Source organism: Bacillus sp. 1780r2a1 (assembly GCA_024134725.1).
Lineage (GTDB): Bacteria > Bacillota > Bacilli > Bacillales > Bacillaceae_H > Priestia > Priestia aryabhattai_A.
In genome coordinates this window covers 735,172-850,514 of the sequence record CP099863.1, presented here as the reverse complement: position 1 = coordinate 850,514, position 115,343 = coordinate 735,172, and the positions used below count along the sequence as shown (strand labels likewise).

The following is a 115,343-nucleotide window of genomic DNA, read 5'->3' as shown; positions in this document are numbered from 1 at the left end:
GGGAAAGATCTATATTCATAGATAGCTTAACTTGTAATAGAATAGGCGGATTAAATGATTGGGACGTATCAGTCAATTGGAAGACAAGGTTATCAAATGAAAAGGTTAAAAATATACTAGGTACAACACACTTTCAAATTTATAATGCTAAGATTGTAAGGGAAACTATAACGCTTACTAAGTAAGTTGTTAAGATTATCGCTTGCTTAAACAGTGCATGTTTAATTTGAGTAATATCCATTACGTTTCCCTCCCTAATGTAGGTTTGCTTCAATTTTAAAATATTTATATAGTGCGGACCCCAGCTTTCACATCGCAACTAAAACCACAAGAAAAAACCGAGAAGCATTTACATCTTCTCGGCCTACTTTTACTGTAACAGCTTCCTATATATAATACATGAGAGAATCGTCTTGCTCACTCTGCTTGTTTATATTTTGTGCATGTAACGACTGCGTAGATTGGACCTTATTAACACGCTTCTGACGATTAGAAAACAGTAAACAAACGGAAAGAACGGAAGCTACTAAGCCTACAATTAAGGCACTCACCTGACATTCCTCCTTTATAGAATATATATATTCTATTTTACCACTAATGTACGTAAATGAAGCCTTTTTCTCCAAAATTTCCATCTACTTTTACAGATTTGTTGCTTGCTTCATTTCTGGTTTGGTTTCCCTATTCCCTTTCCTGCTTGATACGTAGCTATTTAACGCCATACCAGCAATAACAAGTATAATTCCAATACACGAAACGTATGTAGGTAGCGGCATGCCAAGCAGAATCATTTCACCAAGTAACGCAAACAATACTTCAAGCGACTGAGTAGCTTCCACTGCTCCGAGCTTTTTCATATCACCTGTAACCATATTAGTTGCTGCAAAGAATAAGACCGTCGCAATAACGCCTGAAAACAAGGCAACCCAGCCCGATTGAATGACCTGTGAAGCGCTAGGTGGGCCAGCAGTAAATAAACCATAAATGGCTAAGATAATCCAAAACGGCAAGCTGGCAATGGTCATTCCGAGCACGCGCTGATAAGCATCTAAACGATTGGATACAACCACCATCATCTTACGATTGCCAAGCGGATAAGCAAACGAAGCAACTAAAATTGGCAATGTGCAAAGCAATACGCTCATAAGCGATAGCGTTGTTGCGTGTTCAATTTGCATAACCGCTACGCCGAGTAAAATAATAAGCGACATCGCTAAGCTCTTAAAAGGTATTTTTCCTTTTACTTGAATAGGTCCCTTACTCGTTTGGATTGTTTCATAAAATAAAGGAGCTAAAAGCGAACCTGAGATAATCGTAATTTGCCACGTTCCCGCAATTAACCAGCTCGGGCCATACGCACTCGCATAACAAAGCGGCGCGTAGAATAATCCAAAGCCAATGGTGCTCCACATCACCCACTGCATCGGTGCTTTCTTCATTTCCGCAAACGTAGCGTTCAGCTTTTTCCTAGCGATGACGATGATTAACAGTAGTGGAACCATAAAGAAAAAGCGTAAGGAAGCACTCCAAATCCAGCTTCCACCTTCAACTTCCATCATACGATTTAAAACAAATGTAAACGCAAAGAAAAACGCCGAGCACACGCCTAATATAATTGGTTTCAATTCCTTAACCCCCGTATGTAACACATAATAATGTAAATAAATTGTAAAACCAATATATCGCATTTTGGTTATTTATTCAATGCTATTTTAGCGTATAAAAAAGAGTCCTCACGTTTGTGAAGACTCTTTACACCAATAGTTCTCCAAGACTTAGCCAGTTTTTCTCAACAAGGCCCGCTGCTTGTATTGTCTCCTCGCTTTGACAGACTTCAATGATTTTTTGATGCTCATTTACAGATTTAAATCCTTGTTCTGAAGAAAATTTCGCCACTTCCAACCGGTAAATTTTTGACTCACTTCGCTCTAACGCTAACACAATTTCAGGGTTAGCAGCAACTTCCAAGAATACGCGGTGAAAAGCTTGATCCGCTTCAATTGCACCAATGATATTGTTTTGTTCGACCGCACTCTCAAGTTCCGCATTATGACGAGCCAATGCTTTGAAATCTTCTTCTGTCAGATGCGGAACGGCAAGCTTAGTTGCCAATGCGTGAAGGACCGCAACAACGGTAAACGCATGCTTTGCTTCTTCAGGATTTAGCGAAGACACTTTGGTAATAGAGCCTGGAATCGATTCAACAAGCCCTTCATCTTCCAAGCGTTTTAACGCTTCTCGTACCGGCGTTCTGCTGACGCTAAATTTTTCAGCTAGCTCCTTATCATTCAAGCGTTGGTCCGGTGGAAACTCTAACGTAATAATTCCTTGTTTTAAAGTTTGATAAATTTCTTCTCGCAGTGATAAACGTTTAATGGGTTTAATCAATTCTCTTTTCATAAAACCAATATATCAAATGCTGGAAGTTTGTTCAATTCTGGACTCACTCGCCTTTTAGGTTAGGTTTATATATATTACGATTTATAAACAAAAAAAGTCCGTATTGTTTTACGGACTTTTTCGAGAACTTATTCTGCATATCCAAGTACTTTTAAAGCGGCCTTGACATGCGTATAGGTTTTTAAGATTGTAAAGTTTACTTGGAGGTCTCTCATTTTTTTCGCTACAGAAGGCGTAATACCCGTTACAATAACCTCCGTTCCAGTAATCTTAATTAAATCATGCAGGTTATAAATATAGGCTACCACATCTTCATCCATTTCTAATAAACCCGAGAAATCGATAATAAAATGATCATCTTTACTTTCATCAATGTATGTTGATACTTTGGATGCAATCATATGATATCGCTGTTCATTCAAAACACCAACAATCGGTAGAACAGAAACCCCGTCTTTTACTGGAACAATCGGCGCTGACATCTCCTGCATCTTTTCGTAGTAATCATAAATTACTTCTTCCTGCTTCTTTTTTTCCGTAATATCTTTTTGAACCCCGATAAAATAAAGCTCATCATCAATCCATGTTGGATCAATAAATAAGTCGTTCCAAAAAGGTTGGTTTTCTTTTGTATAGTTTAGAATTTGTACATTGACTGACTTTTCTTCACGGATAGCATCTCGAATTTGTTGTACCGTATCTCGATTGGTCTTTTCGCCTTGTAAAAAGCGGCAGTTCTGTCCTACGATCTCTTCTTTTGTGTATCCGGTCATATCCAGAAAACCTTGGTTCGCATAAACAATCGGATTATCGGGTAAAGCAGGGTTAGTTAAAATTAATCCAGCTCTTGTAAAGTCCAGGGCTTTTTTAATAAATGCTAGTTCTTCTACCTTATGATCATCATTTGCAAGCAAGCTCTTCTCTCCTTCTCAAGTATAGTATAAAGCGTGACTTCCACTATGTATTAGCGTAATTAACAACTTCTCTCTAATTCTGTCATATATTGTGCCTTTTTTCTATAAATTAAAACCATTTAAATATGAAAAAAGCTTACAGGATTGTAAGCTTTTTTCGTATTAATCGATTAACTTTGTAAAGTTCACGCGTTTATGAATTGCTAGCATTACTGGAATTCCAACAAGCATGACTACAAACTCACCGATTGCAGTTGTTAACCATGTTAATAAAAACGGGAACCCTAGTGCTAAATGAAGCTCAAACGCAATGATAAACATGGTAAACGTAAAGATGAGCGTATTTATAATCATACGAGCAACTGTACCCTTCGCAAACTTCATCGCAAAGATCATTAGTAATAACGAGATAAGTGATTGTCCTACCCCAAATACTAAATCATACGCTACCATTGGTGAGAAGAATAGGTTGGCTAAAAATACGCCTAGGACAATTCCATATAAATACTTCTTATTAAAAATGATCAAATGATTAAACATTTCCGCAATACGGAATTGAATATTTGTAAAGCCAAACGGCTGAATAAACATCGTTACCGCAATATACATGGCTGCAATAATGCCGTTGACTGCAAGTGTTCTTACTTTCATACTGCATACTCTCCTTAGTTTTTTTACGTGGGATGGTTCCGAACCACGTCTTACGCAAATACTAAAGAATCATACAGCAGCATGAAGTTTTAGTCAAGCCTTTCCGTTTATGTACAAAAGAGAGTCTCGGAAAAAACAAAATCATTCTTTCTCATAGAAGAATGATTTCGCTTCTACCATCATTAGGTGTAAAGATGCGTTCGTTTCATTGTGCTAAGGCCCCTCGCTTTACGTGAGGAGAAACCTGAGCCTCCTCGCTACGCTTGTGGGGCTCAGTCTTTTCACTGGATTTATTATCTTTTTTTCTGTACGAGTGAAAAATAAGCATGTTCCTACTATTTTGATAATTCCTCTTCTTTTAATGCAGTTGAAACCTTTTGCACCTCTTGTGTTTGTTCTGCTTTCTTTTTCTGTACAAACCAATACGCGCTTCCAACAAACAAAGCGCCTCCTACAATGTTTCCTAGAGTAACGGGAATTAGGTTATGAACCATGCCAGCTAAAGACACTGACTCAGGGTTAGGATGCAATAAAGCTAAGCCTAAAAACGTCATGTTCGCTACGCTATGCTCATATCCAGAGGCCACAAACGCAAACAACATCCAAAAAATCAGCATCATTTTAGCAGCGTCATTTTTCGTTCGAGAAGCTGTCCAAATCGCTAAGCACACAAGCCAGTTACATAGAATCCCTCGAAAAAACAGCTCGCTCATCGGCAAATTCATTTTTTTCGAAGCAATTGTCATCATCAAATGCCCCTCATCAATTCCTTTAAATAACCCTGTTCCTACTATTAACAAGCAAAGGATGAAAGCACCAAGTAAATTCCCAACAAAACACCACGCCCAGTTTTTCAGCGTATCTCTCCACGTCGTCACTCCGGACAACGTGCTAATTGTGTAAAACATATGATTCCCCGTAAACAACTCTGCTCCAGCGAACGTCACAAGCAATAACGCTACCGCAAATGATAAGCCCATAACTAGCGATACAACCGGCAGCGACATTTGTGCAAGCGGAGCTCCCACTGACAAGGCCAGTACAACGCCAATTCCTACATAAGCCCCCGCTAGAATTGCCAACAGTAAATAGCTCGGCAGCTGTTTGTTAAGGTGATCTGTTTTCTGGCGAGCTGCTTCCGCCATCGACTCAAGTGAATCTTTAAACAACTGTCTTCCTCCTCTAAATATCATCTCTTTAACTTTACATTGTAATGGGGATTGGAGGAGAATTCTATCTTTTGTTTATAGCTGCTATAAATAATTTATTCTGTTGTAAATACATCTCATTTATTTTCTTTTTATGAGTCAAACTAAATGTAGGAGGGATCGCGGTGAGAAAAAGAAAAAGTAACGTGAAAGTAAAAAGTAGTGAAATTATATTACTTATACTCTTTAAGGGTATCTTTTTAGTAGGCTATGTTTTATATTGGATTGCTTTTTTTATCGATTATTTTATAGCTGTATCTAAAGGCTGGAACTATCTTCAATGGGGATATGGAGTCGCTCTCTTTATAGCTTTTCTTTACTCTCTTTATAATTACCGCTCATTAAAACAAAAAATGCGCTCGCATAACCAAATGTTAATTGAGAAACAACGCGAAGAAAAGAAATTACAAGAATTAAAAAAGTTAGCCGACCTGGATAAGTTAAAAGCTATGCATCCTAGAGAATTTGAGTTTTACATAGCTGATTTATTTTCGACTAAAGGATACGAAGCCATTGTAACATCAGCAAGCGGAGATGGTGGCAAAGATATTGTTTTAACAAGAGAAGGAAAAACTTCAGTAGTAGAATGCAAAAGGTATGCTCATAAAAAAATTGGACGTCCGGATATACAGAAATTTCACAGTGCGCTAATTGATTCTCAAGCCATTGAAGGCTTTTTTGTCACTACTAGCTGTTTTGCTAAAACATCTATACAATATGTACAAGACAAACCTATTCAGCTAATTGATGGTGAAGCGTTAATTAATCTAATACATGATATAAAGAATTCACCGACTTTTGAATAAGTTAATAGCTATATTATTGAATTATTTATAAAAGCCCCTGTTTTACTATAAAGAAAACAGGAGCTTTAGCATCAAATACTTATATTTTTTACGTTAAAATTCACATTTTGATTTATTGTTCGTTTCTAATATAAACTAGCTTATTTTTGCAACCCCTTAATAATCGTATCCGTATTCCACTGCATCATTTTTAAATACGTATCTCCGTCTTCTCCCTTCTTTCCAAGTGAGTCCGTGAAGATTGTACCTGCAATCGGTACCTGCGTTTCTTTTGATACAGTTTCCATACTGCGTTTATCTACGCTTGTTTCTACAAACAATGCTGGAATTTTATTTGTTTCAATTAAACTTACCACGTCTCGAATTTGATCAGGCGTACCTTGGCTTTCGGAATTGATTTCCCAGATATAACCCGTCTTTATTCCGTATGCATCTCCAAAGTATTTAAAAGCTCCTTCACTCGAAATTAAGAAGCGCTTTTCTTCAGGAAGCTGTTGGATTTTTTTTACCGTATCATCGTGTAGTTTTTGAAGCTCTGCTATATACTCTTTAGCATTTCTCTCATAATACTCTTTGTTATCAGGATCCTCTTTAACAAGTGCTTTCTTTACATTTTCAGCGTATAGGATGCCATTTTCAATGTTCATCCATGCGTGTGGATCAGGCTCTTTTTCTAATCCTTTTGTTTCTAGATAAATAGGCTCTACCCCTTCACTCACCCGGTAAACAGGCGCATTCTCACCTGATTTATCTGCTGTTGTCAATAACTTGTTAAACCAAGCTCCACCTTCTTCTAGATTCAACCCATTATAAAACACAGCGTCTGCATCCGTCATTTCCATTACGTCTTTTGGTAGCGGATCGTATTCATGAGGGTTCTTTCCAATTGGAACCAAACTATGAATCTCAACCTTTTCCCCCCCGATTTGATTAACAATATCATAGATAATGGAATAGGTCGTAACAACTTTCAACTTTTCACTATTCGCTTCGTTTCCATTGGTGCTGCTGGAACACGCAGCTAGTGCAAAAATCAGTAGACTAATTGCCGACAGTAACCAAATTTTCGACTTCATCTTTATCCTCCAATCGCTTATGAAAGCTTAGCTCTATTTTTACGAATTTTTAGCGTTCTCCAAAATAATCCTTGTGAAGGTGAAAAGAAAAATGCTAGTGCAAATAGGAGTGTCGCAACAATAACGATGGTCGCTCCTGAAGCAAGATTGTATGAGAAGCTAAAATATAACCCTATTATAGAAGAAAGCGCTCCGATACCAGCAGCTAAGTGAATCATGACCCATAACCTGTTTGTTAATAGGTAGGCTGTCGCAGCAGGCGTTATTAGCATGGCAACTACGAGAATAATTCCGACAGTTTGAAGCGAGGCAACTGTCACCATCGTTAAAAGAACCATGAGTCCGTAATGAATCCATTTATTTGGCAAGCCGTAGCTTTGTGCCATGGTTGGATCAAACGTTGATACCAAAAGCTCTTTATAAAATAAATACACAAGCCCGATAATAACGAAACCGATAATGAGTGTAGTCCACATATCAGAAGAACGTACAGAAAGCACGTTTCCAAATAAAATGTGATAAAGGTCAGAACTGCTCTTCATAAAGGTAATTAAAATAATTCCTATAGCAAATACGGATGTAAACATAATTCCAATTGCCATATCGTGTTTAATACGACTATTTTGGCTAACAAACCCTATTCCAAGAGCAGTGATAACGCCTGTTAAAACTGCACCGATAAAATAATTGATGCCAAGCATATAGGAAATCGCAACTCCCGGAAGAACCGCGTGTGAAATCGCGTCTCCCATCAGGGCCATTCCTCTTAAAACAATAAAACAGCCAATCACTCCGCAAATGATTCCCACCATAACGGACGTTAACAAAGCTTTTTGTAGAAAGCTATATTGCATTAAGGCATTCATAAACTCCACAACTTTCATGATGAATGCACCTCCGTTTGGGGATTAAAGAATAGTTCTTGATTGACGTAGGCTTTTACCATCACAGCTGGTTCCAGTACGCTATTTACTTCTCCATAATGAATCAACTCTTTATTTAAAAGAAGCAATTTATCAAAGTAAGACTCTGCTTTACTCAAATCATGATGTACAACGACCGTTGTTTTTCCTTGTTGACGCAACTCTCTTAGAATATTAATAATGGTTTCTTCACTCGTTACGTCTATTCCAACAAATGGTTCGTCTAAGAAAAGTACCTCTGCTTTTTGAGCAAGCGCTCTTGCTAAGAATACGCGTTGCTGTTGACCACCTGACAATTCGCCAATCTGACGGTTTTTAAATTCTTCCATTCCCACTTTGTGCAAACACTGCAACGCCCAGCTCTTCTGCTCTTTCTTAGGTCTTTTCATTACTCCTAAGGATGGATACGTTCCAATTAATACAACATCTAAAACAGTAATTGGAAAATCCCAGTCAATTGTACTTCTCTGGGGCACATAGGCAATTCGCTTCCTAGCGCTTCGGATATCCTCTTCTAGGATTTTAATATGTCCTTTATCATTTGGAATTAAATCCAGAATAGCTTTCATTAACGTTGATTTTCCAGCTCCATTTGGACCAATGATTCCAACAAGAAGCCCTTTTTCAATGGTGAACGAAACGTCCTTAACTACTTGATTACCTTGATACGATACAAACAAGTCCTTTACAACGATTGCATCAGTCATTTTACATAATCTCCTTTCTTTTTCATTAATTAAACTTTTTTGTATATGGGCAAAACTAAGGTAAAAAAATATAATACCATCGTATTACTAGCAAATCAAAAATATTTTTCCTTAGGGAAACTTTTTTTAAGTTAATCAAATTATATAGCTCATGTGCAATTTTGTAAACATTTTCTCATTAAGATAATCAAACAAGCTTTATTTATAGAGGTTTAAGAACAGTTTTAAAATACACATGTTTTTGTTCGAATAAAATAAACCGATTCTATTGATATTTTATGAATGAGGGAATATAATAATACCAAATATTTTACCTAAGGAAACTTTTTAGACAAAGGTAAAATTTTTAATAAAGATCCCCATCGAAAGTAGATAAAAAGAATGAGAGGTAGCCTAGAACTACTTCTCATTCTTTTTATTGTTAATTCATTGGAAGCTCTTGCACAGAAGGTTGACCAACTTTATTTACCTAGACATAAAAAAGAGCCATTATGTTTCCAATAATGACTCTCATACTTTTTTATTTTCTAAAGACTATTATATAGCATCATTATGACTATCTAGCGAAATAGGAGGTCTCTTTAAAGGAACTTTCCAGTGCCACCAGTTGAAGATTCTAGCGATGATGATACACCCAAGGAAGATTCCGGTACAAGTTCAATGCTATCCGCTCATTAGCATTGCGGGTCCTGCCGACCGTGCAAATAATTCTAAAAGAGTACTTACAAATGTTAATCCGTTTACAACTTATTTTGTCGGTTATAGCTCTTCCTCTTATCGTATATAGTTTCATAACAAAGGATTATACTTTGCAACCCTACGCGACGTTACTTTTCGGCTTAGTCATTTTAATAATAGGACTGGTACAATTTCAAAATAAAAGTAAAGGTTTTGGCTGGCTGTTTTTATTTATATCTATTTATACTTTATATACAAGCGTCGAGAGCTTTTTATTGAAGTAGAATTGACAATGGATGTAGATGAAGAAGTGCAACCTATGATTGCCCTACATCCTTAGCAAACCTTCTTGTGTGTCTCTCTTGTTTATCATTCTCTCTTTCTTTTTAGAGAATAAAGACAATGTGATGAAAAGTGGAACTATACGTATGTAATTTTTGTTTAATAGCTAATTCGAGAGTTATTACTTATAAAAACCAGTTTGCTTTGGATTTTACAACTTTCATAGAGTCGGCAGCTTTTTTGAGAAGTTTTTTATCCGTAATCAGCTTGAACTTAAGTTTTGTATTTAATTTAGCTTGCTGATTCATCTTGCTCGCACTCATTAATAAATAAGTAAGTAATGTATGAACGTAGGTCAAATTGATCTTCACTAACAAATGTAGAAAAAATGTTTTTGTTTTCGCTCACTGAATTTCCCTCCCATATAAAAGTTTCTAGTTCTACTATTCCCCGACTAGTAATCTCTTATACATCTAATTTCATATAAATAGTTTTTTATTATATATAGAAGAAATAAAATTTTATTAATCACCTTTTTGAAAGAATGTAGACACAGAATAAGAATGCAATATATATACTTTTTTTATGCAAAAATAATTATATAGGAATAAAATATACCATAATTATTTTTCTTGAATGTTCTTTATCAGAGAATACATTACCTAATTCAGAAACATGTAAATTATACTATTTTTTTACCTTTAATAAGGGGTATACCATATCAATAGTGGCACAAAAAGAATGGATTATATAAAAGATTCTTTTTAATTTTGTTAATTAATTCTCTTTAAGTTAATTAATAACAAAGTTATTTCATTCACAAAAACAAAAATATTCCTCAAATTATATGAAAATTTATGATACAATATGTATTAAAATACAAAAATATGTGTACAAAATTGCTAACCTCTAGCATAAATGTCTACGATACCTATGTAACTATTAAGAGTAAAAAGGAGTGATTTTTGTGGATTTCGAAAACCAAAAAAAGTTGCTGTTAGATTTAATGATCACAACATGGGAACTCAATGGATCTCAGGTAGCTCTATTTGCCAAAGAGCTGTCGGAACAATTCAACATTAAAATAAACCCTTTTAAAGGAACTATAAAAGCCAATGAAGACGGACAAGATGTAACACTGAGATTCCTATTAAACAATCAAAACATCAACGTTACCTCTATAAATTATGATGATAAGCAGTTTTTTATAAGAAACAATATTGAGTATAGATTAAGAAGAATCAGTTTAAGAACGATATGTGAAGTTCAGTATAACGGAGAAGTTTACATTCCGAGCTGGAAAGAATCAGTTATGCTTAGGTGAATGACATATAAAAAATCCATGGATTTTATGAAATCCATGGATTTTTTATATGTAGTAATTGCTGGAGTTCACTTATTGACAACCATGGTCGTTTACGATGTAGCATACGGTGACAGTTAGCACATACTAGAGCGATATCTTCTACTTTTGTTTCATGATTGTCGTCCATTTCTGATACAGGTTTCGTATGATGACCTTCTATATAACCATTTCCTAGCTCACCGTAGTATTGCTGAAAATCAAACTTGCATACCTCGCAAAATAACTTACCGTGCTTTTGTAAGAAACGTTCCTTTGCTAGCTTGATCACTTCAGGATTACGTTCTCTGACTAAGTGTTGTTTTAGCTTTATTTTCCCTTCTGAAAATCCTTCATCATCTTCCGTAAAGCCAATAAGATCTGCTTCGGTCAGCTTACGTATTACATCACCAACCGTACTAAATCCATACTCTAAAACGGCTTCTACTTCTGCTTCTGTTATCCCTTTTCCAGATACAACGCTATTTTTAAACGGTATCCCTATTTCGCTTAATAACACTGGATTATAAAATAGTTTGAAGTCTGTAAGAATGATACATCCTATTTGCCCCGTATGTGCACCAGCTCCAAACATAGTATTCATTCTACCTATAAAAACTTCTTTCTCGTCATCACCATTGGCATTACGGTATCTGTCCCATGCTTCTGATGCTTTTAGTACCTCGAAACGCAGGTACGTAGCCATTCCCAATACCGCTCTTTCGCCTTTAACTCTCTTATCATTTTTCACAAGAAAAAAGAACGGTTCTCCCTTGGTTAGGGATTGAAAGTTTTTAGTATCCTTACGCCAAAAGTTAAATTCGCTTGCTTTATTATGCAAAGATAAATACGTAAACCACTCCCTAGACGTAACTCCAATATAACCCTTCATGTTTTAACCTCCTGCAATCCACTCCATTGTTCTTACGCAAAGGGTTCTTTACCAGAAATTTATGTTTAACTTAAAAGCTTCCAGAACGCCATATCTTCCATAATTTCGTATTTATTATTGGTAACAGATGTAACTAAGCTATAGTGCTTTGGAAGTTGTGCTATCTTATTAACGATATGTACACCCTCAGTTTGGGTTTCTGGACTGAAAATAGCTTGTACTTCTTTCTTTTTAATCGTAGACACTCTATGTATAATCCAAGTCAATATATATTGCGTATAGTTATTATCCGCTGTTGCAAAATGATCTAAAAATTGAGTTGATAAAATCACACCAACTCCATATTCTCTCCCTTCCTTCATAACTTTCTTTAAAGAAGTGAAGTTTTGACTCAAGAAATTATCTGCCTCATCAACAAGGATCATTTTTGTTAACTCACGATAATCTCCTTGGATTGTGCTGTGCCCTTTTGTAGACATCTGAGAATAGAAAGTGTCTAAGGTAATTCCTACTATTAAATTCTGAACACTTTGGTCATAACCAGCTAGATTGATAACCGTTACACCTTGTATCATGTCGTATAGAGACTGTGTCTCCTCGCTAGTTGGAGAGAAAATTTCAAAGTCATAAATTTGTTTTAATGCTGCATACAGACTGTCTTCTTTTACATCCTCTCTATCCATAAATCGTTCAAACACATTATTTAATGTAGGTGGTACCAGATCCCATGTAGACATATCGGCTTTATGAATACCAACTTGTGAATAAGATTCAACAATTAAATCGTTTAATAATTGCTGTTGCTTTATACCTAAATTAAATGCATTCGAAATGGTTTCTTTAATGGTACTAGCTGTATGTAAAGGTAATAACGGCTTTGGTTGTTTCCCCCTATATAACGATAGCGGATTATATGGAAGGTGATATGGCTGATAAATTGTAGCATTTGTCGCTTCCACAAAGTCGTCTTTAATATAGTCACCTTTATAATCAAAAATAAGAATATCAATAGGCGTTCCATTTAAATTGGATAGAGAGCCCTCATGTATTTGTTTAATAAGAGATTTCGTAAACTGAGTTTTCCCTGTCCCCATCGTACCAACGATACCTGTATTTGTATGCATAATCTTGCTAGTCGTAGTTGGGTACCAATACAATGGTTCATTATTGCTCGCTGAATGACCAAAAAGAATTCTTAGAGGTTCTGTGCCGTCAGATAGTTTCGTAACGACAGGTTCTACACTTACAGAGCTATCATATAAGTTATGGTTCGCCGCAACTGCAGCAACTGCAGGGTTTTTTTCATAAATAGATTTTACATTCTTCTTTTCTGCTGTTTGTAGTTCCTTGAACACTTGCTGTTGTTCCCTGCTAAGAGTTTCATCCTTAGATTGTTTATCAATACTCTCCCAGCTCTTTATGAATTTTTCATATACTTTTTGCATTGCTGCTGGGTTTAAGTGCATGTGGACGTAGTAATTATCTTTTATAAAAAGATTTTTTCTTTTAATTCCATTTTTACCTACCATATATTCTGAATCGGCCGTGCGTATACCTGTCAGCTCTATTATTTCAATTGTTTTTTGTAAATCTTTTTCCACAAAAAACTGCCAGAAATTACGAAAAATTTGAGCATGAGATGTTTCTTCCCATCTAATTGTTTCTCCATCTATGTTCATTTCAAATGTCTGAGTGCTCATCAGTAAGTCCTCCTATATTTCTCCTCAATCTATACTAGTTTACTAAATTTGAGCTGGAAAATATTAAAAAACACTAAAGAAATTAGTTTTTCTATTAAAATTCTTGAAAATGATAAACTCTATCATCAATTAAAAAAGAACTTCAAATAAAAAAACATAGGAAGATCTTCATCTTCCTATGTTTTCATTCACCTTATTCATCTATTTATTTTTGCTTCTTTTTCAAATACTCCGCACGAAGTTTTTCAAGGTGCTGCTTTTTATCAACTTTAGTATTTTTTTGTTTTTCATGATACTTTGTCATAGCCATCTGGCCTTTGGTATCCAATAGATATTTGCTCACTTTGTTCACCTACATTTCTTATCCTTTAAAAATTACTTCACCCAATATACTATACCTTATTTTACTGAAGTAAACCTTATTATTTATTAATTAGTTTATTGCTGACTTTATATATAAGTGAAAATATCTAAAATATGGTAATAATAACTCATCGTCAAATTTTATTTATTTGGTTAGGATAATCAAAACAAAATGCCCAAATCCTTTATACAAAAGGATTTGAGCATTATTTAAATATGACCTGTGAGGGATTTGAGCTCCGCCCCCTTCCCGATCATTATTAATTATGTGAATAGACAACACTACGTTGGGCACAGAAGCTAAAAGGACTTGGGGATTACTAAATTTACTATGTGCGTTTCTTACTACATCTAACATCAACAATCACAATATGTTAATATAAGGTAAATTAAACTAAAGGAGTAGTTACAATGTTAAATCGTTTACAGCTTATATTGTCAGCTATAGCTCTTCCCATTTCAATCTATGGAATGATAAGGAAAGATTACAGCTTGCAGCCCTATACAATATTACTTCTTGGTTTAATAATGTTAATAATGGGATTGGTACAATTTCAAAATGGTAGGAAAGGCTCCGGATGGCTGTGTGTATGTGTATCTATGTTTGTTTTATATACAAGCTTTGAGAACTTTTTATGGATGTAGCACCCGCTTTGAAATTGTTTAAGGTGAAGAAGTGAGATACACAAAAGGATATTAAATAGATTTAATCACCTACTGCACATATCACCTTACCTTTTGCTAAGGCATCTATACATAGTTGCCTTAAATCTTTAGCAAACCTTCTTATGTCTTGATCTTGTTTATCACCCTTTCTGTATTCTTCCAAAAGCGCTTCACATATTCCTTTTAAAGTATTTATTTCGCTTATTGAAAAAAGCTTACCTCTATATGGATTTAACGCAAGCAACAACTTTAGATACAAAAAACCCTTTGCTACAAGGGACTGACCCCTGTCTCAAAAACAGGAGTCAGTCCCAACAAGGATGGCTTTTTTTAGTATAGTTTTGCTTTAATTAGTTAGCCGTATATATGAGCATTACCTTCATAATACCTATCATAGAAATCGTTATAACGATCTTTTAACTTGGAAATGTTAGTAGCATTACTTGAAATAATATCAATAACATCACTACTTACATATAGAAGATATTCATTTGAATGAAATGCTATATATGCTCGTGTTAGTCCTTTTTTTACACTTAAGCAATAATTATATACATCTGTCGGATTTAAGCTTCCGATAGTACTATAAACGATTCCATCTCTGGTACCTTCTTCTAGTACTACATGTTCTTTCCAACTCTTTAAATGAATAACTTGACCAATTCTTGTTTTAGCAGATTTGCGCTTATTGTTGACGATATATTCCGAAACAACAATTGCGTTAATTTGCTTATCCTTATTGAAAATATCATTAATAATTAATTTCAAATTAGCCATGTTTAGCGCATCGATATCAAATCTTACCCTATTATCTTGATGGACTTGAAAAAAAGGTGTCATTCCATTGCAATCGAAATCAACACTAAATTCTTTTAATTTCACCAAATTCATCAGTCTCCTATTCTCTTTAATTCAGCATCGTAAGTACCTGAACGCATTTTCTTTGAACCTAAGTTTTTAATAGAGCTAGCTCCCTTCCAAGCTCCACCGTTATGACCATCTTGGTCTATTGATATATATTTAGGACTTCCTTTTTTATTATAAAATATCTTAGCTCCGTGTGAATACTGACCCTTAACCTCTGTATAGCCTAAATCTTTAGCCGCTTCTTTTGCTACAGCAGGAACTGAGCGAATCATAGAAGTAACAATGCTCTTACCCCACTTTTTCACAGCTTGTTTAATACCTTGTTTTGCTATGAAACCAACAATAACAGCAACTACAGGCCAAACTGAAGCTTGTAACTCTGAACTATCATACAGATATTCTTCTCCAGTTTGTTGATCAATAAAACTAGCTTTAAAATTATCTTCATCAGTAATTGACAAAAGCTTAACATCGAACTTTTTATCAATTGAATTACCATACGCGTCATCTTAAGCCAACCAATGATTCTTGGCGAGTCGATGAAACGTATGTGAAAGTCAAAGGTCAATGGATGTACCTCTATCGTGCCGTTGATTCAGAAGGAAATACGGTTGATTTTTATTTAAACAAAACAAGAGATCATAAGGCTGCAAAGCGCTTTTTCAAGAAAGCTTTGCGGTCTTTTCATGTTTCCAAGCCCCGTGTGATCACAGTAGACAAGAACCCAGCCTATCCTATGGCAATTGAAGAGTTGAAGAAAGAGAAAAAGATGCCCGTAGGCATCCAAATACGGCAGGTAAAATATCTGAATAACATTGTGGAACAAGATCATCGTTTTATTAAAAAGAAAGTTCGTTCGATGTTAGGATTGAAATCTTTTCGTACAGCTACATCTATTCTTTCGGGAATAGAGTCGATGCATATCATTAAAAAAGGACAACTTGTTTTACGGGACAATTCTGTCCAAAATCAAGTGAAGTTCATTCATCAACTGTTTGGGTTGATTACTTAAGACAAACAGTCACTAGGAATCTGTGGCTTTTTTAGATTTTCTTCAAATATTTGCACCAGAACCACAAAAAAGGCCAAAACCCTTGTATACCAAGGGTTTCAGCCTTTTTAATAGAATGACCTGTGAGGGATTTGAACCCCCGACCCCTTCCCTGTCAATCTTAATCATTAAAAACAAGCGAGTTTAACTCAGTAAAACAAGATCAAGAAAGCTTAATTTATCAAGGTTTTAGACAAGTTCACAAATCAACTCAGTTAAATGAAATCAACTCAAAAATATAATTATGTGAGCAAATGTGTGAGCATTTTGAGAAGCAAGTGGTCTGTTTTTCAAGAATATAATGCATATGCGCCGCTCTGTCTAGAAGCCACAAATTTAACTTGTATTTAAGACAGTTATAAATGAACCAGGTACATTGATTACTCTTCGATAAATTAGAGTAGCTGCGTTTATGTATGTAATGAATATTTAATAAAAATTCGATATAGGAGAGTATAACGATGGAAAAACAGTACCAACTAATGTTCGTTTTTCGAACAAAGCAGCTTTCGCTTCTACACTGTGTAGGAATGGATTATGTAAATGGATCAATGTTTTGTGTACTTCTTAACAGTCCAAATGATAATGTACAAGTTGATTATATGACTAGTCGCTATCCAAAGCAATTAATTAATCACTTAAATGAAGAAAAAGAACGTATTAATCGCGGCTTTTATGATATTAGAACTTGGAACATGGAACTGCATAATTAATTTATTCATATTTTTTGAGGAATGGCTACTTAAAAGCAGGTTTGATTAAGAATTTATAGTCTTCTTTTAAATAGACATAATATTTGCACCAAAACCAGCTAACATAATAAATTCAGAACGTGTGATATCTCCTACAATAGCAAGCTTAGTTTTTAACGGATTTAACCGCCTTATAACAGATGAGACGAAAGCATAAAATGCTTTCGTCTCAATGCAAACAATGACTCTGTTTGTTAGCTATCAATAATCCATTGAATCAACTCCTTGATAAAGAACGTTCATTCTTTATTCAATGGTAGCTTTTCCTGATTATTGCTATTCTAGAGGAATAGCAATGAAGAATAGTTTAAAAGAATTTTGGAACGAATCGAAGTACTATATTAAGTAATACAAATAAAATTAATGTGTTTTCATTTTATTTTGGACTTTTTTATATTGAATGTAATTGTTTATAACGCACTTTATTGATACAATTTACTTCATTATAGGGGGGATTTGGTATGAGTAAAAAATTTCATAATCTGTTTATTAATGTAAAAAAACTAGATGAAGTGTTTAACGATGCAATAATTGTTGTTGATACAAATGTACTCTTGATGGCTTACCAATGGCGAGACATAACATTTAAAACCGTATATGATATTTTAAATGAGTTGGCTGAACAAGGTAGGCTTAAAATTCCAAATCAAGTAATTAAAGAATTCGCAAATAAAAGACCTGAGACTATAAGAGACCTATCTAATGATGTTCAAAATAATATATTAAGTAAACTTATTACTGGAAACCTTAAGCAAAATGTCAAACATTCTGATCTTAAAGATGTAATTCCAAGTTTAATTTTCTTTGAAAACACAGAGGAACTACTTAGGGCTGAAAAAAGATATAATACAGCTTTAAAAGCATTAACTTCTGCTCAAAAACAATACAAAGAATCGCTTAATAACTTGTTGGATGATATCAAAGAATACATAGATAATGATCCAATCTTAGATAAATTTGAAAAAATTTTTGAGATGACGGTTTTAGATGAAGTAGATTATGATGATCAGCAGTTAAAAGAAGACTTAGATAAACGAAAAAAACAAAATATCCCCCCTGGATACAAAGATAAAGGGCATACGGGTGATTTGAAGATATGGACAGAAATTCTCTCATTAGCAGATAATAATGTTATTTTCATCACTAGGGATAATAAGAATGATTGGGTATATAAGAACACTTTAGGGAAAGTCATTGGTGCAAGAAGAGAGTTAGTTGAAGAGTTTTATAAAGTTAATAAGAAAACCTTTAAAATGTTGACTCCTGTAGATTTTGTAGAAAATTATTCTAAGACAAAGGGACAAAACATTATAGAGGAAGTAAAAGAAGATATGGAAAAAACATCAACAAAGTTTATTAGAAATTTTATTTTACGAAATCCAGAAGAGAATGGGTCATCTGAGGACGAAATATCGAGTGGTAACAATTTAGTGAAAAGATACCAAGTAGAAGGATTAGAAAAAAAAATCCAAGAATATTTAAGTTTAGCGTACCAAGAACATATTCTTTTAGATGATGAATATACACTCATTATGGAGAAGTTGAAATTGGCCGATGAATTAAAAAAGGAAAATTTAAGTTTAGCAAAAGATCAATATGAAGCAGTTTTGAAAAGGTTAGAATATATCTTTATGGATATTTTTGGTTATTAATTTAGAATATTAATATGAAAGACTGTCTATTATTCATAGTGTGTAATGAAATCTTAACTCTTTTCATGCTATTTGATTACTATTTTGATTTTTCTTTATGCTGTCCCTAAGTCAATAATTAGTATCTGATTGACTCATAGTTGCTTAAAAATAAAATGTCTAATTGTAGTTTTAAAATAATTATTACAATTAAAAAAGCAACCTAAAGTGGTTGCTTTTTTAATCCTTATATTAATTATATCTGTGAACTCATTTAATGAGTCACAGCAACTTCACTGCCTTGAACAGTAACCTTTTGTTTTCCTCTTAAATTTTCAAGTTGTAACTTTGCTGCTGGTTCTATCCAATCATATTCGATACCTACAAATGATTTCAAGATAGCTTCAAAAACAATTTGCGCTCCTTGGGGTGGAACAGCCATACCAATTTGCTTACGTACAGCTTCTTTACTACCATAAAACACAAAATTATCTGGAAAAGTCTGAAGTCGTGCTCTTTCACGATTTGTAAGTGCGCGAAGCTCTTCCCAATGATACATATGCGTCCCTCCACCACCACTTCCAGTAACTGTGTAAGCAGGGCGGTTAGGATCTAAGCGTTTATAGATAGAACTGAGTCGTGCTCCTTTAACTTTCAATTGCAAATGCTCAGGAATGCCCGGATACCAAGCATTTTCACCTGGTGGTATATAGCTAAGCATTTCTTTTACTTTAGCTGTATGTCTTGGCATTTCATGATTTGGTGCATCCTCCGGAATTGGTGGATTGTTAATAGCTTCAGCAGATGTTTTATATTCTGTTGAAGCTACAGTTGTAGGTGCTGGAACTTTAAATTGAATTCCTTGCTCATCGAGGTCATTTCTAATACCGACAATAATAATACGATGGCGTGCCTGCGGTATTCCATACTCCTGAAACTTATATAGATGTGGAGTTAACTTATACCCACAACCTTCAAGCTCAGTAAGGATTTGAATAAAAGCTTTTCCTTCATTTGCGCTTTGTAGCCCTCCAACATTTTCAGCTACAAAAAATTTTGGCTGGTATTCTTTCAATACTTTTACACCATACGAATACAAAGGTCCGTATGTACCATTGAGCCCTTGTTTTTCTCCTACTTGACTATAATCATTACAAGGGAAGCCAAACGCGAAGCAATCAATGTCTCCCAGGATATTCTTATCTCCAATAGGTAGGTCTTCTACAGGCCCCCAATGGACAGAGGGATCGTCTATGTCATTACAAATATTAAGCCTGTATGTATTGCAGGCTGTTGCATCATAATCATTAGACCAACGATGTTCAATACGCCATTCCTCACCAGTAGCCGGATCCACTACACGTGCATTTTTAGCACCTAAACTTAAACCTCCAGGACCGTTAAATAATTCACCTTTTTTTAGAATCATAATATCTAATTACTCCTTAGTAAGAAATTTTAAAGAAACGAAAATATGTTCTTGCATATGGGTATGCAACTTATTTTACACCTTTATACAAAAAAAAGCAGCCCTAACGGCTCCTTTTTTTAAAAAATCTCAGATACACTAGAATATCCTCTATTAATAAAACAAGAAATAAACTTTTGTGTACGCGTATCCTTATCAATATTATTATCTATACAGTAATCCAAAAATCCAATTAATGTTTTCGCAGAGAATATCGCTCCCTGTGTTACATGCCCTGCTAATGCAACTTTTGCCTTCTCAGTGATTTTTTCTAGATTACGTTCACCGCCCCACTCACTAGCCGTTACATATCCGAAGTAGGAAACTAATTTCCCTTCATACCCATTATAGTTAGGTATGTATTCTGATCCCATGTGAGACGCAAGGTTTGCTGATAGGCTGAACTTCTTTCTATAGTTCTTAGCATCAATTATACACACGTTCTTATCGTCCAAGTGTAACAAAATTTCGATCTCTGTGCGTACGTCTTTAACAACCGGTTTCGGACGTAAATCTACTTTAAATCCAATAGCTCTTAAAACTTCCGCTGTTTTATCCTCGAATTTTCTGTCATCTTCTTCAAACAAATATGATTCTACAAAACTTTCATTTAATGAAGTAAATTGGTATTGCTTTAACTCCGTAGCATATTTTTGAGCCTCTTTTTGAGAAAATTCTTCTGCTAAGATGGATACAATTTTTTCGCTAGAGAGACTTTGTACCAATGGATAGGGCGATAATAGCTTTTTTATTTTATTTTTAACTTTGCTTTGATTAGTAGCTGGCTTGATAGAGCCAAAGGCACTGGCCTTATAGCTATCTACATCTAATCCATTATTTTCTGCAAACCGCTGAAGAGAAATTAAATACCGTTTATTAAATGGATATCTTTCTTCAAATTCTGAAAGTGTTTTAGCCGTTTGCTCATGCTTTTCAGAAGGAACTCTTAAAGCATCCCCCCGTATATAATCTACTAATTCAGTATAGTCACACAGCATCATATACGTATGAGCAACATCACCATGAGCTGTAGCATAATCTCTTGCTCCTTTATCTGATCGTTCACGATGTTCGTATTCACTAGCTACAGTTCTACGCATTTCTTCCTTTTGTTCCTCATCGCTATTTCGAAAAGCTATAATTTTTTTGGTTACAGCATTTAATTCATCGTCACGTTTAGCTGTTAAAGCAAAAAAGGTAATCTCTTCTTTAGTAACATAATAATCTAAATTATGTTGGTTAACTAAACGAATAAGAAAGCGTGCTGGACGAATTTGAAAATCAGATTCAAATTTTGGTCTAAAACCACTTTCTAAAAAGTATGCGTTTGGGATTTGAAGAGTTAAAATTTGTTTACGTATATTTTCTCTTTTCTTTATGCCTTCTAAAAGCTTTTTTCCTACTTTTGTGAGGGTAAGATAACCAGTTTCGTTAGTATAAACATATCCAAAAGTCTTCAACATTGCAGCCCAGGTTCGTCCACCTGATCCATCGTTGCTTATACTGTCACGCTTTAATTCGTAAGCTACTAGTGTTTTCTCATAAGCTTTATGAGCTTCACGATTTCTTGCCCAAACTACAGTAAAATTGTCTGTAGCCTCTTTTAAAGCTTCTAACGCCTCAACATGAAACTTTGGATCACGTTCAGGTCTTGTAATAAACCATACTTTTCTTTTTGTTAAGCTTGCCATTCTTTATGCTCCTTTGCTAGAACTACTTCATGTAGTGCTTTTAAACATTCTTGTTCTTTTATACTTAATCTATTCTTAGCATCTAAAGCTCTCCACTCCACCATTAAATCTAAGAATAATTCTTTGTCACGATCATCAAATAAAGGTAGTTTATTCTTTTCTTCATCTGAAAATCTAGTCAATACTTCAGTTATATGTAATACTTTTTCATCAAATAAATCAGAAATTTTATAGTCATGAATTTTATAGACTCGATTAATCGCCCCCAGAATTCTAGTTAACGAAGAAATTGTAATATCTTCATTATTATTAAAAGCGTCATTAAACCAATTCCTCGATCTCCCTGTTTCAACACTAAGTTTGGAATGAGATATCTTGGAATCCCTTAAAAACCTATCAATATTTGCCATTAAACGATAAATCAAAGCTTTATGTAATAGTCTCTTTACTTGGTAAATGTCCATTTAAATTTCCCTTCCAGTCTACAAAAATATGGCATAAAATTTATTAAATAACAATTAATTTTATATAGTAAAAAAACCGTTACATTTTCAACTAAACACACTTTATATACAGTGTGTTTTTAGTATGTTAAAATGTGAATAAAATATTAAAGTGCAACCTATATTAGGTTTAAATAAGATAGTGAAAGAAACATAACAAGCACCCCCATGCTCATTATGTTCTTTCCTTTTGGCTATCTCTTTAACGCAACAACATTAACAATTAATGACATGAAGCTACTGATAACTGTGAAGATTGCACAAACAGCAATAACAGTACTTGTATCCATTTAATCACCTACCCTATTGGCTAAACTTGGAATATATTAAGTGTAAACCAAGAACAGGACGTAAATGACCCCTTTAAAAGGGTCATTTACGTCCTGTTCTATTTTTTAGATAATTTACTCTTTAAAATGCAATTTAAATCAAGCAGATGCTAACAGTATAAATAATTATCTCTAATATTTATAAAAGGAAAAAATCTATCCTTCTTTTTTATACACACATTCTCTGACTTTACCTTTGGTATTAAATTTCTAGTAAATTCATATAAATTTCACACTTATTATTTTCCTCTGGACAAAATGTCAAATCAGATTGATATCTTAGGTTAAATATTCCCGCATCTTTTTTTACCACTTTAGGAATGCTTGATATTTCAACTAGTTTAGATGATTTTATTGAAAATTTTTTCTGGTGTTGTAGAGTATTCTTTTGATATCCATAAGCTAATAATTTTTTTGTGAATTGTTCAACACGAGGTAAAGCATCGCTAATTTTATTCACAAGTTCACTTATACTTCTACCTCCTGATAAATCTTCTTCTATATATAGAGAATATATATACCTCTTTGATGAAGAAGAAGATTCTTGTAATTGTTCATCCGAAAAAGTATGGATATGCCTATTTAAAGATGTTTTAACCTCAATATCAACTGCATTATTACTAAAATCAAACTTCTTTTTATTAGGCCCCTCCCAAACTAATATAGCCTTTTCTGGTAAATTGGTGTTTAAGATAAAACATAGTTCTCCCCATAAACCTTGCAACTGCTTTTCAGTTAACGATGGGACGTTGGCTAATAACTTCTGCCAGTCCATTATATACTCCAATATATCCCTTGGGTGATTCATTAAGTTATTATAAGATCTATCCTTAATACCTTCTGCTAGGACGGTGAATAAACTGTTAAGAAGAGGATCCAAACACGTTACTACTGCCCAAGCGTTATTTGTTCTACATCCATTTAAGAAAAAGTTTTCAGGAGGAAAATATTTCAGTGAAATACTCTTTGTATCTCTTCCACACTGAAGAGAAGAGTCTGGTGTATACTGTAAGAGCAAACAGAGATTATTTGAATGTGATTTGCCTACAAAGAAATTGTTGATTACGTGCTTCATGTTATATTCATTTTTGTCGTTAGATGGATTTAATGAATTAAATACAAGCTTAAAGTCAGATGCTTTCATTTTTCGCCCTCATCTTATATTGTGGCATTAAACATAAAAGCATAATTGCCTTCAGGAAAGCGGAATACAGGGATCCAAAAAGCTTGATTATCCCACTTATCCCCATTTTGTCGAAGCATGAGTAATGTTGGTTTTCTATTAGGAATTGTGTTTAAGTCTGCACTTGTATAAACATTTCTAAGATCATCACTTGGTGAGAGCTTACGATTAATTTTCACAGAGAGAAAAGCACTAGTATGAAGTTCTTGCAGTTTATCCAAGGCCAATAATATACGTTCCTCGCTCCATAGACCAGGCGAGTTTTTGTCGGTTTTTGTATATTTTAATAATGAAGAAATAAACTTAAGTGGAACTTCTTTATATGCATCTCCTACGTAGCCTTCAAGTAGTTGATTAAGCTTTTGAGTAGAAGTTGCTACATCTGTTTTTTTGTATAATGGTTTATGTGGAAAGTAAGCACTTCCTGCAGCAAACGCTCCAATTTCATTAGGATCCAGTACATTTGCTCGAGTTGGTTTAATACCTTCTGATAACCAGATACTTCTTAGCCCTTCACTTCTATGCTTATTAATAACATCTCTTAAGTTATTTTCTGACTCATAGATTACACGGAACCTATCTGCTAGGTGCTGCGGTAAAAATACTCGACTCACATATAAATCACGGGAACGATATCCATACATTCTTGCATGTTGTAGGACTGTATCTATTTGAGGGTTTTTGGTTTGCCTACCGTAGTAAGTAACAAGTAATTTTTCTATAGTGACTCCTCTGCCAAGCTTTGTACCTCCTATTAGGATATTATATATATTATCGTATCTTGGTTCTCCTCTAGATCGATCAGTATTAAGTACTTGAATATCTGTACTGGAAATTACAAACTTTAATTTATTAATAACTTCATCAAAAGAAGGTGTTTTACTAGCTCTCATTGATATTTCGTCGTATGCTTTATAAAGTAAGTACATGGTTAATTCTGTTTCACTATTTATTTCATCAACACATAAACTCTTAGCCATTTGATCCGTATAATGTTGAATTACAGCCCGTACATTTTCATGATGAATTTTTTTTAAACTTACATGACATAAAAAAGAGAAGTTTGTTCCTTCCGATTTAAGAAGCTGAATAGTTGCCCCAATATAAAACCAACATATAGAGTACTTTAGCCCCTCTGGTAGAATGGGTGTGACTGAAGTAAGCATATCGATTTCAGTATTAGGGACTATTAAAAGATATTCGCTATTTGCATTAGCAAAAAACTTCTCTCCGCCTACATACCCCTGTCCTGGTTCTATCAAAACCGTGAATGTTGGTCGGTACAAACTGTTTAATCCTTGTAAGAATAGAGCTTGAGGTGTTGCTGTAACTTGGATATATGTTCTTACACGAAAAGTTTTCCTTAATTCACTAACCAAAGCATTAATTTTACTTGGATCGTCATCTTCCTTGCTAATATTGGTATTTAAACTAGCTTGATCAGCTTCATCATCAAAGATAATTGCAGGTTTTACATAAGCCTTTGTGTTAAGAATTGTTTCATTTAACTTTTTGAGGTTTGTTACGTTTTTAGTCGAAACAAAGACAACACCATTTAGTTGTAATTTAGTTTTAATGCTGTGGTGATTATTCTCCCAATCCTCTTTTCCTGCTATCGTAATCCCAGGTAGTGATTGTCTTAGTCTACTTATTGTCTGTTGATATAGCCAAAGATTATCAGAAGTTAATACAATAAAACATTTGTATCCATTATCAGCAGCCATGGCTAGTGACGCAATCAATGAATTAGTTTTCCCACTTTGAATCCGTCCAAATAACAAGCCTATACGCTCACCAGTTAACTCTCTCCAATCAACTACATTTTCTACAACCTCAGCTGCCTTTTGTAGAAGGTCATCTGAGAGTATATTTTTGCTTTGCAAAAGCGTTCTGAAATGATTTGTATGATTTCCATCTGTAACTATTGTTTTAAAGGGGGTAGAGATTTTCCCAACCTCTACCATATCTGTTTCTTCCGTATTCTTAGAACGCTCAATGAACTTTTTCCGTTCTGTTTCAATAGTTTTCAAAATTCTTTTATCAAACATTTTTGTAACAATGTCATCCGCATTTCTTTTCTTATTATGCAAAGTTCTATCATTGTTCATTATTTATCACTTCCTCATGGATTTTTGTTAAACACTGTCTTCAATTTTCGATGGGAGTCAAACAAACCACGTTTAACTGTACCAACAGCTACATCTAGACATTCAGCAATTTGTTGGTATTCCATACTACCTTTATAACGATGGAAAATCATTAAATATTGTTTTTCTGTAAGTGAGATTTTTATGACTTTCCAGAACTCTTCATTTATCAAATGAGTATTACTGTCTTTAAAAGGATCAATTTGAGAAAACTTTGTGTCTTCAATGCTATCCTTCGGAATCTCCCTCTTCTTTTTATTAAACATATTGCAAGCAATTCTTTTGACAATTGTTTTATACCATGGCCAGAACGGCCGTGTTTCATCATAACTATGCAAGTTTTCAAGTACCTTAACTATTGAATCTTGAACAATATCCATTGCTAAAAATTCATCTTTTATTATTTTATTAGCCTCCTTTAATGCTTCCGTACTATAAGAACTACAAAGCGCCGCCAGATCATTCCATAATTTCGACTCTTTATCCAGATTCATACTAACCTCCTTTTACACTTAACTACTCTATATACAAATAACGGAAACAGTTTGTTGTGTGAAATAAATTTTTTCACTTAAAAATTAATTTAGCAAGAGTTTCTCTAATAGAAATAGGATAAAGCAAAAGTATTAGCTGAAAGTAGAATATTGAAGTTAAAGTAAAGTGCTTATCTTTAATATTTTTAATTATATATTACTTTTATTTATCTAAATTTCCTGCTATTTTTATATCTCAGATATTGTTTACTTGTTTTAAATTTTGGAGTTGTGGACAAAAATTCGCATTATTACTTTATTTGAAGAGGTTTCCTTTACGATGTTCAAGTATTCTTATATTTATGGCTTTTCGTGGAATAAGTGGATATGTTCAATTAAAAGTTGGCCATAATGTTATTGAGAAGTTTTTGGAACGAATGACTACAATGATTTTCATTTCCTTTAACTTTACTTAATGCCCTAAAAACAAACGATTATGGTGTAAAACACATAAAGTGTGAGTTTCCTTTAAATCGCTAACTTATGAAAATAATCCAAATGATTTATGGATGAATGCTTATATGCTATTCAGTATGTAAGTAGTTGTACGAAATAATTTCAATCCTATGAACGAGCGCGCTCCCTTCTTTATAAGACTATAATCCTATTCTACAATATTATTGAGATATTTAACTTGTCTCATTAGAGTGCCTTCAGTTATACGTTTCTCTTCTTTTAAGTCTTTAATCGTTACAAGATAGCCTGTTTTTATCTATTGTTATAATACTTATCTTAGAAACATGAAAAGACCGCAAAGCTTTCCTGAAGAAATGCTTTGTAGCCTTATGATCTGTTGTTTTGCTTAGGTAAAAATCAATCGTACTTCCATAGCAATCAACTGCGTTATATAATTGTATTTATTGTCTTTATTAGTGAGTTATTTATACTGTTTTATTGTAGTGTAATTTTGCTTAATACTTCTGGTTGCAATACTTCGATTTGATAAGCCGCTTTTACTCCTTTTAAAGTTTCCTCAACATAATAGATAATTTCATCTACATATAACTCATCAGTTTTTTCAATAATTGCTGTTCCGTTTTCCTGTAATTCAACCAGAACCTTGCCTACTGCTCCTAAAATACCATTCATGTTAATATCCTCCTATATGTATATTAGATTCATTTATCTGAGCTAAATTTCGTTTAATAGTTTTTATACTATTTTTAAGTCGCAAAGTCACCATATTAAATTTTTTCGATTTCAATATCAAATTCACTGGTCCAAGTAACCTTTATTTTATCACCTATTTGAGCGTTTACGTAATTGTACCAATCACCAATTAACTGTAGGTTACCATTGCCTTGAAATTGCTTAGCATAAATGTCACCTGCTGTACTTGAACCTGAAGCCTTAAGCTTTACATTTTTTAAGAATCCATCTACAGAATTACAATTAAAAATATGAATAGCACTAGAATCATTACTATTATAAATTCCAATCTTTTTGGCTTCAGATTTTGGGATTTGAAGATAACCCTCTCCATATATAATACCTCTAGTACTTGTATGTCGGTGTGATCCCCATTCTAAATGGGGTTTTTTCAGAGTTGTAATAAAACAGTCCCCTAACTTCGGCATAAATCATGCTCCTAACATATTAAAATTCAAGTTTAATTAAATAATTAGAGTTACATTTTATGGATCTTATGTGTCCAATTATTAAGTTAAAGGTGTCAGACTAATTCCTAGTTTCACTCCTCCAATTAATTAATAAAATTCCTCAAGTCTATTATTAACTATTTTTGTAAGTATATCTACTATAGTAACAATGTTGACTTTTAAAATGTTTCATAACTGTTAAAAAACATTTTTTATATTTATTAAATATTTCTATTAACATGCTAAGGTGATTAAATTCAATACATCAATCACTTGTAAAGCAATTTACAACTTTGCACTAAAACTAAAGACCGCTATTTCTATTTGAAATGCACTTAACTTTTACAAATAAACCGTTTAATCAAACCAACCACATGTCTTTATAGATCTTGTATACAGTAAACTTACAACATAGTTAATTAAATCTTCAAAACACCTAATGTTAATTATCTCCTCTAAGTCTTTTGTTCTTAGGGCTTTTATCGAAAAAGTAAACTCTACGAAATCATCCGCTAACTTCTCAGGTAATCTCCTAGCAAAAATATCAAAGTCTTCTAATCCTATGCTTACTATCCTACCTTTTTTATAGTAAGAAAAGGCCCTACATTTAGACCATTCTACTAGTGTTACATCATAGATATCTGCAGCGCTATAAATTAGATCCACTGCTTTCTCATGAAAATTAATTTTAGAGTTCCTTTCTAAGTCTTCCTTTAAGTAAAATAACAGCATTTCACCTCGATGAGGAACTTCCGCAATATGATACTCATACAGTGGGCTGTTATTAATTTTGTTTAGAATTTCCCTTCTGTTCAAATTGAATTTCTCCCTTCGGTGCTTTTTAAAACACCTAATAAAAGTCGATATGTTTGAATTTGAAAACCAGTCTTAAAATTTTTGCAATATAAAGTTATTATCCCTTTATAAATAACTACTATTTATCCTATTAACCTCTCAAAATTAGCTAAATAGCTAGCTCCATTATAAATACAAATTAAAAAGAAGATGAAAAAACTTTATTTTTCATAAAATATAGTCACTACTGTTGATTGGATTTATATTTCTTATATTAAGATGCTACAACGTTTAAGATATGATTCCTTTCATTTTCAGCGCTTTTTTAGAGGCAGTCTTTCTTTTAAAGGAATGTTGTCTATAGCAGCTTCGCCTGTTAAATCCCTAATATTAGCACACCAGAAAATATTTTTTAAAAAAGTTCTATTTTTCTATCCTTGTCCCTTGTTTCCTTAAAAATCTAAGGAATATAATGTCGATAAAATTTTCAACCAGCACATAAAGTAACAGCTTTAAGTCTAGCGACACTTTCTTTTATACACAAGCTAGCTTCTGTGTTCATTGCATCAAGGATAACCAGGCGACAATAAATCTTTTTGAAAAAAGTTTACTTTTCTACCCTCATCCCTTGTTTCCTTGAAAACCTAAAGAATATAATGCTGGTGAAATTCCCAACCATTATATAGAAAATAAGTGTTTGGGACTAAGCGTGCTTTTTTATAAAAAAGCTAGTTTCTCTAGCCGCTGTGCCCATTACTTCAAGGATATCCAAGGGCTCACAAATTTTTTCAAAAAAATTTATTTTTCTATTCTCTCCTCTTGTTTCTTTAAAAATCTGAAGAATATAATGTCGATGAAATTTTCAATTAGCATATATAGAAACAGCTTTGAGGCTAGTCGCGCTTTCTTTTCTACAGGATTTTCGGGCAATCACAAATCTTTTTGAAGAATTTTCAACATTTCTGCTCTCTCCCCTTGTTTTCTTAAAAAATTAAGAAATATAATGCTGATGAAATTTTCAATTGCTAGACAAGGAGATGATGTATCTAACTTTTATGTAACATTTTCCCTTAATTGAAGAAGGTATCAAGGTAAAACCGTTAATCAAAACGCTGTGGTGACAGAATAAGCTTCTAGGTTCATAGTTAGATAATTCTGCTCCACAAAAATAAACTATTTCAAGGAGTGTTCCACTTGAATCCTAATACAAATCAACCTAATGAAATATTAACTCCTGAAATAATGAAGCGATTAAAAGAGCTCTGTGCAAAAGGATATCTATCTCCTTTCTTACTAAATAAGTTCATTCAATTACAAACTTGGAGGAAACAAAATGGAGAAAGACAACGATAAATTATTCCCTGGACAGCAACAAGGGAAAGTTACGGTATTTATTAACTGCTTAGAAAAGCCTGAACCTATTCAACTTGAATTTGAATTGGAGTTTAAGACTAAATAAGAATTTATCTTGTATAAAATACACCTATTTCCGTCAAAGCTGATAGGCGGAGGTGTATTTTATGCGAAAAAAAATTCAGCTACAAACAGATTCAGAAGTAAATAGCGTAACAAATTTGTGGATCCAACACCTGGTTCAACGTATTATCTTTGAACAACTAGATGTTCCCCCTCGCTTACAGCCAAAGTTATTGCATCAAATCAATCATAATGAAAGGAAAAAAGAAAGATGAACTTACAAAGCTACTATAAATACAAAGTATTTTTGAGGCGTATTAGTACGATGAGTCAAGACCCTAGTATGCAAGAAACAGCAGATGCTCCATATCGTCAGCAATATTCTTCAAAAGAGATCATTATTATTAATGAATATGGCGTTTCAGCAAATAAACTATATATTGCGCAACGTCCTAAGATACAAAAGCTAATAAAATTGATTGAGAATAATAAAGTTGAAGTAGTGTATGTTTTTGACCGCTCTCGACTTTTTCGAAAACACTACGAAGGTGTTTTCTTTATAGACTTGTGTAAGAAACATAATGTAAAAATCATTTTTACTTCAACTGGTCATCAAGAGGCTTCAAATAACACTTTAATTGAAGGTGTAATGAGCATAGTTAATAATCTTGAAGGAGAAAATATTACTAAAAGAAATGCCGAAGCACGAAGGCGGTTTCCAGGAAAAAAGTTTGGATACATTAAAAACAAAGAAGACCGAACATATAAAAAAAATCCGGAGAAAGAAGATACTATTTTAGAATTCTTTAACGTACTTAGAAAGGTAGAAACTATCACACAACTAGATAAGTTGTTAAGACATTATAAAAAGTTATTCAAAAAAACTCCTGAGAAACTTCTTGAAATGGCAGTGGATCCATTCTATGCGGGCTATGATATTAGTGATAACGAAAATAAACTTCCACATGTTGAACCTTATCTGTCATTAGAAGATTTTAAAAATTTACTAACTAAAAATGTAATCATTTCTACGTATTCGCATAAAAAAGTGGCACTAGAGCGAGAACATTTATTTCAACCGTATTGTAGTAAATGCAACAAGTTAATGAAGTTTGATTTTAGCATCCTAGAGAATAAAGCTTGGTACTCCTGCTCAAAGAAATCAAACCACTCAAAAATTCTTCTACCGTCTAGAGATCTATTCTCTGTAGTGAGTGCAACGTTAAGTAAGGCAATTGAAGGACTGGATACAGATAAACTGCTTAGAGACTCTCGTACTTACATTAATCAAATTCGCATGCTTGTTCAAAAAGACCTAGAAGCAATTTCTAAAAGGAAAGAACAAATTCGTCAAGCAATTATCTTAGAAAATGATGATTTAGTCGGTTGGAAATTAAATCCTTCTTATAATGAATTATTAAAGCTTGAAGATTATGAGCAACAACTTTTAAAGAACATTACTGAAAAAGAAGAATTGCTTTTAGAAAATAAAGAGTTAAGTAACTTAACAAAGAACTATTTAACCAATTCTAAAGAGAAAAACTTTGCTTTGTTAGTTAGTATGCTTATTAAAAGGTTAGACATTTATCCAGAAAAAATTGTCATTACACTGAATAAGTTTGACTACCTGTCTCATTTAGAACCAAATTATACTTTTGAAGGGAGTGATTTACAATGAAGATTGCATTTGCATATATTCGACGGTCTTCTTATAAACAATTGGACAACAATAGCGTAGAAATCCAAAAGCAACACATACAGGAGTTTGCAAAACGAAATCATTTAGTTGTGCCAGAAGAGTTTATCTTTATTGAAGAAGCTACTAGTGCTTATTCTAAATCAGCTAAGCAAAGAAAACAATTAATGCTTTTAAAAGAAAAGATGATTGAGCTAAATATTTCAATTGTTATTTTTCACGATGTTTCTCGTATGGATCGAACAGGTTATTCTTTTACAACTGAATTCTATCAGCCATTGCTAGATTATTTACCTAACCTTCAAGTATATACGACACACTCAAATGAACCAGTTAACCCAGACAGTCTCGATATGAAAATAAAGTTCTTATTGTTTCAACATGAATCAGAAATTAAGTCTGAACGTGCGTTAAGTAATTTGAAAGCGGAACTTCAAAAAGAAAATCCGGTCCGCCCTGGAGCGACTGTACCTTATGGATATAAGCAGGTTAATAAAAAGCTTATACCTAACCAGAACGCTGAGATTGTTTCATTTATTTCATTTTTGTACACTTGGGGACATTCATTTAAAAACATCGCTCTTCTTTTAAATGAAGCAAGAATTCCTTCTCCTACAGGAAAACTATGGCCACCAAGTACGGTAGAGAAAATTTTAGGTAATTCCGTTTATACAGGAAACTTGACTTGGCATGTGCGCAAAGGAAAGAGTGAACAAGAAACGTTTACATTTAAAGAGTCTCATGAACCATTAATGAACCAATTTGAACTTCAACTACACTCGTACAATAAACAACTTCAAAAAGAGTTCGGTAGGTTAAATACACACTTTTTATTTCTTAATAAAATTAGATGCAGACACTGTCAACAACCTATGATTAATCAAAACGGTTCTACAAAGCATAATGGTGTTACATACCATTACCATTACTATGTTTGTGAAAATTGTTCGTACAAAGTAGCAATTAAAGAGGTTCATAAGCACTTAGTTCCTTTAGTTTTCAAACATATTCAGCGGCTTGCTTTATCAAAAGAGAATAAAAAGATGACTTTAGCTACACTTAGCAAAATTAAAGTTAGCCTGAAAGGTGTGATTGAAGAAGCTAAGAACATGGCCCATGTTCTCTCAAAGAAACTAGAACAAGCACAAACCCTAAAAGAACGGGAGTTAGAGTTACATATTGTAGATATGATTGTTCATAATGAAACTTTGGCATCTACTTATCAACAAAAACTAACTGCTTTAGAAAGTTATTATCTAGCAGTTGAATCCGATCATTTTTTCACAAGGTTTGATAACGTTTTAGAACATTATTTACAACCACTTGAACAACGACTTATGATTTTATACTTTGTTGACTTTATTCTTGTTTCAACTAATCAGAAACCTGTTGTTCAGTATAAAGATAATATCTTTGATTTCCTAGAAAATTCTAAAGAAAAGAGTAATCCGTAGGTTAATAATCGACAATTTTAAGAACACAGCTGTTAAAGAGCCGAAAAGGATTTTTAAGGGATTTCAACTTATAATGTAGTATCTAGAAATCCCTTTTTAACAACGGCTTTTCGCGGACAATTCTTCGATTTTGAACCGAACTGGTATACCAGCTTAGGTTAACCATAGACAATTATTATCAGTATAGACGAGATACCGAAGTTTATACCTATTTAGATAAAACCACTGCTTATTAATTTAAATGCTTTAATTTATATTTCATATGATAAATAACTCTTTTGAAATTTTAAGATTCTGTATACCTAATAGTAAACTTCATTATCCTTTTATGGATTTTAACCCTACATACATCAAATTTTAAAACTATTATTTTAAGGACGTGTAAAAGCTATGCATAAAACTATTGAAGATTATCCTTTTATTTTAACAGCTGTACATATTGCAGAAATCTTAACGATTTCTAAGCCAACTGCGTATGAATTAATGGAGCAAACTTCCTTTCCATTAATTCGAATTGGTAGAAACAAAAGAGTACGAAAAGATGAATTCTTTAATTGGCTTAAACAGCAACAACAAGTAAGCGGCTTATAAACTTATAAAAAGAAAAGCAAGTGGCCAAAATGATATTAGACCACTTGCTTTCCTTTGTCTGCACATAATTATAGACATACGGAGGTTAGCAACTAGATGAAAGGTAGTGTCAAAAAGAGAGGAAACACTTGGACATATACAGTAGATATAGGTAGAGATCCACTTACCGGTAGGCGGAAACAAAAAGTCAAAGGCGGCTTTACACGTCAAAAAGATGCACAAGCCGCTCTCCGTAAGATTCTCACTGAGCTGGATGAAAATCGATATGTTGAACCAAGTAAAGAAACCTTCTCTTCTTACTTAGAAAATTGGTTTACACATTACCAAAAACGCATAAAAGATACTACTGTTTCTAGTAGAAAATATTTAATGGATAAACACTTAATCAAAGAAAATCCATTTTCAAACAAAGAACTAGCCAAGATTACAACACAAGATATTGACGCTTTTTATAATTTGAAACTTGAACAAGGATACAGCACCAGTACGATTCGTAAGATTCATCAAATGCTTAATCAATCTTTTAACCAAGCAATTAAATGGGGGAAGCTCCCCAATAATCCCGTAATTAATGCTGATCCCCCTTCAGTTAAAAAAGAAGAAATGAAGATTTGGTCATTTGATGAAATCCATCTCTTTCTTCAACGTTGTAAAAACGAGCGTCATTATCTTACCTTTCTGCTCGCTATTCACACCGGAATGAGACGAGGAGAAATCTTGGGACTAAAATGGAGCGATATTGATTTTGAGAATAAAGTGATTCAAGTTCAACGCTCACTCTCTCACATTCCTAGTAAAGGATATGTACTAACTACACCTAAAACGAAAAAGTCTATTCGTTCTGTTCCCATTACTACTATGATTGTGAATGAGTTACGTTTACATCAGAAAAAACAAGAAGAATGGAAAGAGCGACTAGGTGAATATTTTTCAGATCAAGGTCTAGTCATTTGTACAGAAACGGGAAGTTTTCAAGATCCGCGAAACGTATTACGAGTAATGAAGCGAATCATTAAAGAAGCCAACGTAACACCCATTCGCTTTCACGACTTACGTCATACGCACGCTTCCATCTTACTTTCTGAAGGTGTAGATGTTGTGAGAGTATCTGCTCGCTTAGGACACGCTAATCCTAAAATTACATTAGAAACATATGCTCACCTCATTCCAAATGCAGATAATGAAGTAGCGGATATCTTCCATAAAGCATTTGAACAGTCTCGTGAGCAAAATGTGAGCAAACACTAAATTCAACCTAAATGATTAAGAAACAACAAAACACAAAAAAGGCCAAAACCCTTATATACCAAGGGTTTCAGCCTTTTTAATAGAATGACCTGTGAGGGATTTGAACCCCCGACCCCTTCCCTGTCAAGGAAGTGCTCTCCCGCTGAGCTAACAAGTCGCAATATGATGTATGTATTGATATTATTATAGAGATGAATCTGATGAGTTGTCAATACTTTCTTTATCGGATATAGAACGCTTTCAACTAAAGGAGGATGTTCCTTTGAATAGTCAATATTACCTTACTCGCTTTTTGGCTAAGCGTCCCGCTGAGCCAACGCTTGAGAACCTGGCATTTTTGCAGGAAAAGCATATGCTTCATATTCCATTTGAGAACCTGGACGTAATCAGCAAGACGCCGATTGTTACGGACCTTGAGCGCATTTTTGAAAAAGTGGTGATCAATCTTCGCGGGGGTTTTTGCTATGAACTAAACGGTTTGTTTGGCTGGCTGCTTCGTGAAATCGGCTATGATGCTCACTACGTGGGAGCGACGGTGAAAAAGCCCGACGGTTCGTGGACGATTGAAGGCAGCCACGCAACGAATCTTGTTTATCTAGACGGTGAAACGTACCTGGTGGACGTTGGTTTTGGCGATTCAGTTCGAAAACCTGTCCCGCTTTCTGGAGAGGTTGTTAAGGACGTTAGCGGTGAATACCGAGCGCTTCAAATAGACGAAGCTCACTATGACCTTCAACGCTTTGAAGACAATCAATGGAAAACGCTGCACCGCGTGTCGACAGTGCCAAAAGAATTTCATGAGTTTGCGCCGATGTGTGAGTTTAATCAAACGTCACCAGAGTCGCCTTTTACGCATAAGCGCTTAGTTACAATTGCCACAAAGGAAGGACGCAAAACGCTTTCTGATTCGACGCTCATCGTTACAGAAAATGGACAGAAAACGAAAGAAACGATTGCGGAAGAAGACCTTCCTATGCTTCTTCAACAGCACTTCTATTTATTTTTAATGGACAGCTTTTCATAAGATAAGCAAAAGCAGCGGGACGCAAAAGAGTTATATCTCTTTTAAACATCCCGCTGCTTTTTTATTGCTGAATTTCAACAAATTCAAACGAAGCCTCGTATCCTTCTCCTTGCGGACTGCATGCATAGATACCGATTTGCACAGTCTCTTCTTCTGTGAATAAATGCGCAATTCTTAACTGTTTCCACTTCTCACCGTCAATAGAGTAATAGAGTGAGTAGTCTTGCCCTACTTTCTTCATTCGAAAGTAAAGAGCTGACTGATCTTCTTCAAAATCCTGCGTAGACCAGTCTGAGTAGCCGTTATTGGTAACAACCGCTCCTAGCTTGTTTGCTTCGTTCGGAATGTACTCAACGGATGATTTAATCCACGTATCCTTTGAGACGCGTACCATTAATCCAGCTTGATCGTAGCGGTTCACAGGCTTGGTATGCACTTTCGTAGTAAGCTGAAAATCTCCAGATACTTCTTTATAAAGAAAGTGACCGTTATCTACTTGAAAACCGTAGTGCGTTCGCTGCCAGAAATCTGTATTGGCCTCAGGTTTGATGACAAGATGTTGCTCGTTTAATTCGAAATGGATTGGCTCTGAAAACCATTTGAAATCCTTTAAAAGTTCTGTTCCGTGAAACGTCTGTGGCATGTTTTCCCCCCTTTATGCTTTACTTCTCTAATGTAGCACAAAACGCTCTTCCTATGTAGAAAGAGCGTTTCAAAATTAAACAATTAGGTTTACGATAAGCACCGTACCGAACGCAATAAATGAAAGCAATGTTTCAAGTACCGTCCATGTTTGGAACGTTTCTTTTACCGTTAAGCCTAGGTATTCTTTTACCATCCAGAAACCTGCATCGTTAACGTGTGAGAACATCAGTGAACCTGCGCCTGTTGCAATAACAAGAAGTTCTAGATTTACACCTGACATATGCTCGATAACCGGTGATACAATTCCTGCGGCCGTTGTGAGTGCTACTGTTGCTGAACCGGTTGCGATACGAATTAACCCTGCAATCATAAACGCTAGAACAAGTGGTGATAGTGAAAGATTCTCTGACATTTGAGCGATTGTTGTACCTACACCGCTTTCAATTAGAACTTCTTTAAATCCTCCACCTGCACCGATGATTAGAATAATTGAACCAACTGGCAGCAAGCACTCTTCTGATAGCTTTTTAATTGTTTCTTTTGTCATCCCTTGCTTCATACCTAAGAAATAGAAAGCGACAAAACACGCAATCAATAGTGCGATTAACGGGCTACCGATAAAGACTAAAAGCTTTTCAAGGCTGCTTCCTAACGGTAAGTACGGCGCAACCGCTGATAAAATCATGAGTAAAACTGGTAATAAAATAACAAAAAATGAAATCCCTGTTCCAGGTAATTCTTTTGAAACAGTTGTTACGCGAATAAGCTCTGGCTCACCTTGTGGAACAACGCGCTTATGAATCCATTTTGCGTATACTGGCCCCGCAATAATAGCTGCTGGAATGGCAACGATTAATGAGTATAAGAGAACACGTCCAAGATTTGCATCATAAATGCTGATGGCAGCTAGTGCACCTGGATGGGGTGGTACCAATCCGTGTACAATCGACAACCCTGCGATAACTGGTAAAGCAATTAATAAGATATTTTGTTTTGTTGTTTTATGAATTGAAATAACGAGCGGTAGTAAAATTAAGATACCAACTTCAAAGAAAACGGGAATTCCGATAATGAATCCTGCGATAAGCATCGCCCACGGTAAACGCTTTGCACCAAACGAACGAACAAAAAAGTCTGCCACTTGCATACCTGCTCCGGAGTCCGCCATTAATTTACCAAGGATGGTTCCAAGAGCTAAAATTCCAACTAAGTGTCCAAGTACACTGCCCACTCCTGTTTCGTACGCTTTTACAATTTGATCTAATTCCAAGCCTGACGTAACCGCTAAGAAGATGCTGGCTACTGTTAAGCTAATAAATGCATGCCATTTAAACACTGAAACCCCTATGATAACGATTACAATCGATGCTAAAGTCATCAGTAATAAATAAGTATCCATGTTCATTCCGCCTCTCTTGTTTGATATGTAATCGGTTTCTTTTTTCATTTAAATAAATTGAAGCCTTGTAAGCTTCCAAACTATTAAACTTGTCATCGCTTTCAATTACCTTTTAGCCGAAAACGATTTCATCAATTACTTAGATTATATGAAAAAATTTTTCTTAATTCAACCTTATTTTCGAAAAAATAATATTTTAATGTAAAAAAAGTACCAAAAGGTACTTTTTTTGTGATTTTATTATTCCACATGTTTCTTTTGAAAGCTTGCGATATTCGCATATTCTTCACCTAGTAAACGAGATAAGCGAATATAGATAGGTGTTAGTTCTTCATAAATAGAAACATTCTCTTTAATTGGCTTATGATGATGCGTTGCTCCTACCATATCGGAAACAACTTCAAGAGAATCGACTTCTCCTAAACCGTACATGCCTAAAATAATTGCTCCTAAACAAGAGCTTTCAAAGCTTTCAGGCACCGATACGTCTTGATTAAAGATATCAGCCATCATTTGACGCCATAGCGGTGAACGAGCAAACCCACCTGTTGCTTGAATTTGCTTGGGCTCACCAATAAGCTCTTCAAGTGCTAATAAAACTGTATAAAGGTTAAAGATAACACCTTCTAGTACGGCACGAATCATATGCTCTTTTTTATGATGTAAGCCAAGGCCAATGAATGAACCTCTAGCATTAGCATCCCAAAGCGGCGCTCTTTCTCCAGATAAATAAGGATGGAACAGCAAGCCATCCGCTCCTGGCTTCACCGTGTTTGCAATATCCGTTAGCATTTCGTACGGATCTTTCCCTAAGCGCTTAGCCGTTTCGACTTCGGCTGCACCCAGCTGCTCTTTTGCCCATCTGAAGATCATTCCACCATTGTTGACCGGGCCACCAATTACCCAGTGGTTTTCTGTTAACGCATAGCAGAAAATACGGCCTTTTGGATCTACAACCGGACGATCCGTTACGGTACGAATGGCACCGCTTGTTCCAATTGTTACCGCTACAACTCCAGGTTTGATTGCATTTACACCAAGGTTTGAAAGCACTCCGTCACTTGCTCCAACAATAAATGAAGTCGTAGGTAAAAGGTTCATTTCGTTTGCAAGCTCTGGATTTAAGCCTTTCATACAATGCGTCGTTGATACCGGCTTTGATAGCTTTTCAGCTGATACGCCGCTTACTTTTAACGCTTCTTCATCCCAGTTTAAGCTCTTTAAGTTAAACATACCTGTAGCTGATGCAATTGAATAATCCACTACGTATTCGCCAAACAGCTTATGAAACACATATTCTTTAATGGAAATGAATTTATGAGCTCTTTTCACAATATCTGTATGCTCATGAGATAGCCAAGTCAGCTTTGCTAATGGTGACATTGGATGAATAGGTGTTCCCGTACGCAGATAAATCTCATGCCCGTTCCACTCATTCTTAATCTTTTCTGCCCACTTCGCACTTCTGTTGTCTGCCCACGTAATACACTTTGTGATTGGCTTACCGCTTTCATCTACTGCGATGACGCTGTGCATCGCAGAGCTAAACGATACGCAAAGAATATCTTCCGGATTCACATCGCTTTCCTTCATCACACCTTTAATCGTTGTAATGACAGCTTGAAAGATTTCCTCCGGGTCTTGCTCTGCTACATCCGGTACGGGTGCATATAAAGGATACTCAATTCCCTTTCGTGAAAGAGCCGTTCCATCTTTTGAAAATAGAACGGACTTTGTGCTTGTTGTACCGATATCAACTCCGATTGCATATTTGGTGCTCATGCTGCTTTCCCCCTTGTTTGATTATTTCTTAACTGTGCTATGTCCTCCGAACTCATTGCGAAGAGCTGCTACTACTTTCCCCGTAAACGTATCTTCCTCTAATGAACGGTAGCGCATCATTAAGGATAGTGCAATCACAGGCGTTGGTGCTTGTAAATCAAGCGCTTCTTCAACCGTCCACTTTCCTTCACCAGACGACTGCATAACCCCTCTAATTTCATCTAATTTCGGATCTTTAGAGAACGCATTCTCCGTTAGTTCCATTAACCATGAACGAATAACTGATCCGTTGTTCCAAACGCGCGCTACCTTTTCATAATCGTAGTCGAATTGGCTTTTCTCAAGCACTTCAAATCCTTCAGCAATTGCTTGCATCATGCCGTATTCGATACCATTATGAACCATTTTTAAGTAGTGGCCGCTTCCGCATTCACCAGCATATAAATAGCCGTTTTCTACACAGATATCTTGGAATAATGGCTCGATTGTGCCAAATACTTCTTTATCTCCACCAATCATTGTACATGCTCCGTTTCGAGCACCTTCCATACCACCGCTTGTACCTACGTCAAAGAAGAAAATACCTTTTTCTTTCAGGTCGTTGCCACGGCGTACAGATTCTTTATAGTTAGAGTTACCTCCGTCAATGACAATGTCTTCTTCATTTAATAAACCCTTAAGCTGCGCTAACGTTTGTTCTGTTGCATCTCCTGCTGGAACCATTACCCAAACAACTTTTGGAGATGGTAATTTTTCAATTACTTGCTCTAATGAGTCAAACGCTTCTACGCCTTCACCATTCATTTTTGTTACTGCTTCCTTATTTAAGTCGAATGCTACGACATTGTGATTGTGGTCACGTAAATTTAATGCTAAATTGTAACCCATTTTTCCTAAACCTACTAAACCTAATTTCATGATGTATGTCCTCCAGAAAAAAAATTTCTTGTCTATTTACTATTATACGAAATTTTTTTCATGACCGCAAACGATTACAAGAAAATTTTTTTCGTTAATTATTCTATGCTATACTAGCTTTACAAATATTCTGAAAGGAAATTAGTTTATGACGCAAAACTGCTTAGGAAACATTCGATCTCATTATGCTCGCTTTAGCGATAAGGAAAAGAAAATCGCGAATTATATTTTAGAACACCCAGAAGATATTATTCACAGCACGATTAATGAAGTTGCTGATAACCTAAACGTTGCCGATGCGACGGTTTTTCGCTTTTGCAAACGAATCGGCTTTAAAGGCTATCAAGCTATGAAGATTTCTTTAGCAGCTGAAATTATGACGCCTATTCAGCAAATCCATGAAGAAATTAATGAGGATGATAATGAACGCGTCATTGCTGAAAAAATTTTCCGCTCAAATATTCGAACGCTTGAAAACACGCTTCAAATTTTAGACAAAGAAGCGATTGAAAAAGCAACTAACCTCCTGCAGCAAGCCAAAAAAGTTTACTTTTACGGTACAGGAGGATCCGCTATTATCGCCATGGATGCTTACCATAAATTTGTTCGAACGGGTACGGAAGTGTTTGCGTTTATTGACTCTCACTTTCAGCTTATGTCAGCATCACAGCTAGCAAAACATGATGTCGCAGTCATTATCTCCCATTCAGGTACAAATAAAGATACGTTAAACATTTTGAACACGGCAAAGCAGCACGGTGCGAAAACAATTGGAATCACGGGCTTTCCAAAATCACCTCTTAGTCAAAATGTAGACGTTGCCCTATATACAAGCTCTGAGGAAACGGAATATCGTTCTGAAGCCCTCGCTTCTCGAATCGGCCAACTTAGCTTAATTGATGCTCTTTACGTCAATATTATGATTGCGAATAAGGAGAAAGCAAAGCACTCGTTAGAAAGAGTACGAGACGCCATCTCAGAAACACGCATTTAAAAGCCTGTGATATGATAACGCAGGCTTTTTAACATTCCTTCTTTTTTTTCATATGCTATAAGTATTCACGCTAAGTGGGCTTTTAATTAGTCAAACGTAAACTGATAAAAAAGCAGGTGAAACGAAAAATGGAAATCGTCTACCGAACAGCAAGCATAAATGACTATCACGGCGTTAATGCGGTTTTAAAAGAATCTTTAGAGCTTCACGCCCACGCTTTACCCTCTTTATTTACCACAGACCACGTCGTCGTTTCTTTCGAACAGTATCAGGCCATCCTATACTATAACTCCACTGACATTCTAGTCGCTGAACACAACGGTCGTATCATCGGTGCTTCCGTTGTTGAGCTAAAATATTCTCCTCCTGTTGACGATCAATCTTTCATGTACACTGCCTACATTCAATATTTTGGTGTTCGAAAAGAGTGGCATAATTACGGAATTGGAAAAAAGCTATTTCATCGAACGAAAGAATGGGGGCGTAAAAAAGGAGCAAGTGAGCTGCAGCTAACCGTATGGGCTTTTAACCAAAAAGCCAAATCCTTTTACGAGAACCTTGGACTCACCTCTCTTAGTCACCTTCTTTCTACTAAACTCTAACAAAAAAAGCGAGATGCATATTCTCGCTTTTTTCACGAAATAATTATCGTTTCTCCAGAGATTCTTGGTAGCTTTCTAGTTCATCTCGCTGACGGTGAGCCAAGCGACTTGCTGCGCTTGAAGCAACGCTCGCAATTAAATCATCTAAGAATGTATGAACCTTATGCTCATTCTCTTTTTTACAATCTAACTTTTTAATTACGCCTACTTTTACCTTATCTAGATAACCAAACGTCGTTACAGCAATGCTTCCATATGTAAGAACTGCTCCTAACGCAATGGTTTCATCAATGCCGAATAGCCCTTCATCTTGCTCTACAATACTTTGAAGAGGTTCTGAAAGCTTACCTTGTTCCGCTAATTTATCTAGTTCAATACCGACTAAAAGCGCATGCTGAATTTCACGTTTTTGCAAGACACGCTCAACGCTTTCTCCACATTGTTGAATGGTTAAGTCTGGGTGGTAAGGAAGCTGAAGATCATACACAATTTCTGCAATATCAAATACTGAAACGCCTCTTTCTTCCAATAAACTCAGCGTCGCTGCCGTTACTTCTTTACTTGTTGGGATTTTTTTGGATGTCATCTTCTCCCTCTCCTTTGTCTAATGATGTACATGCTACTTACCTTCAATAGTTCTACACATCCACTCAAAACCCTTTTTCACTAAGACTTCTACCATACACAATTATGCGAATCTGCTTATTAATTGGTATAATCATTTTATTAATTGAAACAAAAAAGGAGGGACAGCGTAAAATCATCCCTTTAGGTATTGATTACGCACCAGCATGGCACAACACGAAGAAGAATATAAGCCGAAAAGGCTTGGGAAAATTATTTTATTAGCTGCAATCGTCATCACAGCACTGTTTTTTATTAGTCAAATTATCTTTTTGCTCATTTCAGGATTTAGCAGCAATAAAGACGAAGTTGCGTTTTTCGCAGGAAACCACTACTCCATCATTAATGAGGATGGCACGTATCGCTTATACGACAAAAAGACTCAAGGTGTCATTTTAGATAACGTGAATGGTTATTACTCAAATAACGCTGTTTACAGCTATATTAAAAATGAAGACGAATACGTCGTGATTAATGAACAAGAAGAAGAGTATATTGTTCGAGAAATTGATCCAAATAATCAAGAAGAGAAAGCTCTTTTGAAGAAATTCACGCCATTGTCTGACTAAATTGCTCAGACGATGGCTTTCTCTTTATCCCACTTACTTATAAATATGCTACAATAAAGGTAGCGTTTTCATTCACTATCAGTATAGGAGTCGATATCATGTCAGAAAGCAAACGTCATTTAGAGGAACTATCTTTTTACAGCGAGTCACTTCAAGAAGACGTGACGCTACTTGTGTATTTGCCTTCAAACTATTCAACGCTGTATAAGTACTCACTGCTTATCGCACAAGATGGGAAAGATTATGTCATGTACGGCCGAGCGCCTCGCTTAATTGATGAGCTTATGAAAGAATCGGCCATCGATCGCACCATTTTTGTTGGTATCCCTTATAAGGATCCGTCTGATCGTCGTGAAAAATATCACCCAAACGGCTCACAGAACGAAGCATATATTCGCTTTTTAGCTCATGAGCTTATTCCGTTTCTTGATGAGAAGTATCCTACTTATCAGATGGGCAAAACCCGCACACTTATCGGGGATTCGTTGGCTGCTACCGTTTCTTTATTAACAGCTATCCAGTACCCAAACACGTTCGGCAACGTTATTATGCACTCACCGTTTGTGAACGAAGCTGTACTAAAAGCCGTAAATGAATTCTCAACTCCTTCTCTGCTTGATTTTTATCACGTTATCGGCACACAAGAAACAGCTGTGAAAACAACAAAAGACGGCGTATTAAATTTTATAGAGCCGAACCGACAGCTTCATGAAGCAATGAATTCTAAAAGCTATGCTGTCTTTTACGATGAATTTGATGGCGATCATACGTGGAAATATTGGCAAAAAGATATTAAACGTTCACTTGAAATGATGCTTCGTTAGAAAGATGTCACATTGTCGGAAAATTTGTTATACTAAACAAATGATATACATATTTTAAATCATTTATGTTGGAGGGATTTTTTATGAAATTTGGCGTTGTTCTTTTTCCATCAAAAAAACTGCAAGATGTAGCGAACTCTTACCGAAAGCGTTACGACCCTCATTATTCATTAATTGCACCACATTTAACGGTAAAAGAAGTATTTGAAGCTTCAGAAACTGAAATAGAGCATATTGCTACTCAGCTTCGTCAAGTTGCAAAAGATGCTAAGCCATTTACGCTAAACGTAACCAAAGTTAGTTCATTCTCTCCTGTGAACAATGTGATTTATTTAAAAGTTGAACAAAAAGCTGAACTAACGGCTCTTTACAATATGTTACATGAAGGGCAACTCGAACAGCCGACTGAACATACGTTTATTCCACATGTCACTATCGGGCAAAGACTTTCAGATGATGAACATCTAGATGTATACAGTCAGCTTAAATTAGTAGACGTTGCGCACGAAGAAGTTATCGACCGCTTTCACTTAATGTACCAATTAGAAAACGATACATGGACGGTCTTTGAAACATTTAGATTTGGAAAGGAATAAAGTCCTATGGAAATTAAAGTAGTAACAACACAAGACGAGCGTGAAGATGCTTACTATGTAAGACTAAAAGTGTTCGTTGAAGAACAACAAGTCGATGTGGAAGAAGAAATCGACCAGTACGAAGAAGAAGCAACGCATCTTGTTGTGTATGATGAGGGAAAACCAGTTGGGGCTGGTCGCTTACGCGTAGTGGATGGCTATGGCAAGATGGAGCGTATTTGCGTAATGCCTTCACATCGACAAGCTGGAGTTGGCAAGCTTATCATGAACAAAATGGAAAGCCTAGCCGTGGATAAAGGCTTATCGAAGCTAAAGCTCCATGGTCAAACCCATGCCGAAGGCTTCTATGAAAAGCTCGGGTACGTAACGGTGTCAGGTGAATTTATGGATGCCGGTATCCCACATGTAGAAATGGTTAAAAAGCTATAAAAACATATTTTCTTATAGTCACAACAAACAGCGCGCTTCCTACAAGCAGCGCGCTGTTTATTTACATCAGCATTACTTCAAATGTTTTTGCTAGAGTTTTTCTTTCGATTTCGTAAAAATGCTACAAAAAGAAGTAAAAGCGGAATAACTACAAAAAGAGGAATATGTAAAAGCTTCATTACTATCTTTAAGCCTTCTTCAAGATGCTCTTGAATATTGCTTGCAATCATGATTGATGTGAATAGAATAATGATTCCAAAAGGATAGGCAAGGCGTGAAGGTGATTGAACGTTAAATAAACTTGATGCACCTATAACAGCCGCGTAAAACAAAATGCTTACTTTCAAAAAAATCCCTGTTACCATCGCAATCATAAAAAAGACATCTAATCGTTCTAAAAAGTTGGCTACCTGTATGGTTTGAACAGTAGTCAGGAGTGGAAACTGCGAACGAGAAGTTAAATCTACTCCTAGTACGCCTATGTTAATCAGCATCGTAATAGTTAAATTAATTCCGCTTAGTGCTGTTGCCCCTAGCAACGTTCGTTTAGCATGTCTAGGGTTATTTAAATAAGGCAAAATCATTGTAAATACAATAGCTTCTGCAAATGGAAAATACAATGTTTCTGTAAATACTACTTTTAAAAGAGGAGACAACCCTTCTTCTAACACCGGTTTCCAATTTGTCGTATCGATTAAACCTGACGTTACAATTAAGATAAAACCTGTAACAGCAAGAATATACATAAAGATAAAAAGCAGTTCCCCTGAACGAGCAATGACTTCAATCCCATTGTAAACCATATAGATAATCACAAGAATTAGTAAAGCATTCGCTATAAATAGAGGCGTATCTGGATAGGCAAACGTTAATAGCATTTCACCAAAATCACGTAGAACCCTTGCAGCATCATACATAAAATAAACAATGTATAGAAATGCCACTACTGTTCCAATCACTTTCCCCAAAATTTCTTGCATGTATTCTGTAGGTAAAAGATTTGGATAGTACCAATAAATTTTATGATAGACTAAAAAGAGAACAAAGCTTACAATCATCCCCATCAAGATTACTAACCACGCATCTTGCTTAGCATCCATTGCAAGAGGTACCAACAAAGCACTTCCCATTTGAAAAAGAACCATTAAGACAAAGAGCTGAACAGCACTAATTTTCGCTTTCTCCATTTCATTGGCACCTCCTTTTATCTCTATTTTACATCTGAAAGAAACGATTTATTTCGTAATCCTGCCCTACGAACATAGGCCTCTACTTTCACATCCACAGTTAGTTCAGGAAAGTAAGCATCGCTCCACTCAGGCTCTAATTTCTTCCATTTTTTCGGACTGGTACGATGCACAACTTCTCCAAAGCCAAAAACGTCCGTTTTTTTGCTCTGTGCATGTTCAATGCTTTTCGTTAGTTCGTTTTTAATTTCTTTCCCAACCGCCTCTTCAATTTCTCTAATAACCTTTGGATTCGTTATATCGATTGGTACATTTAATGCACCAATTTCTCCTTCCACACGAGTACGAACAGTCATATGAGGCTTACCGCTTTTTAGTTGTGAAGATACGTTTGTTTTTTGACGAACCGTTTGGTAAGCTATTGCTTCCTTAGTGCCTTCCCAATCGATATTAATATCCGTACCTTGAACCTTATCAAGAATCCATACTGTTCCTCTTGCTGTTTCTCCGTATAGCCAGTCTACTAACTTCCCTTCCTTCAAAACTGCAATTCCAGCAGCGCGGAGCGTTGCTTTTGGTGCACTCTCCTCCAGATTCTCTAATCTTTGTGCTTGTTCTTCATTACCAACTATACGAAATCCAGAAACAATGGTTTGCTTCCCAGGAGAATGAATACCTTTCATCACGTCTTGGATTGATGCTTTTATCGTTCCTCCCCACCGTCTTTGAGAAAATTCCAAGGTCTTTAAAATTTTATTTGCTGGAATTTTGTCAATAGGAGTTAATGCTTTGACAAGAGCTGCAGCTGTTGAGTCGCTTGCAATTGTAAAGGTAGAGGTAATTCGGAATTCTGGATCTCTATCTAATGCATCAATTAAAAGGTTTACGCCATCTTCCTTTGCAAGCCTCTCCCCAATTACAACAAGGTTTGTATGAGCATAATATAACCTTCTGGAAATTTTAGTTGAAGCCCGCCTGCTTGCCTCAACTAAATTATCACCTTGAGCTGAATATATCGTAACAGGAGGACTTTGAGAACCTCCTCCTCCTTGAAAACTTCCAGCTACGTTGCTAGGATTGATAATTTGAAGTGTTACATCATATTTTCCATCTTCTGTTTTATCAATACCCATTGCCGCTACGAGTGCCAAGTCGGTTAACTCTTTTTTGCTCCAACAGCCTGTTAAAAGAAAAAGTATAAGTATTAATAGAAAAATTCTCTTATTATGATTCACTGTTGTCACCCTCTTGAGAAACGTTTTTTTTCATATTTCGACCTGTAGGAGGACCCGATTTTTCGTTTTCTTCTCGAACTGAATTATCACTCACTAGCCGTGGACGCTTCCTTAAGCTCCACCACGGCGATCTTATAACTGTATCTCGATTTTCTGAGGGTATAAAAGGTGCAAACGGGGCCATGTATGGAATACCAAATGAACGCAAACTACAAAGATGAACAATCATTAAAAGTAGAACTAAGATGATCCCATAAAAACCAAACGTTGCTGCACCTAGCATAAATAGAAAACGAATTAATCGAGCGGAAATAGCCATATCAAAAGCTGGAGTAGCAAAGCTAGCTATAGCTGTAATCGAAACAACAATAACCATCGCAGGAGATACAATACTTGCTTGTACCGCTGCTTGGCCAATAACAAGTGCCCCTACAATCGATACGGCTGATCCAATTGCTTTTGGTAACCTAATCCCTGCTTCTCGTAAAATTTCAAAAGTTAATTCCATGAGAAGTGCTTCAATAAATGCTGGAAAAGGCACGGCTTCCCGCTGAGCTGCGATCGCTACAATGAGCGTTGTGGGAACCATTTCTTGGTGAAAGGTTGTTGCAGCAACATAGATTGCTGGAGCAGTTAGCGAAATAAGAAACATAAAGACTCGCAACAAACGAATAGATGTGGCAATATCAAAGCGAGCATAGTAGTCTTCTGGAGATTGAAAGAACTGTATAAAAACAGCGGGAACAATTAATACAAAAGGCGTTCCGTCCACAAATATAGCGATTCGTCCTTCTAATAAATTTCCTGCTACTACATCTGGTCTTTCCGTATTATAAACCGTAGGAAACGGCGTCAACGTTTGATCTTCAATAAATTGTTCAATATATCCTGATTCAAGAATACTATCGATATCAATTTCTTTCAGCCGGCTGCGCACTTCTTGAACAATCTCTTCTTTCACTACGCCATTTATATACATTAGATTAACCTTTGTTTTTGTGATGCGGCCTATTTTCAAAGACTCTGTCCATAAATCAGGACTCTTAATAATACGCCTTACCATTGCTAGGTTTACTCCTATAGACTCTGTAAATGCAGCTTTTGGCCCACGAACAACCATTTCAGTAGTTGATTCAGAGATCGATCGAGTTTCTCCCCCAGCAGTACTAGCGCTTAGCACTTTATTTATTCCATCTACAAGTATAATTGTGTCACCTGCTGTTAAGGATAAAAACACATCTTCCCACTTATTAATAACCGATAAATCATCAGTAGTTACGATACTTTTCGAAATCACATCTAAAGCATTATTTACAGTTATATTCGTTTTGCTTGGCTTTTTGGTTATAGAATCAATTAAAGAATCTTGAATAGATTGATTGTCTACAATTCCTTCTATATAAATAATTGCAACTTCTATCTCCAAATTCAGTCCTAATTTTAAATGTCGAACAATTATATCCGAACTGTCACCCATTTTCCGTGCGATGTACTGACGGTTTGCTTCTAGAGAAGATTCTACGCAAGAATTAGAATCGTTAGCCGTATGCGAATTCTTTTGTTTTTTTTGATTCTTAAAGAACGAAGGCATGAAATGAAACACCTTTCTTTTTATTTCTATTATCTTAACCTTACAGGGATTTCTTATGTGAAATTTTGCATTTTATATCTTTTTATAAATTGAGATAAAAAGGGAAGGTTACTTAAATGGAGTGTGTAAGCGATGAAAATTATAGGTGTTGCTTTTCTAATGTTAAGCTGTTTAATAATCTTTTCCTTGGTTATTGATATTTCTCAACAATTCACTGTTCATGAGGCGCTAAACAATGCTATAAGTCCATTTCGCTTAATGGGCATTGGAGAAACTTTTACTCTTTGGTTACTTGTCCTTCTTTTTTTTGTCCAAGCATTTTATTTCTCCTGGAAGGACAGACGCAAAAAGAGGTAGGTACGCTTTGATGTAGATACAAGCAAAAATCCTCTTTGTATACATAGCTTTTTCATGTCAAATTTCATTGGATAAAAGAGCATTTATCTTTCCATACTAATAAACAAAGATGGAAACAAGGTGAAATAATGGAATTTATCAGAATTGCTTCAGAGTTGTTTGTAGGCTTTGTTTGCTTATTTTTTTTAACGAAATTACTGGGGCGCGCCACCATTACGCAACTCACAACGTTCGACTTTATTTCAGCGCTTGTGCTGGGTGAATTGGTCGGAAACGCGCTGTATGATTCTGAAATAGGGATTGGAAAGATTGCATTTGCTGTAACTGTTTGGGGTGCACTCATTTACTTTACGGAAGTTATTACACAAAAAAATATTCCTTTTCGTTTGTTTCTCGAAGGGCGACCTTCCATTATTATTCGGAATGGCAAGCTTTCTTACAGAGAACTACAGCGTAACCGATTAGACGTAGATCAATTGTTGCACATGCTCCGCTCTAAGAACGCTTTTTCTATTCGCGAAGTAGCATATGCTATCTTAGAAACGGACGGCACAATGAGCGTTTTATTAAAGTCCGACTATGCGGCTCCTACTAAAGGTGACTTTCAATTACCTGTTACACAACCTACCCTTCCAATTGCCTTTATCAGTGACGGACGCATTTTGACTAAAAATTTAACGGAGTCAGGCTTTACAGAAAAATGGTTACATCAAGAAATCGAAAAACAAGGAATTCCTAGCGTTAAACAAGTATTATACGCAGAATGGCAACAAGGCGATGAACTCTTTATTCAAAAGTATTAGCATTTGTTAATACAGAATAAAAGCATCGCCTTCTTTATTTTTAGATTAACATCTCGAGAATATTTAGACTTTTTCGTTAATATAGGTTCCTTTTGGAATATCTTGCTCAATTACTTGCGGATCTTGCCTAGATCGATAGTGCGTATAGTTGTTCATAGAAGATAAAGGTAAAGTAGAGCTTCGCTTATTTTGTAAGCTCACGATTGGCTGGACAGATTGTACGGTTCGCAAAGTGTAGGTTTTCAGCTGGCTTCTTTGTGCATATTGAATCGATTGATACGGCGTAATAGGTAAGATATACCCCATACCCTCTCCTCCTTTTATAATCTTTTTCCCGTTTGAACAAAAGATATTCGACATTTTGCTTAGACAAGTTGTTTTACTCTCTACCTGTTCGATAGTCATTTGAATATGGTATGATAGTTTTTAGCTGTTTTAACAGAAATGAAACGATAAAGGAGGTCAGCTGTATGCAAAATGCTCTACATAACGGGAAGACGATTTCACTCGACACATTAGGTCGCAGTCAGTTTCAAATGATTTATGAAGCAGGAATTCGAAATGAATTAACTTGTGCTCATTGTAAGGAAACTGTTCATCTTGCAATCGGAATTCACCAAGCTCCTTATTTTTATCATCGCAATGCCCCTCACGAACGCTCAGAATGTATGAAACCATTCACCCAAAAACAACCCGTTCCTGTGCTGGCTTCAAGTACAAGCTATGAAGAACAAGGAGGGTTTCGAATTCCAAAAAGCAGAGCCATTGGGAAAAGCGAAGTAAAAAATGAACTTCAATGGAAAAATTCCACTTTTTTCAACCCAATTCCTGCTTTTTCAGCATCAAAAGCGGAAGTGAAAGAAGCGAAATCATCCTATTCTCATGCATTGCAGGAACATCAAATCGTGTTAGATACAAATCAGTGGAGCTCAGTTACTCACTTTGAAGGTCCCCTTTTAATTTTGGCTGGGGCAGGAAGTGGAAAAACGAGAGTATTAACCGCTCGTACTGCTTATATGATCCAAGAGCATAAAATTGATCCGCGTTCAATTATGCTCGTAACGTTTACATCAAAAGCAGCAAAAGAAATGAAGAACCGTCTCACATCTTATCCTGGAATGTCACCATCAATCATTAAGCAGATGCTTGTCGGCACATTCCATAGTATTTTTCTGCGGATGGTTGTTCATCATGCCCCAGATTCTTGGCAAATGAGTCGATTGTTAAAATGGGATTGGCAAAAGGAACAAATTTTAAAAGAAGCAGGACGAGAAATAAATCTTGACGAAAAAGATTTTCCATTCGACCAAGCTATTCAACAGATTAGCTATTGGAAAAATACGCTTTTGGGTGTGAAAGATATTCGTCCTGCTAGCCAGTGGGAAGAGCAAGTTCACCACCTGTATACTCATTACGAACAAACAAAGCAAAAGCAAGGGCTGTTCGATTTTGATGATATGCTGGACGGCTGCTATCAAATGCTTAGAGATAACCCTGAGCTTCTTGTTCGTTATCAAAAGCGATTCAGATACTTTCTGATTGATGAATTTCAAGATATTAATAAAGTTCAGTATGCTATTATGAAAATGTTGAGCGCTGACTCTAAAAACTTATGCGTTGTAGGTGACGATGATCAGTCCATCTACGCGTTTCGTGGCAGTGACCCAAGCTTTATTTTGAATTTCGAAAGAGATTTTCCAGGAACGAAAAAAGTAACGCTTCACCAAAACTACCGCTCTGCTCATTCAATTGTTTCAGCTGCCAATAAGGTCGTTGAACGCAATACAGAGCGACATCCAAAAAATATGAAAGCACAGTTTCACCATGATCATATACCAACTTTTTTCTTTCCTTATGATGAAGAAGAAGAAGCCACAATGATTGTGCGAGATATAAAAGAGAAAGTTCAAGCCGGTGCATCTCCTTCTGACTTTTCCATTTTATATCGTACTCATGCTTCTTCACGTGCGGTCTTTGAACGGTTGTCACAGTCAAATCTTCCGTTTACCATTGAGCAAGATGCAGATTCATTTTATGAACGTCGGGTTGTAAAAACAATGCTTGCTTTTTTACGCCTTAGCTTAGATCCAAACGATAATCAATCCCTGACTAGCATCGTTCAGGCATTATTTTTAAAGAAAAATGTCTTAAATGACTTAAAGGCAATGAGTATTTTAAATGACGTATCATTTGTCGAAGCGCTTGGCCATTTAAAGGATTTAAAATCGTTTCAACAAAAGAAGTTGAAAAAGATTATTCCGTTGTTTGCAAGCTTAAAAAAGATGAAGCCTGTTAATGCCATTGAAACTATTTCAAAAGATATGGGTTTTGATGACTTTGTCAAAAAGCGTGGAAATGAAGGGAATGCCATGGAAAAAGGGTCAGACGACGTTCGTGACTTAAGAGTTGTTGCACGTAAATTTTCAACCGTCAAAGAACTGCTTGACCACGCAGATCACATGATTGGTATGAACAAAGAAATGAAGGTTTTAAGTAAGCAGTTTAATGAGAGCGTTCATTTAACAACCATTCATCGTGCTAAGGGTCTGGAGTATAAGCACGTATATGTTTTAGGTAACGTAGACGGGGGTATTCCGCATGACTATGCGCTTGAATCGTACCGAAACGGTGAGGTTGGTGCATTGGAAGAAGAAAGACGCTTACTTTATGTAGCCATGACGCGAGCAAAGCTATCCCTATACCTATCCATTTTACAAACGCGAAGAGGAAAAACAGCTTACCCTTCTCGCTTTTTAAAACCTTTTTTAAAAGCATACTAGTCATTTCATAAGTAAAGAGCCGGGGAATCCCGGCTCTTTACTTATTTCTTCTTCTCATTCAACATTTTAGAAATTGTACTAAAATCAATTGATTGGTTGTTGCTAGCAAGTGCTTTGACAATCTGATCTTCTTTTTGTTTTGAAATTGGTTTATTTGCAATTTGAGCTACACGTTTTACAATATTACGCACCGTTTGTTCATCCTTAAAATTGGCGTTTTGCACGGAGTTCGCTAGCTCGAAAATATCCTTCATATTAACGCCTGTTTTCTTTTCAATATTCTTAAACATATTGTTATCCATTTACATTGCCTCCTTTGGCATATAAAGCTTATGAAACCAAATTGTTTCTAGCCGCCATATTGTGTGAGAAGAAGCGGTTCTGTACGGAATACTTTATCGTATGCAACTGCTGCCCAGATGGTGACCACTTTTAATCGACGGTTTGTGAGGTACAATATCAAAATAAAGTACGAGTGAATGCTCACTCGTACTCTCTTTTACTATATTCAGTAGAAGGGATTAGTTGTAACATGCACAACCAATAATAACTAATAAAATAAATAGTACTACGATTAGCGCAAAACCACCGCCGTAACCACCACCGTAGCCACAGCCATATCCGCCATATCCAAAGCCCATAATTACACCCCCTCTGTCCTTCTTCTCTATACAATATGTGATGGGGCATGAATTGGTATGGGCTTTTGGTCAAGAAATAATTTTATTGTCCAAACGGATCATCATTATAAATATCATCAATTTGCTTTTCTTGCTGCTGTAATTGACGCTCTTGCTTTTCAAATCGCTGAGATAACTTTTCCACTTCATCCATCTTTTTTTCATGAGAACCAATGATTTGCTCTTCAAAAAGTTTCTCTAATTGCTCAAAAAAATCTGCCACGTCATTCACCTCCATCTATACTATGTATAAGAAGAAAAAAAGTACTGCCAAGATAGGCAGTACAAACGGTTTAACGCTTCGGTAATTTAGATCCGCAACCACATCCACCTTGCTTTGGCATTGGCTTTTGCACAGGCTTTGAAGGATATTGAACTGCTTTTTTCATTACAGGCTGCTGATAGTAATGAGGGTGCGGGTGAGGGTATGCTTGTTTTTGATTATAATACATCCTATGGTCCCTCCTTTTCACAAAATGCAATCTATGACATTATATTCAGCTTGTAGTAAGAAGTTCAGTGTTATTTGTCCATTTTACGCTGCAGCTTTAAAAATAGATCCTGACTGTTCATATCACGCTCTCGATTCACCGCTTGTTGTCTCATTTTATGTCGCTGAACCCCGCTTAGCTTTTGCTGAAGTTCACTAAGACCTTGATTAATTGATTTATCAAATGATGAATATGCCTCTATTGCTTCTATCGGTGTTTCATCTTCCTCTACTTTTGCCTCCGGCTTTTGCTGAGCTTTTTTCTCCTGCTCTTTTTGTTCATTAATCATTGCTTTTAACCAGTCAATTTCTTCAACTAATTTTTTATTTTTTTCTCTGAAATTCTCTAAGTCTTCCTTAAGTTCTTCATAATTTAACTCTTCACTCTTATATTTTTGATATTCTTCCTTATAAAACTCTAACTCAGCTTTTAAGCTTGCAATATATTCTCTTACTTTTACTTCAGCCACAGCGATTCACTCCTTCATGTAAGCTAATTACTCATAAAATTTCTTTCTAGATGAATAACACTTTTTCTTAATATGAATATGCTGTAAGTGAGTTTATTATTTCCTTCAAATTTTATGCATGCAGCAAACTTTTCTAAATTCCGCTTTTGTCACGGTCACACAAAACCGGGTCATTCATACACTATAGTAGTCCGATACCTAGTTAACGAATAGCATAAAGGAAGGACAATTACGATTAGGAGGTAAAAAAGAATGGGAGAACATTTAGATTCATTATGTATTCGCGTTCCTAAAGTATATGATTGGGTGAAGCGTGAAATCTCTTTAGAGCGTCTTTATAGCAACGGTTCATTAGAGTTTGGCAACTTTGATCCTACATCACCTTATGTAGACGTTGAGGTTATCTTAACAGATGCAGCAGGCAACCCGCTTGATTTAAACGATGAAGATGCAATTGCAGAAGTGATTGAAATTCCAACATGTAAAAAACATGGACGCAAACACAAAGAAATTTTATTACCTGATGGAGAAGTAGTTACTCTACACGAAGTGAAACTATCTATGAATGGTTTCTGTCGTATCAAATTTACAAGAGATGAGTTCGGTTGTGACGATCTAGGTACGCCAAGCTGTTACTTGTCACCAGTAGTACCATGGTCTACAACACAGCGCTTCTACTTATGTGCACCAGAAGGCACATATCCAGTTGTACGTTTAGACAACTTTGATGGTCAAGGAGACGTTCGATCATTACCAACTGGTGGATTCGAAAGCTTAGATTTAGAAATGATGCTTTGCGTTAGTGTTCAAGTAGAGCGTTATGTAAATATTGAAGTAGAAGGTAGCTATTGCCACCCTCGCCCAGAACTTCTAGAAACGTTAGGATGCGGACCAATTATTCATCCACCACAATGTCACGAGTTATTCCCTGGCACTCATCACTCACATGAAGAAGATCACGGCGGAGAATACGAATTCGAATAAGTCAATGCATAATCAGAGGAGAATTTTTCTCCTCTTTTTTCATTGATAGCCATTGCTTCGCATACATATGAAATATTGATAGCTACGTTACGAAAGGAGATTATATAATGTCCCCTTCATCTAAAGATGATTCAATGGTAATGCGCCAAAAGCTCATTCACTATAAATCTGAACTAAAAAATTATGAAAATCAGCTGAGACAGCTGGAACGAGCACTCGACCGAGAGAAAGAAAACGCCTCGTTTTGGAAAAACAAACACGCTGAAGCCTATTCAGTCAATGACAAAGATACAGAGCTTGAAGAGCTTGAAAGAGAGCTTTATCATCTTAAAAATGAGCACTCAGAGCAAGCTATTATCATTGAGTCTTTAAAAGAAAGAATTTCTCGCAAGCAGCCCATTATCGAAGAAAAAGTCATTGAGAAAATCATCGAAAAGCCTGTTGAGAAAGTGGTAGAAAAGCGTGTAGAAGTAAAAGTTGATCGCTTTCAAGCGACTGACGTCATTAGTTATTTTCAACACTCTGTCTTGTTGCCAACTCCAGATGAGGAAGAAATGATGATCCTTGGAAACGCTATAATTACAAATCAAACAAGCAAACCGCTTACTTCACCCGTTATCTGCTTAAAAGTAAAACCTCACGAAAACGTAGCACTAATTGGAAAGATTGTGGATGAAAAAGAAATTGAAGATTCCACTATTCCACCATCAGCCATTCAGTGGAAGTATGCTCATCCAAAATGGCGAGAAAGAATCAAACAAGAGGGTGAATATTGGATTAGACCTACCCGCTCTGCCCAGCTAGCACCTAATCAGCCATTGCGCTTTGAATCATTTCAGCTTCTCGTTCCAAAAGAACTAAGCTCATCTTTTGTTATTGTAGAAGGTTATTTTTACAGTGAAGAATGGAAGCAAGGCATCCCTTTTCTAAATAAAATCGTCCTCACTCTTCCGACAGAAGAATAAAAAACAATCGGCTGTAAGTCGATTGTTTTTTCTATGCCCGTCCATTTATTTCATAAATGATTCAATAATGCCTGCACATCCAGCAATGGCTAAAATAATGATTGCTGGAATAGCTACCTGTGGAAAAAACGTGTAGCCTGCATAAATTGCAATTGCACACCACATGCCCGTACACCAATAACAGCTTAAGAGTTCTCCAATCCATTTCCTAAGCCCTTTTCCCTTTACTGTTAAGTAAGTCATTTCATTGCCTTGTTCATCAACTTCCTTAACCATTTCGTGAAACGGCTGGCGAATAAAACCTGTGATTTTATCAAATACAATCAGCCTTGTGAGGCGAAACGTAGCAAAAACAAATAAAAATAAATAAATCCAGGTCATGTGAAACCCACCTTTACTGAAAAAAGCTAACAAGAAAAATTCGTTTGTTAGCTTTTTGCTTCTTTAAATCTTAACAATTGAAATCGTTATAATATCTTTGACAGGCACACGATTGGGCTTGTCATGTGGGGGAACTAAAATCGATAATTCACCGTCTGCAAATTCTACAATCGTTCCAATAAATGACTTTCCTTCTACGCTTATTTCACAAATGGGCTGTGCCATATGTTTTGGAAATCCACATAGAAAATTAATTTTTTCACTAATGTTCATATATTGAAATGCTTTATTTGGTTTCTTTTGCTCTTTGTGTTTATGAACATTCGCAGGTAACCCAGCTTTCTCAGGCTTAACTTCCTGTGATTTTACGTCCTGAATAGGTGAGAAAGTTGGTTCTTCTTTTAAAGGCTGCTGCTCTTTTTCGTTTTGCTTTGAACTATAAAAATATTGCATCGATCTTGTTGTTTGTGCTTGAGTGGGCTGCACAATATACATTAAAGGCTCGTTGTCTTCGGACCTTGAGCGAGAGTCAGTCATGAAGCATACCTCCCATTGCTTGTTATCGTTCTCTTAAAAATGTATGCTTGCTTTCTAGAAAACTTGTTTCTTTTTTTATGACCATACAAAAAAAGAGCGCTACATGTTGTAGCGCTCTTACAAGAACGATTAACGTCCAATAATATGGAAACCAGAATCCACGTGTAGGTTTTCGCCTGTAATTCCACGTGATAGATCGCTGAATAAGAATGTTGCCGTATCTCCAACTTCTTCTGGAGTTGTTGTGCGACGAAGCGGTGCACGCTCTTCAATTTGTTTTAAAATTGAGTTAAAGTCGCTAATTCCTTTTGCAGATAACGTACGAATTGGTCCTGCAGAAATTGAGTTAACGCGAATACCGTGCTGACCTAAGTCTGAAGCTAAATAGCGTACGCTAGCATCTAATGAAGCTTTAGCTACGCCCATTACGTTATAGTTCTGAACAACGCGCTCTCCGCCTAAATAAGTTAGGGTTACGATGCTTCCGCCTTCTGTCATTAGCTCTTTTGCTTCACGAGCAACAGCTGTAAGTGAATATGAGCTAATATTGTGAGCTAAAAGGAAACCATCACGAGACGTATCTACAAAATTGCCATCTAAATCTTCGCGATTTGCAAACGCAATACAATGTGCTACGCCATGAATATGGCCTACTTCTTCTTTAATTTTTGTGAAACATGCTTTAATGTCTTCATCTTGTGTTACGTCACAAGGTAATACAAGCGTATCTTCACGCTCTAATGAAGCTGCAAGATCGCGAACATTTTTCTCTAAGCGTTCTCCCGCATATGTAAATACTAAACGTGCGCCTGCTTCGTGCAATGAACGAGCAATTCCCCACGCAATGCTTCGTTTATTTGCTACTCCCATAACAACAAATGTGCGGTTCTCTAAGGATAAGCTTTTTAACATCTTTTAATATCCTCCTACTTATTACAAGTTATTAGTACCTGGTATTAATATAAGTATAACATAGGAGAAGTCTAAAAAGCTATCATTTATATCTACAAAAGAAGCTGAGACATAATAAAATGCTCGCTTTTTAAAGACAAATTATGACGTTTCTAATACAGGTACAAGTTCGCTTCATTTCTCTTCACTACTCTTTTAAATTAGCTTACATATTAAAAAACCCGGAAAATTAAGAGTTAACTCTCAGTTTTCCGGATAGCTTATTGACTGAAAGGCTTATTTTTATTAACGAATTTTATACTCTAAAAGCATTTTGAGCTCATTTACGTAGGAACGTGATCCCGTTACAATCAACCGGTCATCTAACGCAAGTTCCGTATCGCCGTGAGGAACGATGGAGTCTTTCCCTCTAAAGATACGAACAAAGATGACATCACCCGTAAATGGAAATTTACGAAGCTCTACTCCCTGATATTTTGGGTTACGCATATTGATTTGGTAAAGAGCCGACTCTTGGTTCGTTAAAATATTTAAAACCGTAGGTGACTCAATTAACGCTTTTAATAGCGCTGTGGTTGATAATAGTACAGAGAAGACTTCCACTTGATTTGCTTTTAGCTTTTCATCGAGTTCTGGCGTTTCAACACGCGCAATGACTCGACCTGTCCCATATTCTTTGGCAGCTAAAGCAATTGATGTATTGCGCTCTTCTTCTCCTGTTGTAACAACGAGTACATCTGTATCTAAAATACCTTGTTTTTTTAGATAGTCCACATCATAAGATTCAATATCATTAATATTAAAAACAGTGTCAGACGTACGGTTATCTAGCTTTTCATTTGATGTATGATAAATCGTTACGTCATACATATTTAAATCAAGATCTCGAATTACTGGTAGGGTAAATTGATTCGCACCAAGCATGTTGATTTTAAGCTTCTTGTCATTGATTTCTGGCTTTGGAAACAGCTTTCTAAAGACGATTGGCGTAATAATACACGTAATGACCGCTACTAGAATGAGAGCCCCTGACATCTGTGAATCAATGACACCAATATTTTCACCAACCGTAGCTGCGGCAATAACGAGTGAAAGCGTTGATGTTAATAGAAAGCCTGATGCCAACACTGTTTTTGTATCGTACCAAATGCGCATAATCATTACTGGTAACAGCTTTGATAACAATAAAGCTAACAGCAATAAAGGCATTAGAAGAAGTACTTTTGAATCTCCAAACAACGACCAAATATCAAGGTCTACTCCAACCATTACAAAAAAGATGGGAATTAAAAACCCGTAGCCGAAGGAATCTAGTTTATGCACGAGATTTTTATCTGGAGCAAGCAGTGATACAAGCACACCCGCTAAAAAGGCTCCTAAGATATTTTCCGCTCCAATTGATTCAGAAAGTCCCACTAGGATAATAATAAGAGCAAATACTGCCCGCGTATCAATCTGAACCGTTCCTTTAGACATTGTTTCAAGGAATGAGCGATGCTTAAACTGCTTACCGATAAAGTAGAAGAGAACACCGGCAGCAAACAGAATAAGCAGTAACCATGTGTTTCCTCCTCCCGACTCTGCATAAATTGATGCAAAAACAGCAAGAAGAATCATCGTCACAAGATCTGCAATAACTGCAATAAGTAAGATGGTTTGCCCAATGGACTTCTTCATAATCTGGGCATCCTTTAGCGTTGGAACAACAACGCCAAGTGAAATCGTTGAAATAATAAGCGTCATTAGAAACGCATTGTCAATAAACCCTGTCCAGACAAAGATATAGGATAATAACAAGGAAACAGCAAAAATAGCAATAAATACAATGGTTGATACAGCAAACGAATTTGGGATCGTTTTACCTGATTTCGTCTTTTCCTTCTTTTGTCCACCTGCAAATGCAGAAAAATCAATTTCTAGCCCGCTTAAAAACATTAAAAAGATAAAGCCAAGGGTAGACAACGTCTCTAACCACATATCTTGTTGAACGAGATCAAATCCACTTTTTCCGATAATTAACCCCATAATAATTTCAGCTACTACAACAGGGATAACGTTGAGTTTAAAGCGATGAAGTAGAATTGGTGTTAAAAAAGCGACCGTAATTACAATAACAAGTGAGGTTACGGATGCATGATGTTCCATCTACTTTTCCCTCCTTTTCCTTCACCTGCTTAGTATAATGAAAGTATATTAAGCCAGTGTTAAATTTAAATGTCAAGCATAAAAGGCGATGCCTAATCTGTCAACAACTCTATTTTAAATAGCTCATAAAAGTTGTTGCTAATCCAAAGTAAATTAAAATACTAATAAGATCATTAATCGTAGTAATAAACGGTCCAGATGCCACCGCAGGGTCAATCTTCAAACGATGCATGAATAGCGGGATAAATGCGCCCGTTATCGTTGCAACAGTTAGCGTTGCAAATATAGAAATGCCAACCAGCGCTCCTAAAATCAAGTCACCCTGCCATACGTATACAATTAGCGTTACGGCAATACCAGAGAATCCTCCTGTAATTAGACCTGTTAATGCTTCACGAATGAGAAGCTTTAATTTTCCTTCTTCTTGAATTTCTCCGGTTGCAATTCCCCGAACGGCTACGGCTAGCGCTTGAGTACCGGTGTTCCCTGCCATTCCGCCAATTAAAGGAATAAAGATTGCTAAAATAGCTACTTGATTTAGCGTATCCTCAAAACGCCCAATTAAACTCGCCGTCATCAAACCTAAAAACAAAAGAATAATTAACCAAGGTAAACGCTTTTTAGCTGCATTAAAAGGGTTGTTGCTTGCCGTATCGTCTACGTCGCTAAGACCTGCGAGTTTAGAGTAATCGTCAGATGCTTCTTCATCCATTACATCAATCACATCATCGACGGTAATGATTCCAAGAAGGTGCTGCTGAAAGTCTACTACGGGTAACGCTAAGAAATTATAGTCCCTCATAATGCGTGCAACTTCTTCTTGGTCTTCCGCAACGGATACCGATACAACACGTTCACTCATGACATCACTAATCATGGTTTCTTCATCTGCAACAATTAAGTCCCTTAAGGAAATAACACCTACTAAATGTTTTTGTTCATCCACAACAAACGTATAGTAAATGGTTTCAGCTCCTGGAGCTTCTCTCCTTAAAATTTGCATCGCAGAGCGAACCGTTTGGTTTGCTTTAATTGCGATAAACTCTGTTGTCATGATACTGCCGGCCGTGTACTCTTCATAGTGAAGTAATTCTTTAATTTCATCCGCTGCTTCTTCATCCATAATGGTTAAATAGCTCGCTACTTGCTCTTTATCCAACTCGTTTAAAACATCAACTGCGTCATCCGTTGACATCTCAGCTAGCATATCCGCAGCAAAGGTTGGGTGCATCTCTGAAAGCAAATCCTGATAGTCTTCTTCAGGCACTTCCACCTGTTCGAAAATGTCAGCCATTTCTTCTGGAGAAAGCATTTCATAGAGAGCAAATCGCAAATCTTCGTCTAGCTCTTCAAAAAACTGACCTTGATCATACGGGTGCATCTCTAGAAACTCTTCTCGAAATGCATCAATTTTATTTTCTTTGAGCAAGTTAATCAAGTCTTCTTGAAGTCTCTTTTGTTCTTCTCTTTCCATTGATTCAGTCATAACTATTTCCTCCTCTCAGAACAAAACTTCCCTTACTGTATTATGAAATGAACTAGATTTCAACTCATAACTCGTAGTAAAATCTTAAAAACTTCTGTTTATCTAAGTATTATGTGATAAATCTTATCGATAGTTTGCACAATATAGAATGAAATTTCTACATCCTAAAAGGTTTATTTTTCAAACGATACAAAATTCATTAGAAAAGAGCGTGAAGAAATGTGAAGCTAGATATAATCGGAGATATTCATGGCTGCTACGATGAGCTTGTAGAATTAACAACTAAACTAGGCTATAGCTGGAACTCTTCCTATCCCGTCCATCCAGAAAATAGACACTTAGCCTTTGTAGGAGACTTGATGGACCGAGGACCTCACTCCTTAAAGGTAATCGAGCTTGTTTGGCATCTCGTTGTTAAACAAAAAAAAGCTTATTACTGCCCTGGAAACCACTGCAATAAGCTTTATCGATTTTTCAAAGGAAACAAAGTCCAAATTAAACATGGGTTAGAAACAACCGTAGCTGAATATAATGCCCTCTCCCAAACGCAGCAGCAAGATATTAAACATAAGTTTATGGAACTTTATGAGAATGCCCCTCTTTATGTTCACTTAAAACATGAACAGCTTGTTATTGCACACGCTGGAATTCGGGCAGACTATATTGGTCGAAGCGATAAAAAAGTTAAAACGTTTGTTTTATACGGAGACATTACTGGAGAAACCCATCCAGACGGATCACCTGTGCGGAATGACTGGGCTCAACACTACAATGGAACGCCATTGGTTGTTTACGGTCACACACCCATTACGTCTCCTAAGCTACGTAACAACACTATTAATATTGATACGGGAGCTGTATTTGGCGGCAAGTTAACTGCGTTTCGCTACCCTGAAAAAGAGCTTGTTTCCGTGTCTTCTTCTATGCCTTATGTAGCTGAAAAGTTTAAAGGATAGCATAAGAGCACTACTCACGAGTAGTGCTCTTATCGTATTTACCCTCTGCTTTGTTGAACCAAACGCTGCATATCATCAGGAAGCGGTGATTGAAATGATACTTCCCGTTGCAAAATGGGATGAAAGAATGTGAGCTTATAGCTATGTAGCGCCTGTCTGCTTATTCTCTCTCTGCTTCCACCGTATAGAGAGTCGCCGAGTAAAGGATTCCCCACATACTCCATATGAACACGAATTTGGTGCGTACGCCCTGTATCCAGCTGTAAGTCCACTTCGGAAAATCCATCGTACTCTTCAATCACTTTGTAGTGCGTAACAGCATACTGACCATCTGAACGTACCACTCTTTCAATGATACTACCGTTCTTCCTTCCAATTGGAACGTTAATTACCCCCTCTTTTTTAGAAAGGGTTCCGTGAACAAGCGCACGATATGTACGCTTAATTGCTCGTTGCTCTTGAGCTTGAGAAAATAAGAAATGAACGTGTCGATACTTAGCGACTATTAATAAACCTGAAGTATCACGATCTAACCTATTTACTAAGTGAATGGTAGAAGCAATACTGTTTTGCTCATAGTAAAACAGCAGCGCATTGCTTAGCGAATCATCCAGGTGCTCTCGTGTTGGAATACTAGGCATCCCAGCGGATTTATTAATGACCAACAAGTAGTCATCTTCATAAATCACATCTAACGGTAGGCATGCAGGTTTAAGACTTTCACTTGGATATTCAAGTGGAAACGTTACTTTTACAAAGTCTCCAGTAGTAAGTTTATACCGAACATTTACTTTCTCGTCATTTACTTCAATACAGCCACCCTTAAACTTAATATCTGTTAATGCAGCTCGAGATATATGTTGTCTTTTTAAAAAGTCACGTAATAAAGAGCCACTAAATGAATCCGTTACGTTCCAGGTTAACGTAAATAGCTTGTGCATATCATATCTCTCCACTTAGTCACATACAAATGAATCTCTTACTCGCTGCCAAAATGGAAAAGCTCTGAAGCGTGCAAAACGAATCTTTTCATTCGCAACTCGACACTGAATAGACTTAACGTTTTTGTGTAGCAACGTTAAATGATCAATGGTGATTTGGAAATCTGAGTAATTAACAGGTTTTAATAAAGCGGTATGGTGTCCTGGTAACACGAGAGGAGATCCGATTGTACGAAACACACGATTATTAATAGAAGCCATTTCGGCAATCTGAATCGCATGCAGTGACGGATGCAAAATAGCACCTCCAAGGGACTTATTATAAGCTGTACTTCCTGATGGAGTTGAAATACATAATCCATCCCCTCGGAATGTTTCAAACTGCTGACCTCTAATTTCAACATCCATAACAAGTGAGCCTTCCACGCTTTTTACCGTGCACTCATTGAGTGCTAAAGAACGTGCTTCCTTTTCTCCGGTTGTGTAACGAATAATAACCTCAAGCAGTGGATATTCAACAACTTGATAAGGTGTTTTGGCAATAGCAATGACTAACTTCTCAATTTCATCTGGTGTCCAGTCTGCATAAAACCCTAAATGTCCTGTATGTACTCCAACAAAAGCCGTTTTGTCTAACCGATATTGATAATGGTGAAAGGCATACAATAACGTGCCATCTCCACCCACTGAAATCACAATATCTGGTTCATCTTCGTCTTGCTCTAAGTGAAAATCTAATAAGTACGTTTTCATTCGTTGCATTAATGTATTTGAAACTTGATCGCCCCTGGACGTAATAGCAAACTTGATATTACTCACCTTCTTCCCCCCTATCTGTGTTGAAAAACCTGATATGAATTTTTATTCTTTATTCATTTTCCGTTTTCTCTGATTCTTTTTTACGCGAAAAGAATACCTGAGCTTCTTGAATTTCCCCTCGAATTTTTGACATCTCTTCATCTAGCTGAAAAGCTGCTTCTGATGCTCGTTGAAGTCGTTCTTTAATCTCTTGAGGAAAATTGCCACTGTATTTATAGTTTAAAGAATGTTCAATCGTGGCCCAAAAATTCATCGCTAGCGTACGAATTTGAATTTCTGCTAAGATTTGCTTTTCTCCGTGTATGGTCTGAACAGGATAGCAAATGACCATGTGATAGGAGCGATACCCACTTTCTTTTTGATGAGTAATATAATCTCGCTCTTCTACTACCTTAAAGTCTGTACGCTGCCTTAGGATTTCAACTACTGCTTTAATGTCATCTGTAAATTGACACATCATACGTAGACCTGCAATGTCCTGCATCTCTTCCTCTAAACGCTCTAAAGAAATGTTTTTTCTCGCCGCTTTATCTAAAATACTAGCAATGGGTTTCACTCGGCCTGTTACAAACTCAATTGGAGAATGCGTAGACCTCATATCGTATTGAGAGCGCATGCCTTTTAACTTTACTTTAAGTTCTTCTACCGCTTGTTTATACGGTCCTAAAAATAAGTCCCAATGCCTTACCATTGCTATCCCCCTCACCTTGTTAACTGCTTTTTTTATCTAAGAAAACCTCTTCTACTCTTGCTACCATATCATCTCCGTAGTTTACATTACCTTCAATGTTGCTGATTAAGTATGTTAACTCTTCTTTCATAGCCGTTAGCTCAACGACTTGCTTATTAACTTCTAAAAACACTTTTTTATCATCTTGTAAAACGTTCTTTAGGTGTGGCCACATATTGTCACTTAGTCCAACATACATAAACTGCTCGTTGACCTCCACAATGTATACGAATGACATATTGTCTGAATCAGCAAGCACTTGCTTCATATCTTCAATCTGCTCGATTTGTTGTTCAATAGCCTCTGCCTTTAAATGTAGTTCATCTTTCTTCATCACACAGGTTGTGATTTCGATTCGATTTTGCATATATATACTCCTTCCAACTATACAATTCGTTCTTATTTTAACACATTCAAACCCGGTTTAATAAAGCGAAACGAAATCTATTCAGGTTTTCTCCTACTTTCTATGTCGTCTCTTTTACAAAACGTTGATTGATTCGAGATATTAACGATACAAATTAACCAATTTATGATAGATTATAAATGAAATCTTATGATAACAATGCAGTTGTTTTTCTAATCGTAAAGAGAAACATAGGTATGCTAAACATTATAAAAAAACGTCTTATTAAATATATCCTTACAGATCCATCATAAAGGAGCTTATGTAGCATGAAACAAGAAATTGAAATTGAATTTAAAAACTTAGTAAACAAGAGTGAATTTAAAAAATTACTAGCTTATTTCCAACTAACAGACCGTGATTTTATCATGCAGGAAAATCATTATTTTGATACAAATGACTTTCAGCTAAAAAGCGCAGGAGCTGCTTTACGAATTCGAAACAAAAATGGAAAGTTTGTTTTAACTTTAAAGCAGCCTCATGAAAATGGGTTATTAGAAACACATGTTGAGATTACAGAGCCACAAGCACAAGAGCTGATGACTGAAAAAGAGAACTTTCCAACTGAAATGGCAGTAGCTCTCCAGCAGCTTGGTGTATCATCAGCAGACCTCACTTACTTTGGCACACTCCAAACGTACCGAGCAGAAATTGAATACAAGAGCGGTTTGCTTGTATTTGACCATAGTTTTTATTTGGACACCGATGATGTAGAGATTGAGTATGAAGTTCAGGATGAAAAACAAGGACTACTTGCATTCGAGAACTTACTGCAAGACTTTGAAATCCCTAAGCGTAATACAGCGAACAAGATCAAACGTTTTTACGATCGCAAATATCAATTATTAAGTGAGGAATAAATCAATGGATGTTCGAGCTTATCAAACGTGGTTACAGCTACAGACTTTGCAAACATTTACGGCAAAGCAACCGACAACTTCACCTGCAACACTTTTAAATCCGTCGATATTTGCAAACATTTTGGCACAATATATATCTGAAGAGACAGGTGCTAATGAGCCAACAGCTCAACTCACTTTTGCATCTAATGTTCTGCCTCTGAAAATGAATGCGGATCCTTATGTCAATAAGCAGGTTCAAAGAAGAAGTTCGCCTACATCACCAATCACTGGATCACGCTTTGATGATCTGATTAATGAAGCAGCTTCGAAATATAATCTAGATCCTAAATTAATTTCAGCTGTGATTAAACAAGAATCTAACTTTAATCCTAATGCCAAAAGCTATGCAGGTGCATTAGGATTAATGCAGCTCATGCCCGCAACGGCTAACTACCTTGGCGTTCAAAATGCGCTTAACCCTCGAGAAAACATTTTAGGAGGCGCAAAATATTTACGGCAAATGCTTGATAAATATAACGGGAACGTTAAGCTTGCTCTTGCCGCCTATAACGCAGGGCCAGGAAATGTCGATAAATACGGTGGTATTCCGCCTTTTAAAGAAACACAAAATTATGTTGCTAAAATTACGTCTACTTATAATGCATAGAAAGCAACTCATCATTTTCGGAAAAGGTATGTGAAGAAATTTTTTCTATGAACTCTGCTACTTTTTCACTGATTTCTTTATCTAGCTACCCTATCACCTTTTCTGTTTGAAGCGGATAGTTTGAGATAAATAAGGTACACTGCTAAAATTAAGAAAAACGATGGTACTACTCCATTACACTTGATGGAGTATATTTCTAGGATAAAGGAGTTATCAACATGAAAGAAAAAGTCAAATCTCCCTACGAACTATTGGGCGGTGAACATACGATTTCCAAACTTGTTGATGCTTTTTATAATAGGGTAGCTAGTCACCCAGATTTAGCCCCTATCTTTCCAATAGATTTAACGGAAACAACACGAAAGCAAAAACAATTTTTAACACAATATTTAGGCGGGCCGGCTCTATATACTGAAGAACATGGACACCCTATGTTACGTGCAAGACATTTGCCTTTTGAGATTACGCCAGCTCGCGCAAAAGCATGGCTTCATTGTATGCATGAGGCAATGGATGAAATTGGCTTAGAAGGTCCGTTACGAGATGAACTTTATCACCGGCTCATTCTGACTGCTCAACATATGGTTAATTCACACGAACAGAACGATGAGAAAGGATTTTCACATTGAAGAATTTACACAGCGAACATCAATCATTGCGACACCTTTGTCAGGGTTCTAATCAGAAGCCACTAGAAATTTACGTATTTGTTGATCCACTTTGTCCAGAATGCTGGGCGCTAGAACCTATCTTAAAAAAATTGCAGATTGAGTATGGAAACTGGATTACCCTCAAACATGTTTTAACCAGCAATTTACAACAGCTAAACATTGGGACAAAAAAGAAATTTGAAGATATGGCTAAAACATGGGAACAAACAGCTTGCCGATCCGGTATGTCGTGCGACGGTAACCTGTGGCTTGAAAACCCTATTTCAACACCATTCGCCGCATCTATTGCAATTAAAGCTGCGGGTTTACAGGGGAAAAAACAAGGCATTCGCTTTTTACGAAAACTTCGAGAAGCATTATTTTTAGAAAAACAAAACGTTGAAAAAGAAGATGTGCTTGTAAAATGTGCAGAAGAAATTGGACTCGATGTTGACGAATTTGTGCGAGATTTACACGCTGAGCATGCTACAAAAGCCTTCCAATGCGATTTAAAAATCACATCAGAAATGGACGTAACTGACATTCCGACACTTGTGTTTTTTAACGAAAAAGTTGAAGAAGAAGGAATTAAGATTTCTGGTCATTATTCATACGAAACTTATGTACACATCATTTATGAAATGTTAGAAGAAGAACAAATCAATCCACTTCCGCTTCCACCTCTGCGATCGTTTTTAGCTTATTTTCAATTTGTCGCAGCAAAAGAAGTAGCCGTTGTTTATGATATCTCTACTGAGCAAGCTGAGCGAGAACTAAAAAAACTTCAGCTTCAACGCCTGGTAGAACAAGTTCCAGTGAAATACGGTACGTTTTGGAGAAGCTTAGAAAAAGGCTGTTAGTATACAAAAAAGACTTGGCAAATGCCAAGTCTTTTTGTTTGTCCTAAGACAACAAGGGGATGGGAGAAATTTTTCACGGTCAAACAAAGGGGTATATGTTTGTTTTGTGATAAACTTCACGATTATTACTATAGCAAATTATGTCGAGTTTTGACAACCCCTTTTTGAGATTTTCATGATTTTTTTTAAAAAAAGTATATTTTGATACCTTACTTCATATAGTTCAAGCATGACAAGCAAGCGAGGTGACCAACCATAAAGCTAATCGGAGTAATCATCAGCATCGCCATTCTCTGTTTTTCCTTTATCTTTTATTTACTGTCGTTAATGAAGCTTGCACCGCTTCTAATTGCTGCTCCTCTTTTACTTCTCTCTCTGTTCATTACTATTATGCTTCTTAATTCATTTAATCGATTTCGAGGATTTAAATAAACAAAGCTTTGCGGATGCGCAAAGCTTTGTTTATTTTCATTTAATTGTTCTCTAACAAACGTTCCATCTCTTCAAGCTTTTCTTTAAATACTTCTAATGCTTCTTTGATTGGCTCAGCAGTTGTCATATCAACTCCTGCGCGTTTCAGCACTTCAATTGGGTAATCAGAGCTTCCAGCTTTTAAGAAGCCAAGGTAACGTTCAACAGCCGCATCCCCTTCTTCAAGAATTTGTTTGCTTAACGCTGCAGCTGCGCTGAAGCCTGTTGCGTATTGATACACATAGTAATTGTAGTAGAAGTGTGGGATTCTCGCCCACTCTAAGCCAATTTCTTCATCAATGACTAAATTATCACCAAAATACTTTTTATTTAAATCATAGTATAGCTTCGTTAACAACTCTGGTGTTAGCGGTTCACCATTTTGAGCTCGAACGTGGATTTCATGCTCAAACTCAGCGAACATCGTTTGACGGAACACGGTACCGCGGAAGCCTTCTAAATAATGATTTAATAAGTACAATCTCTTCTTTTCATCGTCGATTGTTTTCAATAAATAATCATTTAATAACGCTTCGTTACACGTAGATGCTACTTCAGCGACAAAGATTGAATAATCGCCGTATGGGTAAGGCTGTTCTTTACGCGTATAGTAACTGTGCACAGAATGACCAAACTCATGAGCTAATGTGAAAAGATTGTTCACGTTGTCCTGCCAGTTCATTAAAATATATGGATTTGTTCCATATGTTCCAGAAGAATAAGCACCACTTCGCTTTCCTTTGTTTTCGTGCACATCCACCCAACGGTTTTCAAATCCTTCTTTTAAAATGGAAATATACTCTTCTCCAAGTGGTGCCAAGCCCTTTAATAAATAATCTTTTGCTTCGCTATATGGTATTTCCATTTTGACGTCTTGCACAAGCGGTGTATAAAGATCATACATGTGAAGCTCATCAACGCCTAACACTTTCTTTCGCAGGTCAATATAGCGCTGTAACAGAGGCAGATATTCGTTTACCGTGGCAACTAAATTATCATATACCTCTTCTGGAATATTGTTTGCGCTTAGAGCTGCATGACGAGCTGATTCGTAGTTACGGACCTTAGCGCTAAAGTTATCTTTTTTAACTGTTCCGCTAAGAGTGCTCGCAAATGTATTTTTAAATTTACCATACGTGTCATAGACGGCTTTAAACGCATCTTCTCTAACACGGCGATCACTGCTTTCTAAAAAGCGTATATAACGACCATGGGTAATCTCCACTTCTTCCCCGTTTTCATCTTTAATAGATGGAAACTCTAAATCCGCATTATTCAGCATACCGAACGTATTACTTGATGCTCCTAGCGCTTCGGACGCCTGTGCTAAAATAGCTTCTTCACTCTCAGAAAGGATATGAGGACGCTCACGATTTACTTCATCTAACGCGTGTGCATACAGCTGTAAATCCTTGCTTTCTTCTAGATATTGTTTTAGCGTTGCCTCATCTACTGCTAAAAGTTCAGGCGTGACATAAGATAATGCACTCGCGATTTCTGTATACAACGTTTTAATTCGATCATTTAATCCTTGATAGAATGAGTTGGTTGTATCTTGGTCATACCTCATATGTGCATATGTATAAAGCTTACTGACGCGCATTGTTAGTTCATCTTGCTGCTGCAATGCTTTAAAAAGCGTGTCTGCTGATTCTCCAAGCTTTCCGCGATATTGCTCCATCTCTGGAACTAACGCTTTAACAGCTTGAAATTCCTTCTCCCACGCTTCATCTGTTTCAAAGATATCTTCTAATCTCCATGTATCTTCTATCTTAATTTCACTGCGGTTTGGCAACTTTTTCACTGTAGATTGTTCACTCATATTAACACCCTTCCATCTTTTACTTCGACTCTGTTACTAACTTCGCTATACAAAAGACGAATCCTTTTTTTATTGTATGTGGCTTTTCAAAAATTAGTCAGCTTGTAAGCACGCCTAAACAGAGTTTCTATTTAAGCGTACTTATTTTCTACTAACGTGTCACTTCTTTTGCTTGGTCTAACCATTTTTTCATTAATAACCCATCTTCCAAAAAAGCATCAGAGCTGAGCAAAGGAACTGTATAGCCTCTTTCAATTCGATAAGAATCATGCGTAACAGGAGAAAGTAAACCTAGCTTGCATAATACTTCGACATACTCTAGCAGTGGCTTTTCAATTGTAGAATGCATAAAAGGAACGGAGCGTACTTTAATAAGCTTTTGGCGAACCCTAGCACTAAACTGCATATATATCTGCTTTAGGTTCACTATTTCTCCCACTTTTTTTACGTGCATAATATCAAGCAAGAGCCAAGCTTGCCATATTACTGCAGGTGTTTCAAGCATAAAAGCAGAAGGTATTGGAAAACCAGCTTCAGAAGGAAAATGAGTGGGTGGAATTTGAAGAGTATAGAGCTTTTCTAAAAAGTGCTTATGTTGTAAGCCTGGATATAGCATGTACGTCGTGCGGAAATTCCTTTTTTTCTGAATCCACCCTTCATGATAAGAAGGAGACGTATGCAAAGTAAGCCATTCTGAAAATGTATGGGAATTAGGCGTGAAAATTTTCAATTCAGCAAAAGCAATTTGGGAGGAAAACGGAATGATATGCTCAAGTTTGATTAACTCATTTGTGAAGGGTGAAAAATAATAAAGCGTTGGCGATTGTTCACTGATAGTGAGGTACTGCCATTCTTGAGGAGATAGGCGAAAAAGTGAGGCACCTAAGCGCTTTAATCGCTTTGCCCCCATTACCCAAAAAGGATAGTAACCTTGCGATTTATACCCATTCGTCCGTTGAACGAACGCTTCAGTAGACAATGAAGCACACTGAAATTCTAGTGCATAAGCTGTTTTTCCAACTTCAACAAACAAATCGGGACGTTGTTGAAGTTGAGGCAAATAGTGCTCTAACTGAGCTGAGGTATGAGTTTTCAGCCAACGAAATAACTGCAGCTTTCCCGTTACGTGATAATCGCTCTCTCCTTCCTGATCAACTGTACACTCTTTTTTACGATGTGCAAAATGGGAACAGCGCTTTATTCCTACGCGAAGCATAACGGATTCATTACAAGCTGGACAATAAAAATCCCCCGTTTTTTGCAAGCGCCGCAGCTCTGCCTCTGTAAAGCCACTGGCTAATGAAACTAAACGATTATGGTCTGTTTTTGCGACGAGCAATAATTAACACTCCTTCCTTATTGGGTTCTTACTGTTATTCGTTAGCCTTTAGTAAATTCCTCCTTTTCTCAAAAAAAAGCTACCTTGTTAGGTAGCTTTCTTAGAGTAAAGGTGATAGTAAACGAGATGTTGACTCAAAAATTCTTTGCAAAATGGGGCGCTTTTGAAATTGATCTAAATGAAGTGCCGAAGACACCTCCAAGTCTTGCATATACTCATAAACAAGCTTTTGAGTACTTGCTGTTTTATAAAGAAAGGCATTTACTTCAAAGTTCAAATGAAAGCTTCGCATATCCATGTTGGCAGTGCCAATCGATGCAATTTCTTTATCCACAATTACAATTTTACTGTGCATGAAGCCTTTTTCGTACTCATATACTTTCACTCCTGCTGCTAGTAGTTCTGGAAAGTAAGAGCGTGAAGCGTGAAAAACGATTTTTTTATCAGGTTTTTTTGGTACAAGCAACCTAACATCTACTCCACTAAGCGCTGCTACTTTCAATGCTGTGAATATATCTTCATCAGGAATAAAATATGGTGATGCAATCCAAATGGACTCTCGAGCTGACGTAATCATCGAGAAGAATAAATGTTTAATGACTTCCCACTCTCGGTCAGGACCTCCAGCAATCATTTGAACTCCACCGCAGCTTTCTTCATCGACATCAATTAAGTCGGGTGACAGATACGTTTGGGTTAGTAGCGTTTGACCCGTCATATAATACCAGTCTTGCAAGAAAATTAGTTGTAAAGAGCGCACCGCTTCACCGCGAACCTGCAGATGCGTATCACGCCAAAAGCCAAAGTGTCGGCTCTGACCAAGATATTCATCCCCAATATTTAATCCTCCGACAAATCCAATCGTTCCGTCTATCACCACAATTTTACGGTGATTTCGAAAGTTAATTTTATTATTTAACAACGGCAAGCGCACAGGTAAAAATGGGACCATTTCTATGCCTGCTTCTCGCATTTCGTGAATGTAGTGCTTAGAAAGCTTAAAGCTTCCAACTGCGTCGTACAAGAAGCGCACATAAATGCCTTCTTGTACTTTTTTAATCAAAATATCCTTAATTTTTTGCCCTAGATCGTCATGCCTAACAATGTAATATTCCATATGAATATGGTGACGTGCATGCTGTAAGGCTTCCAGTATTTCGTCAAATGTTTCGTCACCATTCGTGAGTGCTCGTGTATCAGACGCAAATGAAACCGGAGCTTTCCCTAGCTGAGTAGCCAACGTTAATAACTGTTTACGCTTTTCACCAAAGCGTTCAACTTGTTCGTCGAAGATTGAAGAATCCCTTTCCATCTTCAATAAAACCTGCTCATCTAGCTTCGCTTTTTTTGCAAACAATCGTCGCTTTCGAATGTTTCGTCCAAAGAGTAGATAAAAGAAAAAGCCGACAACAGGAAAGCTGCCTAAAACGACAAGCCACGTTAACGTTTGAGTTGGATGACGGTTTTCAAGCGAAATAACCAATCCAATAAAGATTACGCTAATTGTAATGAGCAAACTCAAAATCCCAATAATTTGACCACTCAAATATTCTTTTGTCAAAACAAGAACGACAACAAGACCTGCAATAAACACAAGTAGCTGTAAACGATTTTTCAATTTTATTCACCTATCCTACGAATGAACATGCTGTTCGTTCATAATAAAGACCGATTTCACATACATGAAATCGGCCACTTTTATCTTAACGGAAAATGAGCCTTTAATTGTTCTAATGCGTTATCGCTCATTAACTGCTTTCCATATTCCATTAAACGGTGCACAGTTAAATGAGACTCGTTTCCATACTCTAAAATGATGCTCAATATATTATCAATCTCAGTGACGAAGTCTTCATCATCTGTAAATTCTACATATAAATAATATTTGCCTTCAAACACATACATATGGTTGATTAGCTCATCTAATTCTAGATGGTGGCTTAACATGATTAAATCTTCTAAGTCACGGAAACGAGCTACAAAATGCAGGCCTTCATCTTCAATGACATCCTCTTCAAGCTCATTCTTTTTCTTTTGGTTCGCTTGATGCTGATCCAACAGCGCTTCAACTTTTCCGTCTACAGGGATATCGATTTTATCATTTTCGCCAACTGGTACTTCGAACTTTTGACCATCTTTTGAAATTTGAGCTCTTGTTACAATAACTTCTAAGCCTTTTTCAAGTGCATGTACCTGAATCCAAAGCGGACCTTCTGCTACGAACTCTTCTTCTTGATGAATTTCATCCATCATCTCCCAAAACAGTTCCTCGCTTCGTTCTCTGCTAAACCAAATTTCATTTCGGTCAAATCCTCGTTCTTCAATATCAACGTATGTGACAAAGAATTTTACCGTATTTTCATTAATGCGTTCGATTTCCATTATCATCTCTCCCTTCGGAAAAATCAGTGAAGGCAATACGGTCTTTCTTTCTCATTACCTTAACGTAATAAGGACTATTTTCCTTTATGTTAAAGCAATACTACATGGACTTTACAAATTTGTAAAGTATTCTAACTCCACGTGAACAAGCATAGAATCTTTCTGTACACCTCATATATCTATTCTATGATAAAATCCTATGGAAGGGAAATAAAACACTCTGCTAACCATGCGAGCCTGCGGTTTTGCTATCGTCTTTAATGTGATACGACTGAAGGCTCAATACTGTGTAATAGTACAAACTATTACATAAATCGGGGGGCGACGTATATTGGACTTGGAATTACTCACCTCCATCCTACTCATTATCGGTATTGATATCGTACTAGGTGGAGACAATGCAATTGTAATTGCCCTTGCTAGCCGAAACCTCCCAGAGAAACAGCGCAACAAAGCAATCGTTCTTGGTACAGGGCTAGCTGTTGTAGTTCGTATTTTACTTACTATTTTAGCTGTTTATTTATTAACTATTCCTTATTTACAACTAATTGGTGGAATTTTATTAGTAGTCATTGCATTTAAGCTGCTCATTTCGAATGAAGACGACTCCTCCACTATCAAAGCAAGTGCTACATTAGGCGCAGCTGTTCGTACCATTGTATTTGCTGACCTTGTCATGGGCTTAGATAACGTCATCGCCGTAGCTGGTGCAGCTCATGGAAACATTTTACTCGTTATTATTGGCCTTTTCGTTTCTGTTCCTATTATTGTATGGGGAAGTAAGCTTATCCTATACTTAATGGAACGTTTTCCTCTACTTATTTATGGTGGAGCGGGTATTCTAGCTTACACAGCCGGAAATATGATTCGACATGAAAAGAACCTACACGATTTCTTTGCCAATAATTATACGCTTGATACATCAATTCCAGCGATCACTGTCATCTTAGTCTTAGCGAGCGGACTATTAATTAATAAATTCCGCTCACAATAAGCATAATATAGGAACAAGAAAGCCTTCATGTATAACATGAAGGCTTTTATATTATATCTAACGTTCTACTTAACCATTAACAAGGCGTTGAGCTTCACGAAGTTGGAATGTACGAACTTTACGAGGTAAGAAACGGCGAATTTCATCTTCGTTATATCCAACTTGAAGACGCTTTTCATCAATGATGATTGGGCGACGTAATAAACCTGGGTTTTGTTGAATTAACTCATATAAATCTTGAAGAGGCATTGCGTCTACTTGAACATCTAACTTTTGGAATGTTTTAGAACGCGTTGAAATAATTTCATCCGTTCCATCTTCAGTCATTCGTAAGATTTGTTTAATTTCATCAATTGATAAAGGCTCTGAAAAGATATTTCGTTCTACATATGCAATTTCATTTTCTTCTAACCATGCTTTCGCTTTTCGACAAGACGTACAACTTGGTGATGTATATAATGTAACCATTTAATCCTTCACTCCTTCTATCATAATCGGTCATAATGGGCAAAAACCTTAGCTTTAAGTTGTTTTGCTTTATACTAACATCGTGCTGTTTTATAAAAAATTAACGATTGTAAATAGTTAATGACTGATAATGAAAATCGATATTATTTTATAATTACTTTAAATAAGATAATATCTATTTTGCATTATACTACAATTTTTATTGAAATGGTATCCTTATTTTATTGTGCAAAACCATTTTTAAAATCTGTCATTAATTATTTACCACATTACTAATACGTTCAAACCTCGAATTAAGTTTCAAATTTTTTATTTGTTCACTTTTTTGTCAAACTTTTATTTGTTTCCTTTCGCAATGTAGATCATAGATTTGGATTTTTTGTTACATAAGCACCTTATGACGCGAAATAATAGAAGGATATGTGTATATTAAAAGATAGGTATTCGTCAATCTTTGCATGACTTTTGTCAAAAAGAATCATAATTTTATAAGAAATAACATGCAAACCGAGACGTGTAGTTTATTATGACGAAATTTAGGCCAACGAGGTGATTTACACATGAAAATCTTGCAGCTTAGCGCTGTGGCAACTGTTTTATTATTAGCAGCTTGTGCTCCGCAAGAAATTACTACTGAAGATACGAAAGATAACGTACCGGTAGTAGAAACAGCAAAAGTTTCAAAAAGTGACTTAGTCAACACCACTGAACTATCGGGAATAGCGATGCCTTCAAAACAAGTCCCTATTCTAACAGCAAATCCCTTAAACGTAGAAAAAGTTCATGTTAAAGTAGGTGATACTGTCCAAAAAGGTGATCTGCTCGTGTCTTTAGATGCTTCAGAAGCAACTAAACAACTTAATGAAGCTAGACAAGCAGCTGCTGATATTGATAAAGCAGTTAAAGAAGCGGAAGCCAAGGCTATCCCTGACCAATCACAGGAACTTCAACAGGCTCAAAAAGAGCTTGAGGCCTCAATGAACAAATCAGAATCTTTATTAGAAGAAGCGCAAAGCGGAGATGTATCCTCTTCTGATTTAGTACAAAGTGGACTTGAAGTTTCATTAAAGCAAGCAAAGTTAGCTCAAAAGTCGCTGTCACAAATTTCATTAACTCCTGATATGCTTCCGCAGTTAAAGCAACAAAAACAGCAAGCAAATCAAGCAGTTGCCCAGGCTGAACAGATTGTTGCATCTACTCGATTAACCGCTCCAATAAGCGGAACAATTGCGGATGTCAGTGCTGTTGAAAATGGAATTGCGGCTCCTAATACTCCACTGATGACGGTCATCGATCAATCAAACGTGGATGCTACCTTTCAAGTTAACAGCTATCAAGTATCACAATTAAAAGCTGGAAACCCAATTAAACTTACATTTGACGGAGTAACCCAAGAATTTACTAGTACGATTTCAACTGTGTCTCCTACCGCTGATCCTGAAACTGGACTTTTTACAGTAAAAGCACCTATTGAAAATGCAAAGAACCAAGTAAAAGGTGGTATGAAAGCAACCGGTGAAGTAACGATTGATTCTTTATCAGATGCATTAGTCATTCCATCCAGCGCTATTTCCTACGATGAAGAACAAGCGTATGTATACATTGTTAATGGAAAAAAAGCGGTTAAAACACCTATCACATTAGGGTTTACAAATGATGATCAGTACCAAGTTGTCGATGGTTTAAAAGCCAATGATATCGTTGTTACTGATGGAAAAGACCAGATACAAGACGGCAATGAAGTAAAGCAACGAGCGAGTGAAGAACAAGATGAAAATAGTTAAGCTATCAGTTCTTCGCCCTGTTGCCATGTCAATGGTTCTTGTTCTTCTTCTCATCCTTGGCGGCGTTAGTGGAAGAAATATGCCCGTTGATTTATTTCCTGAGTTAACTTTCCCTGTAGCTGCTGTGACCGCTACATATGACGGAGCGGGACCAAAAGAAATTGAAAACCTGCTTGCAGAACCACTTGAAAGTTCGATGAGTACGCTTCCTAATGTTGAAAGCGTACGATCTGTCTCTCAAAATGGTGGCGTACTCGTGCTTGTTTCGTTTACCTGGGGAACCGATATGAACTTCGCTACGTTAAATATGCGCGAGCGGATCGACATGGCGCGCGAAGCTTTACCTGAAGGTGCTTCCCTACCGCGAGTCATGCGATTTGATCCAAGTGATTTACCAATTGTTCAACTCTCACTAACAAGTGAAAGCGAGCAAAGCCTTGAAGATTTAAAACGAATTGCAGAAGAAGATATTAAAGCTGCTCTAGATGGAGCTGATGGCGTTGCATCCGTTACGGTATCGGGCGGAGCTGAAAAAGAAATTTTACTAACACTTGATCAGCAAAAGATGTCCTCTTATAACTTAACCTTGCAAGATCTTCAACAAATCATCGGATCAGAAAACTTAAATTTACCGGCTGGTAATGTTCAAGATCAAAATCAAAACTTACCAATAAGGATTACAGGGCAATTTACTTCAATTGAAGATATCAAAGAGCTTCCAATTCCTACACAATCCGGTGTTATTAAGCTCGAAAACTTAGCGGAGATAAAAGAAGATTATGCAGAATCCGACCAACTCAGCTATTTAAATGGAAAAGAAGCTGTAGGAATCTCGGTTTTAAAGCAATCAGGCGCAAATACAGTTTCCGTAGCAAACGAAATTGATAATAGATTGAAAGAGCTAAACAAAACGCTTCCTGAAGGAATAAAAATAGATACAATTTTGGATCAAAGTGACTTTATTAATCAGTCCATTAAATCCGTATCATCCAATATGATTGTTGGAAGCATTTTAGCATCTATTATCCTGTATCTATTTCTACGAAATCTTCGTAGTACAATTATTATTGGCCTTGCGATTCCCCTTTCAATTGTCACGACCTTTGTATTTATGTATTTTAGCGGTCAGACCCTTAACTTACTGACATTAGGTGGACTGGCTCTTGGAATTGGGATGATGGTAGATAACGCTATCGTTATTCTTGAAAATATTTTCCGGCTTCGAAAACAAGGATTATCAAAAAAGGATGCGGCCATTCAAGGGACAAATCAAGTTGGAACAGCTATTATTGCTTCTACTCTAACAACAGTTGTTGTCTTTTTGCCAATTGTATTCGTAGATGGACTGGCTGCACAGCTCTTTAAACCGTTAGCTTTAGTCATAAGCTTTTCATTGCTTGCATCTTTATTTACAGCTTTAATTATTGTACCGCTGTTTTCTTCACTGTTCCTTAAATTAACAACACGTGAAAAAGAACAAAGAGATACAGACGGAAAGTTGTTTGGTAAAGTAAAACATTTTTATAAACAAAGATTAGATACCGCTTTACGCCATCCGAAGAAAACAGTTGGTGCAGTCTTACTTCTATTTGCTTTATCCTTTGCAGGAATTCCTTTTATCGGAACAGAATTCCTTCCTGCTCAAGATCAAAGTACGGTTTCCGTTACAGCTAAGCTACCTCAAGGAACAGCCTTAGAAGCAACCTATGAGAAAACGGAAGAGATTAATGAAGTTCTTAAAGGTATTCCAGAGGTTAACTTATCATCCGTTACCGTAGGTGGGTCGAATAACTTTTCTGGCTCCGCTGGGTCCAATACCAATCAAGCTACGTATAATATTTTATTAAAGCCTATAGGTGAGCGAAATCGTTCAGATAAAGAAGTTGCGGATGAAATCCGCAATAAGCTTAAAGACATCCCAAGCGTTGATGCAACCGTATCAGCAAGTGACGGAGGCTTTACGGGTGACCCAATTTCTCTTGAAATCTCAGGTCCTGATCTCGATGAGTTAGTTCGAATCTCAGATCAAACTGTTGATATTTTATCGAAAATTGATGGGGTTAGAGAACCGGAGTCAAGCTATAACGATGGTAACCCTGAAGTTGTGATTTCAATCAATCGTGATAAAGCATCGCAGTATGGAATTGGAAGCGCACAAATCTCAAACGCAATCTCAGAAGCTACACAAGGCGTTGTGGCTAGTCAACTTGCACGTGACGGCAAAGAGCTAAACGTCCGTTTATTAATTGATCGCAAAGATACAGCGTCAACATCTGACTTAGAAAATTTATTGATTAAATCGCCAACTGGTTCAACAGTTCCTCTAAAGGCAGTTGCTGATATATCTAGAGGACAAGGTCCATCGCAAATTACGCGTGAAGATCGCTTGCGAGAAATTCGCGTGACAGCTGATATTATTGGACGTGACCTTGGCAGTATTACAGATGACATTGAAAAGCAGCTAAAAAGCGAAATTTCATTACCGAATAAACAATATAAAATTGTATTTGGTGGTCAAAATGAACAAATGAATGATGCTTTTTATAAACTTTCACTAGCATTAGCTCTAGCGGTTGTACTTGTTTATATGGTCATGGCCGGTCAGTTTGAGTCCTTCTTGTACCCATTTATCATTATGTTTTCCGTTCCTTTAACTTTTATTGGAATTATAAGTGGATTACTGATTACCAATCAACCTTTAGGCGTAGGCTCTTTAATTGGAATTTTGATTTTGACAGGTATTGTTGTAAACAACGCGATTGTGTTGGTCGATTATTTACAGCAGCTTCGTAAAGAAGGATACGAATTAAAAGAAGCGATTTTACTTGCAGGCCCAACGAGGCTTCGTCCTATTTTAATGACAACACTTACGACGATTATCGGTCTAATTCCTCTTACATTAGGTATTGGGGAAGGAACAGAATTACAGCAGCCAATGGCGATTGTCATTGTGTTTGGACTAAGCTTTGCGACTGTTATTACGCTAATTTTCATTCCAGTCATTTACTACCTGGTTGAAAAGCGAAAGCTGAAAAAGAAAGCAAAAAAAGAACAAAATTTGATTGAGGAAGGCTAACCTTCTACTCTTAAACCACTCATTCTGATGACTAACAACTTAGTCACCGTTATGAGTGGTTTTTCTATTTATATTGTCGTTTATTTTAAAGAAAAACGGGTAACTCTAAAAAGAAAACAAAGTGAGTCACTTAATCCCAAAGGAGCGGTATGATGAATTGGTATGAAAAGTTAAGTCAATACTTTCCTATAGAAGAAATGAAATCAAAGAAGCATTTAGAGCTATTACTAAGTGAGCAAAGTGAGATTTACAACAAAGACGAAGGTCCTCACCACGTCTTGATGTATGTCGAGACAGATGAATTTATCTTTGTTGACTACTTATTTGTGTCAAAAGATGCACGAGGGCAAGGTTTAGGTGGAAAGTTAATCAATAAGCTGAAAGATCACCACAAGCCTATTATCTTAGAAGTTGAGCCTGTCGATTATGCGGATTCAGACACTGAAAAACGTCTTCACTTCTATAAAAGAGAAGGCTTTAAGCACGCGACTTCTATTGGCTACAAACGTCGATCTCTAGCGACAAACGAAGTCAACCAGATGGAAATTCTCTACTGGTCTCCCTCTGAAGAAAGCGAAGAAAGCATTTTAAATAGCATGAAAAAAACGTATGAATTAATTCACACTTACAAGGATAAAGAAATTTACGGAGAAAAATATCAACCTGTTGAAGAAGTGTTAGTGTTAGATAAAAACCGTCAAGATGCAGATATTCTATCTGAGCTGTAATTTTTTTAAAAGGGAACTATATAACTATTGTTCCCTTTTTATATTTATACAAGAAAACAGAATAAACAGTCGAATAAACCGAGATAAAAAGAAGAAGAAAATGCATAAAGAAAGCGCTATTATAAATTTCTGAAAATTTATAATAGTATTTAAATCTACTTTCATGTATAATACTTTTAAAGTAAGATGTCAGAGTATGTAACATAATTTCCTTATCTTATACAAGTAGAAAAAACGACCTCTTGTGAGATCGTTTTTATCAACTCGTATATTTAGCAAACTCAGTTTGTGAGCAAGATACGTAGTGCCCTGGTGATACTTCGCGAAGTTCAGGTTCTTCACCATCATAATTATGAATACTTGGATCATATACTTGGCGCAGGCGCGTACGCTCACTATCTGGATCCGGCAATGGAATTGCTGACAGCAATGCTTTTGTATAAGGATGAATTGGGTTGCGGTATAGCTCTTCGCTTGTCGCAAGCTCTACAATTTTGCCTTGATACATTACGCCGATACGATCGCTAATGTACTTTACCATTGAAAGGTCATGGGCGATAAATAAGTATGTTAATCCACGTTCACGCTGTAGCTTCTTCATTAAGTTAACAACCTGAGCTTGAATTGATACGTCAAGTGCTGAGATTGGCTCATCCGCAATAATGAAGTCTGGTTCAACAGCTAACGCGCGAGCAATTCCAATCCTTTGGCGTTGTCCACCACTAAATTCATGAGGATAGCGGTTTGCATGTTCTCGGTTTAACCCTACTGTTTCAAGAAGCGCTTGAACTTTTTTCATACGCTCTTCTTTACTTGTTGCTAAACCGTGAATATCAATTCCTTCTGCAATAATGTCAGCTACCGTCATACGCGGATTTAGTGATGCATATGGATCTTGGAAAATCATTTGCATTTTACGGTTGAATTTCTTTAATTCTGATTTTGACTTACGACCGTGAACATTTTCACCGTTAAATAGCACTTCACCATCCGTTGCGTTATAAAGGCGAATAATAGTACGACCTGTTGTTGATTTACCACAACCAGACTCTCCTACAAGACCTAATGTTTCACCTTTGTAGATGTCGAATGTCAGACCATCAACAGCCTTAATCGTCCCTTTTGATGTTGGAAAGTGCTGCTTTAAATTTTTAATTTCGAGTAACTTTTCAGCCATCTTATTCACCTTCCTTTCCGGATAAAACTGGTTTTGTATAAGTCCCTTTAACCGGACGCATACGGTTTACCACAGATGCTGGTGGTTCTACCTTTGGCGCGTCTGGATGTAATAACCATGTTTTCGCATAGTGTGTATCTGATACTTGAAACATTGGTGGTTCTTGCTCAAAATCAATTTTCATCGCATATGGATTACGCGGAGCAAACGCATCACCTTTTGGTGGGTTAGTTAAATCTGGTGGTGTCCCTGGAATCGCAGCTAGCTCTTCTTTTGTATCGCTGTCAAGGCTAGGCATTGATGCAAGTAGTCCCCATGTATAAGGATGCTGTGGGTTATAGAATACTTCATCCACTGTACCCGTCTCGACGATTTGACCAGCATACATAACAGCAACGCGATCTGCAACGTTAGCCACTACTCCTAAGTCATGCGTAATGAAAATAATAGATGTATTTGTTTTCTTTTGAATTTCTTTCATTAACTCTAAAATTTGAGCTTGAATTGTTACGTCAAGAGCTGTTGTTGGCTCATCGGCAATTAATAGCTTTGGATCTGATGCCAATGCCATTGCAATTACAACACGCTGCCTCATACCACCACTGAACTCATGAGGATATTGGTTAACACGCTGGTTTGGGAACGGTATACCAACAAGCTTTAATAGCTCAATTGCACGCTCTTTTGCTTGTGCTTTGGACATCTTAGAATGCTTAACAAGCACTTCAGAGATTTGACTACCAACTTTCATTGTTGGGTTTAAAGATGTCATCGGGTCTTGGAAAATCATCCCGATATCTTTCCCGCGGATTGCTTCCATCTGTTTATCTGTTTTCTGTACAAGATCGACACCGTCAAATAAAATTTGACCTTTATTAATTCGGCCTGGTGGCATTGGAATAAGGCGCATAATTGTTTGTGATGTTACACTTTTTCCTGAGCCCGACTCACCTACAATTGCGAGCGTTTCACCTTTATTTAAGTGGAAGTTAACACCTCGCACAGCTTTAACTTCTCCACCGTATGTTTGGAATGAAACTTCCAAATCTTTTACATCTAATAAACGTGACATAGGTTTCACTTCCTTACTTACGTAGTTTTGGATCTAATGCATCGCGCAGTCCGTCACCAATTACGTTAAATGCTAAGATTGTTAAGCAGATAAACGTTGCTGGGAAGAATAAACGCCATGGATAGTATTCTAATGCTGGTAATCCATCAGAAGCCATTGTTCCCCAACTTGCAAGAGGTGCAGGAACACCTAGTCCTAAATAACTTAAGAAAGCTTCTGTAAAAATTGCTGATGGAATTGTTAACGTCATTGTTACCAAAATTGGTCCCATCGAGTTTGGAATTAAGTGCTTAAATAAAATTCGTTTTGTATCTGCTCCAAGCGTTTGAGCTGCCATCACGTACTCTTGGTTTTTCAACTGTAGTACTTGTCCACGAACGATACGTGCCATGTTAATCCATCCAGTGATGGTCATCGCAAGAATCATTGTACCTAAACCTTGCTCTAATACAACCATTAAAAGAATAACAAGAAGCAAATATGGAACACCGTATAAAATATCTGCAAAACGCATCATTGCTTCATCTGTACGTCCACCGCGATATCCAGAAATACTTCCCCAAATAACACCGATGAATAAATCAATTAAAGCCGCAGATAAACCGATAAATAACGAGATACGCGCACCTTCCCATGTTCTTGTAAACACATCACGACCAAGGTCATCTGTTCCAAACCAATGTTCTGATGAAGGTGGTTGGTTCGTATTCATTAAGTCATTTGTTTTGTAATCATAAGGCGTCATCATCGGCCCGAAAATTGCCATGAATACTAATAAGGCTAGTAATATAACACCAAACATCGCTAATTTATTTTCTCGAAAGCGCAAGCCTACATCTTTCCAAAATGATAAACTTGGCTTTGAAATCTTCTCTGCTTCGTTTGCATCAACTGATGCTGGTTCAAACATATTTTTTGGAATTTGTTGCATCGCTCGTTACGCTCCTTTCTTTCCGCCGCTTAGCTTAATACGTGGATCAATTAATCCGTATAGGATATCAACGATTAAAACAGACGCTAATAATAAGATACTATAGAAGACCGTTACGCCCATGATAACCGTGTAGTCACGGTTTGTAATGCTTGTTACGAAGTGAAGGCCTAAGCCTGGAATACCAAAGATTTTTTCAATAACGAAACTTCCTGTTAAAATACCTGCTGTCAGTGGTCCAATGTAAGAAACAACTGGTAGCATAGCGTTTCGCATTGCATGCTTCACCGTAATAACTGATTTACTTAAACCTTTTGCTTTTGCTGTTCGAATATAATCATTACTCAGAACTTCAAGCATACTGGAACGCGTTAACCTTGCGATGAACGCCATTGGAGTAGATGCTAAAGCGAGGGCTGGCAAAAATGTATGTGCCCATGATTCCCAACGCGCAACCGGAAAAATCCCTAATTTCATAGCCAGGAAATATTGTAATGCTGTTGCCATGATAAAGCTTGGTACCGATATTCCAAGCACTGCAATAATCATCGCCGTGTAGTCCTGCCATTTATTATGTTTTAAAGCCGAAATGACTCCTAACAGCACTCCAAGTGCAAGCGCTAATAAAATAGCTTCCATTCCTAGCATAAAAGAAACTGGAAAACCGTTGCTAATTAGATCATTAACTGTTTGACCTTTGTATTTAAACGATGGTCCGAAATCAAGGGTTGCAACAGATTTTAGATAGTCGAAGTATTGAACATATAGTGGTTGATCAAACCCGTAGAATTCATTTAGGTTTGCTTGAATTTCTGGTGGAAGCTTTTTCTCTGCTGAGAATGGTCCCCCAGGTGCTGCTCTCATTAAGAAGAACGTTGCTGAAACAATAAGGAAAAGCGATAGGAACATGTACAACAAACGTTTACTAATATATTTAAGCATCGACAAACACCTCCATAATTTAACATTTTTCGCTCTTTAAACAGAAAAGTATATGGGGGTAAGGAATCACCCCCATATACTTGTGAAAACTAGTTATTACTCAAAGTGAGCCCATTTTAACTGGATATCACCTGTAGATAGTACAACAACATCTTTTAAGCTTTCATCTTGAACCCAAGAATCAGTATAGTAATAGATTGGTGCCGCTGGCATTTCATCCATTAAGATTTTTTCTGCTTGTTTTAAGATGTCTAAGCGTTTCTCAACGTCTGTTTCACCGCGAGAAGCATCAATTAGCTTTTTATACTCTGCATTTTCCCAGAACGTATCGTTGTTTCCACCGTCTTTATCTTTGAACATTTCTAAGAATGTAATTGGATCGTTGAAGTCACCAATCCAGCCCATACGTCCAACTTGATAGTTACCTTTTTGTAACTCATCAATGTATACGTTCCACTCTTGGTTATTTAGTTCAACTTTTATACCTAAGTTTTTGCTCCACATATCTTGGATTGCTTGTGCAATCTTTTGGTGGCCTTCATCAGTATTATAAGAAACCTTAATTGCAGGTAATTCAGACATACCTAGTTCTTTTAAACCTTCGTCAAGAAGTTTTTTCGCTTCTTTAACATCAGCATCTTTGAATAGTTCGTTCTTTTCATCACCATATGCTTGTGGTGGAACCATTGCTAATGCTGGAACTTGCTCAGCTTTTGTAACGTTTTCTACAATCGCTTTACGATCAATTGCGTAAGTTAATGCCTTACGAACTTTTGCATTACTTAAAGCTTTTTCTTGAGTGTTAAACTTGTACATGTAAGTACCCGTTTTCACTTCAATATTCAGGTTACCTTTTTCTTTTAACTGAGGAATTGCATCAGTAGGTAATGTACCTAATGGACTACCAGCCCAATCAAGTTCACCTTTATCAAACATTGAAAGTCCAGTATTTGGATCGTTAATCATATACATATTGATTTTTTCAAGTTTTACTGTGTCTTTATCCCAGTAAGTGTCGTTTGCTTCTAATACGATTTCATCGTTGTGCTTCCACTCAGTCATTTTGAATGGTCCGTTTGATACGTAGTTCTCACCAGCATCTGTGTACCATTTGTCGTTTGCTTCAGCAACTTTTTTGTTAACAGGGAAGTACGTATAGAATGCTGTTAACTCTAAGAAATATGGAGTTACGTGATCTAACGTTACCTCTAAAGTTTTATCATCTACGACTTTAACACCGACATCATCGATGCTTCCTTCACCTTTGTGTGCTGCTTCTCCACCTTTTAAGTAGTACATCATTTCAGCATATTGTGATTCGTTCTTAGCATCTAAAACCCATTTCCAAGCATATTCGAAATCTTGTGCTGTTACAGGGTCACCGTTTGTCCATTTTGCATCTTCACGGATTTTGAATGTGTAAGTTAATTTATCCTCACTTACATCGATTGACTCTGCCATTGCTTCTGTAGGCTTCCCGTCTTTATCTAAACGAGTTAAACCTTCAAATGTTTGACGTAATACGTTACCAGATACGCTATCGTTTGCTAAACCTGGATTTAAAGAGAATGGTTCTGTGTTAATGTTTACGCGAAGTGCTTGCTCTTTTGAGCCGTCGCCACTTCCACCTTCTTTGTCTTTGCTGCTACCAGAATCGCTACCGCCGAATCCACACGCAGCCAAGAAAAGACTCATTACCAGCAGCATGCTGAAAAGAATGGATAATCTTTTCTTCATTGAATCTTACCCCCCATTGGAATTGTATGACTGACAAACATAATTTTTAATCATTTTTCAATACAAAATAGTCAGAAAGTTTTTCACCTGGTAGAGCATTAAAGCCCCTGTAGCAAAAAGAATGCCTTAATTCTTAAAACGGTGGTACATGCGTTTATATGTATGCCATTTAGTAAGAAAAGACGTGCTACTTAGTTGTAATAAAACATTTTCTATTTTATATTTTCTGAAAAATTAAGATATTGTAATATCTTTGTAAAAAATATGTTTGTTACGCCTATTATAAATATTTTAAAAATTTATTGCAATACTATTATTTACTGGTATTTTTTTGCTACACCCTACAAAAGCCGGTTTTATGAGGATTATGACTTCTTGTCAGACATCTAAAATCTTTTTTGTAGAATAGATATTGCAATAATGTTACAAAAAATATAGCATAAAATGATTTACTTGCAAATGTTTTTTTTTAGGATTTCGGTTTAATTTTTTTAAAAATCGCGTTATAATGGACTACAAACTGAAAAATTTCATACTGTAAAGCGATGAAAAAGAATAGTACATAGTTCCTTCATTTTTAGAGAGTTTGTGGTTGGTGTAAACAAACAGTGAAGCCTATGGAATGGACTTTGGAGCTTTCAAGTGCAAAGCTTGAACGCTAATTGGCGTTATGTAAATGAAGATGATTACTTTGTAATCTAATTAGGGTGGTACCACGGTTTATGCGTCCCTAGCTCCGGCTAGGCTTGCATAAACCTTTTTTATTTTCAAAAAAAGAAAGGAAGTACGCTATGCAAACTATTTTTTCAGGCATACAGCCAAGCGGTACAATTACACTAGGAAACTATATCGGAGCAATGAAACAATTTGTCGAGCTACAAGATGACTATAACTGTCATTTTTGTATTGTTGACCAGCATGCCATTACAGTACCGCAAGATAGACTCGCTCTACGAAAAAATATTCGTAGCCTGGCTGCGCTTTACATTGCAGTTGGTATCGATCCAACAAAGTCAACGCTGTTTATTCAATCAGAAGTTCCAGCTCACACTGAAGCGGGATGGATGCTTCAATGCGTTGCTTATATCGGTGAGCTTGAGCGCATGACGCAGTTCAAAGATAAATCTGCTGGAAAAGAAGCTGTTTCAGCAGGATTATTAACTTACCCACCTTTGATGGCAGCCGATATCTTACTATACAAAACAGATCTAGTACCTGTTGGTGAGGACCAGAAGCAGCATTTAGAATTAACGCGCGACTTAGCTGAACGCTTCAACAAAAAATACAATGATATCTTTACAATTCCTGAAGTGCGCATTCCGAAGGTAGGAGCGCGTGTGATGTCTCTTCAAGAACCAACGAAAAAAATGAGTAAATCAGATCCAAACCAAAAAGCGTTCATTACCATTCTGGATGAGCCAAAAGTTATTGAAAAGAAAATTAAAAGTGCTGTTACGGATTCAGAAGGCATCGTACGTTTTGACAAAGAAAACAAGCCTGGAATTTCAAACTTAATGAGTATTTATTCAATCCTTGGAAATGTATCGATTGAGGAAATCGAAAGAATGTATGATGGAAAAGGATACGGTGACTTTAAAGCGGACACAGCAAAAGTTGTTGTAGAAGCACTTGCACCGATTCAGCAGCGTTACTATGAACTAATTGATTCAGAAGAGTTAGACCAGATACTAGATGCTGGTGCTGAAAAAGCGAATTTCGTAGCTAATAAAATGTTGCGTAAAATGCGCAATGCTATGGGACTAGGACGCAAACGATAAAACACATGATAAAAAAGCTGTGCAGGAAAACCTGCACAGCTTTTTTAATTTACTTTTGGCTCTTGCTCAATTTCCCAAAGCTTTTCAAAGAAAGGTTGTCCTTTAATTAGATGCTCACATAATTGCCTGTGCTTTGATGACCATCCTCGCTTTGTTTCTTCATAGAGCTTGGACCAGACGTCTTCAAATGACATAATTTGAATTTCTTCGTATTCCGTTGGATTCCACTCTGTATACCAATAGCGAATTTGAGCTGTGTTTTTCGTTGTATGTAATTGATCTAATGCCATAAACAACAGCTGTTTTAACTGACGCTCTTTTCGAGTTAACCCACTCATTGTTACAGGTGATGGCGATAAAATATGATATTCTTTGCCCACCAATTCAGATTCTGTAAATTTATAATCGATTACTTCTTGATCAGCAATCATTTCATACACCAGCTGTTCCTGTCTTGGAATAAGCCTGCTTTTACGAATTGGAATTTGATACCCCATTGTATCTACTGCCAGGATATTCGTTCCATCTGTTACAATAAAGCAATACTCTACTTGCGTACGCTCATGATTTTTCCGAATATAAGCTTTTTGATAAACATCTTGTAGTAACTGTTGAGGTAATTCGGAAAGATCATTTTCAATATAACTGAATAATAAAGGACTTACTTTTAACAACGGCGCTTGATCTAGCAACTCCACACAATCATCTTTTCGCCATTCATGAAAATGACAAACATTGTAACCATTTTCTTCGCCTTCAAACCAATTAACCCATACATCATGAAGATATAGCATTTTTTACCCCTCACTTACTAACTGTTTGTTACCCCTCAGTATAGGCAGACAAAGGAAGTTTTATTCCAAAACATACTATTTTCTTTCTAATTTTTTCAAAGCTTTTTGTATCGTTATTTTCTTTCTTTTTTCAAGTTTCTACTATTATATAATGTGTTTGTCAGACCTTCTGACAAACACATATATCGATTTCATTTTAAAAAGTTGATTTACTTAAAATTTCTTCTGATGTAAGCTGAAAAAATTGTTTTGTGTTATATCCAAACTGCTGAGATATTTTGTTAATCATTTGATAGCCGATATTGTACCCTAGCATTGTTGGGTACCACTTATGACCATATAATAAATCATCGTATTTTTTATCACGAGGTGTTAATTTTATATATTCCTCTACATACTTGTTCCAAAACCTTTTTACTTCTTCATACGTATAATAAGCTGTCCAAGGCGCTAGATATGCTTTTCCACAATACTCGTTTACGGCCAATTCAGCTAAGCCTTCCATCAGCATAGCATCTAACAACGTAATAGTTCGATCACTTTTTTTCATCTGCATTAACCGACAAGCATGATGATATTCATGTGTCAAAACAGAGAGGACTTCTTCATCAGTCGTTTGAGTAGTGAGCAGTACGAAGATTTTATCTGTAAACGCTACTCCTGCTCTACCATGAAATTCCCTTTGCATTTTATGATTATGAGGATTGCTGGGCAGCAAAAATACCGGTATATCTGGCCCTCCCCACTCATGCTTCAAGAGTTCAAATTTTCTCTTTATCTTTTTCCATAGAGTACGCCTTTCCCCTATTTTTTTCAATTCACTCATGAAGGTTGATGAAGGTGGACACATCCCATATCCGACTAAAACATCTAAGAATTTGTCTTTTGATAAACCTTTAAAATAGCGTTCAAGGCGGGTCACAACTTCCTTTTCATTTGTCCATTTTAACGTAGCGACAATCGGCATTATATCACCTTCAATTTAAATTACTGTCGCTTTCATCTTATGTAGTAGACGTTTTTTTGGTCTCTATATTTAAGCATAAAAAAGAAGCTGGGATATAACAAAACAAATCTTCAACCAGACGAAGACTCCCTTTTCTCACTTCTTTACGTTGTCAGAACATGTTTGTTTCATTGCACTACGGCCGCTCGCTTCATTCCTCTGTGTTTCCAAAATCATTTTCACAACCAATAAAAAACCTAAACGAATAAAAGTGAGAAACTCTCAATCGCTTAGGTTTATCATTAGCTGAATTACTTATGTACCAGCCTCTTTTCATCTTAAAAAATATGAGTAGTTGCTTGAATAAAGAACTGGGATTGCTGATAGTTATACGTTACCTTTGAAAAATCGAAAGGCTGACCATTTGCTAAATGAAACACAGTTTCAATAGACATTGCGGGATCATCCTTGTAAAGTTTTAAATGATGAGCTACCTCTTCTGTTAGCTTCCCAACATGCACGTACAAATCTGAAAATCCAATCCTTAATCCCAATGCTTCTTGAAGATAGTTAAAAATAGACTCTGATACAATCTCTTTATTCAAATATGTAACAATGTTTTTATTATAAAAAGACTCTTCCAAACATAACGCTTGCCCATTGATATAACGAATTCGCTTGATATAGTAAACATCTTCCTCTACATCAATATTTAAGTTAAGTGCTACCTCTTGAGTTGGTTTTCTTACTTCTAACTCCAAGACTTCAGATGTTAAACGAAAACCTTCTAATTCACTTGTAAACCCTTGATTTGAAAGCAAACTAATATAGCCTTTTCGTCTATGTCTTCTTACAAAAATACCGCTCCCTCGAACTTGAAACACAACGCCTTTTTTCTCTAATAAATCCAATGCTTTAGTAATTGTGCTCTTGCTAACGGTAAACTTTGTCATTAAATCTTCTAATACCGGCAGCTTATCTCCCTGTTGAAGCTTATTCTCTTCAATATACTTTTCAATGTGAATTGCAATTTGTTGATACTTAACCATACAACATTCCTCTTTAACTTAGACTATTTTCCACAAGCTTTAGTAAAGTTCTTACCCAAAATATTTTTTCTAAATTTATTGTACGACAATTATATCATAAAAGAAAAAAGAATTACTCCACCCATTATATATATACAATATAATTATTTATGTATTGATAAATTGTATCGATACAATTATAATGTAAGCGTATACTAAATCGAAAGGGAGATTTATATGGGGGGAAAAATAAGAGATTACCGTAAGCTTGCAGGAGATATTGTGGAAGCAGTTGGTGGTGAAGATAACATCATTAGCGCGACTCGCTGCGCAACTCGGCTTCGAATTGTATTAAAACGATCGCAATCAGATGCTAAGCGTAAGGTTGCTGCAATGCCTGGCGTTATTACAGTCGTTGAAAACAGCGGACAATTTCAAGTGGTTATTGGTCAACACGTCGGGGAAGTATATGACGAATTTATCGGCTTAGTCAATATTGAAACAAATGAAGAATCTCAGGAGAATAAAGGAACTATTTTAAACCGAATTATTGCGACTATGTCCGCAGTATTCGCACCTTTTATTTATATTTTGGCTGCTGCGGGTATTTTGCAAGGGACGCTTATTTTAGTTAACTTGGCTTGGGAAAGCTTTGCCGCGACCGGGACTTACCAAGTATTGAGCTTTTTATCTTGGGCCCCATTCACTTTTCTACCAATCTTTATTGCCATTACCGCATCCAAGCATTTTAAAACAAACATGTATATTGCAGTTGCTTGTTGCGCTGCGCTCGTTAGTCCGACATGGGCAGAAATGGCAGCAAGCATCGCAGACGGGAATACTATTACGTTTTTAAATTTACCTTTAACAGAAACTGTGTATACGTCTTCTGTTTTACCACCGTTATTTTTAGTTTGGATTTTGTCTTATGTTGAGAAGTTCTTAAATAAGCAAATTAACGTTATCGTTCGACCATTATTTGTACCATTGCTGTGCATGGTCATCATGGTTCCTCTAACAATCTTGTTAATTGGTCCAGCTTCAACAATGGGAGCTAATGGAATTGCAAACGGATACAACTTTTTAGCAGAAAATGTCCCTGCTTTAGCCGGAGCAATTATCGGAGGTTTTTGGCAAGCAATCGTTATTTTTGGCGTCCATTGGGGTGTAACGCCAATGGTGCTGGCTAACTTCGATCAATACGGCAGAGATTCTTTCCAAGCATATCAAACCATTGCGGTTATTGCTCAGGTTGGTGCTGTACTTGGGGTATTCTTAAAAGCAAAAAGTCAGGAAGTGAAAAAAGTAGGTGTCTCTGCTGGCATTACAGGTATTTTTGGTATCACAGAGCCGGCCATTTATGGAGTTAACCTTCGCTTTAAAAAGCCATTTATTTTTGGATGCTTATCAGGTGCGACCGGAGCGGTTGTAGCAAGCTTTTTTAATCCATATTATTTTGCATATGCAGGTTTACCAGGTCCTCTAACACTTGTAAATGGTATCAGTTCAGACTACCCAAGTTCCATTTGGGGAATTTTAATTGGAAGTGCTATCGCAATTATTATGCCAATTGTTCTTATTCAAATTTTTGGTTTTGGTGAAGATACTGCAACAGACGGTGCGGACAGCAATGCTATTGAAAATCAAGAGGTAGCAGCCGCTTCAGACAGTCAAACAATGAATAAAGATGAAGAAATGACGAGCCCAATGACCGGAAAAGTCATTCCTTTATCACAAGTTCCTGACGAAGTATTCAGCTCTGGTGCCATGGGTGAAGGAATAGCAATTGAACCTTCTGATAACAAACTTGTTGCTCCATTTGACGGTGCTGTTATCATGATTGCACCATCAAAGCACGCTATAGGCCTTCGTTCAGACAGCGGTATTGAACTTTTGATTCATATCGGTCTAGATACTGTAACCCTAGACGGACAACCGTTTACTTTACATGTTAAAGATGGAGATAAAGTAAAAAAGGGCGATTTAATAGCTGAATTTGACCTTGAATCTATTAAACAAGCAAACTTAAAAACGATTACGCCAATCATCATTACAAATTCACATGCTTATAAAAAAGTCATTGCTGAAGATGTTCAATCCAGCACAGTAACAACAAACCTATTTACCATTGTGAAATAAGGAGGAAATAACAATGAAGAACATGCCAAAGAACTTTTTATGGGGAGGCGCTTTAGCTGCGCATCAATTTGAAGGTGGGTGGAACGCCGGAGGCAAAGGACCGAGCGTTGTGGATGTCTTAACAGCGGGCGCACATGGCGTACCGCGTCGAATTACTGACAAAGTTGAAGAAAATGAGTTTTATCCAAATCATGAAGCGATTGATTTTTACCATCGTTACAAAGAAGATATCGCTTTATTTGCTGAAATGGGCTTAAAATGCCTTCGCACATCAATTGGATGGAGTCGCATCTTCCCTTGTGGTGATGAAGAAGAGCCAAATGAAGAAGGATTAGCATTTTATGATAACGTTTTTGATGAACTACTAAAACACGGTATTGAACCTGTTATCACTCTATCTCATTTCGAAATGCCACTTCATTTAGCGCGAGAATACGGCGGATTCCGCAGCAGAAAAGTAGTTGACCATTTTGCTAAATTCGCAGAAGTATGCTTCAAACGTTATGAACATAAAGTGAAGTATTGGATGACTTTTAATGAAATCAACAACAAAATGGACGTGAATAACCCCCTATTTTTATGGACGAATTCAGGAGTAATCGTTAAAGAAGGAGAAAACGCAAAAGAAATTATGTATCAAGCTGGACACCATGAGCTATTAGCTAGTGCTTTAGCTGTGGCAAAAGGAAAAGAAATCAATCCTGAATTCCAAATTGGTGCCATGGTTTCACATGTTCCTATCTACCCTTATTCTTCTAATCCAGAAGATGTAATGTTAGCTGAAGAAGAAATGAGACAGCGCTACTTCTTCCCAGATGTTCAAGTTCGCGGTTATTATCCAAGCTATGCTTTAAAAGAATTCGAAAGAGAAGGCTATCATATTCCATTTGAAGACGGAGATTCAGAGATTTTAAAGAACGGTAAAGTTGATTATCTAGGATTTAGCTACTATATGTCTACCACTGTAAAAAGTGATGTTCAAAACGACAATACTGGTGACGTTGTGAACGGTGGATTACCGAACAGCGTTGAAAATCCATACATCGAGTCAAGTGACTGGGGCTGGGCAATTGATCCTACTGGCTTAAGATATACGTTAAACCGCTTTTATGATCGCTACCAAATCCCATTATTCATTGTCGAAAATGGCTTTGGCGCTATCGATACGCTAGAAGAAGATGGATCAATTCATGACGCTCAGCGAATTGATTATTTAAAATCTCATATTGAAGCTCTTGAAAAAGCCGTTACGTATGATGGAGTGGACTTACTTGGATATACACCTTGGGGAATTATTGATATCGTGTCCTTTACAACAGGCGAAATGAAAAAGCGCTACGGTATGATTTATGTCGATCGTGACAATGACGGAAATGGTTCAATGAAACGCTTGAAAAAAGATTCATTCAACTGGTATAAGCAAGTTATTCAAACAAATGGTGAAAAGTTATAAGAATGGACATAGAAAAACACAGCGGCTAAACCGCTGTGTTTTTTAATTAAGCTTCATATTTTTTAAAGATAATTGTTGCGTTGTGACCGCCAAAGCCTAAAGAGTTACTTAATACTGCCTTAACTTCTTGCTTTCTAGCTTTATTTGGAACATAGTCTAAATCGCACTCTTCATCAGGGGTTACATAATTGATTGTTGGTGGAATAATACCATCAGCAATTGCTTTTACGCTAAAGATTGCTTCGACACCACCAGCTGCCCCTAGCAAATGACCTGTCATTGATTTTGTCGAGCTGATTGCTACTGATTTAGCATACTCTCCAAACACTTCTTTAATCGCCATTGTTTCAAACTTGTCGTTGTACTCAGTGCTTGTACCGTGAGCATTGATGTAGCTGATATCTTGTGGTTCAAGACCTGCATCAGAGATGGCTTTTTTCATCGCGCGAACGCCGCCTTCTCCTCCTGGAGCTGGCGCTGTGATATGATGCGCGTCGCCTGTAGAACCATAGCCAACAATTTCTGCATATATGCGTGCACCGCGTGCTAGCGCATGTTCAAGCTCTTCCAATACAACAATTCCTGCACCTTCACCCATGATAAAGCCATCACGGTCTTTATCAAAAGGACGACAAGCTTTTTCTGGATCTGGATTAGTGGATAGCGCTTTGTTTGCACAGAAACCAGCGATTGACAGCTTTGTGATTGGCGCTTCTGTTCCGCCCGTAATCATCACATCAGCATCTCCGCGCTGAATAACTTTAAACGCATCTCCGATTGAGTTTGTACCAGTTGCACATGCCGTCACGGTACAAGAGTTTACGCCTTTTGCACCTAGAGCAATCGATACTTGACCAGTAGCCATATCCGGAATCATCATTGGAATAAAGAATGGACTTACGCGACGCTGACCTTTTGAAAGCAATGTTTCAAACTGGTTTTCGAACGTTTCCATTCCACCAATTCCAGACCCAATCCAGACTCCTACGTTTGGTGCGATTTCATCTGTGATGTTTAAGTCTGCATCTTTAACTGCCATTAGAGACGCTGCTAATGCATACTGCGTAAAGCGGTCCATTTTGCGTGCATCTTTTTTATCGATAAACTCCTCAACATTAAAATCTTTTAATTCCGCAGCTACTTTGGCAGGAAATTCTTCTGGATTTAAGCGAGTTAATGGACCGATACCTGATACACCTGCAACTGCATTTTCCCAAGTTGTGTCCACGTTATTTCCTAATGGCGTTACCGCTCCAAGACCTGTTACAACAACACGTTTATTACTCATGTTAGCTTCATCTCCTTCAAAAAATTATCTACAATTATCTTCCCCATCTAATTGCGATTGCCCCCCATGTAAGGCCACCGCCAAAACCTACCATTACAAGTAGATCATCATCTTTAATTTTACCTTGCTCCAACTCATGCACAATTGAAATCGGAATTGACGCAGCAGATGTATTTCCGTAGTACTGAATCGTTTTTGACATCTTTTCTTCTGGTAAATCTAATCGCTGCCTTGATGCTTCCATAATACGAATGTTCGCTTGGTGTGGAATTAAGAAATCCACATCTTCTTTTGATAACCCAGCTTTATCAAGAACATTAATAGCTGATTCACCCATTTGACGTACCGCAAATTTAAATACTTCTCGGCCGTTCATGATGATGTGATCATGTTCATTTTGATATAGGTGCTTTCCACCTGTACCATCTGAACCTAGTTCAAATGATAGAATGCCTCGACCTTCTGATACAGGTCCAACAACAACCGCGCCAGCACCGTCACCAAATAACACGGCAGTATTACGATCGTTCCAGTCTGTAATCTTTGAAAGTTTTTCAACACCAACCACTAAGACATTTTTATAAGCATTCGTTTCAATGAACTGTTTTGCAGTAATGACGCCATACATAAAGCCCGCACAAGCTGCGCTCACATCATAAGCTGCTGCTTTTTTCGCTCCTAGCTTTTCTTGTAACATACAAGAAACGGTTGGAAACGGTTGGTCTGGTGTTACCGTTGCGACGATGATCATATCAAGATCTTCAGCTGAGATATTTGCATCTTCTAGTGCCTTCACTGCCGCTTTATACGCTAAATCAGATGTATCTTCATTGTCTGCAGCGATTCGTCTTTCCTGAATACCCGTTCTTGTACGAATCCACTCATCTGAAGTATCAACCATTTTTTCAAGGTCAAAGTTTGTTAAAATTTTTTCTGGTACATAGCGTCCAATTCCAATTACACCAGCGTTCATACTCTTCACTCCTTTTATAGAAGATGTGGGAACTACACACCTTAACGACTGCCTTTATGGAACAAAGCAGCCTCTTTTTGATCAATCCTCGCTACTAAGATGATCGTTTCTATATCTTTTACAGTTTATATAATCAAATATTATGAGTTGGTACTAATTTTACTTCATTTTTTATTTTTTGTCTATATAGGTGTTTGTCCTAGTCGAATTTAATCGCTTCTACATATAGTGTTTATACGCAATGTTTTTACTCTTACCAAGAAAGGATGAGCCAACATGGCGCGCAGACGCTCACCTGACTTTTTCTCACAAGTGATGTTTGGTCGTTCTCCTAAGCAAGAGGAAGAAAAAGTAGACTGGGAATCCTTGCTTGCTCAAATCGATGAGATTATCGTTTCAATCGATGAATTAGCTCCTCTGCTTCTGGAGCTTTCTCCACTGCTTGATCGCTTCCTCGACAAAAAATAACAGTCCACTCTGGACTGTTATTTTTCATTCTGTTCTTTTAACGCGTCTTCTTTACCAAGTTCATAAGCATCGTTCATTACTTTTGTTAGAAGCCCTAGAACTGGTTGAACATGCTCCATAGATAGTTCTACGCCTGTTTGATCTAAAATCTCTTTTGCTTCTGGTAAATACTTCATTGCGATTTGCATAAACTGCATTTGTTGTTCCATTATTCTTTCTCCTTCATAATAAAAATCTATTCTTTCGTTTCACATTTTATATTAGCGATTATTATGCAAAAGCACAACCAGTACAGCTTCTCCTTTTACTCACTCATGAACATCTTTAAAAGAATGTTCTCATATGCCTTCTTTGAGCGCGAATTCCCTCTTTTAAAGTTGTTTTTGTTTCATAGTTTAAAAGTGTTTTTGCTTTTTTACTATACTCGTAAACTTCGTGTCGATTATTTTCCTCCACGTAGTCTTTATTCAGCAACTGTGCACCATGCTCCCATTTTTCTATTTTGGGGTCAAGTAAGTGAATTACTTCATTTCCATTTGTTTTTTCTTCTTTACATTTTAAAAAGGCAGGTACAACATCTTCAATATACGCAATATAGTCGGTACCTTCTCTTATATCCGCTGGCTTTTGGTTACTTAATAGCTGTGAATAATACATGGAAAGCGGCTGCCACGGGCCATACAAGCTGGGGATTCGGACAATAATGCACGTTAACCCCTTGTCTCGATACTTATTAATAAGCTGCTCAAACTGGAGAAAGAGGCGCCCTTCACTATTGTCAGGTTCAGGTTTTGTTTCTTCTCTTACCTTTAACTGTTTTTTTCCAAATACGCGTAAAGATGATGTCAAGATTAGCTTAGTATGAGTTTGAATGCACTTTTTTACTACATCACGCAGCGTTTGATATGCATTGTTCATCTCTTCTCGTAAAAAATCATCATGATAAAAATCGCCACCGTCAAAGTATGCAAAGTATACAGCATCTGTTTCGAATGTAATCATATCTAGAACATCATGATCTGTTCGCTTTTCAAAATTAGCATTCCGTCCTAACAGCAACCCCATTTCATTTTGCAAACTTGTTTCAGAATTATGAGCTTTATGAACAGATCCACTCACTTCTTCTCCATTTTCTAACAGCGCCGTACAAAGGTGGAACCCCAAAAAACGGTTCGCTCCTATCACTACACAATTCCCCATTTCTTCTCCCCCAGTCTTATTCATAAAAAAAGCCCCTATGATATGTATAATCATAGGAGCTCTCCTTATAACACTTTTTCATTTAGTTTATAAAATTGTAAAAGCGAACGTTCAAACAGATATTTTTTTTCCATTAGATAAAGCGACAATGAAATCGGTGATTGTAAGCTTAGGCGGTGCTGCTCATACTGCTTGCTGTGAATAAGCGGATAGTGAGTCACTTCATTAGCAGTGGTCCAAATTTTCACAGGCAGTGTAGACGTTAGTTGTTCACATGTAGGATACTGAGCAATCATTTTCGTAACTTGTTTACGCTCTACATCATAGGCTAGCGTCATATCTCTTGTAAATTGCTTGTAAAAAAATTTATTCTGTTTCTCATGACTAGCATGCGTATGCAAATCAATACACGGATTCAAAAGAGCTACCGATCGAATAAACGTTTCTCCGCCTTCCATTAATTGCATGGCGAGCAGTGCCCCCATACCTTCTGCCAAAATGTGAATGCGTTTATTTAAGATTTCTTGTTTCATAATCAAGTGATATAACTGTTTGGCTAAGCGGTTTGCTTTCGGGCTGCCCCAATGGCGTCCGTATAAATTGGAATAAAAAACAGTATAGCCTTCATCTTGTAAATATTGCAGCAGTTGAGATCTGCCACCGTGCTGAATCCAAAGACTTGTAGAGCTTTCAACAAAGTGGTCTTTATCACCAAGTACTAACACACCGAAACCGTTCGGCTTTTCTGGTACATGTACGACATTCCATTGAGTATCTAGACTAAAAAAACGCCGATGCATCATGACTGATCCTCCGTATAAAAAGCTACTTTCCTTTCATACAGCTTATGATAAAGCGTCACAATGTGACCGATTCGAATGCCTATTTATTCATGAGTTTATCAATAAGGTATACACTTTTTTAAAATAAAAACGAGCTCTGTGTATAAACAAACTTAATAGAAAATACTATTCATAAAAAATTCAATTTCTTCTTTGTAAACGCTATGATAAAATAAAGTCAAACTGTACTGTGAATGGGGTGAAAGTTGTGCGCGTTATTGCTGCTTTATTTTGGGGATTTTTATTAATTAACATGTCTGTATACGTTATTTCTTCTATGTCTGGTCAAGCGTTTGATTTTGCAACCGCTTCGATTATCAGCGTGGTATTCACGTTGCTTGTTATTATACTTGGTGAAGCTGGTGTTCCAAACGAACCGGTTGAAAATCATCATTAAAAAACCGCTAGCAAAAGCTAGCGGTTTTTTTTATTCTTTGATTAACACTACCGCTTGAAGCGGCTTCAGCGTTAATTCACCTTTTACAAGCTCATTGGTTGCGGCTGCCTTCCATTTTCCGTTCGGAAGCGCAACTGATGTTGTCTCTGCTGTTGAATGATTCAAGAAGCTATAGAATTGACCTCTTTTTACAACTTCAACTTCACCATTGGTTTTAAATGTATCTACTTGTGCTTCAGCTAAGATATCATCATACAATCCGTCTAGCATAGCATCTTCAACGGCTGTACCGATATAATACACAGTTCCTTTTCCAAAGCTATTTTTTGTAATAGCTGCAGTACCTTCATAGAAACAATCTCTATACTCTGCCAGTACTTCAGCCGTTGTTGGTTCAATTAAATCACACCAAATTGTTGCTGTTGATGCTTGCCCTTTTATCGCACCTTTTGTACCTACAATCGTATTTTGCTGTGATGTTTGTAGAGATTCATATTCATGAATTTGAATACCCGTAAACTCCGATAATGCACCAGGAAGCGTTTGTCCTGTGACAAAATTATTTTCTTCTTTTACACCTGCACGGTATGATAAAATAGCTGTTCCGCCATTTGAGACAAACTGCTGTAGCTTTTCCGTAAACTCACTATTTGTTAAGAAGTAAATCGGCACGATAACCACTTTGTAGCGCGCTAAGTCATCTGCAGCGGTAACCAAGTCCGTTAATACGTTTGCACTATGCACCGGGCGATAGAAACGCAGAAACTCTTGCTTGTAAGCAAATGCATCACTTTGAGGCTGAATTCCCCACGCCCATGCATTCTCAATATCATAGTAAGCTGCTACTTCCGCTTCATATGGAGCATTAATCCACTCATCACCAAACGTTTTTAGTTCTTGAATAACTTCTTTTACTTCCTCGTACTTGCGCTTTGGTAGTCCATCATGATCTAAAATGCCGTGACAAAATTCTTCTGTACCAAACTGCGCTGCGCGCCAGCGGAAATAAACAATTGCTTCTGCGCCTCGAGAAATAGCTTGGTACGTCCACAACTTAATATGACCCGGACGCGGTAAGTAGCCAATACGACTCCATCCTTGCGCTCCCGATAGTTCTTCCATTACCCAAAAGTTTTTCCCACCTTTTGCAGATCGACAAAGATCATGCTGTTGAGCAATCGCTGCTGGTTTAATTGGCTCAGCTAACCCGCCCCAGACAGGATAATTATCAAACGAGACAAAATCTAAATCCTTTGACATATCCCATTGATTAATGGCTTGGTCTGTAAATACAAAGTTATGTGTAATAAATTGATCTTTACGAACAATAGAACGTAAGATATCAACTTGAAGTTTATTATAAGCAGTATAAGCATCTGCGCAGAATCGGTCAAAATCTAAAAGAAGACTCGGATTATGCTCTTGATAAACTTTACGCGGGGTTGGAATTTGCGCCCAGTCCGTATACGTTTGACTCCAAAATACCGTTCCCCATTTCTCGTTTAATTGATCAAGCGACTGATACTTCTTTTGTAACCAGCGCTGAAACGCAACTCGGTCAAGCTCTCCATAGCTACGATCTGACTTCTCATGACCATATTCGTTGTCTACCTGCCAACCGATGACATCACGGTGCTGACCATACTTTTCTGCCATTTTTGTTACGATTTTTTTCGTAAACTGATGGTATTTTTCACTATTAACCGTGTAATGTCTACGCGCTCCAAACGAGATCGTTACTCCATTTTCATCAACCGGTAAAATTTCTGGATAGTTGTGAATCATCCAAGCTGGTGGAGTAGCAGTTGGTGTACCAAGCACTACTTTGATTCCGTTACTTGTTAATAGTTCAATGGCTTCATCATATAGTGAAAAGTCGTATACTCCTTCTTTGGGCTCCATTAACTGCCAACCAAATTCAGCAATACGTACAACATTAATACCTAGCTCCTTCATTAAGCGTACGTCCTCTGCCCATCTTGTTTTAGGCCATTGTTCTGGATAATAGTCAACACCAATATACATATCTTTCAGTCTCCCTTTAGCTGTTTATTTATCACATGAATATAAGAATGTTTTCTAGGTTATTCGCTACGCGCCGTTTGTTTTTGTAGCTGTTTTGTAAATTGATGAAAAGCTTCTTTCCCCTGTTCGTCTCGCTTGAACACACCAGCATGCTCTAAAATCGTCATAAACGTGGTACCAAGCTCCTTACGAATAATTTGCTGAACAGTTTCTTTAGTAAAATCCTCATAGCTTTCGCGGAGCTGTTTCATCCATGCTTCATGCTTTTGAATATGCGCATGCTCATCTCGAATCGCACAATCTCCATTAATCAAGTATTCACTGACTAGACGCATTTCTTCTTGTAAGCGGCCCGGTAATACTGCAAGCCCCATCACTTCAATTAGTCCAATGTTTTCTTTTTTGATGTGGTGGACTTCTTTATGAGGATGGTAAATGCCATCGGGATGCTCACCACTCGTTCGGTTATTTCGAAGCACAAGGTCTAGCTCAAATAGCTGTTCTCTGCGCCTTGCAATTGGCGTCACCGTATTGTGTGGCGTATCACCTGTAAAAGCATGAATCCCAACGCTTTCATCACTGTACTGCTGCCATGTTTTGTATACATGATTAGCGCATTCTACTAGTTCATTTTTATCCGTGCTCTGCAAGCGGATAACGGACATCGGCCACCTTACAATCCCCGCTTGAACTGTTGGATAATCTTCCATTGTAAAAGTTGCTTCTACTTTTGCTTTAGCCATTGGAAATTCATGATTTCCACCTTGAAAATGATCGTGAGTTAAGATGGATCCTCCTACAATTGGCAAATCTGCATTTGATCCCAAAAAGTAATGCGGAAATTGATCCGTAAATGACAGCAGGCGTTCAAACGTAGCCGCTGAAGTCTTCATTGGCGTATGTTCACCTGAAAAGACAATGGCATGCTCATGATAATAAACATAAGGTGAAAACTGCAGGTACCACTGTTCTTCTGCAAGTTCAACAGGGATGATGCGATGATTTTGCCTAGCTGGATGATTAACACGTCCGGCATAGCCTGCATTCTCTTTGCAAAGCAGACAGTTTGGATACGAGCTCTCCTTCAGTGTCTTGCTTGCAGCAATTGCTTTTGGGTCTTTCTCTGGTTTTGACAGATTAATTGTAATCTCTAACTGGCCATACGGTGTATCAGTCAGCCACCCTTCATTTTTAGCAATTCGATCTGTTCGAATATAGTGAACATCTTTTGAGTATTGATAAAAATTTTGCGTAGCTTGCTGAGCACCCTCTTGTTGGAATGTTTGATAAAAACGACGATTAACCTCAGATGGAAGTGGGACAAAACTGCCCATGATTTTCGTATCCAGTAAATCTCGGTAAGTGATGGTATTTTCTATTAGATTGTGTTCAGCCGCCCAATCAAGCATTTTCTCTAAAATATCAACCGGATTTTCATAGATTTCTTGATCAACAGCTGCTGGAATATATTCATCGAGCTGCAGTGTCTCTAATAGCCTATTCCGAACAACATCAACGTCCCATACTGTTATAAGCTCTTTTTGCAATCCGTATTGAATAAGTCTTTGAATTTGTTCATGAATGTTGACTGACATACAATCTTCCTTTCTTCTCGTTCCGTAATCTATCGATAAGCTATTATCTCACAGCTTTTATCGTTGAGGCTGTTTATATCCTTCTGGATGTGCTTGAAACCATTTCCATGCACTTTCAATCATTTGCTCCATTGATGTATAGCGTGGATTCCATCCTAATTCATCCATTGCTCTTTGAGAAGACGCTACCAGTTTGGCTGGGTCTCCCGCACGTCTTGGTGCAACAATAGCTGGAATGGAGTGATTCGTTACTTTACGCGCAGCATCAATTACTTCTTTAACCGTAAAACCATTTCCGTTCCCTAAGTTATAAGTACCGCTCGTATTGTCACGAGCTAACTTTTCAAGCGCTAATACATGCGCGTCAGCTAGATCTGTTACGTGAATATAATCTCGAATACACGTGCCGTCTTTTGTATCGTAATCATCACCGAAAATTGAGATATGCTCTCTCTTCCCAAGAGCTACTTGTAAAATAATTGGTATTAAGTGTGTTTCTGGCGTATGATCTTCCCCTAGCTTCCCATCCAAATGAGCACCTGCAACGTTAAAGTAGCGAAGAACAACATAACGAAGTCCATATGCTTTCTCTGACCATTTCAGCATTTTCTCAATCGCTAGTTTCGTTTCACCATAAGGGTTGGTTGGCTCTGTTGGATCATCTTCTAAAATTGGAAAATTCTTTGCTTCTCCATAGGTTGCAGCCGTGGATGAAAATACAATGTGCTTAACACCGTGTTTATTCATCACCTTTAACAAGCAAAGTGCACCGTACACATTGTTATCGTAATACGTTAAAGGGTCCGTTACGCTTTCTCCAACAAGCGAATCTGCTGCAAAATGTACAACGGATTCAATCTCATTTTCCTGAAAAACTTCATCTAAAAACTCGGTATCTCTTAAATCTCCAACATATAAACGTACACCTTCTAAAATCGCTTCTTTATGGCCTTTTTGAAGGTTATCAACAACGACTACGTCTTTCCCTTTATCCAATAACTCTGCTACTGTATGGCTACCGATATAACCAGCGCCTCCACATACTAATACAGCCATTCTTGCTCCTCCTTTTATACCGTTTCTAATGCTAATTCTCGTGCGCCTTCTCCGACTTCTACCACATAGAAATCTGCTTGTAAACCTGTTGCTTTTGTATAAACAGCACCTACTTCATCAATAAATGAATTCACCTTATCTTCTTTTACTATGCTAATTGTGCAACCCCCAAAACCTGCTCCTGTCATTCGAGAGCCGATTACACCTTCTTGAGCCCAGGCTGCTTCAACTAATGCATCCAATTCTTCCCCCGTAACTTCATAATCATCTCGCAATGAACGGTGAGATTCATTCATTAATAAACCTAACCCCTGCAAGTCGCCGTTGTTCAGTTTTACCACAGCTTCTTTTGTTCGTTCATTCTCATAAACTGCATGTTTTGCTCGCTTTTGATTCGTCGGGTTCTTAATCAAATGTTTTAACTGCTCAAACTGTGCTTTCGTTAAATCTCCTAATGATTCAAGTTCATAACCGCTTTTTAAATCTGCTAATGCTTGATCACATTCAGATCGACGCTCATTATATTTCGAATCTGCTAATCCTCTTCGCTTGTTTGTGTTTGCAATTACTAACACTGCATTTTCTAGCTGGAGCGGACTGTACGTGTAGTCAAGAGTTTGACAGTTTAAAAGAATTGCCTTGTCTGCTTTTCCCATTCCAATTGCAAATTGATCCATGATTCCACAGCTGACGCCAATAAATTCATTTTCCGCTTGTTGTGATATCTTAACCATTTCAACCATATCAATATCTAAATCTTCTAATTGATTTAATAAAACAGCTGTTGCTAATTCAATAGATGCTGAAGAGGAGAGCCCAGCACCATTTGGAATATTGCCATAGAATAACACGTCAAATCCATTTCTTAGTTGATGGCCATTTTTAATAAATGTACTGATTACCCCTTTTGGGTAATTAGCCCAATCATGTTGTTCTTCATATACAAGATTATCAAGGTTATATTCAATGACACCTTTATGCTCAAAATTGGACGAGTACATACGAATCTTCTGATCAGTTCGTTTGCACACAACTGCGTATGTTCCAATACTTAAAGCACATGGAAATACGTGCCCCCCGTTATAATCTGTATGTTCACCAATCAAATTGACACGTCCTGGCGCGAAGAAGCAGCGAACGTTTTCCGTTGTTTGAAAGATTTCCTGAAACTTTTTAATTAATTCACCCATCATGTCACATCACCTGTTTCTTTTTTATATCGTTATCTCTAAACTGTAAACGTATTCATGACTCTATTTTAAAAGCGTTAAGCCCGTTTTCTCAATGGTAAAAATAATCCCTGTAAACGGTAATTTCTTGCTAAGAAACAAACTAACATTCATGAACACCTTCTGCTAATAAAAACGGTGAATATCTGTCGATAATGTGAAGCTAGTTAAGACTATAAAAAGCCTTTTTTAATATTTTCATAAATAAAGTGAAATATATGTAGCAAAATGAAAACGATTACGTTAAAGTATAAATAACAATATTTTTTAAAAAAGAAGGTGAAAATTTGCTACCACAATTTCAAACAAAGGAATATGCCACCTATGCTTATCGTTTCTTTGAATCTCGTACTAGTGATGTTGCACAGCTATGGTCAGTAGGATGGGACGAGGTATACTCTCCTCTTTATAATTGGAGCGGGAAACAGCGAAAAGAAGTAGGAAAATATATTTTTCAATATACAGTGTCTGGATATGGAATGATTGAAGTTGACGGAACTCAATATAAGGTAGATGCAGGTAAAGCCTTTATTGTCAGCACGCCTGGCGACTATAGATATTATTTACCTAAAGAGAGTGAAAATTGGGAATTTATTTTTTTAACGTTGTATGGTGATGAGGTGAAAAAATGCTGGGATTACATCCAAACAAAGTTCCAGTCAGTCATCCGATTTCACCCTGAATCAGCACCGATACAACTTCTCGCTCAAATCTATAAGCGTGCAAGTGAAAAAAATATCACAGACCCATTTTATGCATCAAGCCTGTGTTATCGCTTTGTAATGGAGCTTTATCAATATGTAAAGAATATGGACTCTTTTACTGAAGACTGGCCTGAGAGCATTATTAGCTCTATCTTGTTTGCTAGAAACCATTACCATGAAGAGATTGGTCCAGATGAAATGGCGGAATCAGCAAATTTATCGCGTTATCATTTTAGCCGCTTATTTAAGCAAACAACGGGCTTAACTCCGATTCAATATTTAACAAAAATGCGGATTCAAAAAGCAGCTGAACTTTTGAACCAAACAAAATACTCAATTGAAGAGATTGCAGAAAACGTAGGCTATGCAAATGCAAATTATCTTACAAAGGTATTTAGAAAAACTACAAGCATGACGCCTGGACAGTATCGAAAGAGCAATTCATCAATTGATGAACTTTTTACTCTTCCAAAATAATCGTTTAAGCAAAAAAATCCCCCTTGTTGTCTAGGACTCTCGACAACAAGGGGGTTTTTATTTATTTTTCCGGTATCTCGACAACAACGGATCCATTTTCATAAATAAAAGTAAGCTTCTTACCCGGAATAATCATATTCTCTAAGATATCGCGTGCTGCTTGCAAAGCAATTTCTGTACGCTGTCTTTTTTCTTTTATTTCATCATCTGCTTCTTCAGTGCATTCAACGCTTCTAATTTGTTGAAGTGCTTGATCAATAAAGTCATATGCCTCATCATATACGCGCTCAACATGTTCTTTCATAAATTCAATCGATTCCTTTCTTTAACCTCTAATCGAATTACGCTTTGTGCTTATTATCTTAAAGGATAGTACTTCGTTCGACAATATGCAAGACAAGAAATATTCATTCCATATGTAAGATCCTGTACTCTCTAAAGACAATTTTGTTACATCGCGCTCCAAACACTAGTTTTTAACTTGTTTTCCCAACAAACAAAAATATCCGAACGATTGCAGACTAGCAATTGTTCGGATATCTCGTTGACTGAAATAATTATGTCCAAGCCTCTTTTGTCTTATGAAGCAATTCCAATTGGTGAAAAGAGCGCGTAAACCACTAACATTGCAAGAACCGCTGCAATTCCCATCGGATACAAAAGCTTCCAAGGAGTTAAGTCTACTGCTTTTTGATCTTCTAACACATATACATCTTGTTTTGGAGCAATTTTTCCAATGATAAGCATTAATCCGCTGCATAAAACGAATAGGATTGCTAAAATATGAAGATAGTGTAAACCTGTATCCCATACTAGCTGCGTTACCGCATAAATTGAGATAAATACAGCTAATGACACTTTGGCTGCAAGTGCAGGCACTCTTTTCGTCACATAGCCGATGAACACAATTGTAAAGATTGGAACATTGTAGAATCCATTAACCATTTGCAAGTATTCAAAGAATCCGTTTGGTACATTTGCAATTAAAGGTGCAACACACATTGCAAAAATAGCTAAGAATACACCTACTACCTTACCGTTTTTAACAAGCTCTTTATCTGTTGCTTTTGGCTTAAAATAAGGCTTGTAAATGTTTAAAACAAAAAGCGTAACGCTCGAGTTTAACGCTGAGTTAAATGATGATAAAATAGCTCCGAATAACACAGCTGCAAAGAATCCAACAAGCGGCGTAGGTAATACATGGTTAACCAACTTAGGATACGCTTCCATAGGTGCAAGCCCTGGGCCAAAAATATTAAACGCAATAATACCAGGTATAATTAAAAATGCTGGTCCTAATAACTTCAAGAAAGCCGCAATGAGTAAACCTTTTTGTCCTTCTTTAAGGTTTTTGGCAGCCAATGCACGCTGCATAATATGCTGTGCTGTACCCCAGTAGAACAAGTTAACGAGTAGCATTCCAGTAAACATTGTACCAAATGGTACAGGATCTTTTTCTCCACCAATTGAATTTAGCTTTTCAGGTGTATTTTCCATAATTTTATTAAATCCATCAACTGGAGATCCATCGCCTAAAACCATTAGTCCTAATACTGGAATCATTAACCCTCCGATTAATAATCCAATTCCATTTACTGTATCTGATACAGCAACCGCTTTCAATCCTCCGAATATTGCATAAATTGAACCGATAATACCAATGGTCCATACTGTAATCCAAAGTGCTGTTGTGGAACTTACTCCGAACATACCTTGTACATTAAAAATGCTGCTCAGTGCAGTGGCTCCTGAATATAAAATAGGGGGTAATAAATTTAGTACATAACCAAATAAAAATAAAATGGTAACAATCTGTTTAGTACCTGAATCAAATCGAGATTCTAGAAAATCCGGAATCGTTGTAATTCCGCCTTTTAAATAGCGTGGAAGTAAAAATAATGCAACCAATACAAGAGCGATTGAAGACCCTACTTCCCAGCCCATTGCAGACATATTAAACGAATAGCCATCAGCATTTAAGCCTACAAGCTGCTCTGTCGATAAGTTCGTTAATAAAAGAGAGCCTCCAATTACCCAGCCTGTTAAGCTTCTTCCACCTAAGAAATACCCGTCTGATGTTTCTAAATTTTCATCGCGAGTGAAGCGATATGAAATATATGCTACTAAAACGGTAAAGAATATAAACGATCCCACAGTGACTATATTCATTGATGAACACCCTTTTCTATTTTCTGTCGTGTGCATTTTTGATGAAGGAGAGATACTTTTGAGCCAACCATCTATTTTTGTACCGCTTACAATTAGTTGTTTTCATATTATCATACTGTTTTTTGTCAGACAGTTAGATGATAGCTATACCTCTTTAGTGAATCTATTTATACTGCTACTTACTTTTTTTTATGTGCTATTGATTCAGCAAGCATTAAACAAAGTAATGAAAGTAAGAGCCTGTCTTCTTTTTGTGCAAATTAACGACTTGTTTTTCTTCATATTATATATGGTCGTAATTTTCAATGGAATTTTTTCATTTGTAAACGAGCAAGTGTTGCATAGTTATCGCTTATTTACGCTCGTATGTATGATTCCATTCTATTTCATTTTAATCTGGCTTTCTCTTCAGCTCTTTATAGAAATGAAAAGAACCGGATTATTGACTGTTTCATTAGGTGCTCTGCTATTAGCTTGTTATCCTTTAACATCGCTTATTTTGTTAGCATCACCTTTATCTAGTTTACTATTGCTTTCCTCCTTTATCTCTATAAGTTCTTTTGAAACCAAACAAGTACATGCATAATTGTTTACTGTCCATTGTTTCTTTTAGGATCCTAAATAGTGCTTTACTAAGAAAGCGAATTCAATAATTTATACTCATTCTATAAGCGCTTACAATTATAGTCAATAGTAAAAATCCATGCTCACAAAGGTAGTTTTTTGCTCAACGGAAACACAGATACTATATTCCTACCATTTACGATAATGTACTTCATTTTTCCAAAGCAAAAAAAGACCATTTAGCAACTACTAAATGGTCTTTTTTATTATTCAATAACGAACTGGTCTCCTTTATTATCAATAACTACATCGCTGTGATCGGTGATATGTCCAGCAATTAATTCCCTAGCAATTTTTGTTTCAACATACTTCTGAATAAACCGTTTCAGCGGGCGCGCACCATAGACAGGATCAAAACCTGCTTTTGCGATGTAATTTTTTGCTCCCTCAGTTAGCGTCAGCGTAATATGTCTTTCTTGCAAACGATTTTCAAGCTGCTTTAATAGCTTTTCAATAATTGATTTTACTTCACTCACTGATAATGGCTTAAATAAAATTGTGTCATCTACACGATTTAAGAACTCAGGACGAAAATGCTGTCGAAGCTGCTGAAGTACCTGTTCCCGACTTTCCTCCTCAATGTTTCCATCTTCTGTTAAACCTTCCAGCAGTGTTTGTGAACCAATATTAGATGTCATAATGATAATCGTATTTTTAAAATCAACTGTTTTTCCTTTTGAATCAGTTATTCTTCCATCATCCAGCATTTGAAGGAGTACGTTAAACACTTCAGGATGTGCTTTTTCAATTTCATCTAGTAAGACCACAGAGTACGGCTTTCTGCGAACGGCTTCTGTTAACTGACCTCCTTCTTCATACCCAACATAGCCTGGAGGAGCACCAATCAAGCGTGAAACCGCATGCTTTTCCATATACTCAGACATGTCAATACGAATGATATGATCTTCACTGTCAAACAACGTTTCAGCAAGCGTTTTAGCTAATTCCGTCTTTCCAACTCCAGTTGGACCTAAGAAGATAAACGAACCAATTGGCCGGTTTGGATCTTGAATACCTGCTCGCGCTCGAATCACCGCATCAGTTACAAGTGATACAGCTTCATCCTGTCCAATTACGCGCGCTTTTAAAATGGACTCCATTTTTAACAGTTTTTCTCGCTCTCCCTCTACGAGCTTTGATACTGAAATACCTGTCCAGCGTCCCACAATCTCTGCAATCTCTTCTTCTGTAACCTCTTCACGAAGCAAGCGTGACTCTTGTTTTTTCGAAGCTTCAGCCTCAAGCTGTTTTAATTCTTTTTCATAGGCTGGAATATGCCCATGACGAAGCTCTGCAGCTTTATTTAGGTCATAACGTCCTTCTGCTTCTTCTAAATCTCGCTTTGCTTTCTCTAACTTTTCTCTGACATCTTGGACAGCTTGAATAGACTGCTTTTCCTTCTCCCATTGAAGCTTCATCACATCGGCTTTTTCAGTTAAGTTTGCCACTTCTTCTCGAATAGCGTCTAAGCGCTGTGTGCTAGCAAAGTCCGTTTCTTTACTTAATGCTGCTTCTTCAATCTGCAGCTGCATGACTCTTCTTGTTACTTCGTCTAGCTCCGCTGGCATAGAATCAATTTCTGTTCGAATGGTTGCACACGCTTCGTCTATTAGGTCAATTGCTTTATCAGGCAAAAACCGGTCAGATATGTAGCGATCTGACATAACTGCGGCTGAAACAAGAGCCCGGTCATGAATATTTACACCGTGATGGATTTCAAATCGTTCCTTTAATCCTCGAAGAATAGAAATCGTATCTTCTACTGTTGGCTCTTCAACTAATACTTGCTGAAAACGGCGCTCTAGCGCTGGATCTTTTTCAATATATTGACGGTATTCATCAAGGGTTGTTGCTCCAATGCAGTGAAGTTCACCACGAGCAAGCATTGGCTTAAGTAAATTTCCCGCATCCATGGCTCCGTCTGTACGACCAGCTCCTACAATAGTATGCAGCTCGTCAATAAATAATAAAATCTGTCCATTGCTCTTTTTTACTTCTTGTAACACAGCTTTTAGACGCTCTTCAAACTCACCGCGAAATTTTGCTCCTGCTACTAAGGCTCCCATATCTAGAGCAAACACCATTTTATCCTTTAATCCTTCGGGAACATCTTTTCGCACAATCCGCTGTGCAAGCCCTTCCACAATCGCTGTTTTCCCCACTCCAGGCTCTCCGATTAACACTGGATTATTCTTTGTTTTACGAGAAAGGATTCGAATGACGCGACGAATTTCTTGATCTCGGCCGATGACAGGGTCTACTTTTCCTTCTCTTACTTCTGCTACCAAATCACGACCATACTTGCTTAAGACTTCGTATGTCCCTTCAGGTGTTTGATTCGTAATACGTTGATTGCCACGAATTTTTTGCAGAACGTCCATTAGCTTTTGCTTCGTGATTCCGTATTGGTTAAACAGCTTTCCCAAACTAGTTTTTGAATCTTTATTAGCCCCGGCTAAAAACAGGTGCTCTACTGCCATATATTCGTCTTTTAAGTTATCTGCCTCTTCTTGAGCTTTAACAAGCAGCTGCTGTAGAGCCGACGTAATATATACTTTACCAGCTTCAACACCTGAACCAGTTACAGATGGCTTTTTAGCTAACTCTGCTTCAAGGCTTTTTATAAACTGCTCTGTTTCAATATGTAAATGATCTAAAATACGAACCGCAATGCCATCTGGCTGATGAACTAACGAGTAAAGTACGTGAAGACTATCAATTTCTTGATGACCTCGCTTAATGGCTTCAGATTGTGCACTCATAACTCCTTCCTGAAGCTTTTGCGTCATTTTATTTACATCCATTGTAATCCCTCCACCTTTGACTATTCTTGACCTTTATTTCATATTATAAAATGGTTTTTGTACGCAAGTAAAGCCATCTGCAGGAGATGGCTTTACTTGTATATTAAGGCTTTCTAATATATGTCCAATGACGATCATCATTCGACGTTTCTGGAAAACGATCTCCAGCTTGCAACTTCACTTTTTTAGGATTATTTACGTTGCTTCCCGTTTCACCAATTTCTATATAAACACCGTTATTTGGTGCTTTTTGACCTGCTGTAAAATGACGGTTTTGTCCCATTTCCCTTCCTCCTTCATTAATAAAAAATCCAGCTCTTCTCTTATACTATGCCCCCTGTTTTTCATTTCATAATCAGGATATGAACTAGGAAAACATTAGAAAAAGCGTTTACATTTAAAGGAATTTCTCTTTTTACTTCACAGTGAAGCAAAGTTTTTTTATACTGAAAGATGTACCTTTAACAAATATTTAAATTAACTATTGAAAATGTAGAAAGGATTTACGCATGGAACAATTTTATTTGCTTTTGAAGTATTTATTTTTAGGCCTTTTCCAAGGGATTACAGAACCGATTCCCGTCTCGTCT

General features: G+C 36.8%; 109 protein-coding genes, 1 tRNA gene, 3 pseudogenes, 1 riboswitch and 1 other annotated feature (2 of these 115 only partly in view). Of the genes and pseudogenes, 39 read left to right on the top strand and 74 right to left on the bottom strand.

Annotation, left to right across the window (positions count from 1 at the left end; translation table 11 throughout):
- Window positions 1-185: the final stretch of a hypothetical protein gene (locus NIZ91_04400; GenBank protein USY55900.1), read on the top strand. It extends 220 nt beyond the left edge of the window; only the last 185 of its 405 coding nucleotides appear in the window; its start codon lies off the left edge, out of view; its stop codon occupies window positions 183-185.
- A 201-nt stretch (window positions 186-386) separates the two neighbouring features.
- Here NIZ91_04400 and NIZ91_04395 read toward each other — a convergent pair whose 3' ends face one another.
- From NIZ91_04395 to NIZ91_04370, 6 genes are all read right to left on the bottom strand, one after another.
- A complete protein-coding gene (locus tag NIZ91_04395) occupies window positions 387-551 on the bottom strand; it encodes a hypothetical protein (protein USY55899.1) in 165 nt (54 codons plus the stop codon).
- A 90-nt stretch (window positions 552-641) separates the two neighbouring features.
- Complete coding sequence (locus tag NIZ91_04390; protein USY55898.1) at window positions 642-1,625, bottom strand: multidrug resistance efflux transporter family protein; 984 nt, start codon at window positions 1,623-1,625, stop codon at window positions 642-644.
- Between the two features lie 127 nt (window positions 1,626-1,752).
- The gene (locus NIZ91_04385; GenBank protein ID USY55897.1) at window positions 1,753-2,400 is read right to left on the bottom strand and encodes a GntR family transcriptional regulator; all 648 of its coding nucleotides are present in this window, start codon (window positions 2,398-2,400) and stop codon (window positions 1,753-1,755) included.
- 128 nt (window positions 2,401-2,528) lie between these two features.
- Window positions 2,529-3,314 carry a PAS domain-containing protein gene (locus tag NIZ91_04380; GenBank protein ID USY55896.1) on the bottom strand — a complete coding sequence of 262 codons (786 nt, stop codon included), beginning with the start codon at window positions 3,312-3,314 and terminating at the stop codon, window positions 2,529-2,531.
- 162 nt (window positions 3,315-3,476) lie between these two features.
- Window positions 3,477-3,965: a QueT transporter family protein gene (locus NIZ91_04375; protein ID USY55895.1), complete on the bottom strand. Its 489-nt coding sequence runs from the start codon at window positions 3,963-3,965 to the stop codon at window positions 3,477-3,479.
- An 8-nt stretch (window positions 3,966-3,973) separates the two neighbouring features.
- Window positions 3,974-4,018, bottom strand: a riboswitch (PreQ1 riboswitch).
- Between the two features lie 282 nt (window positions 4,019-4,300).
- On the bottom strand, window positions 4,301-5,134 hold the full coding sequence (locus NIZ91_04370) for a formate/nitrite transporter family protein (GenBank protein ID USY55894.1): 834 nt from the start codon (window positions 5,132-5,134) through the stop codon (window positions 4,301-4,303).
- Window positions 5,135-5,298: 164 nt separating this feature from the next.
- Here NIZ91_04370 and NIZ91_04365 point away from each other — a divergent pair, with 164 nt between their 5' ends.
- Window positions 5,299-5,979: a restriction endonuclease gene (locus tag NIZ91_04365; protein USY55893.1), complete on the top strand. Its 681-nt coding sequence runs from the start codon at window positions 5,299-5,301 to the stop codon at window positions 5,977-5,979.
- Between the two features lie 140 nt (window positions 5,980-6,119).
- On the opposite strand, the gene NIZ91_04360 is transcribed toward NIZ91_04365, so the two are convergent.
- The 3 genes from NIZ91_04360 to NIZ91_04350 are packed head-to-tail and all read right to left on the bottom strand — an operon-like array spanning window position 6,120 to window position 8,685.
- Window positions 6,120-7,055: a metal ABC transporter substrate-binding protein gene (locus NIZ91_04360; GenBank protein ID USY55892.1), complete on the bottom strand. Its 936-nt coding sequence runs from the start codon at window positions 7,053-7,055 to the stop codon at window positions 6,120-6,122.
- Window positions 7,056-7,072: 17 nt separating this feature from the next.
- Window positions 7,073-7,939, bottom strand: coding sequence for a metal ABC transporter permease (locus NIZ91_04355; protein USY55891.1), 867 nt, complete (start codon window positions 7,937-7,939; stop codon window positions 7,073-7,075).
- Window positions 7,936-8,685: a metal ABC transporter ATP-binding protein gene (locus NIZ91_04350; protein USY55890.1), complete on the bottom strand. Its 750-nt coding sequence runs from the start codon at window positions 8,683-8,685 to the stop codon at window positions 7,936-7,938. Before NIZ91_04350 ends, NIZ91_04355 begins: the two co-directional genes overlap by 4 nt.
- Window positions 8,686-10,612: 1,927 nt before the next feature.
- On the opposite strand from NIZ91_04350, the gene NIZ91_04345 reads away from it, so the two are divergent.
- Window positions 10,613-10,969 carry a hypothetical protein gene (locus NIZ91_04345; GenBank protein ID USY55889.1) on the top strand — a complete coding sequence of 119 codons (357 nt, stop codon included), beginning with the start codon at window positions 10,613-10,615 and terminating at the stop codon, window positions 10,967-10,969.
- Window positions 10,970-10,994: 25 nt separating this feature from the next.
- On the opposite strand, the gene NIZ91_04340 is transcribed toward NIZ91_04345, so the two are convergent.
- The 5 genes and pseudogenes from NIZ91_04340 to NIZ91_04320 form a co-directional block, all read right to left on the bottom strand.
- On the bottom strand, window positions 10,995-11,879 hold the full coding sequence (locus tag NIZ91_04340) for an HNH endonuclease (GenBank protein ID USY55888.1): 885 nt from the start codon (window positions 11,877-11,879) through the stop codon (window positions 10,995-10,997).
- Between the two features lie 65 nt (window positions 11,880-11,944).
- Window positions 11,945-13,579 carry an ATP-binding protein gene (locus NIZ91_04335; protein ID USY55887.1) on the bottom strand — a complete coding sequence of 545 codons (1,635 nt, stop codon included), beginning with the start codon at window positions 13,577-13,579 and terminating at the stop codon, window positions 11,945-11,947.
- 205 nt (window positions 13,580-13,784) lie between these two features.
- Window positions 13,785-13,922: a hypothetical protein gene (locus NIZ91_04330; GenBank protein USY55886.1), complete on the bottom strand. Its 138-nt coding sequence runs from the start codon at window positions 13,920-13,922 to the stop codon at window positions 13,785-13,787.
- 1,040 nt (window positions 13,923-14,962) lie between these two features.
- Window positions 14,963-15,490: a hypothetical protein gene (locus NIZ91_04325; GenBank protein USY57089.1), complete on the bottom strand. Its 528-nt coding sequence runs from the start codon at window positions 15,488-15,490 to the stop codon at window positions 14,963-14,965.
- Window positions 15,491-15,498: 8 nt separating this feature from the next.
- Window positions 15,499-15,984 (bottom strand): annotated as a pseudogene (locus NIZ91_04320) (SAR2788 family putative toxin).
- Here NIZ91_04320 and NIZ91_04315 point away from each other — a divergent pair.
- The 3 genes and pseudogenes from NIZ91_04315 to NIZ91_04305 all read left to right on the top strand — a co-directional run bounded on the left by NIZ91_04315 (window position 15,981) and on the right by NIZ91_04305 (window position 18,930).
- Window positions 15,981-16,487: pseudogene (locus NIZ91_04315) on the top strand (IS6 family transposase). The pseudogenes NIZ91_04320 and NIZ91_04315 overlap by 4 nt on opposite strands.
- Before the next feature lie 500 nt (window positions 16,488-16,987).
- Window positions 16,988-17,239: a hypothetical protein gene (locus NIZ91_04310; GenBank protein ID USY55885.1), complete on the top strand. Its 252-nt coding sequence runs from the start codon at window positions 16,988-16,990 to the stop codon at window positions 17,237-17,239.
- A 500-nt stretch (window positions 17,240-17,739) separates the two neighbouring features.
- Window positions 17,740-18,930, top strand: coding sequence for a PIN-like domain-containing protein (locus NIZ91_04305; GenBank protein ID USY55884.1), 1,191 nt, complete (start codon window positions 17,740-17,742; stop codon window positions 18,928-18,930).
- A gap of 253 nt (window positions 18,931-19,183) precedes the next feature.
- Here the strand turns inward: NIZ91_04305 and NIZ91_04300 are convergent, their stop codons facing one another.
- The 10 genes and pseudogenes from NIZ91_04300 to NIZ91_04255 all read right to left on the bottom strand — a co-directional run bounded on the left by NIZ91_04300 (window position 19,184) and on the right by NIZ91_04255 (window position 29,177).
- Window positions 19,184-20,338, bottom strand: coding sequence for a DNA cytosine methyltransferase (locus NIZ91_04300; protein ID USY55883.1), 1,155 nt, complete (start codon window positions 20,336-20,338; stop codon window positions 19,184-19,186).
- A gap of 119 nt (window positions 20,339-20,457) precedes the next feature.
- On the bottom strand, window positions 20,458-22,068 hold the full coding sequence (locus NIZ91_04295) for an AlwI family type II restriction endonuclease (protein USY55882.1): 1,611 nt from the start codon (window positions 22,066-22,068) through the stop codon (window positions 20,458-20,460).
- Window positions 22,056-22,532 (bottom strand): hypothetical protein, encoded by a 477-nt coding sequence (locus NIZ91_04290; protein ID USY55881.1) that lies wholly within the window; start codon window positions 22,530-22,532, stop codon window positions 22,056-22,058. Before NIZ91_04290 ends, NIZ91_04295 begins: the two co-directional genes overlap by 13 nt.
- A gap of 570 nt (window positions 22,533-23,102) precedes the next feature.
- The gene (locus tag NIZ91_04285; protein ID USY55880.1) at window positions 23,103-24,044 is read right to left on the bottom strand and encodes a PD-(D/E)XK motif protein; all 942 of its coding nucleotides are present in this window, start codon (window positions 24,042-24,044) and stop codon (window positions 23,103-23,105) included.
- Between the two features lie 14 nt (window positions 24,045-24,058).
- The gene (locus tag NIZ91_04280; GenBank protein USY55879.1) at window positions 24,059-26,191 is read right to left on the bottom strand and encodes a Z1 domain-containing protein; all 2,133 of its coding nucleotides are present in this window, start codon (window positions 26,189-26,191) and stop codon (window positions 24,059-24,061) included.
- 14 nt (window positions 26,192-26,205) lie between these two features.
- Complete coding sequence (locus NIZ91_04275; GenBank protein USY55878.1) at window positions 26,206-26,724, bottom strand: sigma-70 family RNA polymerase sigma factor; 519 nt, start codon at window positions 26,722-26,724, stop codon at window positions 26,206-26,208.
- 568 nt (window positions 26,725-27,292) lie between these two features.
- Window positions 27,293-27,590 (bottom strand): annotated as a pseudogene (locus NIZ91_04270) (DDE-type integrase/transposase/recombinase).
- Between the two features lie 64 nt (window positions 27,591-27,654).
- The gene (locus NIZ91_04265; GenBank protein ID USY55877.1) at window positions 27,655-27,852 is read right to left on the bottom strand and encodes a hypothetical protein; all 198 of its coding nucleotides are present in this window, start codon (window positions 27,850-27,852) and stop codon (window positions 27,655-27,657) included.
- Window positions 27,853-27,947: 95 nt separating this feature from the next.
- Window positions 27,948-28,340: a hypothetical protein gene (locus NIZ91_04260; GenBank protein USY55876.1), complete on the bottom strand. Its 393-nt coding sequence runs from the start codon at window positions 28,338-28,340 to the stop codon at window positions 27,948-27,950.
- Window positions 28,341-28,718: 378 nt separating this feature from the next.
- A complete protein-coding gene (locus tag NIZ91_04255; protein USY55875.1) occupies window positions 28,719-29,177 on the bottom strand; it encodes a hypothetical protein in 459 nt (152 codons plus the stop codon).
- A gap of 1,499 nt (window positions 29,178-30,676) precedes the next feature.
- Between NIZ91_04255 and NIZ91_04250 the strand changes: the two genes are divergently transcribed.
- The 5 genes from NIZ91_04250 to NIZ91_04230 all read left to right on the top strand — a co-directional run bounded on the left by NIZ91_04250 (window position 30,677) and on the right by NIZ91_04230 (window position 35,561).
- The gene (locus NIZ91_04250; GenBank protein USY55874.1) at window positions 30,677-30,847 is read left to right on the top strand and encodes a hypothetical protein; all 171 of its coding nucleotides are present in this window, start codon (window positions 30,677-30,679) and stop codon (window positions 30,845-30,847) included.
- The gene (locus NIZ91_04245) at window positions 30,844-32,250 is read left to right on the top strand and encodes a recombinase family protein (GenBank protein USY55873.1); all 1,407 of its coding nucleotides are present in this window, start codon (window positions 30,844-30,846) and stop codon (window positions 32,248-32,250) included. Before NIZ91_04250 ends, NIZ91_04245 begins: the two co-directional genes overlap by 4 nt.
- Window positions 32,247-33,722: a recombinase family protein gene (locus NIZ91_04240; GenBank protein USY55872.1), complete on the top strand. Its 1,476-nt coding sequence runs from the start codon at window positions 32,247-32,249 to the stop codon at window positions 33,720-33,722. Before NIZ91_04245 ends, NIZ91_04240 begins: the two co-directional genes overlap by 4 nt.
- A gap of 390 nt (window positions 33,723-34,112) precedes the next feature.
- Window positions 34,113-34,313: a helix-turn-helix domain-containing protein gene (locus NIZ91_04235; protein ID USY55871.1), complete on the top strand. Its 201-nt coding sequence runs from the start codon at window positions 34,113-34,115 to the stop codon at window positions 34,311-34,313.
- A gap of 96 nt (window positions 34,314-34,409) precedes the next feature.
- Window positions 34,410-35,561 carry a site-specific integrase gene (locus NIZ91_04230; protein USY55870.1) on the top strand — a complete coding sequence of 384 codons (1,152 nt, stop codon included), beginning with the start codon at window positions 34,410-34,412 and terminating at the stop codon, window positions 35,559-35,561.
- Window positions 35,562-35,646: 85 nt separating this feature from the next.
- Here NIZ91_04230 and NIZ91_04225 read toward each other — a convergent pair.
- A tRNA-Val gene (locus NIZ91_04225) sits at window positions 35,647-35,718 on the bottom strand.
- A 105-nt stretch (window positions 35,719-35,823) separates the two neighbouring features.
- Between NIZ91_04225 and NIZ91_04220 the strand changes: the two genes are divergently transcribed.
- Window positions 35,824-36,585, top strand: a complete 762-nt coding sequence (locus NIZ91_04220; protein ID USY55869.1) for an arylamine N-acetyltransferase — start codon at window positions 35,824-35,826, stop codon at window positions 36,583-36,585.
- A gap of 61 nt (window positions 36,586-36,646) precedes the next feature.
- On the opposite strand, the gene NIZ91_04215 is transcribed toward NIZ91_04220, so the two are convergent.
- The 4 genes from NIZ91_04215 to gnd all read right to left on the bottom strand — a co-directional run bounded on the left by NIZ91_04215 (window position 36,647) and on the right by gnd (window position 41,329).
- On the bottom strand, window positions 36,647-37,228 hold the full coding sequence (locus NIZ91_04215) for a DUF1349 domain-containing protein (protein USY55868.1): 582 nt from the start codon (window positions 37,226-37,228) through the stop codon (window positions 36,647-36,649).
- Between the two features lie 75 nt (window positions 37,229-37,303).
- Entirely contained in the window at window positions 37,304-38,629 is a 1,326-nt protein-coding gene (locus NIZ91_04210; protein USY55867.1) for a GntP family permease, read from the bottom strand.
- 240 nt (window positions 38,630-38,869) lie between these two features.
- The gene (gntK, locus tag NIZ91_04205; GenBank protein USY55866.1) at window positions 38,870-40,411 is read right to left on the bottom strand and encodes a gluconokinase; all 1,542 of its coding nucleotides are present in this window, start codon (window positions 40,409-40,411) and stop codon (window positions 38,870-38,872) included.
- Between the two features lie 21 nt (window positions 40,412-40,432).
- Window positions 40,433-41,329, bottom strand: a complete 897-nt coding sequence (gnd, locus tag NIZ91_04200; protein USY55865.1) for a decarboxylating 6-phosphogluconate dehydrogenase — start codon at window positions 41,327-41,329, stop codon at window positions 40,433-40,435.
- A 148-nt stretch (window positions 41,330-41,477) separates the two neighbouring features.
- Between gnd and NIZ91_04195 the strand changes: the two genes are divergently transcribed.
- Window positions 41,478-42,323, top strand: a complete 846-nt coding sequence (locus NIZ91_04195) for a MurR/RpiR family transcriptional regulator (GenBank protein ID USY55864.1) — start codon at window positions 41,478-41,480, stop codon at window positions 42,321-42,323.
- A 128-nt stretch (window positions 42,324-42,451) separates the two neighbouring features.
- On the top strand, window positions 42,452-42,925 hold the full coding sequence (locus tag NIZ91_04190; GenBank protein ID USY55863.1) for a GNAT family N-acetyltransferase: 474 nt from the start codon (window positions 42,452-42,454) through the stop codon (window positions 42,923-42,925).
- 43 nt (window positions 42,926-42,968) lie between these two features.
- On the opposite strand, the gene NIZ91_04185 is transcribed toward NIZ91_04190, so the two are convergent.
- Window positions 42,969-43,511 carry a phosphatidylglycerophosphatase A gene (locus NIZ91_04185; protein USY55862.1) on the bottom strand — a complete coding sequence of 181 codons (543 nt, stop codon included), beginning with the start codon at window positions 43,509-43,511 and terminating at the stop codon, window positions 42,969-42,971.
- Between the two features lie 205 nt (window positions 43,512-43,716).
- On the opposite strand from NIZ91_04185, the gene NIZ91_04180 reads away from it, so the two are divergent.
- From NIZ91_04180 to NIZ91_04165, 4 genes are all read left to right on the top strand, one after another.
- Entirely contained in the window at window positions 43,717-44,118 is a 402-nt protein-coding gene (locus NIZ91_04180; protein ID USY55861.1) for a hypothetical protein, read from the top strand.
- Between the two features lie 98 nt (window positions 44,119-44,216).
- Window positions 44,217-44,942: an esterase family protein gene (locus tag NIZ91_04175; GenBank protein USY55860.1), complete on the top strand. Its 726-nt coding sequence runs from the start codon at window positions 44,217-44,219 to the stop codon at window positions 44,940-44,942.
- Window positions 44,943-45,025: 83 nt separating this feature from the next.
- Complete coding sequence (locus NIZ91_04170; GenBank protein USY55859.1) at window positions 45,026-45,538, top strand: YjcG family protein; 513 nt, start codon at window positions 45,026-45,028, stop codon at window positions 45,536-45,538.
- Between the two features lie 6 nt (window positions 45,539-45,544).
- Window positions 45,545-45,967 carry a GNAT family N-acetyltransferase gene (locus tag NIZ91_04165; protein USY55858.1) on the top strand — a complete coding sequence of 141 codons (423 nt, stop codon included), beginning with the start codon at window positions 45,545-45,547 and terminating at the stop codon, window positions 45,965-45,967.
- Between the two features lie 77 nt (window positions 45,968-46,044).
- On the opposite strand, the gene NIZ91_04160 is transcribed toward NIZ91_04165, so the two are convergent.
- From NIZ91_04160 to NIZ91_04150, 3 genes are read right to left on the bottom strand one after another with little or no spacing between them, the layout of a single operon-like run.
- The gene (locus NIZ91_04160; protein USY55857.1) at window positions 46,045-47,154 is read right to left on the bottom strand and encodes a spore germination protein; all 1,110 of its coding nucleotides are present in this window, start codon (window positions 47,152-47,154) and stop codon (window positions 46,045-46,047) included.
- Window positions 47,155-47,177: 23 nt separating this feature from the next.
- Entirely contained in the window at window positions 47,178-48,389 is a 1,212-nt protein-coding gene (locus tag NIZ91_04155; protein USY55856.1) for a Ger(x)C family spore germination protein, read from the bottom strand.
- Window positions 48,379-49,980 carry a spore germination protein gene (locus tag NIZ91_04150; GenBank protein USY55855.1) on the bottom strand — a complete coding sequence of 534 codons (1,602 nt, stop codon included), beginning with the start codon at window positions 49,978-49,980 and terminating at the stop codon, window positions 48,379-48,381. The genes NIZ91_04155 and NIZ91_04150 overlap by 11 nt, the downstream gene beginning before the upstream one ends.
- 482 nt (window positions 49,981-50,462) lie before the next feature.
- Here NIZ91_04150 and NIZ91_04145 point away from each other — a divergent pair, with 482 nt between their 5' ends.
- On the top strand, window positions 50,463-51,140 hold the full coding sequence (locus tag NIZ91_04145) for a DUF421 domain-containing protein (protein USY57088.1): 678 nt from the start codon (window positions 50,463-50,465) through the stop codon (window positions 51,138-51,140).
- Window positions 51,141-51,203: 63 nt separating this feature from the next.
- Here NIZ91_04145 and NIZ91_04140 read toward each other — a convergent pair whose 3' ends face one another.
- The gene (locus NIZ91_04140) at window positions 51,204-51,446 is read right to left on the bottom strand and encodes a hypothetical protein (GenBank protein USY55854.1); all 243 of its coding nucleotides are present in this window, start codon (window positions 51,444-51,446) and stop codon (window positions 51,204-51,206) included.
- Between the two features lie 164 nt (window positions 51,447-51,610).
- Here NIZ91_04140 and NIZ91_04135 point away from each other — a divergent pair, with 164 nt between their 5' ends.
- The gene (locus NIZ91_04135) at window positions 51,611-53,920 is read left to right on the top strand and encodes an ATP-dependent helicase (protein ID USY55853.1); all 2,310 of its coding nucleotides are present in this window, start codon (window positions 51,611-51,613) and stop codon (window positions 53,918-53,920) included.
- A 41-nt stretch (window positions 53,921-53,961) separates the two neighbouring features.
- On the opposite strand, the gene NIZ91_04130 is transcribed toward NIZ91_04135, so the two are convergent.
- The 5 genes from NIZ91_04130 to NIZ91_04110 all read right to left on the bottom strand — a co-directional run bounded on the left by NIZ91_04130 (window position 53,962) and on the right by NIZ91_04110 (window position 55,560).
- Window positions 53,962-54,222 (bottom strand): stage VI sporulation protein F, encoded by a 261-nt coding sequence (locus NIZ91_04130; GenBank protein ID USY55852.1) that lies wholly within the window; start codon window positions 54,220-54,222, stop codon window positions 53,962-53,964.
- A gap of 219 nt (window positions 54,223-54,441) precedes the next feature.
- Window positions 54,442-54,561: a YjcZ family sporulation protein gene (locus NIZ91_04125; protein ID USY55851.1), complete on the bottom strand. Its 120-nt coding sequence runs from the start codon at window positions 54,559-54,561 to the stop codon at window positions 54,442-54,444.
- Window positions 54,562-54,643: 82 nt separating this feature from the next.
- Window positions 54,644-54,823, bottom strand: coding sequence for a hypothetical protein (locus NIZ91_04120; GenBank protein USY55850.1), 180 nt, complete (start codon window positions 54,821-54,823; stop codon window positions 54,644-54,646).
- 70 nt (window positions 54,824-54,893) lie between these two features.
- Window positions 54,894-55,052, bottom strand: a complete 159-nt coding sequence (locus tag NIZ91_04115) for a hypothetical protein (GenBank protein ID USY55849.1) — start codon at window positions 55,050-55,052, stop codon at window positions 54,894-54,896.
- A 70-nt stretch (window positions 55,053-55,122) separates the two neighbouring features.
- Window positions 55,123-55,560, bottom strand: a complete 438-nt coding sequence (locus NIZ91_04110) for a hypothetical protein (GenBank protein ID USY55848.1) — start codon at window positions 55,558-55,560, stop codon at window positions 55,123-55,125.
- A 252-nt stretch (window positions 55,561-55,812) separates the two neighbouring features.
- Between NIZ91_04110 and NIZ91_04105 the strand changes: the two genes are divergently transcribed.
- Window positions 55,813-56,544 (top strand): hypothetical protein, encoded by a 732-nt coding sequence (locus NIZ91_04105; protein ID USY55847.1) that lies wholly within the window; start codon window positions 55,813-55,815, stop codon window positions 56,542-56,544.
- A 107-nt stretch (window positions 56,545-56,651) separates the two neighbouring features.
- Window positions 56,652-57,509 (top strand): hypothetical protein, encoded by an 858-nt coding sequence (locus NIZ91_04100; GenBank protein USY55846.1) that lies wholly within the window; start codon window positions 56,652-56,654, stop codon window positions 57,507-57,509.
- Window positions 57,510-57,554: 45 nt separating this feature from the next.
- Here the strand turns inward: NIZ91_04100 and NIZ91_04095 are convergent, their stop codons facing one another.
- From NIZ91_04095 to mgtE, 5 genes are all read right to left on the bottom strand, one after another.
- The gene (locus tag NIZ91_04095) at window positions 57,555-57,890 is read right to left on the bottom strand and encodes a DUF1360 domain-containing protein (GenBank protein ID USY55845.1); all 336 of its coding nucleotides are present in this window, start codon (window positions 57,888-57,890) and stop codon (window positions 57,555-57,557) included.
- A gap of 63 nt (window positions 57,891-57,953) precedes the next feature.
- Window positions 57,954-58,427 (bottom strand): spore coat CotO family protein, encoded by a 474-nt coding sequence (locus tag NIZ91_04090; GenBank protein ID USY55844.1) that lies wholly within the window; start codon window positions 58,425-58,427, stop codon window positions 57,954-57,956.
- Between the two features lie 129 nt (window positions 58,428-58,556).
- Window positions 58,557-59,339, bottom strand: coding sequence for an enoyl-ACP reductase FabI (fabI, locus tag NIZ91_04085; GenBank protein USY55843.1), 783 nt, complete (start codon window positions 59,337-59,339; stop codon window positions 58,557-58,559).
- A gap of 285 nt (window positions 59,340-59,624) precedes the next feature.
- Entirely contained in the window at window positions 59,625-61,484 is a 1,860-nt protein-coding gene (locus tag NIZ91_04080; protein USY55842.1) for a monovalent cation:proton antiporter family protein, read from the bottom strand.
- A gap of 109 nt (window positions 61,485-61,593) precedes the next feature.
- Window positions 61,594-62,970, bottom strand: coding sequence for a magnesium transporter (mgtE, locus tag NIZ91_04075; GenBank protein ID USY55841.1), 1,377 nt, complete (start codon window positions 62,968-62,970; stop codon window positions 61,594-61,596).
- Between the two features lie 221 nt (window positions 62,971-63,191).
- Between mgtE and prpE the strand changes: the two genes are divergently transcribed.
- On the top strand, window positions 63,192-63,926 hold the full coding sequence (gene prpE, locus NIZ91_04070; GenBank protein ID USY55840.1) for a bis(5'-nucleosyl)-tetraphosphatase PrpE: 735 nt from the start codon (window positions 63,192-63,194) through the stop codon (window positions 63,924-63,926).
- Between the two features lie 38 nt (window positions 63,927-63,964).
- On the opposite strand, the gene NIZ91_04065 is transcribed toward prpE, so the two are convergent.
- From NIZ91_04065 to NIZ91_04050, 4 genes are read right to left on the bottom strand one after another with little or no spacing between them, the layout of a single operon-like run.
- Window positions 63,965-64,867, bottom strand: a complete 903-nt coding sequence (locus NIZ91_04065) for an RluA family pseudouridine synthase (protein USY55839.1) — start codon at window positions 64,865-64,867, stop codon at window positions 63,965-63,967.
- A gap of 15 nt (window positions 64,868-64,882) precedes the next feature.
- On the bottom strand, window positions 64,883-65,677 hold the full coding sequence (locus NIZ91_04060; protein USY57087.1) for an NAD kinase: 795 nt from the start codon (window positions 65,675-65,677) through the stop codon (window positions 64,883-64,885).
- A gap of 58 nt (window positions 65,678-65,735) precedes the next feature.
- Complete coding sequence (locus NIZ91_04055) at window positions 65,736-66,377, bottom strand: GTP pyrophosphokinase family protein (protein USY55838.1); 642 nt, start codon at window positions 66,375-66,377, stop codon at window positions 65,736-65,738.
- Window positions 66,378-66,396: 19 nt separating this feature from the next.
- Window positions 66,397-66,783, bottom strand: a complete 387-nt coding sequence (locus NIZ91_04050; protein USY55837.1) for a hypothetical protein — start codon at window positions 66,781-66,783, stop codon at window positions 66,397-66,399.
- Window positions 66,784-67,091: 308 nt separating this feature from the next.
- Between NIZ91_04050 and NIZ91_04045 the strand changes: the two genes are divergently transcribed.
- The 4 genes from NIZ91_04045 (at window position 67,092) to NIZ91_04030 (ending at window position 69,841) form a co-directional block, all read left to right on the top strand.
- On the top strand, window positions 67,092-67,682 hold the full coding sequence (locus NIZ91_04045; GenBank protein ID USY55836.1) for a CYTH domain-containing protein: 591 nt from the start codon (window positions 67,092-67,094) through the stop codon (window positions 67,680-67,682).
- A 4-nt stretch (window positions 67,683-67,686) separates the two neighbouring features.
- Window positions 67,687-68,331, top strand: a complete 645-nt coding sequence (locus NIZ91_04040; GenBank protein ID USY55835.1) for a lytic transglycosylase domain-containing protein — start codon at window positions 67,687-67,689, stop codon at window positions 68,329-68,331.
- A 218-nt stretch (window positions 68,332-68,549) separates the two neighbouring features.
- Entirely contained in the window at window positions 68,550-68,960 is a 411-nt protein-coding gene (locus tag NIZ91_04035) for a globin (protein ID USY55834.1), read from the top strand.
- A 26-nt stretch (window positions 68,961-68,986) separates the two neighbouring features.
- On the top strand, window positions 68,987-69,841 hold the full coding sequence (locus tag NIZ91_04030; GenBank protein ID USY57086.1) for a DsbA family protein: 855 nt from the start codon (window positions 68,987-68,989) through the stop codon (window positions 69,839-69,841).
- Between the two features lie 472 nt (window positions 69,842-70,313).
- Here NIZ91_04030 and pepF read toward each other — a convergent pair whose 3' ends face one another.
- The 4 genes from pepF to mecA all read right to left on the bottom strand — a co-directional run bounded on the left by pepF (window position 70,314) and on the right by mecA (window position 75,855).
- A complete protein-coding gene (gene pepF / locus NIZ91_04025) occupies window positions 70,314-72,134 on the bottom strand; it encodes an oligoendopeptidase F (protein USY55833.1) in 1,821 nt (606 codons plus the stop codon).
- Between the two features lie 151 nt (window positions 72,135-72,285).
- Entirely contained in the window at window positions 72,286-73,473 is a 1,188-nt protein-coding gene (locus NIZ91_04020; GenBank protein USY55832.1) for a competence protein CoiA family protein, read from the bottom strand.
- A 100-nt stretch (window positions 73,474-73,573) separates the two neighbouring features.
- Window positions 73,574-75,067 (bottom strand): cardiolipin synthase, encoded by a 1,494-nt coding sequence (gene cls, locus NIZ91_04015; protein USY57085.1) that lies wholly within the window; start codon window positions 75,065-75,067, stop codon window positions 73,574-73,576.
- A 104-nt stretch (window positions 75,068-75,171) separates the two neighbouring features.
- Entirely contained in the window at window positions 75,172-75,855 is a 684-nt protein-coding gene (gene mecA, locus NIZ91_04010; GenBank protein USY55831.1) for an adaptor protein MecA, read from the bottom strand.
- Window positions 75,856-76,186: 331 nt separating this feature from the next.
- On the opposite strand from mecA, the gene NIZ91_04005 reads away from it, so the two are divergent.
- Window positions 76,187-76,849, top strand: a complete 663-nt coding sequence (locus NIZ91_04005) for a TerC family protein (GenBank protein ID USY55830.1) — start codon at window positions 76,187-76,189, stop codon at window positions 76,847-76,849.
- A gap of 69 nt (window positions 76,850-76,918) precedes the next feature.
- On the opposite strand, the gene spxA is transcribed toward NIZ91_04005, so the two are convergent.
- The gene (gene spxA / locus NIZ91_04000) at window positions 76,919-77,317 is read right to left on the bottom strand and encodes a transcriptional regulator SpxA (GenBank protein USY55829.1); all 399 of its coding nucleotides are present in this window, start codon (window positions 77,315-77,317) and stop codon (window positions 76,919-76,921) included.
- Window positions 77,318-77,877: 560 nt separating this feature from the next.
- Between spxA and NIZ91_03995 the strand changes: the two genes are divergently transcribed.
- The 3 genes from NIZ91_03995 to NIZ91_03985 all read left to right on the top strand — a co-directional run bounded on the left by NIZ91_03995 (window position 77,878) and on the right by NIZ91_03985 (window position 82,905).
- Window positions 77,878-79,101 (top strand): efflux RND transporter periplasmic adaptor subunit, encoded by a 1,224-nt coding sequence (locus NIZ91_03995; GenBank protein USY55828.1) that lies wholly within the window; start codon window positions 77,878-77,880, stop codon window positions 79,099-79,101.
- Window positions 79,088-82,177, top strand: a complete 3,090-nt coding sequence (locus NIZ91_03990) for an efflux RND transporter permease subunit (protein USY55827.1) — start codon at window positions 79,088-79,090, stop codon at window positions 82,175-82,177. The genes NIZ91_03995 and NIZ91_03990 overlap by 14 nt, the downstream gene beginning before the upstream one ends.
- A 152-nt stretch (window positions 82,178-82,329) precedes the next feature.
- The gene (locus NIZ91_03985; protein ID USY57084.1) at window positions 82,330-82,905 is read left to right on the top strand and encodes a GNAT family N-acetyltransferase; all 576 of its coding nucleotides are present in this window, start codon (window positions 82,330-82,332) and stop codon (window positions 82,903-82,905) included.
- A 259-nt stretch (window positions 82,906-83,164) separates the two neighbouring features.
- Here the strand turns inward: NIZ91_03985 and NIZ91_03980 are convergent, their stop codons facing one another.
- From NIZ91_03980 to NIZ91_03960, 5 genes are all read right to left on the bottom strand, one after another.
- Entirely contained in the window at window positions 83,165-84,082 is a 918-nt protein-coding gene (locus NIZ91_03980) for an ATP-binding cassette domain-containing protein (protein ID USY55826.1), read from the bottom strand.
- 1 nt (window position 84,083) lies between these two features.
- Window positions 84,084-85,163, bottom strand: a complete 1,080-nt coding sequence (locus NIZ91_03975; GenBank protein ID USY55825.1) for an ABC transporter ATP-binding protein — start codon at window positions 85,161-85,163, stop codon at window positions 84,084-84,086.
- Between the two features lie 4 nt (window positions 85,164-85,167).
- Entirely contained in the window at window positions 85,168-86,085 is a 918-nt protein-coding gene (locus NIZ91_03970; GenBank protein USY55824.1) for an ABC transporter permease, read from the bottom strand.
- Window positions 86,086-86,091: 6 nt separating this feature from the next.
- Entirely contained in the window at window positions 86,092-87,027 is a 936-nt protein-coding gene (locus NIZ91_03965; GenBank protein ID USY55823.1) for an ABC transporter permease, read from the bottom strand.
- Between the two features lie 96 nt (window positions 87,028-87,123).
- Window positions 87,124-88,764 (bottom strand): peptide ABC transporter substrate-binding protein, encoded by a 1,641-nt coding sequence (locus NIZ91_03960; protein ID USY55822.1) that lies wholly within the window; start codon window positions 88,762-88,764, stop codon window positions 87,124-87,126.
- A 536-nt stretch (window positions 88,765-89,300) separates the two neighbouring features.
- Window positions 89,301-89,499: a binding site (T-box leader), on the top strand.
- 56 nt (window positions 89,500-89,555) lie between these two features.
- On the opposite strand from NIZ91_03960, the gene trpS reads away from it, so the two are divergent.
- A complete protein-coding gene (trpS, locus tag NIZ91_03955) occupies window positions 89,556-90,542 on the top strand; it encodes a tryptophan--tRNA ligase (GenBank protein USY55821.1) in 987 nt (328 codons plus the stop codon).
- A gap of 44 nt (window positions 90,543-90,586) precedes the next feature.
- Here the strand turns inward: trpS and NIZ91_03950 are convergent, their stop codons facing one another.
- The 3 genes from NIZ91_03950 to NIZ91_03940 all read right to left on the bottom strand — a co-directional run bounded on the left by NIZ91_03950 (window position 90,587) and on the right by NIZ91_03940 (window position 93,331).
- On the bottom strand, window positions 90,587-91,336 hold the full coding sequence (locus tag NIZ91_03950; protein USY55820.1) for a YjbA family protein: 750 nt from the start codon (window positions 91,334-91,336) through the stop codon (window positions 90,587-90,589).
- A 196-nt stretch (window positions 91,337-91,532) separates the two neighbouring features.
- Window positions 91,533-92,303, bottom strand: coding sequence for a DUF2268 domain-containing protein (locus NIZ91_03945; protein USY55819.1), 771 nt, complete (start codon window positions 92,301-92,303; stop codon window positions 91,533-91,535).
- A 317-nt stretch (window positions 92,304-92,620) separates the two neighbouring features.
- On the bottom strand, window positions 92,621-93,331 hold the full coding sequence (locus NIZ91_03940; protein ID USY55818.1) for a GntR family transcriptional regulator: 711 nt from the start codon (window positions 93,329-93,331) through the stop codon (window positions 92,621-92,623).
- A 216-nt stretch (window positions 93,332-93,547) separates the two neighbouring features.
- On the opposite strand from NIZ91_03940, the gene NIZ91_03935 reads away from it, so the two are divergent.
- Both NIZ91_03935 and bglA read left to right on the top strand, forming a co-directional pair.
- Window positions 93,548-95,449, top strand: a complete 1,902-nt coding sequence (locus tag NIZ91_03935) for a beta-glucoside-specific PTS transporter subunit IIABC (protein ID USY55817.1) — start codon at window positions 93,548-93,550, stop codon at window positions 95,447-95,449.
- Window positions 95,450-95,462: 13 nt separating this feature from the next.
- Window positions 95,463-96,902 (top strand): 6-phospho-beta-glucosidase BglA, encoded by a 1,440-nt coding sequence (gene bglA / locus NIZ91_03930; GenBank protein USY55816.1) that lies wholly within the window; start codon window positions 95,463-95,465, stop codon window positions 96,900-96,902.
- Between the two features lie 46 nt (window positions 96,903-96,948).
- Here bglA and fabF read toward each other — a convergent pair whose 3' ends face one another.
- Window positions 96,949-98,190 (bottom strand): beta-ketoacyl-ACP synthase II, encoded by a 1,242-nt coding sequence (fabF, locus tag NIZ91_03925; GenBank protein USY55815.1) that lies wholly within the window; start codon window positions 98,188-98,190, stop codon window positions 96,949-96,951.
- A gap of 34 nt (window positions 98,191-98,224) precedes the next feature.
- Complete coding sequence (locus tag NIZ91_03920) at window positions 98,225-99,163, bottom strand: ketoacyl-ACP synthase III (GenBank protein ID USY55814.1); 939 nt, start codon at window positions 99,161-99,163, stop codon at window positions 98,225-98,227.
- A 276-nt stretch (window positions 99,164-99,439) separates the two neighbouring features.
- Between NIZ91_03920 and NIZ91_03915 the strand changes: the two genes are divergently transcribed.
- Window positions 99,440-99,631: a hypothetical protein gene (locus tag NIZ91_03915; GenBank protein ID USY55813.1), complete on the top strand. Its 192-nt coding sequence runs from the start codon at window positions 99,440-99,442 to the stop codon at window positions 99,629-99,631.
- A gap of 17 nt (window positions 99,632-99,648) precedes the next feature.
- Here NIZ91_03915 and NIZ91_03910 read toward each other — a convergent pair whose 3' ends face one another.
- The 3 genes from NIZ91_03910 to NIZ91_03900 form a co-directional block, all read right to left on the bottom strand.
- Window positions 99,649-99,840 (bottom strand): ComZ family protein, encoded by a 192-nt coding sequence (locus tag NIZ91_03910; GenBank protein USY55812.1) that lies wholly within the window; start codon window positions 99,838-99,840, stop codon window positions 99,649-99,651.
- Window positions 99,841-99,955: 115 nt separating this feature from the next.
- On the bottom strand, window positions 99,956-100,855 hold the full coding sequence (locus NIZ91_03905; protein ID USY55811.1) for an NAD(P)-dependent oxidoreductase: 900 nt from the start codon (window positions 100,853-100,855) through the stop codon (window positions 99,956-99,958).
- Between the two features lie 41 nt (window positions 100,856-100,896).
- Entirely contained in the window at window positions 100,897-101,634 is a 738-nt protein-coding gene (locus NIZ91_03900; protein USY55810.1) for an alpha/beta hydrolase, read from the bottom strand.
- Window positions 101,635-101,881: 247 nt separating this feature from the next.
- On the opposite strand from NIZ91_03900, the gene NIZ91_03895 reads away from it, so the two are divergent.
- On the top strand, window positions 101,882-102,070 hold the full coding sequence (locus NIZ91_03895) for a YjzD family protein (GenBank protein USY55809.1): 189 nt from the start codon (window positions 101,882-101,884) through the stop codon (window positions 102,068-102,070).
- A gap of 30 nt (window positions 102,071-102,100) precedes the next feature.
- On the opposite strand, the gene NIZ91_03890 is transcribed toward NIZ91_03895, so the two are convergent.
- Genes NIZ91_03890 through NIZ91_03875 form a run of 4 tightly spaced genes read right to left on the bottom strand, consistent with a single transcriptional unit; the run spans window position 102,101 to window position 107,939 of the window.
- Window positions 102,101-104,095 carry a beta-galactosidase gene (locus NIZ91_03890; GenBank protein ID USY55808.1) on the bottom strand — a complete coding sequence of 665 codons (1,995 nt, stop codon included), beginning with the start codon at window positions 104,093-104,095 and terminating at the stop codon, window positions 102,101-102,103.
- A gap of 59 nt (window positions 104,096-104,154) precedes the next feature.
- Complete coding sequence (gene galT / locus NIZ91_03885; protein ID USY55807.1) at window positions 104,155-105,690, bottom strand: UDP-glucose--hexose-1-phosphate uridylyltransferase; 1,536 nt, start codon at window positions 105,688-105,690, stop codon at window positions 104,155-104,157.
- A 57-nt stretch (window positions 105,691-105,747) separates the two neighbouring features.
- Window positions 105,748-106,746 (bottom strand): UDP-glucose 4-epimerase GalE, encoded by a 999-nt coding sequence (gene galE, locus NIZ91_03880; protein USY55806.1) that lies wholly within the window; start codon window positions 106,744-106,746, stop codon window positions 105,748-105,750.
- A 14-nt stretch (window positions 106,747-106,760) separates the two neighbouring features.
- Entirely contained in the window at window positions 106,761-107,939 is a 1,179-nt protein-coding gene (locus NIZ91_03875) for a galactokinase (GenBank protein USY55805.1), read from the bottom strand.
- Window positions 107,940-108,262: 323 nt separating this feature from the next.
- Here NIZ91_03875 and NIZ91_03870 point away from each other — a divergent pair, with 323 nt between their 5' ends.
- A complete protein-coding gene (locus NIZ91_03870) occupies window positions 108,263-109,156 on the top strand; it encodes an AraC family transcriptional regulator (protein USY55804.1) in 894 nt (297 codons plus the stop codon).
- A 61-nt stretch (window positions 109,157-109,217) separates the two neighbouring features.
- Here the strand turns inward: NIZ91_03870 and NIZ91_03865 are convergent, their stop codons facing one another.
- Together NIZ91_03865 and NIZ91_03860 are read right to left on the bottom strand one after the other, a co-directional pair.
- Window positions 109,218-109,460, bottom strand: a complete 243-nt coding sequence (locus tag NIZ91_03865) for a hypothetical protein (protein ID USY55803.1) — start codon at window positions 109,458-109,460, stop codon at window positions 109,218-109,220.
- Between the two features lie 275 nt (window positions 109,461-109,735).
- Window positions 109,736-111,325, bottom strand: coding sequence for a solute:sodium symporter family transporter (locus tag NIZ91_03860; GenBank protein ID USY55802.1), 1,590 nt, complete (start codon window positions 111,323-111,325; stop codon window positions 109,736-109,738).
- A 58-nt stretch (window positions 111,326-111,383) separates the two neighbouring features.
- Between NIZ91_03860 and NIZ91_03855 the strand changes: the two genes are divergently transcribed.
- Window positions 111,384-111,911 (top strand): hypothetical protein, encoded by a 528-nt coding sequence (locus NIZ91_03855; protein ID USY55801.1) that lies wholly within the window; start codon window positions 111,384-111,386, stop codon window positions 111,909-111,911.
- 244 nt (window positions 111,912-112,155) lie between these two features.
- Here NIZ91_03855 and clpB read toward each other — a convergent pair whose 3' ends face one another.
- A complete protein-coding gene (gene clpB / locus NIZ91_03850) occupies window positions 112,156-114,753 on the bottom strand; it encodes an ATP-dependent chaperone ClpB (protein ID USY55800.1) in 2,598 nt (865 codons plus the stop codon).
- 103 nt (window positions 114,754-114,856) lie between these two features.
- Complete coding sequence (locus NIZ91_03845; protein USY55799.1) at window positions 114,857-115,036, bottom strand: YjzC family protein; 180 nt, start codon at window positions 115,034-115,036, stop codon at window positions 114,857-114,859.
- Window positions 115,037-115,262: 226 nt separating this feature from the next.
- On the opposite strand from NIZ91_03845, the gene NIZ91_03840 reads away from it, so the two are divergent.
- A protein-coding gene (locus tag NIZ91_03840; GenBank protein ID USY55798.1) for an undecaprenyl-diphosphate phosphatase crosses the window boundary here: on the top strand, window positions 115,263-115,343 show its start. 732 nt of this gene lie beyond the right edge of the window; 81 of the gene's 813 nt are visible here — the first part of the coding sequence; its start codon is at window positions 115,263-115,265; its stop codon lies beyond the right edge, outside the window.

Excerpts from the sequence above, each read along its gene's own strand:
- NIZ91_04385 (USY55897.1), bottom strand. The coding sequence starts at position 2,400 with ATGAAAAGAGAATTGATTAAACCCATTAAACGTTTATCACTGCGAGAA.
- NIZ91_04375 (USY55895.1), bottom strand. The coding sequence starts at position 3,965 with ATGAAAGTAAGAACACTTGCAGTCAACGGCATTATTGCAGCCATGTAT.
- NIZ91_04360 (USY55892.1), bottom strand. The coding sequence starts at position 7,055 with ATGAAGTCGAAAATTTGGTTACTGTCGGCAATTAGTCTACTGATTTTT.
- NIZ91_04355 (USY55891.1), bottom strand. The coding sequence starts at position 7,939 with ATGAAAGTTGTGGAGTTTATGAATGCCTTAATGCAATATAGCTTTCTA.
- NIZ91_04350 (USY55890.1), bottom strand. The coding sequence starts at position 8,685 with ATGACTGATGCAATCGTTGTAAAGGACTTGTTTGTATCGTATCAAGGT.
- NIZ91_04340 (USY55888.1), bottom strand. The coding sequence starts at position 11,879 with ATGAAGGGTTATATTGGAGTTACGTCTAGGGAGTGGTTTACGTATTTA.
- NIZ91_04335 (USY55887.1), bottom strand. The coding sequence starts at position 13,579 with ATGAGCACTCAGACATTTGAAATGAACATAGATGGAGAAACAATTAGA.
- NIZ91_04310 (USY55885.1), top strand. The coding sequence starts at position 16,988 with ATGGAAAAACAGTACCAACTAATGTTCGTTTTTCGAACAAAGCAGCTT.
- NIZ91_04305 (USY55884.1), top strand. The coding sequence starts at position 17,740 with ATGAGTAAAAAATTTCATAATCTGTTTATTAATGTAAAAAAACTAGAT.
- NIZ91_04300 (USY55883.1), bottom strand. The coding sequence starts at position 20,338 with ATGATTCTAAAAAAAGGTGAATTATTTAACGGTCCTGGAGGTTTAAGT.
- NIZ91_04295 (USY55882.1), bottom strand. The coding sequence starts at position 22,068 with ATGGCAAGCTTAACAAAAAGAAAAGTATGGTTTATTACAAGACCTGAA.
- NIZ91_04290 (USY55881.1), bottom strand. The coding sequence starts at position 22,532 with ATGGACATTTACCAAGTAAAGAGACTATTACATAAAGCTTTGATTTAT.
- NIZ91_04285 (USY55880.1), bottom strand. The coding sequence starts at position 24,044 with ATGAAAGCATCTGACTTTAAGCTTGTATTTAATTCATTAAATCCATCT.
- NIZ91_04280 (USY55879.1), bottom strand. The coding sequence starts at position 26,191 with ATGAACAATGATAGAACTTTGCATAATAAGAAAAGAAATGCGGATGAC.
- NIZ91_04275 (USY55878.1), bottom strand. The coding sequence starts at position 26,724 with ATGAATCTGGATAAAGAGTCGAAATTATGGAATGATCTGGCGGCGCTT.
- NIZ91_04265 (USY55877.1), bottom strand. The coding sequence starts at position 27,852 with ATGAATGGTATTTTAGGAGCAGTAGGCAAGGTTCTGGTTGAATTACAG.
- NIZ91_04260 (USY55876.1), bottom strand. The coding sequence starts at position 28,340 with ATGCCGAAGTTAGGGGACTGTTTTATTACAACTCTGAAAAAACCCCAT.
- NIZ91_04250 (USY55874.1), top strand. The coding sequence starts at position 30,677 with ATGCGAAAAAAAATTCAGCTACAAACAGATTCAGAAGTAAATAGCGTA.
- NIZ91_04245 (USY55873.1), top strand. The coding sequence starts at position 30,844 with ATGAACTTACAAAGCTACTATAAATACAAAGTATTTTTGAGGCGTATT.
- NIZ91_04240 (USY55872.1), top strand. The coding sequence starts at position 32,247 with ATGAAGATTGCATTTGCATATATTCGACGGTCTTCTTATAAACAATTG.
- NIZ91_04235 (USY55871.1), top strand. The coding sequence starts at position 34,113 with ATGCATAAAACTATTGAAGATTATCCTTTTATTTTAACAGCTGTACAT.
- NIZ91_04230 (USY55870.1), top strand. The coding sequence starts at position 34,410 with ATGAAAGGTAGTGTCAAAAAGAGAGGAAACACTTGGACATATACAGTA.
- NIZ91_04215 (USY55868.1), bottom strand. The coding sequence starts at position 37,228 with ATGCCACAGACGTTTCACGGAACAGAACTTTTAAAGGATTTCAAATGG.
- NIZ91_04210 (USY55867.1), bottom strand. The coding sequence starts at position 38,629 with ATGGATACTTATTTATTACTGATGACTTTAGCATCGATTGTAATCGTT.
- gntK (USY55866.1), bottom strand. The coding sequence starts at position 40,411 with ATGAGCACCAAATATGCAATCGGAGTTGATATCGGTACAACAAGCACA.
- gnd (USY55865.1), bottom strand. The coding sequence starts at position 41,329 with ATGAAATTAGGTTTAGTAGGTTTAGGAAAAATGGGTTACAATTTAGCA.
- NIZ91_04195 (USY55864.1), top strand. The coding sequence starts at position 41,478 with ATGACGCAAAACTGCTTAGGAAACATTCGATCTCATTATGCTCGCTTT.
- NIZ91_04190 (USY55863.1), top strand. The coding sequence starts at position 42,452 with ATGGAAATCGTCTACCGAACAGCAAGCATAAATGACTATCACGGCGTT.
- NIZ91_04185 (USY55862.1), bottom strand. The coding sequence starts at position 43,511 with ATGACATCCAAAAAAATCCCAACAAGTAAAGAAGTAACGGCAGCGACG.
- NIZ91_04180 (USY55861.1), top strand. The coding sequence starts at position 43,717 with ATGGCACAACACGAAGAAGAATATAAGCCGAAAAGGCTTGGGAAAATT.
- NIZ91_04175 (USY55860.1), top strand. The coding sequence starts at position 44,217 with ATGTCAGAAAGCAAACGTCATTTAGAGGAACTATCTTTTTACAGCGAG.
- NIZ91_04170 (USY55859.1), top strand. The coding sequence starts at position 45,026 with ATGAAATTTGGCGTTGTTCTTTTTCCATCAAAAAAACTGCAAGATGTA.
- NIZ91_04165 (USY55858.1), top strand. The coding sequence starts at position 45,545 with ATGGAAATTAAAGTAGTAACAACACAAGACGAGCGTGAAGATGCTTAC.
- NIZ91_04160 (USY55857.1), bottom strand. The coding sequence starts at position 47,154 with ATGGAGAAAGCGAAAATTAGTGCTGTTCAGCTCTTTGTCTTAATGGTT.
- NIZ91_04150 (USY55855.1), bottom strand. The coding sequence starts at position 49,980 with ATGCCTTCGTTCTTTAAGAATCAAAAAAAACAAAAGAATTCGCATACG.
- NIZ91_04140 (USY55854.1), bottom strand. The coding sequence starts at position 51,446 with ATGGGGTATATCTTACCTATTACGCCGTATCAATCGATTCAATATGCA.
- NIZ91_04135 (USY55853.1), top strand. The coding sequence starts at position 51,611 with ATGCAAAATGCTCTACATAACGGGAAGACGATTTCACTCGACACATTA.
- NIZ91_04130 (USY55852.1), bottom strand. The coding sequence starts at position 54,222 with ATGGATAACAATATGTTTAAGAATATTGAAAAGAAAACAGGCGTTAAT.
- NIZ91_04125 (USY55851.1), bottom strand. The coding sequence starts at position 54,561 with ATGGGCTTTGGATATGGCGGATATGGCTGTGGCTACGGTGGTGGTTAC.
- NIZ91_04115 (USY55849.1), bottom strand. The coding sequence starts at position 55,052 with ATGTATTATAATCAAAAACAAGCATACCCTCACCCGCACCCTCATTAC.
- NIZ91_04105 (USY55847.1), top strand. The coding sequence starts at position 55,813 with ATGGGAGAACATTTAGATTCATTATGTATTCGCGTTCCTAAAGTATAT.
- NIZ91_04100 (USY55846.1), top strand. The coding sequence starts at position 56,652 with ATGTCCCCTTCATCTAAAGATGATTCAATGGTAATGCGCCAAAAGCTC.
- NIZ91_04095 (USY55845.1), bottom strand. The coding sequence starts at position 57,890 with ATGACCTGGATTTATTTATTTTTATTTGTTTTTGCTACGTTTCGCCTC.
- NIZ91_04090 (USY55844.1), bottom strand. The coding sequence starts at position 58,427 with ATGACTGACTCTCGCTCAAGGTCCGAAGACAACGAGCCTTTAATGTAT.
- fabI (USY55843.1), bottom strand. The coding sequence starts at position 59,339 with ATGTTAAAAAGCTTATCCTTAGAGAACCGCACATTTGTTGTTATGGGA.
- NIZ91_04080 (USY55842.1), bottom strand. The coding sequence starts at position 61,484 with ATGGAACATCATGCATCCGTAACCTCACTTGTTATTGTAATTACGGTC.
- mgtE (USY55841.1), bottom strand. The coding sequence starts at position 62,970 with ATGACTGAATCAATGGAAAGAGAAGAACAAAAGAGACTTCAAGAAGAC.
- NIZ91_04065 (USY55839.1), bottom strand. The coding sequence starts at position 64,867 with ATGCACAAGCTATTTACGTTAACCTGGAACGTAACGGATTCATTTAGT.
- NIZ91_04055 (USY55838.1), bottom strand. The coding sequence starts at position 66,377 with ATGGTAAGGCATTGGGACTTATTTTTAGGACCGTATAAACAAGCGGTA.
- NIZ91_04050 (USY55837.1), bottom strand. The coding sequence starts at position 66,783 with ATGCAAAATCGAATCGAAATCACAACCTGTGTGATGAAGAAAGATGAA.
- NIZ91_04045 (USY55836.1), top strand. The coding sequence starts at position 67,092 with ATGAAACAAGAAATTGAAATTGAATTTAAAAACTTAGTAAACAAGAGT.
- NIZ91_04040 (USY55835.1), top strand. The coding sequence starts at position 67,687 with ATGGATGTTCGAGCTTATCAAACGTGGTTACAGCTACAGACTTTGCAA.
- NIZ91_04035 (USY55834.1), top strand. The coding sequence starts at position 68,550 with ATGAAAGAAAAAGTCAAATCTCCCTACGAACTATTGGGCGGTGAACAT.
- pepF (USY55833.1), bottom strand. The coding sequence starts at position 72,134 with ATGAGTGAACAATCTACAGTGAAAAAGTTGCCAAACCGCAGTGAAATT.
- mecA (USY55831.1), bottom strand. The coding sequence starts at position 75,855 with ATGGAAATCGAACGCATTAATGAAAATACGGTAAAATTCTTTGTCACA.
- spxA (USY55829.1), bottom strand. The coding sequence starts at position 77,317 with ATGGTTACATTATATACATCACCAAGTTGTACGTCTTGTCGAAAAGCG.
- NIZ91_03995 (USY55828.1), top strand. The coding sequence starts at position 77,878 with ATGAAAATCTTGCAGCTTAGCGCTGTGGCAACTGTTTTATTATTAGCA.
- NIZ91_03990 (USY55827.1), top strand. The coding sequence starts at position 79,088 with ATGAAAATAGTTAAGCTATCAGTTCTTCGCCCTGTTGCCATGTCAATG.
- NIZ91_03985 (USY57084.1), top strand. The coding sequence starts at position 82,330 with ATGAATTGGTATGAAAAGTTAAGTCAATACTTTCCTATAGAAGAAATG.
- NIZ91_03980 (USY55826.1), bottom strand. The coding sequence starts at position 84,082 with ATGGCTGAAAAGTTACTCGAAATTAAAAATTTAAAGCAGCACTTTCCA.
- NIZ91_03970 (USY55824.1), bottom strand. The coding sequence starts at position 86,085 with ATGCAACAAATTCCAAAAAATATGTTTGAACCAGCATCAGTTGATGCA.
- NIZ91_03965 (USY55823.1), bottom strand. The coding sequence starts at position 87,027 with ATGCTTAAATATATTAGTAAACGTTTGTTGTACATGTTCCTATCGCTT.
- NIZ91_03960 (USY55822.1), bottom strand. The coding sequence starts at position 88,764 with ATGAAGAAAAGATTATCCATTCTTTTCAGCATGCTGCTGGTAATGAGT.
- trpS (USY55821.1), top strand. The coding sequence starts at position 89,556 with ATGCAAACTATTTTTTCAGGCATACAGCCAAGCGGTACAATTACACTA.
- NIZ91_03950 (USY55820.1), bottom strand. The coding sequence starts at position 91,336 with ATGCTATATCTTCATGATGTATGGGTTAATTGGTTTGAAGGCGAAGAA.
- NIZ91_03945 (USY55819.1), bottom strand. The coding sequence starts at position 92,303 with ATGCCGATTGTCGCTACGTTAAAATGGACAAATGAAAAGGAAGTTGTG.
- NIZ91_03940 (USY55818.1), bottom strand. The coding sequence starts at position 93,331 with ATGGTTAAGTATCAACAAATTGCAATTCACATTGAAAAGTATATTGAA.
- NIZ91_03935 (USY55817.1), top strand. The coding sequence starts at position 93,548 with ATGGGGGGAAAAATAAGAGATTACCGTAAGCTTGCAGGAGATATTGTG.
- bglA (USY55816.1), top strand. The coding sequence starts at position 95,463 with ATGAAGAACATGCCAAAGAACTTTTTATGGGGAGGCGCTTTAGCTGCG.
- fabF (USY55815.1), bottom strand. The coding sequence starts at position 98,190 with ATGAGTAATAAACGTGTTGTTGTAACAGGTCTTGGAGCGGTAACGCCA.
- NIZ91_03920 (USY55814.1), bottom strand. The coding sequence starts at position 99,163 with ATGAACGCTGGTGTAATTGGAATTGGACGCTATGTACCAGAAAAAATT.
- NIZ91_03915 (USY55813.1), top strand. The coding sequence starts at position 99,440 with ATGGCGCGCAGACGCTCACCTGACTTTTTCTCACAAGTGATGTTTGGT.
- NIZ91_03910 (USY55812.1), bottom strand. The coding sequence starts at position 99,840 with ATGGAACAACAAATGCAGTTTATGCAAATCGCAATGAAGTATTTACCA.
- NIZ91_03905 (USY55811.1), bottom strand. The coding sequence starts at position 100,855 with ATGAATAAGACTGGGGGAGAAGAAATGGGGAATTGTGTAGTGATAGGA.
- NIZ91_03900 (USY55810.1), bottom strand. The coding sequence starts at position 101,634 with ATGATGCATCGGCGTTTTTTTAGTCTAGATACTCAATGGAATGTCGTA.
- NIZ91_03890 (USY55808.1), bottom strand. The coding sequence starts at position 104,095 with ATGTATATTGGTGTTGACTATTATCCAGAACAATGGCCTAAAACAAGA.
- galT (USY55807.1), bottom strand. The coding sequence starts at position 105,690 with ATGTCAGTCAACATTCATGAACAAATTCAAAGACTTATTCAATACGGA.
- galE (USY55806.1), bottom strand. The coding sequence starts at position 106,746 with ATGGCTGTATTAGTATGTGGAGGCGCTGGTTATATCGGTAGCCATACA.
- NIZ91_03875 (USY55805.1), bottom strand. The coding sequence starts at position 107,939 with ATGATGGGTGAATTAATTAAAAAGTTTCAGGAAATCTTTCAAACAACG.
- NIZ91_03865 (USY55803.1), bottom strand. The coding sequence starts at position 109,460 with ATGAAAGAACATGTTGAGCGCGTATATGATGAGGCATATGACTTTATT.
- NIZ91_03860 (USY55802.1), bottom strand. The coding sequence starts at position 111,325 with ATGAATATAGTCACTGTGGGATCGTTTATATTCTTTACCGTTTTAGTA.
- clpB (USY55800.1), bottom strand. The coding sequence starts at position 114,753 with ATGGATGTAAATAAAATGACGCAAAAGCTTCAGGAAGGAGTTATGAGT.
- NIZ91_03845 (USY55799.1), bottom strand. The coding sequence starts at position 115,036 with ATGGGACAAAACCGTCATTTTACAGCAGGTCAAAAAGCACCAAATAAC.